Annotated in this window: 101 protein-coding genes and 1 pseudogene (2 of these 102 only partly in view); 80 read left to right on the top strand and 22 right to left on the bottom strand. The window is 44.4% G+C overall.

Annotation, left to right across the window (positions count from 1 at the left end; genetic code table 11):
• From J2736_RS09670 to J2736_RS09660, 3 genes are all read left to right on the top strand, one after another.
• On the top strand, positions 1 to 17 hold the final stretch of the coding sequence (locus J2736_RS09670) for a hypothetical protein (protein ID WP_310225875.1). Its footprint begins 241 nt before the window's first position; only the last 17 of its 258 coding nucleotides appear in the window; its start codon lies beyond the left edge, outside the window; it ends in the stop codon at positions 15 to 17.
• A gap of 138 nt (positions 18 to 155) precedes the next feature.
• Positions 156 to 1757 (top strand): DUF5050 domain-containing protein, encoded by a 1602-nt coding sequence (locus J2736_RS09665; RefSeq protein ID WP_310225873.1) that lies wholly within the window; start codon positions 156 to 158, stop codon positions 1755 to 1757.
• Positions 1758 to 1811: 54 nt separating this feature from the next.
• Complete coding sequence (locus J2736_RS09660; protein ID WP_310225871.1) at positions 1812 to 2894, top strand: MraY family glycosyltransferase; 1083 nt, start codon at positions 1812 to 1814, stop codon at positions 2892 to 2894.
• Between the two features lie 342 nt (positions 2895 to 3236).
• On the opposite strand, the gene J2736_RS09655 is transcribed toward J2736_RS09660, so the two are convergent.
• Together J2736_RS09655 and J2736_RS09650 are read right to left on the bottom strand one after the other, a co-directional pair.
• Positions 3237 to 3923: a response regulator transcription factor gene (locus tag J2736_RS09655; RefSeq protein ID WP_310225869.1), complete on the bottom strand. Its 687-nt coding sequence runs from the start codon at positions 3921 to 3923 to the stop codon at positions 3237 to 3239.
• 35 nt (positions 3924 to 3958) lie between these two features.
• Positions 3959 to 5434 (bottom strand): sensor histidine kinase, encoded by a 1476-nt coding sequence (locus J2736_RS09650; RefSeq protein ID WP_310225867.1) that lies wholly within the window; start codon positions 5432 to 5434, stop codon positions 3959 to 3961.
• Positions 5435 to 5561: 127 nt separating this feature from the next.
• Here J2736_RS09650 and J2736_RS09645 point away from each other — a divergent pair, with 127 nt between their 5' ends.
• The 11 genes from J2736_RS09645 to J2736_RS09595 all read left to right on the top strand — a co-directional run bounded on the left by J2736_RS09645 (position 5562) and on the right by J2736_RS09595 (position 25575).
• A complete protein-coding gene (locus tag J2736_RS09645) occupies positions 5562 to 6881 on the top strand; it encodes an ABC transporter substrate-binding protein (RefSeq protein WP_310225865.1) in 1320 nt (439 codons plus the stop codon).
• Positions 6882 to 6954: 73 nt separating this feature from the next.
• Positions 6955 to 7845: a carbohydrate ABC transporter permease gene (locus tag J2736_RS09640; protein WP_310225863.1), complete on the top strand. Its 891-nt coding sequence runs from the start codon at positions 6955 to 6957 to the stop codon at positions 7843 to 7845.
• A gap of 34 nt (positions 7846 to 7879) precedes the next feature.
• Entirely contained in the window at positions 7880 to 8761 is an 882-nt protein-coding gene (locus J2736_RS09635) for a carbohydrate ABC transporter permease (RefSeq protein WP_310225861.1), read from the top strand.
• A 7-nt stretch (positions 8762 to 8768) separates the two neighbouring features.
• Entirely contained in the window at positions 8769 to 10178 is a 1410-nt protein-coding gene (locus tag J2736_RS09630; RefSeq protein ID WP_310225860.1) for a sulfatase family protein, read from the top strand.
• 15 nt (positions 10179 to 10193) lie between these two features.
• Positions 10194 to 11324 carry a glycoside hydrolase family 88 protein gene (locus tag J2736_RS09625; RefSeq protein ID WP_310225858.1) on the top strand — a complete coding sequence of 377 codons (1131 nt, stop codon included), beginning with the start codon at positions 10194 to 10196 and terminating at the stop codon, positions 11322 to 11324.
• 220 nt (positions 11325 to 11544) lie between these two features.
• On the top strand, positions 11545 to 13764 hold the full coding sequence (locus J2736_RS09620) for a helix-turn-helix domain-containing protein (RefSeq protein WP_310225856.1): 2220 nt from the start codon (positions 11545 to 11547) through the stop codon (positions 13762 to 13764).
• Between the two features lie 216 nt (positions 13765 to 13980).
• Complete coding sequence (locus tag J2736_RS09615) at positions 13981 to 14880, top strand: ABC transporter permease (protein ID WP_310225854.1); 900 nt, start codon at positions 13981 to 13983, stop codon at positions 14878 to 14880.
• An 18-nt stretch (positions 14881 to 14898) separates the two neighbouring features.
• Positions 14899 to 15783, top strand: coding sequence for a carbohydrate ABC transporter permease (locus J2736_RS09610; protein ID WP_310225852.1), 885 nt, complete (start codon positions 14899 to 14901; stop codon positions 15781 to 15783).
• Positions 15784 to 15816: 33 nt separating this feature from the next.
• Positions 15817 to 17430 (top strand): type 2 periplasmic-binding domain-containing protein, encoded by a 1614-nt coding sequence (locus tag J2736_RS09605; protein ID WP_310225850.1) that lies wholly within the window; start codon positions 15817 to 15819, stop codon positions 17428 to 17430.
• Positions 17431 to 17564: 134 nt separating this feature from the next.
• On the top strand, positions 17565 to 20570 hold the full coding sequence (locus tag J2736_RS09600) for a chondroitinase family polysaccharide lyase (RefSeq protein WP_310225848.1): 3006 nt from the start codon (positions 17565 to 17567) through the stop codon (positions 20568 to 20570).
• 13 nt (positions 20571 to 20583) lie between these two features.
• On the top strand, positions 20584 to 25575 hold the full coding sequence (locus J2736_RS09595) for a polysaccharide lyase family 8 super-sandwich domain-containing protein (RefSeq protein WP_310225846.1): 4992 nt from the start codon (positions 20584 to 20586) through the stop codon (positions 25573 to 25575).
• A gap of 60 nt (positions 25576 to 25635) precedes the next feature.
• Here J2736_RS09595 and J2736_RS09590 read toward each other — a convergent pair whose 3' ends face one another.
• Positions 25636 to 26499: a helix-turn-helix transcriptional regulator gene (locus tag J2736_RS09590; RefSeq protein ID WP_310225844.1), complete on the bottom strand. Its 864-nt coding sequence runs from the start codon at positions 26497 to 26499 to the stop codon at positions 25636 to 25638.
• Positions 26500 to 26682: 183 nt separating this feature from the next.
• On the opposite strand from J2736_RS09590, the gene J2736_RS09585 reads away from it, so the two are divergent.
• The 16 genes from J2736_RS09585 (at position 26683) to J2736_RS09510 (ending at position 46632) form a co-directional block, all read left to right on the top strand.
• Positions 26683 to 27705, top strand: a complete 1023-nt coding sequence (locus tag J2736_RS09585) for a glycoside hydrolase family protein (protein ID WP_310225842.1) — start codon at positions 26683 to 26685, stop codon at positions 27703 to 27705.
• A gap of 159 nt (positions 27706 to 27864) precedes the next feature.
• Positions 27865 to 28203 (top strand): hypothetical protein, encoded by a 339-nt coding sequence (locus tag J2736_RS09580; protein ID WP_310225840.1) that lies wholly within the window; start codon positions 27865 to 27867, stop codon positions 28201 to 28203.
• Positions 28200 to 28730, top strand: coding sequence for a stalk domain-containing protein (locus J2736_RS09575; RefSeq protein WP_310225838.1), 531 nt, complete (start codon positions 28200 to 28202; stop codon positions 28728 to 28730). The genes J2736_RS09580 and J2736_RS09575 overlap by 4 nt, the downstream gene beginning before the upstream one ends.
• A gap of 47 nt (positions 28731 to 28777) precedes the next feature.
• A complete protein-coding gene (locus J2736_RS09570; RefSeq protein ID WP_310225836.1) occupies positions 28778 to 29191 on the top strand; it encodes a hypothetical protein in 414 nt (137 codons plus the stop codon).
• A 165-nt stretch (positions 29192 to 29356) separates the two neighbouring features.
• Positions 29357 to 29932: a dihydrofolate reductase family protein gene (locus tag J2736_RS09565; RefSeq protein ID WP_310225834.1), complete on the top strand. Its 576-nt coding sequence runs from the start codon at positions 29357 to 29359 to the stop codon at positions 29930 to 29932.
• 595 nt (positions 29933 to 30527) lie between these two features.
• On the top strand, positions 30528 to 31046 hold the full coding sequence (locus tag J2736_RS09560; RefSeq protein WP_310225833.1) for a DUF4275 family protein: 519 nt from the start codon (positions 30528 to 30530) through the stop codon (positions 31044 to 31046).
• 23 nt (positions 31047 to 31069) lie between these two features.
• On the top strand, positions 31070 to 31492 hold the full coding sequence (locus J2736_RS09555; RefSeq protein WP_310225831.1) for a GNAT family N-acetyltransferase: 423 nt from the start codon (positions 31070 to 31072) through the stop codon (positions 31490 to 31492).
• Between the two features lie 199 nt (positions 31493 to 31691).
• Positions 31692 to 32327 carry a 2OG-Fe(II) oxygenase gene (locus J2736_RS09550; RefSeq protein ID WP_310225829.1) on the top strand — a complete coding sequence of 212 codons (636 nt, stop codon included), beginning with the start codon at positions 31692 to 31694 and terminating at the stop codon, positions 32325 to 32327.
• 147 nt (positions 32328 to 32474) lie between these two features.
• Positions 32475 to 34298 carry a sensor histidine kinase gene (locus J2736_RS09545; protein WP_310225827.1) on the top strand — a complete coding sequence of 608 codons (1824 nt, stop codon included), beginning with the start codon at positions 32475 to 32477 and terminating at the stop codon, positions 34296 to 34298.
• Positions 34291 to 35811, top strand: coding sequence for a response regulator transcription factor (locus J2736_RS09540; RefSeq protein ID WP_310225825.1), 1521 nt, complete (start codon positions 34291 to 34293; stop codon positions 35809 to 35811). The genes J2736_RS09545 and J2736_RS09540 overlap by 8 nt, the downstream gene beginning before the upstream one ends.
• Before the next feature lie 173 nt (positions 35812 to 35984).
• Complete coding sequence (locus tag J2736_RS09535; protein ID WP_310225823.1) at positions 35985 to 37463, top strand: ABC transporter substrate-binding protein; 1479 nt, start codon at positions 35985 to 35987, stop codon at positions 37461 to 37463.
• A 75-nt stretch (positions 37464 to 37538) separates the two neighbouring features.
• Positions 37539 to 38477, top strand: a complete 939-nt coding sequence (locus J2736_RS09530) for an ABC transporter permease (protein ID WP_310225821.1) — start codon at positions 37539 to 37541, stop codon at positions 38475 to 38477.
• A gap of 29 nt (positions 38478 to 38506) precedes the next feature.
• Positions 38507 to 39427: a carbohydrate ABC transporter permease gene (locus J2736_RS09525; RefSeq protein ID WP_310225819.1), complete on the top strand. Its 921-nt coding sequence runs from the start codon at positions 38507 to 38509 to the stop codon at positions 39425 to 39427.
• 45 nt (positions 39428 to 39472) lie between these two features.
• Positions 39473 to 40792, top strand: coding sequence for a glycoside hydrolase family 125 protein (locus J2736_RS09520; RefSeq protein ID WP_310225817.1), 1320 nt, complete (start codon positions 39473 to 39475; stop codon positions 40790 to 40792).
• On the top strand, positions 40789 to 43899 hold the full coding sequence (locus tag J2736_RS09515) for a beta-galactosidase (RefSeq protein ID WP_310225815.1): 3111 nt from the start codon (positions 40789 to 40791) through the stop codon (positions 43897 to 43899). The genes J2736_RS09520 and J2736_RS09515 overlap by 4 nt, the downstream gene beginning before the upstream one ends.
• A gap of 3 nt (positions 43900 to 43902) precedes the next feature.
• Complete coding sequence (locus J2736_RS09510; RefSeq protein ID WP_310225814.1) at positions 43903 to 46632, top strand: alpha-mannosidase; 2730 nt, start codon at positions 43903 to 43905, stop codon at positions 46630 to 46632.
• 75 nt (positions 46633 to 46707) lie between these two features.
• On the opposite strand, the gene J2736_RS09505 is transcribed toward J2736_RS09510, so the two are convergent.
• A complete protein-coding gene (locus J2736_RS09505; RefSeq protein ID WP_310225811.1) occupies positions 46708 to 47931 on the bottom strand; it encodes a glycoside hydrolase family 130 protein in 1224 nt (407 codons plus the stop codon).
• A 136-nt stretch (positions 47932 to 48067) separates the two neighbouring features.
• Here J2736_RS09505 and J2736_RS09500 point away from each other — a divergent pair, with 136 nt between their 5' ends.
• From J2736_RS09500 to J2736_RS09455, 10 genes are all read left to right on the top strand, one after another.
• Positions 48068 to 48976, top strand: coding sequence for an AraC family transcriptional regulator (locus J2736_RS09500; protein ID WP_310225809.1), 909 nt, complete (start codon positions 48068 to 48070; stop codon positions 48974 to 48976).
• Positions 48977 to 49114: 138 nt separating this feature from the next.
• Positions 49115 to 50266: a Gfo/Idh/MocA family protein gene (locus J2736_RS09495; RefSeq protein WP_310225807.1), complete on the top strand. Its 1152-nt coding sequence runs from the start codon at positions 49115 to 49117 to the stop codon at positions 50264 to 50266.
• A gap of 70 nt (positions 50267 to 50336) precedes the next feature.
• On the top strand, positions 50337 to 51500 hold the full coding sequence (locus tag J2736_RS09490) for a dihydrodipicolinate synthase family protein (protein ID WP_310225805.1): 1164 nt from the start codon (positions 50337 to 50339) through the stop codon (positions 51498 to 51500).
• A 36-nt stretch (positions 51501 to 51536) separates the two neighbouring features.
• A complete protein-coding gene (locus J2736_RS09485; protein ID WP_310225803.1) occupies positions 51537 to 52358 on the top strand; it encodes a sugar phosphate isomerase/epimerase family protein in 822 nt (273 codons plus the stop codon).
• A gap of 47 nt (positions 52359 to 52405) precedes the next feature.
• Positions 52406 to 52570 carry a hypothetical protein gene (locus tag J2736_RS09480; RefSeq protein WP_310225801.1) on the top strand — a complete coding sequence of 55 codons (165 nt, stop codon included), beginning with the start codon at positions 52406 to 52408 and terminating at the stop codon, positions 52568 to 52570.
• A 100-nt stretch (positions 52571 to 52670) separates the two neighbouring features.
• A complete protein-coding gene (locus tag J2736_RS09475) occupies positions 52671 to 53489 on the top strand; it encodes an AraC family transcriptional regulator (RefSeq protein WP_310225799.1) in 819 nt (272 codons plus the stop codon).
• Positions 53490 to 53577: 88 nt separating this feature from the next.
• Entirely contained in the window at positions 53578 to 53862 is a 285-nt protein-coding gene (locus J2736_RS09470) for a helix-turn-helix domain-containing protein (protein WP_310225797.1), read from the top strand.
• Between the two features lie 254 nt (positions 53863 to 54116).
• Entirely contained in the window at positions 54117 to 54686 is a 570-nt protein-coding gene (locus J2736_RS09465; RefSeq protein WP_310225795.1) for a 50S ribosomal protein L25, read from the top strand.
• 263 nt (positions 54687 to 54949) lie between these two features.
• Positions 54950 to 56671, top strand: coding sequence for a ubiquinone-dependent pyruvate dehydrogenase (gene poxB, locus J2736_RS09460; RefSeq protein ID WP_310225793.1), 1722 nt, complete (start codon positions 54950 to 54952; stop codon positions 56669 to 56671).
• 211 nt (positions 56672 to 56882) lie between these two features.
• Positions 56883 to 57377 carry a ParB N-terminal domain-containing protein gene (locus tag J2736_RS09455; protein WP_310225792.1) on the top strand — a complete coding sequence of 165 codons (495 nt, stop codon included), beginning with the start codon at positions 56883 to 56885 and terminating at the stop codon, positions 57375 to 57377.
• A 240-nt stretch (positions 57378 to 57617) separates the two neighbouring features.
• Here J2736_RS09455 and J2736_RS09450 read toward each other — a convergent pair whose 3' ends face one another.
• Together J2736_RS09450 and J2736_RS09445 are read right to left on the bottom strand one after the other, a co-directional pair.
• The gene (locus tag J2736_RS09450; protein WP_310225791.1) at positions 57618 to 58268 is read right to left on the bottom strand and encodes a hypothetical protein; all 651 of its coding nucleotides are present in this window, start codon (positions 58266 to 58268) and stop codon (positions 57618 to 57620) included.
• Between the two features lie 116 nt (positions 58269 to 58384).
• Entirely contained in the window at positions 58385 to 58540 is a 156-nt protein-coding gene (locus tag J2736_RS09445) for a hypothetical protein (RefSeq protein WP_310225789.1), read from the bottom strand.
• A 240-nt stretch (positions 58541 to 58780) separates the two neighbouring features.
• Between J2736_RS09445 and J2736_RS09440 the strand changes: the two genes are divergently transcribed.
• The 3 genes and pseudogenes from J2736_RS09440 to J2736_RS34290 form a co-directional block, all read left to right on the top strand.
• A complete protein-coding gene (locus tag J2736_RS09440; RefSeq protein WP_310225787.1) occupies positions 58781 to 59212 on the top strand; it encodes a hypothetical protein in 432 nt (143 codons plus the stop codon).
• 75 nt (positions 59213 to 59287) lie between these two features.
• The gene (locus J2736_RS09435) at positions 59288 to 59695 is read left to right on the top strand and encodes a hypothetical protein (RefSeq protein ID WP_310225786.1); all 408 of its coding nucleotides are present in this window, start codon (positions 59288 to 59290) and stop codon (positions 59693 to 59695) included.
• Positions 59696 to 59713: 18 nt separating this feature from the next.
• Positions 59714 to 59791, top strand: a pseudogene (locus J2736_RS34290) (VOC family protein); the annotation flags it as partial.
• A 55-nt stretch (positions 59792 to 59846) separates the two neighbouring features.
• Here the strand turns inward: J2736_RS34290 and J2736_RS09430 are convergent.
• A complete protein-coding gene (locus tag J2736_RS09430; RefSeq protein WP_310225784.1) occupies positions 59847 to 60884 on the bottom strand; it encodes a YheC/YheD family endospore coat-associated protein in 1038 nt (345 codons plus the stop codon).
• A 202-nt stretch (positions 60885 to 61086) separates the two neighbouring features.
• Between J2736_RS09430 and J2736_RS09425 the strand changes: the two genes are divergently transcribed.
• The 9 genes from J2736_RS09425 to J2736_RS09390 all read left to right on the top strand — a co-directional run bounded on the left by J2736_RS09425 (position 61087) and on the right by J2736_RS09390 (position 74733).
• Complete coding sequence (locus tag J2736_RS09425) at positions 61087 to 62451, top strand: collagen-like protein (RefSeq protein WP_310225782.1); 1365 nt, start codon at positions 61087 to 61089, stop codon at positions 62449 to 62451.
• A gap of 615 nt (positions 62452 to 63066) precedes the next feature.
• Complete coding sequence (locus J2736_RS09420) at positions 63067 to 65661, top strand: hypothetical protein (protein WP_463675856.1); 2595 nt, start codon at positions 63067 to 63069, stop codon at positions 65659 to 65661.
• 1325 nt (positions 65662 to 66986) lie between these two features.
• Positions 66987 to 67820 carry a hypothetical protein gene (locus J2736_RS34285; RefSeq protein ID WP_397340338.1) on the top strand — a complete coding sequence of 278 codons (834 nt, stop codon included), beginning with the start codon at positions 66987 to 66989 and terminating at the stop codon, positions 67818 to 67820.
• A gap of 62 nt (positions 67821 to 67882) precedes the next feature.
• Positions 67883 to 68725 carry a hypothetical protein gene (locus J2736_RS09415; protein ID WP_397340446.1) on the top strand — a complete coding sequence of 281 codons (843 nt, stop codon included), beginning with the start codon at positions 67883 to 67885 and terminating at the stop codon, positions 68723 to 68725.
• A 396-nt stretch (positions 68726 to 69121) separates the two neighbouring features.
• Complete coding sequence (locus tag J2736_RS09410) at positions 69122 to 70903, top strand: YncE family protein (protein WP_310225778.1); 1782 nt, start codon at positions 69122 to 69124, stop codon at positions 70901 to 70903.
• Positions 70904 to 70979: 76 nt separating this feature from the next.
• Entirely contained in the window at positions 70980 to 71207 is a 228-nt protein-coding gene (locus tag J2736_RS09405) for a hypothetical protein (protein WP_310225776.1), read from the top strand.
• Between the two features lie 185 nt (positions 71208 to 71392).
• Positions 71393 to 73024: an ABC transporter substrate-binding protein gene (locus J2736_RS09400; protein WP_310225774.1), complete on the top strand. Its 1632-nt coding sequence runs from the start codon at positions 71393 to 71395 to the stop codon at positions 73022 to 73024.
• 121 nt (positions 73025 to 73145) lie between these two features.
• Positions 73146 to 73769 carry a nitroreductase family protein gene (locus J2736_RS09395; RefSeq protein ID WP_310225772.1) on the top strand — a complete coding sequence of 208 codons (624 nt, stop codon included), beginning with the start codon at positions 73146 to 73148 and terminating at the stop codon, positions 73767 to 73769.
• On the top strand, positions 73756 to 74733 hold the full coding sequence (locus J2736_RS09390) for an ABC transporter substrate-binding protein (RefSeq protein WP_310225771.1): 978 nt from the start codon (positions 73756 to 73758) through the stop codon (positions 74731 to 74733). The genes J2736_RS09395 and J2736_RS09390 overlap by 14 nt, the downstream gene beginning before the upstream one ends.
• 91 nt (positions 74734 to 74824) lie before the next feature.
• On the opposite strand, the gene J2736_RS09385 is transcribed toward J2736_RS09390, so the two are convergent.
• On the bottom strand, positions 74825 to 75709 hold the full coding sequence (locus J2736_RS09385; protein WP_310225769.1) for an AraC family transcriptional regulator: 885 nt from the start codon (positions 75707 to 75709) through the stop codon (positions 74825 to 74827).
• Between the two features lie 194 nt (positions 75710 to 75903).
• Here J2736_RS09385 and J2736_RS09380 point away from each other — a divergent pair, with 194 nt between their 5' ends.
• On the top strand, positions 75904 to 76242 hold the full coding sequence (locus J2736_RS09380; protein ID WP_310225768.1) for a hypothetical protein: 339 nt from the start codon (positions 75904 to 75906) through the stop codon (positions 76240 to 76242).
• Between the two features lie 32 nt (positions 76243 to 76274).
• Positions 76275 to 77447 (top strand): MFS transporter, encoded by a 1173-nt coding sequence (locus tag J2736_RS09375; RefSeq protein ID WP_310225767.1) that lies wholly within the window; start codon positions 76275 to 76277, stop codon positions 77445 to 77447.
• 73 nt (positions 77448 to 77520) lie between these two features.
• Here J2736_RS09375 and J2736_RS09370 read toward each other — a convergent pair whose 3' ends face one another.
• Positions 77521 to 79536 carry an alpha-amylase family protein gene (locus tag J2736_RS09370; protein WP_310225766.1) on the bottom strand — a complete coding sequence of 672 codons (2016 nt, stop codon included), beginning with the start codon at positions 79534 to 79536 and terminating at the stop codon, positions 77521 to 77523.
• Between the two features lie 159 nt (positions 79537 to 79695).
• A complete protein-coding gene (locus J2736_RS09365) occupies positions 79696 to 80784 on the bottom strand; it encodes a Gfo/Idh/MocA family protein (protein WP_310225765.1) in 1089 nt (362 codons plus the stop codon).
• 237 nt (positions 80785 to 81021) lie between these two features.
• Between J2736_RS09365 and J2736_RS09360 the strand changes: the two genes are divergently transcribed.
• The 10 genes from J2736_RS09360 to J2736_RS09315 all read left to right on the top strand — a co-directional run bounded on the left by J2736_RS09360 (position 81022) and on the right by J2736_RS09315 (position 90219).
• Complete coding sequence (locus J2736_RS09360; protein WP_310225764.1) at positions 81022 to 81717, top strand: DUF421 domain-containing protein; 696 nt, start codon at positions 81022 to 81024, stop codon at positions 81715 to 81717.
• Between the two features lie 40 nt (positions 81718 to 81757).
• Complete coding sequence (locus J2736_RS09355) at positions 81758 to 82330, top strand: DJ-1/PfpI family protein (RefSeq protein WP_310225763.1); 573 nt, start codon at positions 81758 to 81760, stop codon at positions 82328 to 82330.
• Positions 82331 to 82478: 148 nt separating this feature from the next.
• Positions 82479 to 83240, top strand: a complete 762-nt coding sequence (locus J2736_RS09350) for a sugar phosphate nucleotidyltransferase (protein WP_310225762.1) — start codon at positions 82479 to 82481, stop codon at positions 83238 to 83240.
• Between the two features lie 25 nt (positions 83241 to 83265).
• Complete coding sequence (locus J2736_RS09345; protein WP_310225761.1) at positions 83266 to 84258, top strand: GDP-mannose 4,6-dehydratase; 993 nt, start codon at positions 83266 to 83268, stop codon at positions 84256 to 84258.
• A 36-nt stretch (positions 84259 to 84294) separates the two neighbouring features.
• Entirely contained in the window at positions 84295 to 85374 is a 1080-nt protein-coding gene (gene rfbG / locus J2736_RS09340) for a CDP-glucose 4,6-dehydratase (protein ID WP_310225760.1), read from the top strand.
• Between the two features lie 36 nt (positions 85375 to 85410).
• The gene (locus J2736_RS09335; protein ID WP_310225759.1) at positions 85411 to 86322 is read left to right on the top strand and encodes a glycosyltransferase; all 912 of its coding nucleotides are present in this window, start codon (positions 85411 to 85413) and stop codon (positions 86320 to 86322) included.
• Positions 86323 to 86353: 31 nt separating this feature from the next.
• Entirely contained in the window at positions 86354 to 87538 is a 1185-nt protein-coding gene (locus tag J2736_RS09330; protein ID WP_310225758.1) for a glycosyltransferase family A protein, read from the top strand.
• A 34-nt stretch (positions 87539 to 87572) separates the two neighbouring features.
• Entirely contained in the window at positions 87573 to 88505 is a 933-nt protein-coding gene (locus tag J2736_RS09325; protein ID WP_310225757.1) for a phosphotransferase, read from the top strand.
• 46 nt (positions 88506 to 88551) lie between these two features.
• A complete protein-coding gene (locus tag J2736_RS09320) occupies positions 88552 to 89727 on the top strand; it encodes a glycosyltransferase family 2 protein (RefSeq protein ID WP_310225756.1) in 1176 nt (391 codons plus the stop codon).
• Between the two features lie 216 nt (positions 89728 to 89943).
• Positions 89944 to 90219, top strand: coding sequence for a hypothetical protein (locus tag J2736_RS09315; protein WP_310225755.1), 276 nt, complete (start codon positions 89944 to 89946; stop codon positions 90217 to 90219).
• Positions 90220 to 90344: 125 nt separating this feature from the next.
• Here J2736_RS09315 and J2736_RS09310 read toward each other — a convergent pair whose 3' ends face one another.
• Positions 90345 to 90614 carry a hypothetical protein gene (locus J2736_RS09310; protein ID WP_310225754.1) on the bottom strand — a complete coding sequence of 90 codons (270 nt, stop codon included), beginning with the start codon at positions 90612 to 90614 and terminating at the stop codon, positions 90345 to 90347.
• A gap of 183 nt (positions 90615 to 90797) precedes the next feature.
• Here J2736_RS09310 and J2736_RS09305 point away from each other — a divergent pair, with 183 nt between their 5' ends.
• Together J2736_RS09305 and J2736_RS09300 are read left to right on the top strand one after the other, a co-directional pair.
• Positions 90798 to 91373, top strand: a complete 576-nt coding sequence (locus tag J2736_RS09305) for a TerD family protein (RefSeq protein ID WP_310225753.1) — start codon at positions 90798 to 90800, stop codon at positions 91371 to 91373.
• A 15-nt stretch (positions 91374 to 91388) separates the two neighbouring features.
• The gene (locus J2736_RS09300; RefSeq protein ID WP_310225752.1) at positions 91389 to 91928 is read left to right on the top strand and encodes an SMI1/KNR4 family protein; all 540 of its coding nucleotides are present in this window, start codon (positions 91389 to 91391) and stop codon (positions 91926 to 91928) included.
• 84 nt (positions 91929 to 92012) lie between these two features.
• On the opposite strand, the gene J2736_RS09295 is transcribed toward J2736_RS09300, so the two are convergent.
• Both J2736_RS09295 and J2736_RS09290 read right to left on the bottom strand, forming a co-directional pair.
• Positions 92013 to 93110, bottom strand: coding sequence for a glycoside hydrolase family 105 protein (locus J2736_RS09295; RefSeq protein WP_397340444.1), 1098 nt, complete (start codon positions 93108 to 93110; stop codon positions 92013 to 92015).
• Between the two features lie 275 nt (positions 93111 to 93385).
• On the bottom strand, positions 93386 to 93580 hold the full coding sequence (locus tag J2736_RS09290; protein ID WP_310225749.1) for a hypothetical protein: 195 nt from the start codon (positions 93578 to 93580) through the stop codon (positions 93386 to 93388).
• Positions 93581 to 93596: 16 nt separating this feature from the next.
• On the opposite strand from J2736_RS09290, the gene J2736_RS09285 reads away from it, so the two are divergent.
• The gene (locus J2736_RS09285; RefSeq protein WP_310225747.1) at positions 93597 to 93869 is read left to right on the top strand and encodes a winged helix-turn-helix transcriptional regulator; all 273 of its coding nucleotides are present in this window, start codon (positions 93597 to 93599) and stop codon (positions 93867 to 93869) included.
• 144 nt (positions 93870 to 94013) lie between these two features.
• On the opposite strand, the gene J2736_RS09280 is transcribed toward J2736_RS09285, so the two are convergent.
• Complete coding sequence (locus tag J2736_RS09280) at positions 94014 to 94244, bottom strand: cold-shock protein (protein ID WP_310225745.1); 231 nt, start codon at positions 94242 to 94244, stop codon at positions 94014 to 94016.
• Positions 94245 to 94308: 64 nt separating this feature from the next.
• Positions 94309 to 94509, bottom strand: coding sequence for a cold-shock protein (locus J2736_RS09275; protein WP_056625586.1), 201 nt, complete (start codon positions 94507 to 94509; stop codon positions 94309 to 94311).
• A gap of 319 nt (positions 94510 to 94828) precedes the next feature.
• Here J2736_RS09275 and desA point away from each other — a divergent pair, with 319 nt between their 5' ends.
• The 3 genes from desA to J2736_RS09260 all read left to right on the top strand — a co-directional run bounded on the left by desA (position 94829) and on the right by J2736_RS09260 (position 97701).
• Complete coding sequence (desA, locus tag J2736_RS09270; protein WP_310225741.1) at positions 94829 to 95899, top strand: Delta(5) desaturase DesA; 1071 nt, start codon at positions 94829 to 94831, stop codon at positions 95897 to 95899.
• Between the two features lie 69 nt (positions 95900 to 95968).
• Positions 95969 to 97105, top strand: coding sequence for a sensor histidine kinase (locus J2736_RS09265; protein ID WP_310225739.1), 1137 nt, complete (start codon positions 95969 to 95971; stop codon positions 97103 to 97105).
• A complete protein-coding gene (locus J2736_RS09260; protein WP_310225737.1) occupies positions 97102 to 97701 on the top strand; it encodes a response regulator transcription factor in 600 nt (199 codons plus the stop codon). The genes J2736_RS09265 and J2736_RS09260 overlap by 4 nt, the downstream gene beginning before the upstream one ends.
• Positions 97702 to 97776: 75 nt before the next feature.
• Here J2736_RS09260 and J2736_RS09255 read toward each other — a convergent pair whose 3' ends face one another.
• Positions 97777 to 98754, bottom strand: coding sequence for a GntR family transcriptional regulator (locus J2736_RS09255; RefSeq protein ID WP_310225735.1), 978 nt, complete (start codon positions 98752 to 98754; stop codon positions 97777 to 97779).
• Positions 98755 to 98919: 165 nt separating this feature from the next.
• Between J2736_RS09255 and J2736_RS09250 the strand changes: the two genes are divergently transcribed.
• The 4 genes from J2736_RS09250 to J2736_RS09235 all read left to right on the top strand — a co-directional run bounded on the left by J2736_RS09250 (position 98920) and on the right by J2736_RS09235 (position 103173).
• Complete coding sequence (locus tag J2736_RS09250; protein WP_310225733.1) at positions 98920 to 99444, top strand: HPP family protein; 525 nt, start codon at positions 98920 to 98922, stop codon at positions 99442 to 99444.
• 72 nt (positions 99445 to 99516) lie between these two features.
• The gene (locus J2736_RS09245; RefSeq protein WP_310225730.1) at positions 99517 to 101847 is read left to right on the top strand and encodes a xanthine dehydrogenase family protein molybdopterin-binding subunit; all 2331 of its coding nucleotides are present in this window, start codon (positions 99517 to 99519) and stop codon (positions 101845 to 101847) included.
• Positions 101834 to 102673, top strand: a complete 840-nt coding sequence (locus tag J2736_RS09240) for an FAD binding domain-containing protein (protein ID WP_310225728.1) — start codon at positions 101834 to 101836, stop codon at positions 102671 to 102673. Before J2736_RS09245 ends, J2736_RS09240 begins: the two co-directional genes overlap by 14 nt.
• A gap of 2 nt (positions 102674 to 102675) precedes the next feature.
• On the top strand, positions 102676 to 103173 hold the full coding sequence (locus J2736_RS09235; RefSeq protein ID WP_310225726.1) for a (2Fe-2S)-binding protein: 498 nt from the start codon (positions 102676 to 102678) through the stop codon (positions 103171 to 103173).
• A gap of 5 nt (positions 103174 to 103178) precedes the next feature.
• Here the strand turns inward: J2736_RS09235 and J2736_RS09230 are convergent, their stop codons facing one another.
• On the bottom strand, positions 103179 to 104024 hold the full coding sequence (locus J2736_RS09230; protein WP_310225723.1) for an RMD1 family protein: 846 nt from the start codon (positions 104022 to 104024) through the stop codon (positions 103179 to 103181).
• 415 nt (positions 104025 to 104439) lie between these two features.
• Between J2736_RS09230 and J2736_RS09225 the strand changes: the two genes are divergently transcribed.
• From J2736_RS09225 to J2736_RS09205, 5 genes are read left to right on the top strand one after another with little or no spacing between them, the layout of a single operon-like run.
• Complete coding sequence (locus J2736_RS09225) at positions 104440 to 105075, top strand: hypothetical protein (RefSeq protein WP_310225722.1); 636 nt, start codon at positions 104440 to 104442, stop codon at positions 105073 to 105075.
• Positions 105076 to 105087: 12 nt separating this feature from the next.
• A complete protein-coding gene (locus J2736_RS09220) occupies positions 105088 to 106245 on the top strand; it encodes a glycosyltransferase family 4 protein (protein WP_310225721.1) in 1158 nt (385 codons plus the stop codon).
• On the top strand, positions 106242 to 107228 hold the full coding sequence (locus J2736_RS09215) for an aminoglycoside phosphotransferase family protein (protein WP_310225719.1): 987 nt from the start codon (positions 106242 to 106244) through the stop codon (positions 107226 to 107228). Before J2736_RS09220 ends, J2736_RS09215 begins: the two co-directional genes overlap by 4 nt.
• The gene (locus J2736_RS09210) at positions 107228 to 109159 is read left to right on the top strand and encodes a hypothetical protein (RefSeq protein WP_310225717.1); all 1932 of its coding nucleotides are present in this window, start codon (positions 107228 to 107230) and stop codon (positions 109157 to 109159) included. Before J2736_RS09215 ends, J2736_RS09210 begins: the two co-directional genes overlap by 1 nt.
• A complete protein-coding gene (locus tag J2736_RS09205; RefSeq protein ID WP_310225715.1) occupies positions 109149 to 109928 on the top strand; it encodes a HipA family kinase in 780 nt (259 codons plus the stop codon). Before J2736_RS09210 ends, J2736_RS09205 begins: the two co-directional genes overlap by 11 nt.
• A gap of 96 nt (positions 109929 to 110024) precedes the next feature.
• Here J2736_RS09205 and J2736_RS09200 read toward each other — a convergent pair whose 3' ends face one another.
• From J2736_RS09200 to J2736_RS09180, 5 genes are all read right to left on the bottom strand, one after another.
• The gene (locus J2736_RS09200) at positions 110025 to 110663 is read right to left on the bottom strand and encodes a hypothetical protein (RefSeq protein WP_310225713.1); all 639 of its coding nucleotides are present in this window, start codon (positions 110661 to 110663) and stop codon (positions 110025 to 110027) included.
• A gap of 169 nt (positions 110664 to 110832) precedes the next feature.
• Complete coding sequence (locus tag J2736_RS09195; RefSeq protein ID WP_310225711.1) at positions 110833 to 111381, bottom strand: pyridoxamine 5'-phosphate oxidase family protein; 549 nt, start codon at positions 111379 to 111381, stop codon at positions 110833 to 110835.
• Between the two features lie 15 nt (positions 111382 to 111396).
• On the bottom strand, positions 111397 to 112488 hold the full coding sequence (locus tag J2736_RS09190; RefSeq protein ID WP_310225709.1) for a Ger(x)C family spore germination protein: 1092 nt from the start codon (positions 112486 to 112488) through the stop codon (positions 111397 to 111399).
• Entirely contained in the window at positions 112478 to 113596 is a 1119-nt protein-coding gene (locus tag J2736_RS09185) for a GerAB/ArcD/ProY family transporter (protein WP_310225707.1), read from the bottom strand. Before J2736_RS09185 ends, J2736_RS09190 begins: the two co-directional genes overlap by 11 nt.
• A gap of 2 nt (positions 113597 to 113598) precedes the next feature.
• Entirely contained in the window at positions 113599 to 114999 is a 1401-nt protein-coding gene (locus J2736_RS09180; protein WP_310225706.1) for a spore germination protein, read from the bottom strand.
• Between the two features lie 222 nt (positions 115000 to 115221).
• On the opposite strand from J2736_RS09180, the gene J2736_RS09175 reads away from it, so the two are divergent.
• Positions 115222 to 115343: the 5' portion of an ABC transporter substrate-binding protein gene (locus J2736_RS09175; protein ID WP_310225704.1), read on the top strand. The gene runs 1378 nt beyond the window's last position; 122 of the gene's 1500 nt are visible here — the first part of the coding sequence; the start codon lies at positions 115222 to 115224; its stop codon lies beyond the right edge, outside the window.

Raw genomic sequence — 115343 nt, 5'->3', positions numbered from 1 at the left:
TGTTATCTAATATTTAATCTATAATACGAATCAAGTCCGCGTAATTTGCGGGCTTTTTTTAATCGGATTTTGAAAAAATCAAGTGCTTGAAGTTGTAAATGGAAACTTATTACTTTTTGCTTCGTCTAATTGATTAGAAATGAATACTGGGAGCGATGAATGTGAATAAGCTTGGTATCGGTCTAGTTAGTATATTTTCATTATGCATGAGTATATTGATGCCTGTGGGGAGTGCTCTAGCCGCAGATGTTAGCGTGAAGGTTACGCTGCCAGACTTCGAGGTAAACTTGAACGGCAATACGGTTGACAATCAGTTCCGTGAATATCCGCTCTTGGTTTATCGTGATATCACTTACTTTCCGATGACCTGGTATGATACGAGACTGCTTGGCTTGGAAGCGAATTGGTCACCAGATGAAGGTTTGAACATTAGGCAAAACGAGGTGACTTCCTCCTATATGCCCTATCATTCTAATCATCGTAATGCGGTTACCTATGCAGCCGAGGTCCCCACATCGAGTGTTACTATTAACGGGAAGGTCATTGACAATACCAAAGAAAAGTATCCACTGTTAAGCTTCCGAGACGTAACGTATTTCCCAATGACATGGCGCTTCGCGCATGACGATTTTGGATGGGAGTACAAATGGGACAATTCCAGCGGACTTAGCATCACGTCCCATAACACGCAAATGCAAACAGTCGACCTTCCTGCATATGCGGATAAGAACGGTGTTGCCCTTTTCAAGGGATATTATTATTTCGTCGAGACGACGGGGACTACGAACCATGTATATCGTGCTCCTGTGCAGCAGCCCTCCCTCAAGGAGGAGATATATGCATATAGCTTCGGCAATACAGATAGGACACCATGGGTAATATCCTTTCAAATCCGTGACAACTCGCTGTGGTTTACCTACCACATGGGGGGAGGTTTTACGGGCAGCGACAGGTTTGTGAAAATCAGTGATGACGGGAAAGCTGAGTTGATGCTCTCCGGATATTTGGACTTCCACGACACGCATGACGGCACGTTAATTGTTCTTCAAGGCGCTGCGGCATACGAAAGAGGCAATTTGTATATAGTGCCTCCAGGTCAAGATGGAACGAACAGAAAGCGTGTTGGAGATTCGGGCGTGTTATACGGCAGTCATGTCACGTATAATGGAGACGTGGAAAATATTGACAATGGTTTCTCGACATCCGTAATCGGAGACGATGTGTACGTGTTAGCATCTCATGGGCAAACTGACTTAAACAACATATATAAAATCAACCTGAAAACGAATAAAAGCACGATGATCGTCGATGCAAGTGTCAACTTATTCCGAATCATTGCTAACAAGCTGTACTATGTAAAAGATGAGAATTACGCCTTATATTCGTCCGCACTGGATGGAACGGGCGAAACGAAACTTTCCGACCATCCGACATCATGGTTTGACAGCATTGATGGCAACGTATTTTACGCAACGAAGAAAGTAGCGAACCAATTCAATCTGTACCAGGTCGATTTGAACAGAGAAGACCCGCTCGTATGGCGTACACCTGTCTCCGAAGTGCGAGTGTTGAACAATCAACTCATCTGCCGGCTTGATGAAAAAGAAGACTACGGTGTCATAATCCTGGATAACTTAGGCCGCCTGCAGTTGAAAGTAGCGAATCCTATTTCGCGCATGCTTACGTCGGACGAGGGGATTCTTGTTGATACATCCAGCGGATCCAGCATACAGAGGATATCGTTGACCAACAAATAGTCGGTATACCGTAAGAGTGAATGCTTCATTATTATATTTTAGGAGTGGTAGGTAATGTTTGTTTCATCACTAATTGGATTTATGATTTCAGGAATCATCGTAGTACTAATCATACCTTTAATACGACGGATTTCCATTGCGATAGGTGCTGTAGCTGTTCCGAATCATCGTACAATGCATAGTACAATTATGCCTCGACTAGGGGGACTAGCTATATTCATCTCCTTTATGTCAGCCCTTTCTATGATGTATCCCCAAATCATACCGTCACTTCCCGCATTCTGGGGGCTACTTGTTGCAGCGTTTATGATTGAAATCGTAGGTGTCCTTGATGATGTGTACACGTTGTCTGCGAAGTGGAAATTGCTTGGCCAAATTCTTGCTGCGATGACAGTAGCCTTATCGGGTTACACGGTTGACCAAGTACATATTCCATTTGCTCAAGATCTTTATTTCCCAGGATGGATTTCAATCGTACTAACAGTCTTATGGATTGTGGGATTAATCAATGCGCTTAATTGGATAGATGGTTTAGACGGTTTGGCTACTGGAATCGCGGGAATTTCATGTATTACGCTCTGTATTATCGCAGGGTTAACTGGCAATATGATCGTACTGGTATTAAGTGCAACCTTGCTTGGAAGCTTAGCAGGCTTTTATATGTTCAACTCTGAACCTGCTTCAATTTTTATGGGTGAATCAGGCTCTGCGTTTCTTGGATTTGTACTGGCTGTCATTTCAATACTTGGCTTCAAACAAGCTGTATTCGTATCTTTTATCATTCCTTTACTCATTTTAGGTGTTCCGCTATTAGATACGCTCCTTGCGATGACACGTCGTGGTATTCAAGGTCGCCCATTATATGAGGCTGATCGTGGACATGTTCATCACAGACTGACTGACATTGGGGTTAGTCGTCGTAGCACGGTATATACGTTATATGGCATTTCATCATTCCTGGGTATGTGTGCCATTATACTTACCAAAGCATCCACATCGGCTATCACTCTCGTTATGTTGTTGTTACTGCTAGCCCTGCTAACATTAGCTGGAGCTGAATTAGTAGGCATATTTAAAGGCAATCGTCCATTGTATCAACTACTCCGGAAGTTACGGCGAGTTCGTGAGGAGAATTAATCAGTTCTTATATGTTTTGGGTTTTGGGGTAAGCAGCGCTTACCCCTATTTGGGTTCCCATTCAGCATCTCGCTATGAGCAGAGAACTGCAAAAATACATCTTTTTTAAGAAGAATAGACCGTTTATTTAGGAATTGCTGCGAAAATACATCCTTTTTTACCGATATTCCATAAAAAGGGTAAATATGGTATAAAAAGATGTATTATTGCATCTTTGCTAGTAGACTACGACTTTTCTAGTGGAAAAAGATGTATATTCGCATCCTTTTTTAGATTCTGAAATAAAAAGGACCGTCAGTTCAATTGAACTGACGGTTTCTCTTACGTCGACTCGAACCTAGACTAGAGCTTCTTCATTACCTCGAAAATGCGTAAATCGTTAATCGTTTGGATGACCAATGCCGAATCGGGCATTTGGAATTTTTTGAGAATGGAGTTGATTTGTTTTTTGATCGTTTCATATTCCACGCAGCGCTCCTCAGCAATTTGCTTCCGCTTCTTGCCTTCGCACAGAAGTCGTAGCACTTGTAATTCGCTGGGCGTTAGCTCGGATATGATCTGAATAATGTTCAGCAGGGAACTTTCGGCTCGCTTCACCCGAGCAAATTCCTCGCGAATTTTCTCAGCGATCATAGGACGAATTGGAGAAGCATTCATATAAGCGGCACGCACGGCCTCCACGATTTCAACGTCAGCAGCGTTTTTAAGCAAATAGTCCGTAATACCTGTCTGGAAGGCTGCAAAGATGAAGTTCTCATCCTTGTGAACGGTGAGTACGATGATTTTCATCTGCGGGTACTTTTCGCTAATTAATTTAGCCGCTTGAATGCCAGCAAACTGAGACTCCATCTCGATATCCATGAGAATCACATTCGGTTGATGAAGCGCTGCTTGAATAACGGCATCGTGCCCCGTTGAAGCACGGGCTACACAAGTAAAATCATCATATTTGGCGAATGTTCTTTCCAGCCTTCGGAGGTGGGCTTCCATATCATCGGCGATGAGAATGCGGATTGGTTGTTGTGTCATTGTGCAGGTTCCCCTTTCATCAGCTGTCCATTCCTCTAGATGATCGGCAGGAACACCGTAAAGGATGTCCCGACGTCTTTCTTGCTTTCTACGACAATCTTACCATCGTGGCCTAGAATGATTTTATGACAATAAGACAAGCCGATCCCCCAATTATTAACCGAAGCTTTTGTCGTGAAAAATGGATCGAAAATGGCTTCCAAATGTTCCTCAGGCACGCCAGGTCCGTTATCGGAAATTCGCAAAAGCGCCCAGCCGTTCTGCTGACTCCGTTCAACCACAATGCGTCCATCTGCTCGGAACTGCAGGGATTCGCTGGCATTGAGGAGCAGGTTATAGATAGCTTCGGTCAAATGAGCGAAATCCATATAGCTGATCGTGTGCAGCGTGCCAGGCGAATAGTCGACTTGGCAGCTGCTAGCTTGCTCGCTTAATCGAGCAATAGCCGCCTGAACGGGAAGATCGATGGACATCGGTTGGAGATTCAGGTTCATATTTTTTAATTTATCTGCTGCATCGTTTATGCTGGAGAGTGCTGTCTGCGACGATTGTAAAATAAGGTTGAGACTATACAGCGACTCACTGTCTGCTTGATGACGCTCTTTCAAATAAGCAGCCTCGGACTGAATGCCAATCAAATGATTCTTGAGTGCATGTGTAAAAGCGCGCGTTCCGAGCGTAGCCGTGTCGAGACTTTTATTAATTTGAATATCACGGTTTTTACGGTAATTCTCAATGGCATTAAATTTGAAAACGAAGTAAATCATCAAGATTAGGGTTAAATAGATGGCAAATGGAAACACAGGGAGTAGAATCGACTGATAGCCAAGCGGAGGCTGCAGATAGTTGAAATAATCCTTCAAATATGTTTCTTTAACCAATACTTTGGGGGCCCATGAGAAAATGAATAGATGGATGACGACGAGCGGAATAAAAAGCAGAACATGATACAGGGTTAGATTTTTAATAAATTTAATTTTTGGATAATTCAAATAGTAGTTGAAAAGTACGCCAAAAGCAACAAAAAGTATGAGATAACGAAGGCACGTTAAGGTTGTTTCGATCGTGGTAAGGACGACAAGACTATCCATCCAATGGCTCAAGGAGATATGAAAAACAGGATCATAGTACAACGTCTCCACGATAAAAAAGAGGGAGATGCCGCCATAAACCAAACGCTGCTTCGACAGGCTGAGACTGCGGGTGAAGGCCACCGAGAAGCCAAGCAAGGAGCAGTAAAACAGTCCGACACCGACGTTCAGCATGCGAATGAGCCAGTTAGGGTTGAATTTGGTTAATACCAAATAATTCCATGTACCAGGGCTGAAATCAAAGAACCCTTGAATGACATTGTAATAATAATTGAATTTACTTAGGTACAACATGAAGGATACGAACGAAAGCACCCAGCCGATAATGATGCCATACATGAAGCGAGTAGAGGCATGATTTAGCTTTTTATACGTGAACAATATCGTGAAAATAAGCAGGACTAAGGTAACGAACAGCATGGAATCACATCCTTCTCATTGCCAAATGGGGGAATAAAACATTCATCTGTCTGACTCTTTGGCATGTACGTATAATTCAAAGTAAGAAAACGCAAACAAATCATATCAAAAAAAGGGTGAGTGTCCAATGAAAAAAAAATTACAGCTCGGTGTAACCGGTACAGTACTGTTAGGATTGCTGGCAGGATGCGGATCCGCTGGGACCACAACAGGAGATAAAAACACAACGTCGCCGGATGCCAAATCAGCACCAGTTAACTTGAAAGCAACGGTCCTTCCGGATGATTTGGAAACGTTCAAAACGGCTTATGCGGAGTTTAGCAAAGAGAATCCGAATATTCAAGTGCAATTCGAAACCATTCCACAAGCACAGTACTATGAGAAGCTTCGCATGCAGCTGTCCTCTGGTGAGAATATGGATTTGTTCGGGGGCACGATGGACGTGTTCTTGGACACGGGTATCTTAGAGCCTTTAGATGATTATGTGAAAAAAGCAAATGTAGATGTATCCGGATACGGTCCATTGTACGATGCCTTAAAAGTAAATGATAAAGTGTTCGGACTTCCGTATCGGAAATCCAATTGGATCCTCTTTTACAACAAAACATTATTCGACCAAGCTGGCGTTACGTATCCGAAAGCGGATATGACGTGGAACGATTTCCGGGAACTGGCGAAAAAGATGACAAAAGGCGAGGGCTCAAATAAAGTGTATGGCGCTTTCGTACATCCATGGGCACAAACGTGGTATATGCAAGGCGTTCAAGCCGGGGCTTCCATTATCGATAAAGACTTATCCGCATTCAAAAAGGGACTTCAGTTCCGTATGGACATGGAAAAAGATGGTTCAATCATGGGCTGGGCAGAGCAAATTACAACATCCGCACATTACAACGCTGCTTTCCAAAAAGGCAATGTGGCGATGAATCTCATCGGCGATTGGCATGTTGCACAGCTCAGACAAGCAGAAGCAGAGAAGAAAATCAGCTTTGATTGGGATGTTGTACCCATTCCTCATCCAGAAGGTGTAGCTGCGAACACTAGCTTAGCGACACCCGTATCCTTGATGGTTAGTAAGAACTCCAAACATAAAGAAGAAGCGTTCAAAGTGGTTCAGTTCATGACGGGTGCCAAAGGCGCGAAACAATTTGCAGCCAAAGGCTTCCTTACAGGCTTTATCAATGATGATATTCGCAAGACCTATATTGGCGACGGCAGCTTGAAGCCGAAAAACATCCATTATTTCGTGGAACAAAAAGAATATCCCGAATATCCGTTGCTGCCAGGGGTGAAGAACATCTTGGTTAACAGCGTCTACAAACAAGAGGGCGAAATGGCGCTAACTGGGGCACAAACCGTCGATCAAGCGATTCAAAAGATAGGTCAGCGCGTTGCTACAGAGTGGGCAGATAAATATGCGAAGGATTACAAAGCAGGCAAGAACTAAGGAATAAGAACAAAGACAGTCGGGCTTCGCCGAATGAAGGTGAAGCTCGATTGCTTCGATAGGGGTGAAGCAGATGAAGAATTCAAGCAAAGCATTACGACGCAATCGGTTGACAGGATATACATTTCTACTTCCCAATATACTTGGATTTTTACTTTTCATTTGCATACCGGTTTGCGCTTCCTTCCTCATGAGCTTTACAGAATGGAATGGGTTTGATGAAATTAAATGGGCTGGCTTATCAAATTATATTCACTTATGGCGTGATGAAACGTTTCGTATCTCCCTGTTCAACAGTTTAATCATGACGGCGGTCTCCGTACCGGTGACATTGCTTCTTGCGATATTGGCAGCAGTCGCCCTCAATAAAGGTTTGAGAGGCGTTAAAATATTTCGGACGGCGATTTTCCTGCCGCACATTACAGCGACGATTGCCGTAGCGGTCGTGTGGCAGCTGCTTTATAATCCCACCATGGGTCCCATCAATGGGGTGCTAAGAAGCATAGGAATTGATCATCCACCTACTTGGCTTGCCTCCACACAATGGGCGCTTGCTTCGGTTATTATCGTCAGTATCTGGCATTCTATCGGTTATTACATGGTGCTCTATTTAGCTGGCTTACAAGGAATTCCTAAGGATCTCTATGAAGCGGCTGAAATTGATGGCGCAGGCAAAGTAAAGCAATTCCGTAATATTACAATTCCTATGCTGTCTCCTGTCATTTTCTTTACCGTCATTATGGGCATTATCAATTCGTTCAAAGTCTTCGATCTGGTGTTCGTTTTAACTAAAGGCGGACCTGGCCGCTCAACGCACATGTTGGTTTACGATATTTACTATACGGCTTTTCAACGCTTTGAGTATGGCTATGCCTCGGCAATGGCTTACGTGTTGTTCACGATTATTCTAATTATTACGCTGATTCAATTTAGAGGACAAAAGCGTTGGGTGAACTATTCCTAGCGAGCGGATTGGATGAGAGACAGGAGGAACCAGCATGAGTAGTATGCAATTAGAATCAAGCCAGATAACAATGAGGCTGTCGCGACGTCCACAGATTGGCGCACTAATTAGAAAAACAGTGGTATATCTGGTCGTGACTGCTGTAGCCTTGTCCATGGTTGTCCCTTTCCTTTGGATGCTTTCGGCATCCGTGAAGTCAGAGGCGGAAATATTTAGCTTCCCCATTCAGTGGATACCGAGCCAGTTTTATTGGTCGAACTATAGCAAAGTGTGGACCGAGCTGCCATTTTTCACCTACTACTTGAATACGATTAAAATTGCTGTACTGACCACGCTGCTGCAAATTATTACATGTTCCACGGCAGCGTACGCATTTGCCAAAGTGAAATTCCCGGAACGGGATAAATTGTTTTTCCTATATGTGGCGACGATGATGGTACCCTATCAGGTCATGATGATTCCACAGTTCATGTTAATGAAAAAAATTGGGCTTATGGATTCGCATTGGGCGTTGATTCTTCTAGGGGCATTTAGTCCATTCGGTGTGTTTTTGTTTAGACAATTTTTTATGTCTATCCCAGAAGAACTCTCGGAGGCGGCTAGAATTGACGGGCTGAGTGAGTTTGGTATTTATGCAAGGGTCATTCTACCGTTAATTCGGCCGGCGATTGCCAGCTTGACGATTTTCACATTTATGCATGCGTGGAACGATTTCCTCGGTCCTTTGATTTACTTGAACTCGGATAGTTTGTTTACGCTCCAGCTGGGAATGCAGCATTTCCAATCGGAACATGCTACAGAGTACGGCCCGTTAATGGCAGCTGCAGTATGCGCGATTATTCCAACTATTCTCATTTACTTTATGGCACAAGACCATTTCGTTGAAGGGATTTCCGCAGGAGCGGTGAAAGGGTGAGCCCGACATGAAGCCGAATATCATTTATATTTTTGCGGATCAATGGCGTAAGCAGGCTGTTGGGTTCGCGGGTGAAGATCCCGTTATCACGCCGAATATCGACCAGTTTGCACAGGAGAGTCTGGTATTTAATCATGCGCTCTCTTGTACGCCACTGTGCTCGCCGCACCGGGCGGCGCTCATGACTGGCAAGTATCCGCAATCGACGGGCGTCTATACGAATTGTAAAAATGGTGCAGACATCATGCTGAGTCCTGATGAAGTAGGTGTTGGAGATGCGCTGAAAGCTGCGGGGTATCAAACAGGCTATATTGGCAAATGGCATCTGGATGTGCCTGAGCAGAATGAATGTCCAGAGCCAAAATCCGGTGCACGCGAGTGGGATGCTTATACACCGCCGGGGCCGAAACGGCACGGCTTTGATTTCTGGTATTCTTACGGTGCGTACGATCATCATCTCAAGCCGCATTATTGGAGGGACACGCCGGAGATGATTCAAGTCGATCAATGGTCCTTGGAGCATGAGACGGATGTGGCGCTGGACTTTATCCGGGCTAAAGGGAAGGAACAATCGGATCCGTTTGCGTTATTCGTCTCCTGGAATCCGCCGCATAGCCCCTTCGAGCTTGTACCTGAACGCTACAAGGAGCTATATCGCGGGAGGGAGCTGAGCTTGCGTCCGAATGTAAGTTCGGAGGGGCTGGCTGCGCATACAGGTGAGCCCTTTAAGAGCGGGGATGAGGCCCTGCTTGGGTACACGCGCGATTATTTCGCTGCGGTATCAGGCATGGATGAACAGTTCGGCCGGATTTGGCGAGAGGTTCAGGAACTAGGCCTCGCAGAGAACACGCTGATCGTACTCTCATCGGATCATGGTGAGCTTATGGGTTCACACGGTCTAATGGCGAAGCATTCCTGGCATGAGGAGTCCATTGCAATTCCTTGTGTGATGAGCTGGAAAGGGACGATTGAGCAGGGAAGTACGGATGTGCTTTTTAATAGTGTGGATATTATGCCTACGCTGCTCGGGCTTCTCGGCGTTCCCGTTCCAACGACAGTTGAAGGATGGGATCTGTCTGGTGATCTTCTCGGAACGAGCTTTACAGACATATCTTCTGCTTTCATCTGCGCCTTCCCTGGAAGGAAGGATGCGATGGAGCTGTTCGCCTCCGCTGGTTTAGACAATCGGAGATATGGTTGGCGGGGAATCCGTACAAGCCAGTACACCTATGTCGTGCATAAAGGTTATGCGCCTGGCGCTGAGATACAACGGTTATTTTATGATCATGCGAAGGATCCGTATCAGCTCGAACCTGTCATCTTAAAGGAACGACCGCAGACGGAGCTATTCCTAGCTTTAGAAGAAGAATTACAGGCTTGGTTAGATCGGACACAAGATCAGTTTGAACTGGCTTAAGGGAGGATGACAACAATGTGGCGTGAGGCAATTGAAGACGCAATCGGCAAAGTTCGCAAGAATTTGGAACAGCATCCAGGTACTTTTCCACATATTACGAATGAGAAGCGCTATGCATGGTCCGCGAATGAGGATTGGATTGAAGGGTTTCATACAGGACTAACTTGGCTCAGCTATGAGTATAGTCAAGATGACTTTTTTCAAGGGCAAGCGAACCAACAAATTGCTGATTTTAAACAACGGCTGGAAGCGAAAATATGCTTAGATCATCACGATATTGGCTTTCTGTACGGGTTGTCCGCACTAGCCGGATGGATCGTGGAGAAGAATGAAAGCGCACGTGAGCTCGCCTTGCAGGCGGCGGATCATTTGCTCGGCAGATGGCGTGAGCAGGGTGGATTTTTACAAGCATGGGGACCGGAGAACGATGAGAAGAATGGCGGCCGGATCATTATTGATTGCTTGTTGAATTTGCCTTTGCTGTATTGGGCTTCCGAAGTCACTGGCCAATCCCACTATGCCGAAGTCGCTTACAAGCAGGCTGAGCTGTCCAGACGGTATCTGGTGCGTGGCGATGATTCTTCTTATCATACGTTTTATTTTCAAAAGGAGACCGGAAACCCGCTTGGCGGTGGCACCCACCAAGGTTATACGGATGGCTCGACTTGGACGCGCGGTCAGGCGTGGGGGATTTACGGATTTGCACTTTCGTACCGTTACACCAAGGATCCTGCATTCTTGGAAACGGCGAAGCGGTTGTTAAAGTACTTCCTCGATCATTTACCCGAAGATCATGTGGCATACTGGGACTTCAACGTGCCGATTGAGGAGAATACAAGTCGCGATAGCTCAGCGTCGGCGATCACGGCATGCGGAATGCTGGAGCTGCTTGATTTGATCTCGGAAGAAGATGTGGATCACAGCTGGATCAAGCAGGGACTGGATCACACGATGCATTCCCTTGTGAATAAGTATGCAACCATTGGCGAAGAAGCGGAAGGGTTGCTGAAGCATGGTTCCTATCATGTGCGAGGTAATAACGGCTTAGATGACTATATGATTTGGGGCGATTATTACTATTTGGAAGCCTTGATGCGGATGGAGCGGGGGATTCCAGGTTACTGGTACGAACGGAATACGAGGTAATGTTTTACAACGGGCAATTCTTATAGGCGTACAGCGAATAAGCTGTGCGCTCTTTTTGACATCCAAATGGGGGTATAAAACATTCACCTGTTGGATGAGGGGTAAAGTATGCATAATGAAATGAAAGTTAGATGGAACGTGTCCTGCAGATGAACTCATATCTCAACCCAAAAGGATGAACGAAATGATGATGAATGCTACGCTACGCCGGCGGAAGGTAATGACCGTCTTTAATCGCTATTTGCTTTCGTTTATTTTGCTGCTCTTTGTCCCCCTTCTTTTATTGGGGATTACGGGGTATTACCAACTAACCACAATTGTCGGGGACGAAATGGAGAGAAACAATCAATCGCTGTTGAATTCGTTCCAAAATGAGGTGGATAACAAACTTATTCTGATGAATAAGCTAGCGATTCAGATTACGGAATCTCCTGAGTTGTCACCGTACACCCTGTCACAGGATATGTTTAGTGAGTATCAAGGGAAAAAGATATTGGCAGGCATGGCTGTAGATGACAGTATTCGTGAAATTGTACTTCATGTTCGCGGCTCGGAGAAGTTATATTCCTCGTTAAGCACTTATAAAGTGAAAGACTATGTGGACAGCTTTTACTATTTTGCTGAGTGGAAGGAGGAACAATTTTATCATGATCTGAACCAGATTACCTCCACGATGCTTCGGCCGGCAGAAGATGTTCGGATGGATGGGCTGCCCGTCCAACGGTTGATTTCCTATCTGGTGCCAATTCCGATTCGGAATCAGAAACCGTATGGGACGGTCTTATTTGAGCTGAAAGAAGATTCTTTACTCAAAGGGTTGAATCCGGATTTGCTTTTACAGAACGGGAACGCGATTGTATTTGATCAGAATGGACGGGTCATTTCCGCGTATAAACAAGAGGAGATCTTGAAATCCGAAGGCTTTTACAAGCAAATTGTGAAGGGGGACAATAAAAATCATATTCAGGTATTACAGCACAAAAAATATGTCATCTCGGTACAAAAATCAACGCAAAGTGGTCTGACATATGTCACGATGCTGCCCCATGCTGCTGTCGTAGCCCCTGTTAAAGAAGTCATCTGGAAGTGGATTATTTGCTTGTTTATTATTGGAATCATAGGCTGCGGGTTCGTTTATTTGGTCATGGTATTAAATTATAATCCAGTTAAAAAGTTAGCCCATCTTGTCGAGACGCTGCGCGGTCAATCGCTTCAGAGGACGAACCTATTCGAAGCGATTGGCAGTGCTATCTATGATATAGCCCATTCCAATCAGACGTTAGGCCGCAAATTGGAAGAGAATAGGTCCGCCATCAAGGACCATTTGCTGGGCAGCTTACTCAATGGGGAATTTCTAACGCTAGACGAGGTAAACGAGCGGGGCGAGGAAGTTGGCGTGATGTTCCCTTTTGCCAATCTCACCGTGATGATCTTAGAAGTCCCTGTTTCCCAAGCGTTTTATAAGGAAATGCTAATTGCAGAAGTGGAGCGCCAGTTCGGGGAAGATGTCGTCGGGCATGTGAAGATGAGCTTGGAAGCAAGCAGAGTGATTTTCATTTTGTCATGGCGAGATGCGCGAATGGATCGGAAAGCTTGGTTGAATCATCTACATGGACAGATAAGTACAGTGTTGGACGTGTCAATCACGATGGGAATCGGACATAGTTATCAGGAGCTTACGCAAGTCGGACGTTCCTATTTGGAAGCCTCAACAGCGATTGATTATAAAATGATTAAAGGCAATCAACACGTGATCTTCTTCGAAGATTTGATGGCACATGATCATGCGGATCTGCTGAATCCTAGACGTATGCTCGACGAATTGGATAGGTTGCTGCAACAAGGGGATACTGCGCGGATCACAGCGGGTGTTCAACAAATGGCTTTGAAAATAAAGCAAAGCGGCATGACGTTATTCATCGCGAAAGAGCTGTGTTATGACATGAATCGCCTATTTATTTCGTTCATGGAAACAAGACATCCGGGAAGCGTAAGTGATAACATGCCCGATATCTTAACGTTGACCGACTATACCACATTGGATGACATTGCTGATTTGCTTATCGGAGCATGCACAACGTTATGTCAAGCCCTGGAAGAACCTAAGCAGGCATCACCTGCCATCATGATTGGCCAAATTCATCACTATATTTTGCAATCCTATAGTGAGTATGATTTCTCCGTACAAAAGATCGCCGAGCACTTTTCGATATCGTTGTCCTACTTGAGCCGTTATTACAAAGAGCAGACAGGCCGAACAGTCATGGATTATTTGAATGAGGTTCGGATTGAACAAGCCAAACGGTTGCTTCGCAACGATAACAGCTCCGTGAAGGACATTGTGCAGCAGATCGGCTATTATGATGTCTCTAGTTTTATCCGTAAGTTCAAACAACAAGTAGGCTTAACGCCTGGGGAATATCGGAAGCAAAATAAGTAAGAGGTTGTTGCATGAAATCGCATGTGTGGGGTTCAGATTCGACACATGGAAGAGGCAATCAGGCCCTATAATAGATTTCGCATAGTCGGATTACCGATCTCACTTATTTACCGACGGCCATGCTGATGATTAAATGACGTTATGAAGGCGGATACACACAAGTGAACACGCCAATAACTTCAAGACGAAATCAGATGCCGTGGAGGTGAATCCAACATGTTAGTAAAAAGAATTGTACGTAACTACGATTTATATTTGCTTCTGCTGCCGACGTTGGCCTACTTTATTATTTTTCACTATATCCCGATGTACGGTGTGCAGATTGCATTCAAAAACTTCAATCCCATTAAAGGAATTATGGGCAGTCCGTGGGTGGGCTTGGATAACTTCGAGCGCTTCTTTCAATCGTATCAATTGGGAACGATCATTAGAAACACGCTTGGGATTAGTGTATATGAACTGCTCGTGGCATTTCCTGCACCGATCATTCTCGCGTTAATGATTAATCAATTGACCAACGAGCGATTTAAACGCTTCGTGCAAACGGTTACATATGCACCGCATTTCATCTCCACCGTGGTTGTTGCCGGGATTGTGTATTTGCTCTTATCTCCCAAAACAGGCGCAGTGAATAGCCTGCTCGGTATGTTCCATATTGAACCGATCTTCTTTATGGGCAGTCCGGAATGGTTTAAGACGGTGTTCGTTTTCTCTGGGATTTGGCAAAATATCGGCTGGGGAACGATCATCTATCTGGCAGCACTGACGGCTGTCAATCCGGAATATCACGAGGCAGCGGTGGTTGACGGAGCATCGAAGCTTCAGCGCGTGTTCCACATTGATATCCCAGCAATCTTGCCGACGGTCATTATCATGCTGATTATGAACATGGGTCATATGATGAGCGTGGGTTTCGAGAAAGTGTATTTGATGCAAAACCAATTAAATATCGATTCTTCGGAAACAATCCAGACGTACGTGTATAAAGCAGGACTTGTCCAAGCGCAGTACAGCTATTCTTCGGCAATTGGTTTGTTTAATACGGTCATCAACTTCATCTTATTGTTGAGCGTAAACCAAATTGCCAAATCGTTAAAACAATCGAGCCTTTGGTAAAAGAAAGGAGGGAAATGTATGAAGGTGGCTAAAAATAAGGCGGATTGGACGTTCGACGTGATTAATTATTCGTTGATCATCATCTTGCTCCTACTTGTTGTCTATCCGCTTTATTTCGTAGTAACGGCTTCCGTGACCAATCCGGACGTGGTTTACTCCGGTAAACTGTTGTTTTTACCTGAACAAGTGACATGGGATGGCTACAAAAGGCTATTCTCCGATGCTACTATCTGGACGGGATTTAAAAATTCATTATGGTATACAGTTACTGGTACCACACTAAATGTTGTACTGACGGTGATGGCTGGCTATGCGCTGTCTAGATCCGATTTGGTCGGTCGCAATGTATTTATGTTCCTGCTTGTGTTTACGATGTTCTTTGGAGGCGGGCTGATCCCAACTTACCTGCTGGTGAAAGACCTCGGTTTATTAAATACAACGTGGGCGATGATCCTTCCCAATGCGGTTTCCGTGTTTAATGTCATCATTGTCCGGACCTTTTTTCAATCCAATGTGCCTGCTGAGGTGCTTGAATCGGCGATGATTGATGGTTGCTCGAATACGAAGTTTTTTGTGAAAATCGCAATACCGCTGGCGATGCCGATTGTGGCGGTGATGGTGCTATTCTATGCCGTAGGCCATTGGAATTCCTATTTCCAGGCGTTGATCTATCTGAAAAGCAATGCCTTGCAGCCCCTGCAAATTATTTTACGGAACATTTTAATTATGAATGAAGGCTCTGATTTACAGAATCTAATGGACGGCTCACAAGAGCAGCAGAAGAAGCTAGAACTTATGAAATATGCCATTATCATTGTCTCTAGTTTACCTATGATGATCTTGTACCCGTTTCTTCAGAGATATTTTGTTAAAGGTGCGTTAGTGGGGTCGTTAAAAGGTTAAGAGATGAACTATTCGAAGGGACAGGTGCTCACAATGAATCGTAAAGGATCAATAGGGACAATTGCATTAACATTAAGTTTGGCTGTTGGACTAGCAGGCTGTGGAGACAAGCAAGCTGCAACCGTTGATGAGAAACAGACGAAGTCGCAAGTGCCAAGTAATCTGAACGCAACCGATTTTCCCATTGCCAAAGAGAAGCTCACATTAAACATTGCAGCTTTCAAACCACCGTCAGGGAAAGATTTGAATGATTATAAGTTTTTTCAGGATATTGAAGCGAAAACGAACATCCATATTAATTGGAATCTTACCCCGGCAAGCAGCTGGCAGGAAAAGAAAAACCTGTTATTCGCCGGTGGTGAGCTGCCTGACGCTTTCTATGCACATGGTATTTTGAACGAAGATACCGACGTTGTTAAATATGGCTCGCAAGGGATTCTCATCCCATTGGAAGGTTATATCGATACCTATGCACCGAATTTGAAGAAGCTGCTGCAGGATAATCCCGTTTACAAAAAGCAATTGACGGCGCCAGACGGACATATTTATGCCTTGCCGACGATTGATGAAACGTATTCGAGAACGAAGTCAACGATGTTTATCAACAAGAAGTGGCTGGATGAACTGAAGCTTCCGATGCCAACGACGACCGACGAACTGTATAAAACGTTGAAGGCGTTCAAAGAGAACGATATTGGCGGCAATAGCAAGAAAGATCAAATCCCGATGTCCTTCCTGCAAAATTGGAATAACGACATCAATTCGTTATTCGGCGCTTTTGGTCAAATCGATCGCGATGTTCATAAATCCGGTAACAATCACTTGTCCGTTGTGAATAACAAAGTGATTTACACAGCTGTGCAGCCAGCATACAAAGAAGCTATTCAGTATGTGAACAAATTAATCACCGAAGGCTTAATTGATCAGGAGAGTTTCACGCAGGATGCGAAGGTATTTAATGCCAAAACGGCAAAGGGGATTGTCGGTGTTGCTTTTGACTGGAATCCAGCCAATCAAGATTACGTCTCACTGCCGCCACTGAAAGGACCAAATGGTCAGAAGCAAGTGTGGGCGGAGTATCCGGCAGGCATTCTTCTTCGAGGTTCCTTCGCGATTACAAATGTAAACAAGAACCCAGAAGCAACGATGCGCTGGATTGATAACATGTATGATGCGAAGAATTCCTTACAGTTAAGCAGAGGTGTCATTGGTGGCCAAAGCTTGAAAGAACGTACAGATGGCAAATATGATGTTGTGAACCTTCCGCAAGGGGCGAATGAGGATGATTTCAAACAAGTTCCTCCTACGGCGTACTCTGTATGGGCCACCACGAAAGCAATTGCTGACATGGCTGTTGCTCCATCATCCGGTAAACGGACCAAAATTGACATTGATAGCGTGTATGCGCCGTTTCTTGTGAATGATGCGTTCCCGAAAGCTTATTTCACGGCAGAAGAAAATGATCAAATTTCTCGTTATTTAACGGATGTAGATGCGTATGTTGCTAAAATGTATGCGAAATGGATGATGTCCGGCGGTATTGATAAAGAGTGGGACGACTACGTGAAGAAGCTGAACGAAATGGGCCTTGATAAAATGATGAAAATTTATCAAACCGTTTATGACCGTTATGAAGCTACGAAATAACGACAGTCGCTTCTCTTGAACAACGACAGGGAAGACTGTTCCATAGTCTAAGGACGAAGGGATGGTCTTTCTTTTCTCATTACAAAGACATCATTACAAAGATCTCATTACAAAGCACAACAAGGGGAGCAGATATGAAGATATTTTCTTTTGATCATGATATTCCGCAACATCTCGGATGGGATGAAGATTCTGACTTATCGATAAGTGATCGACATTACAAATACGGTAGCCATAGTCTGCAATGGAAGTATCATTCCCATTCCTACTTAAGATTGACCGAGCGTGTTGAGTATCGTCCATTTCAAGAGGGGGCGACCAGCCAGGAGCGCGATTCGTTCGTGGTATGGATCTATAACAATGAACCCCTAGCCGATGTGCTTACCTTTCAATTGGGACGTCAAGAGGAGGTCGATTGTGAGTTTGAGTTTCACCTTAATTTCCGGGGATGGCGAACAGCTTGGGTTGCGTATGAGCGCGATATGCGCGGGGTTCCGCATCCCGAGATGGATACGTTGACTATTCGCGCACCGAAAACAGTAAGCACGGGGACTTTGTACATCAATCAGCTCATGCTGAACACGCCAATTGATCCACGGTTCCATACACGGGATAAGCAAGTACCGTTTGTTAATCTGGAGGCCGATCAGAAAGCGAATGCGCATTGGCTGAGTTTGCTAGCTTTTGAGGAGCTAGAGCGTAGGCATCGAATCCCCGATGTGATCTCATCCGAGCAGCAATGGGCGCATGGGGTAATGAGTCAGCGGTTAGAAGAGCTAATCTTTCAAGCTCGAATCGTCGCTGAAGAAGACTTCCTGCAAATGAAGGGGACATTCTCGTCCTATGGAATTTCACGACGGGGTGATGTCATCACTGGAAGGCCCATTGAGCTTCCTTTCTTTGATCATTACCCACAAGCGGACAAGGAACGCTTGAAAGCCTTGGCAAACAGTATACAACTTGCTGCTTACACCGATTTCATGCTGGATATTGCGACGAGCTACCGCTCCATCGAAGATCCAAGTTGGAAAGATGACCTACAGGTAATGTTTATCGATTTGTTGGATCATCTGCATGACCAAGGGTGGGCCTATGGCAGTTCACAAGGAACGGTACATCATTTTGGCTACAACTTCCGATCATTCTATCAAGCTGTTTTCTTGATGCGTGATGAGCTGGAGCTAGCCGAGCGACTCCAACGAACACAGAATACCATGTATTGGTATAGCGGTGCAGGACGCATTCATACGCCATTGAACGAAATTGAAGGAAATATCGATATTTTCAACACAACACTGCAAGGTATCTTGGCAAGTCTACTCATCATGCCTGACGCGCCCCTTAAAGTACGTGAGCTGACTGCGTTTCGAGAATGGCTCAGTCAATCGCTATTACCCGCACATGGACTGAGGTCGGCTTACAAATTGGATGGATCTGCGTACCATCATGTTAACCATTACCCCGCGTATGCCATTGGCGGATTCTTAGGCGTTACGCCAGTTGTCTATCTGATTAGCGGTACGGTCTACCGAATAGATGGACTCGCTCACAAGTCTGTACGAAAGGCTTTGCTAGCTATGCGATTGTACTGCAATAAGTACGAATGGCTGGTGAGTCTGTCATCACGCCATCCCACGGGGAAAGGAGCATTGGAAGTAGAGCCATTCAAATATATGGCACTCTCGGGTACTCCCGATGGCTTACAATTGGTTGACCAAGAGGTGGCGGCTGCTTATTTACGACTTCGTCATCACGAGGAGAAATCAGAAGTTGCTGAACAGTTCTTAGCGAAGGGGATTACACCCGAAGAGGATCCTAACGGGCATTGGACTATGAATTTTGCTGCGCTAGCGATCCATCGCAGAGGATCATGGCTTGTTGGAGCAAGGGGGCACAGCCGTTATTTGTGGGCAAACGAGTCGTATGTCAGCGCGAACCTCTATGGTCGATACATTTCCCATGGACATGTGCAAATTATGAGTCAAGGCGAGCCGATTACGAATGAGGCTAGCGGGTATCATCATGATGGCTGGGATTGGAACCGCTGGCCGGGAACAACGACAGTGCATAAACCGATACCAGAACTGCGCTCAGACGTGCGAAACGTGGATACATTCAGTGGCTTTGAAGAAATGCTGCTTTCGGATGAAACGTATGCGGGTGGTTTGAACCTGGAAGGACGCAGCGGCATGTTCGCGATGAAGCTGCACGAGCATCCCAAATATGAAGGCAGCCATCGTGCGCGTAAATCGGTCTTCTTTTTTGATAATCGCGTCATCTGTCTGGGTTCAGATATTGAGAATAGCAACACAGTGTATGCAACGGAAACGACGTTGTTTCAGAATCACCTCGCAGATCAGGGGAATCCGATTTGGGTCAATGACCAAACGCAAATTGATGAGTTTCCCTATGCGTATGAGCAAGTGTTGGAGGAACCTGTATGGCTGCTGGATCACTTGGAGAATGGCTACTATATCCCAGCGGGACAAACGCTGTCCATTTCTAAGGACACTCAGCATTCCAAACATCAAGCGGCCGACGCAGATACGCAGGGAGATTTTGCTACAGCCTGGCTGGGACATGGGGATGCGCCAAAACAAGGCAGCTATGAATATACGATACTTGTGAAAACAGATCGCGATAGCATCGAAGCATTTAGCCAGCACATGCAAAGCCTGGAAGCGGCGCCCTATTGCGTATTGCAGAAAGACCGCAACGCACATATCGTGAAGGATCATGCGAACCAAACGACCGCTTATGCGTTGTTCGAGGCCCATTCGAGCGTAGATACGGGGTGGATTGTCGAAACCGATACGCCAGCGATGATTATGATTCGGGAAGCTAACGATGAACTTATCATAAGCGCAGTCGATCCTGACTTGCGATTATATGAGGGCATTGAATCCGATCAATATGATGCGGAAGGCAACCGAGTGGAAGTTAGCGTGTATTCCCGAGATTGGATCCATGCTGAAAGCATTCCGTCCACGATACAGCTCACTTTGAGAGGACATTGGTTGCTGAAAGGAGATTGTGAGAGTGCTCGAATCGCTGCAAATGGAGATGATTATACCGTAGTAGCAATTGAATGTGAAAACGCAATGCCGAGGGAGTTTGTTTTGCAGAAAGGGCAGCCATAGGGGAGGTATAGGTATGCGTGTATCGGTTAAAAAATGGTTGGTTTGTGTACTAGTTATTGTCATTGTCTTCTCGATTGGGTTCCCAGGCGTTGGCGGGATGCCAGTTGGTCAAGCAGCAGCGACGACGCATGTGAGTGTGAATTATGATGAAAGTACGACCGTGAAAGACACGAAGATCTACAATGGCACAACGTACAACGGGACCATTGGAGGCGCTTGGGGGACTTATAATTCAGCTGCAGGTACAGACTATGTCATCATGGAGAGAGCTCCCTCACGCAATGATTACAGTCTTAAGCTAGTTTCGAATACGGCAAACGTGAATACGGGAAGGAACAATCTAGGAGGAACAACAGCAGGAAGTACCGGAATCATGGGAAATCTCGTATTCGAAGCTACGGTCCTTATGAATAGCACCCAGCATCGCAGAGACATTCAATTCAGGAGTCTGAACGCAGCAGCTCCTGCTACGGCTACTACGAATGTCAATGTCATTTATTTTGATAATACAGGAAAAATACGAGATGCCAATAATCTAGCGTTGGCTAATTATGAGGCGAATACATGGTACCGTGTGAAACTCTTTGTAAATAATGCGGCTAGGAAAGTAACCTATTTTGTAAATGACCAATGGCTTGGAGAAACGTCACTGCCTGCCGCATGGTTAAATATTAGGCACATTTATCTCTATAATAATTCTAAAAGTGGCACTCAGGGCGAGTGGTATGTGGACGATTTGAAGCTATCTGACTATGCACCCGTGACAGGGCTAACTGCCTCACCTGCTGGACTCGAATTAGCAGAGACAGCTAATTCCACAATCACAGCAGCTGCCCTGCCAGCAGATGCCTCCGACAAACGCTTGATATGGCAGGTGGCTGATCCAACTGTGGCAACGGTGACTTATGGTTTGGTTCAAGCCTTACATGAAGGAAACACGACGGTTACGGTTACCACGTATGAAGGTGCGTATATGAAGACCATTCCGATAACGGTCGTCAGACCCATTATTTTAACGAACATTAGCTTACCGAGCGAAGCTTCTTTAGTTGAAGGGAAAGCGCTTACGCTCCCAGTCACGTTCCAACCGAATAATGCTACGAACAAGAAGTTGGTATGGCATTCTTCCGATACGAATATTGCAACGGTAGATAGGAATGGGGTAGTAACCGGAATTGGTCATGGTCCTGTGACGATTACCGCTGTCTCTGAATTGAACGGGGCGATTACAAGTCAAACGCTAGTAACTGTAACGCCGTATGTCCCTCTTACAAGTGTAAATTTTACGAATGCCCCATTAGACATGACCAACTACACGACCAATCAATTGGAAGCCATGGTAGCGCCAGCTAACGCAACCGATCAGCTATTAACATGGCAATCCTCAAACCCCAATGTGATTCGTGTGGATACGAATGGGAAATTAACGGCTGTGAAAGTAGGTACAGCAACGATTACGGCAACATCGTCCAATCTTAAGGTGGCATCGGCGACGATTGAGGTGAAAGCCCCCGTGCTGGCTGACCCGCTAGAATACGATAAAATCAGGATTCGCTGGAAGGAAACAATAACAGGCAAGGATTCCTTGGATACGACGAACAGCGAGATCAAAGGTAGAATTGATGCCAATGCAGCGAATGCACAAACATACTGGGATAGCCTGCAGTTGAGCGGGGCCACGACTACGTTATGGTCGGATCTCGTGCCTGCTGCTACGGATTCAAGCTATGTCATTGAGCACTATTCTCGTCTGAAAACGATGGCACAGGCTTATGCGACGAAGGGATCGTCCCTCTATAACAATCCTGCGTTGAAGACGGATATTGTGCAATCTTTAGATTGGCTATTGGATCATTTATACACAAGCACAGGAATTGAATTTGGAAATTGGTGGAACTGGGATATTGGTATTCCCGCACGGTTGGCGGATATCCTCATCTTTATGTATGATGATTTGACGCCTGAGCAAATTACCAGAAACACGACGAGCGTTGACCATTATATTGGCGACGTAAGTTTACCTACTTTTACCCAAGTTGGCGCGAATCGTTCGGATATTATGCTGATTGAAACGAGATTAGGACTCGTCGAGAAAAACTATGATCGTCTGATCAAAGCCCGGGATGGACTGACACCTCTATTTGATTATGTGACAACGGGTGACGGTTTCTATGAGGATGGTTCGTTTATTCAACACGGGACGATTGCGTATACAGGCAGTTATGGCGAAGTGCTTATTAATGGCATGGGGAATTTGTTGCTGTTATTGAATGGCAGCACGTGGCAGCCGATTGTTCCTGGGGCGGAAAATGTCTATCGTTGGATCCAAGAAGGCTATGCACCTGTGATGTACAAAGGGCAGATTCTAGATATGACACGCGGACGTGCGATTGTCAGGGATACGTCAGATGCCTATGGTTCAGCCAAAAGCATTCTAGTAGGCATGTCGCGTATTGCCCAAACCGCTTCTCCAGATCGGGCAGCCGCTCTAAAGAGCTTCATTAAGTATCATTTCCAATTCCAAATGGCCAGTGGGATGACGTATTATAAACTTCCGCTAGATTTGGCTGATACGATAAAAGGATGGATGGAAGACCCTGCTATTCAACCGACTGCTGACATGCAGAAGCACTTTGAACTTAACGCGATGGCTCGCAGCGTACACATTGGCGATGGGTATCTCTTTGGCGTTAGCAAGAGTTCGAAGCGAATTGCAACCTATGAGTTGACGAATGGTGAGAATCCCAAAGGCTGGTATACCGGCGATGGCATGACGTACCTCTACAATAACGATTTATTGCAATACACCGATCAGTACTGGGCAACCATAAACTGGTATCGATTACCAGGGACGACCGTCGTCGTAAGACCGAGATCATCAGCTATCTATCAATACGGGGATGGCGAAGCGACGCCAGCGAATGCTTGGGCTGGAGGCGCGGTTTTAGGTAAATATGGCGTGACAGGTATGAACTTAATTCAGAATGGCACACAAATGAAAGTGAATAAGTCGTGGTTTACATTTGACAATGAAATTGTTGCGATGGGGTCCGAACTGACAAGTACAGATAATAAGACTGTAGAGACCATCGTTGAACAGCGCAAGCTTGCTAAAAATAACACGAATGAGCTCTATGTAAATGGTGAGCTCAAGAGCGGTTTCTTAGGCGAAGAAACGGTAGAGCATCCGCAATGGGCTCATTTGCAAGGGAATGCAGCGGGAGCTGATATCGGTTATGTATTCCCTGGAACGCAACCTCTGAAACTGATGCGTGCGGAGCAAGAAGGCAGATACTCCGATACGAACCTGAGTAATCCGCCAGAATCAACGGTGCCAACCGAGCTATTGACTAATAATTTTTTGACTATGTGGTTTGATCATGGCTCAAATCCTAACCAGGCTAGCTATGAATATGCCATTTTGCCCAATGCAAGTAAGGCAGAAACTTCTGTGTACGCTTCATCTCCAGATTACACAGTTCTGGCTAATTCAGAGGATGTGCAAGCGGTTCGCGAGAATAAGCTTGGCTTGGTCGGCTTTAACTTTTGGAGGGATAAAGTGACGACCGTAGACGGATTGACCGTAAATAGCAAAGCATCCGTTCTTATGCAGGGGAATAAGCACACCGGGCTTTATGAGTTAGCAGTGGCAGATTCGACATTAGAGAACAATGGCTTTATTGAGCTTGAACTGGATAAGTCAGCGCAAAGTGTGATTAGCAAAGATGAGCGGATAGAGATTCAACAGCTAAGTCCTAAGGTGAAATTGAAAGTTAATGTGCAAAATACGATGGGGGCATCGCAGGTTATTTCTTTGCAAATGGTGCCAGTACCCGACACAACCGCACCAATAGGGGGGCCAACGGATCCAGAAGGGGAAACGGGAGCTGGTACAACGAGTCCTGAACCCCATGTTCACCCCGATATCGTCATCGTGAAAGACGGTAAAGCTACGGTGATTATGGAACCTGACAAGGATACAGTTTCCGTACCAACTGAGCAGATTCCGAATGTTCCAATGGAAATTCACGGAGAGCATGCACAGATGACACTTCTCCCTGAAGTAATTAAGGCGCTCATTGCGAGAGTAGGTGGGGAAGTTCACCAAACAACACTCGAAATCACATCGCGGCCAGTCACGGATATTGGGATAACGCAGGCTGGAACGGCAGATCCTAAAGCTCGTTTCATTCTGGCAAGTCAAGCCATTGAATTGGATTTAAGTATTCGCTCCGATGAGGGCAACACGTGGTCAGCGAACAAGTTTCACGGCGGCGTTGAAGTTGTTCTGCCGTTTGATCCTACAGGCAAGGATCCCGAACTGCTGGGTGTGTACAGTTACAATAAAGCTAGTGGGAAATGGAAATATGTCGGTGGGACGATAGATCTAACGTCTAACGAAGCTACATTCACGCCGGACCAACCAGGCATTTATGCAGTGTTCGAATATGACAAAAAGTTTGAAGATATGCCTGATATGGACTGGGCTTTACGAGCGGTACAAGTATTGTCAGCCAAGCACATCATTGAAGGGGTTACTTCAAGTGAGTTTAATCCCAATGGGAAGACCACGCGAGCACAGTTTACGGCATTATTGGTACGGGCGTTGAACCTACAGCAGCAAGACGAGGTGACTTCCGTATTCGATGATGTTAAGCCAGACGCATGGTATGCCCAAGATGTTGCTGCAGCAAGTCAGGCTGGTTTGGTTTCGGGTGTCACTGATCAGACATTTGATCCCAATGCGGAGTTGACTCGTGAACAGATGGCCATCTTATTCGTTAGAGCCTATGAGTATTTGCATGGCACCTATGCGTCAGTCCAACGTAAACTTGACAACTATACAGACCAAAGTGAAATCTCAACTTGGGCAGTATCAGATGTGAATAAGGCGATCGACCTCGGCATACTATCAGGAACATCCAACGAGATCTTCTCTCCTACTTCAGCAGCTTTGCGCAAGGAAACAGCGAAAGCTTTATACAATTTTCTAATGAAACCATAGATAAGACGGGACTCCAATGAAATAGGGGGTCCCGTTTTATTTTCATACATAAGCTATTTCTTAGACATAGAGTGAAGAGCGATATTTCGCTGGAGGCATGCCTGTATGTTTGCGAAAAAGCCGAAAGAAATAGTTCATTTCAGGGATGCCGACTTTCGTGCTGATTTCCCGCAAGGTTAAGTTGGTATGTTCCAGTAATTCCCTGGCTTTCTGAATTCGAATTCGGTTCAAGTATTGAAGCGGCGTAAGACCCGTATGCTTTCTCAAACATTTGGAGGAGTAATCAATGGAAAAATTCAAATGCTGGGCCATCGCTTTAAGACGGAATGGTTGTTCGACATGCTCGGTTAGATACTTCATCACGTTGTCGCAAACCTGTCGACTATGCTCGTGATGGGATATTTTAGTCATATTTTGAAAGAAGAGAAGCAGTTGTCCGAACATCGTCTGAAGCGGGAGCATATTCTCTAGCGTAGAAGCGTTATGTAGTTCGATCATCATATCGAGCAGCGACCAAATTTGTTTGGAGTTCTGCTCTTTGAATTTAGGGATGTAGATGAAATGCTCCTGTGGTGTGATATCACGATAGGAACGGGTGGGGAACACGGTTTGCCAGTGAATCTCTTCATTATGGACAAGCCTCGGAGCAGTGGGGTGCTGAATGTGCAAATAGTAGACAACGGTGTCTTCTTGGCAGTCGCGGTGACCATAATGCCGCTTGCCAGGTTCCAGAACGAGCATTTGATTCTCACCAATCTCATAGGGGACGTTGTCTTCTGTCACATATAAAGTTCCGCTTCGAACGAGAATGATATCGTATAGGGTAAAGACGCGGTCAGGATGATGATACGACTGGGGCAATTTCACTTTGTTTATGGTAACCATAACAGGGATAGGCGGTACAGAGAGCGCTACACAGATCATGAAGTGACACCTTTCTGATGACAATTGTAGTCTAAGTATAGGTGGATGAGGAGGGGGATGCAAGTCGAAAAAGAATGATTTTGTACTTATATAAGATGATTCTATTCCTAGTAAGGTAAGTGGAGGACTTATATAATATAAGAATAAAAGGCCAAATCTGGCTTGGATTGGAGAGTAGATTCGATGACCACAAACTTATATGAACGGCTCCTGCCGGCTCCCGTAAACGGAGGATTCCAAATGTCGGGTTACTGGGTCTGGTGCGGTTCGGTTGTGCATGGGGACGACGGGCAATATCATATGTTTGCTTCGCGTTGGCCCAAGCATCTGCCCATGCATCCCGGATGGTTAGTGCATTCCGAAGTCGTGCGGGCCGTATCCGATAAACCGGAAGGACCGTACCAGTTCGAAGAAGTTGTGCTTCCCGCGAGAGGAGCCGAATTCTGGGACGGTCGCAGCACGCACAATCCCCACATCGTCAAACACGATGGTAAATATCTTCTGTTTTATATGGGGACTACGTACCCATTCTCAGATGTCAAGCCAGGAGAAGCCTACGGTTTGGATGATCCCCGCTGCATTGTGGCCAGATCTAACAAACGAATCGGACTGGCAGTCGCTGAACAGGTACAGGGACCGTGGGTGCGACGGGATGAGCCAATTCTGGATGTTCGCCCTGGGAAGTTTGACAGCTATTTAACGTCGAATCCAGCTCCTTGTGTACATGAAGACGGCTCGGTGCTGCTCATTTACAAATCCAGAGCCTATCAAGGCCATACGTTCAGTGATATGGCGTTGGGTGCAGCTTGGGCAGATCACTATACCGGCGCTTACCGCTCTTTAAGCGAGAACCCGATTTTTCCACCGGAGGATGTTCATTTGGAAGATCCTTTCATTTGGAAAACGGAAGATGGGTACGCCATGATTGCCAAGGATATGAAGGGGAACATCTGTAACGAAAGGCACGGCGGCATTCAAGCCTACTCACGGGATGGGTTGAACTGGCAGATCGCTGAGCATCCCAAAGCGTATTCAAGGCATGTCACTTGGGATGACGGGACCAAGAAACAGATGGGCAATTTTGAGAGGCCGTTTCTGCTGTTCCAAGATGGCAGACCAACGCATCTGTTCGCGGCTACGGCAGATGGTGATGGGAATTTTGGCGGTCGGAACACATGGAATATGGTAATTCCTCTTGGAGACTGAGAAGTATATAGTAAGTTTGAGAAAGCTGACGTCCTCCATATTGAGGAATGTCAGCTTTTTCTTGTTCAGAAATAGGGGAAAATGTTAATTTATCTCATGAGCTAACGGGTAGTGGTATTCCAAATTATGGTATACTTTGAATGGAGCGAGGTGGGATTTGTGAGACTTACAAAGACTAGGATTATAGTAGTTTTTTTAAGTTGTTTCTTATTTATTTCTATCGTCTATTTTGCGAGCATCATAAAATTGTTCTTGGATACAAGAAATGTGGATGCTAGTCCCGAAGCTTCAATCGAACATTATTTAAGCTCCAATACCAATGAATACAAGGTAATAAATATCACTTTAAGTGAGAAGAAGTTTAGAGACCGTATATATGTGCTGGAATGTGAGTGTAACTTTAAAAATGGAAAGAACAGCGGCATTCAAACATATAAGGTTCATTTAATAGAAGATATAGGTTGGATTGTTACAAAAATAGAAGGAGTGTTTTTATGAAAAAGTTGTTATTCATGGTCACCATACTGATTTTCCTTTCGAAATCAAGCGAGGCGTTCGGGGATAATGGCGTATCGGATCCAGTTTTTCAGACAGTTCATTACGTTATTAATTCAAAACATGTTGAAACGGAAGGCGAGTACGCAACCTTAAACTATAATGGCCATCTTTACGTCCCCATTCGGTTTATTGCTAATCAAATCGAAGGTTCGATAGAATATGATGCTGAAACGTCCACAGTCATTTTATATACGCATAACTCGTCTGATTCTAGCCAAGTAATAGGGCCAAAAGTTACACCAGATCAAGCGAAGATTGTTGCCTATGAGACATATCATCTTGTTCATGTTGATGAACAAATTAATATAAGGATACTTAGTAATCAAGAAAGAAATCAAATCCCACCGGATGCTTCAGATTTGACTCCGGTATACTATTTCATTACAGGCAATGACGGTAATAATCAGAAAGTGACCATTTGCGTTTCGAGTAATTCGATAAAGCATCATTTTATGTATAGCGAATAGTTAGATGTGTTCAGATACGCTAATACATTATAGAGGAGAACAAGTTATTGAGAAAAACCTTAAGTATCGTCTTAATTGTTTTTGTTACTGCATTTTTCTATGGTTTATATCGGTTTGGTCAATTTGATTCGAAAATCGAATTAAGTGTTCAACTAGAAAACATCATCCATGAACATGATCCTGCTAAAATTCAAACGATTTCATTAGATCAAACAACAAATGAATATCTTTTACAATTACCAAAAAACACGAAGGCACATAAAACTTCTGATTTCCAAGGAGGTTCTAAAGAAATTAGTTATTTAGCTACCCTCTTCGGAGATAGACCGCTTCATGTGTATATGAAAGTAGATACCCAATCAAATTTCCATAAATTATTCCCTAAATGGACCTTGTTAAAAGTGTCAGTTGCTCCTAATGGAATACTACCCTCCATTCCTGAACTCGAAGAGAGTAATTAAAAAACAGATTCCCCTTGATCCTTACGTTACGTAATGATTTATAATGAACATAACAGCAGGACAAAACAATGAATTAGAAGTTTTAGGTTTAGGATGACGAATAAGAGTTTAGATTAGTAGTTCATGTATAATGTAGATATCCCTCATGAAAAAGGAGAACTGAAGATGAGAAAACTCGTTCTATTTTTGCACGCATCGCTTGATAGTTTTGTAGAAGGGCCGAAAGGTGAAATGGATATTGGCTGGGTTGCCTACGATGCTGAATTGGAGAAACACGCAAAAGAAATTCTGAGTACAGCCGACACGGTCATTTGGGGACGTGGGACTTATCAGATGATGCACAATTATTGGCCATCTGTGCCTTCGGACCCCTCATCTTCAGAGCATGAACGGGATCATGCCGAGTGGATCGAAAACACAGCCAAAATTGTTTTTTCCACAACGCTGGAGAACGTCGAATGGAACAATTCTAGACTCGTGAAAGAAAATGTCGAGGAAGAGATCAAGAACCTCAAGCAGCAGCCAGGCAAGGATATGGTTATTCTCGGCAGTCCTAGGTTAGCACACTACCTAATGCAGCTTGATTTAATAGATGAGTATAAAATTACCGTTTCTCCCGTCCTAATCGGCAGCGGTTTGCCGTTATTCCAAGGTATCAAGGAGAAAATCAATCTTAAACTTATCGAAAACAAGACATTTAATTCTGGAGCCTTAGGCCTCGTGTACCAGACGGTAAGATAACGAGAAACGATAGCACAATTAAAATGGAGCAAACTGCCGTGGCAGTTGCTCCATTTTTTTCATTCAAGTATCGATCAGATTAGCGTGATCATGGATATGGTGTATATGGTATAATATTCCATGAATATGAAGTTGAAAGGGGATTTGGAATGAGCACTATTAAAATCCACGAGACCCAGCCTGAGAAGGAAATAATGTATAACAACGATAATTTTGTTAACGAGGACCTTCGTTCTATTCAGAATATTGAGGGTGGAGGACCAATTAATAAAATTGCTTTGAATACATTGCCACGTCCTCTAAAGGCATTCGGATACTTCTTTATTTCTATAATAGTGTTATTTGGAGCGACAACAGTTTTAATCAGTTTATTTCGTTAAATAGACATTAAATAATGGATGGAAATGTCATGCATATTTTGGTCCGGTGGGGCTGAAATATGCATTTTTTTTCATAGTATAAGAAGCACCATTTTGGTGCTTTTTTTGTATGTAGAAAGTTTGGATAGCGACTTCCCTCAAAGCTAGCGCAACCATTACTTTCCATTTTCGTATAAATACTGTTGGGATATTGGCTAGCGAGGAGAGGGATTTGAATGAGTTTCAGTATGTATAGACAAGAAATTAATCAAATGATAGACAGTTTACCTGATGAAGAATTAGTGAAAGTTTACTGGTCCATTGAAGTTATTCGCCAAAAATATCTATTCAGTAAAAACATGCTTGATAAAGGGGTAGTTATTTTAACCTTATTGGAAAAAGAACATAGAATTAAGGAACTATGGGATAGTTCATTTGCAAAGAACATTAGCGACGAGACCAAAAGTGAAATTCATTATAATCAGTATAAGTGGCATATTTTTAGTTATAAGAAGCAAGATTGTTTTGAAAATGAAGCAGCGAGAAACGAATTTGATGCAATGACTAAAAACGAAGTATATGTCATGTATCAAGATCTTCCTGATATCGTATTTGAATATAATAACGCAAATGAAATTGTTGCATCCGATTTTGATTATGAACAAGATATATATGTATTTGATAAGAATTTCACGTGGACGTACGTACACACGCATGAAGCAATGTGCGGACCATACTTTTATAAACAAGTTTAGGGTAACTTTTGAAGGAGGATCATATGAAGACGATCATCTATATGGTTAGGCATGCAGAATCACCATACAATGAAGGAACCGAAAGAACTAGAGGACTCACAACGAAGGGCAAGGGCGATATTGAAAAAGTTACAGATGTAGTCATAGGGAGTTTTTCAATTCAATGGTCTGATGCATTTATTTGGCAGGATCATAATGATGATAACTCAGGTTATATCCATAGATTAGTAATTGGGAGAGCATTTAAGGGGCGGAATTTAGGACTTAATTTACTTGCTACCGCGGAGGAGTACATAAAACTTGCTGGGAAAAAATCAGCGAAGCTAGATTGTATGGCAGATAACGACCTACTTAATCAGTTTTATTTGGATGCTGGGTACAACTTTATTTCAAGGATTGATAAAAAGCATTGGAGTGCAAGTTTATTTGAGAAAATATTAACATAAATATGGTTAATGGACTAACCAAAGATTAGTTTGAAAAACATGCTACTAGCTCAATAAATATGAAGAACGGTAGGCCACTAGGGCTTGCCGTTTTTTTATGGTCATTTCGTAGGTTCTAAAATAAATATAATAGAATAATTTTTATCATAGATGAGGATGTCTCATTCATCGTAGTCATGTTTATGAGGAGGATACAACGATGCCCATTAGTGAGCAGACGATTTTCAATTCATCTGGCAACACAATTACTACGAAGGATAGAGAGATTCATATTGTCGGCAAATTGGATGAACCGCTTATTTTGATTTTGGACAATGTATTAAGCCATACAGAATGTGACACGTTGATTAATTTAGCGAATAACCGATTGCAGCGAGCTAAAATTGGTAAATCTCGTGTAGTAAGCGATGTTCGAACAAGCAGCAACATGTTTTTTGAGGAAAGCGAAAATGAATGGATTGGAGTCATCGAGAGCAGAGTTTCTGAACTGATGAATATACCGATTTCACATGCAGAACCCATGCAAATTTTACATTATAAAGCTGGTGAACAGTATATGCCTCATTTGGACTATTTCACATCGGAGAATGTTGTCAATAATCGCATCAGCACGCTAGTGATGTATTTAAATGACGTGGAAAAAGGGGGCGAAACGTATTTCCCTTCGCTTCGTTTTACCGTAACACCGAAAAAAGGAAGGGCTGTTTATTTTGAATATTTATATACAGATAATCTCTTAAATGAGCTAACCTTACATGCAGGAAATCCCGTCACCATCGGGGAAAAATGGGTAGCGACCCAGTGGATGCGAAGACAAAGACTCCGCAATACGTAAACGTGGTAACCATACTTAACGATCACAAGGGCTGCAACGTTGCAGTCCTTTGATGCGTTTGAGGGGTTATTGCAGTAGGACAAAATTTATGTGCTTGAGATTATTATGCTATAATGTACCCGATTAACAGCAGGAGATGATAACGCGATGGTATTGCGCAAGATATATCGGAATTATTTGCAAAATAATTTATTTATGAGGCTGCTGCTCCTCTTTTCGATGATAACGGTTGTAACGATAATTTCGTTCTCTTATTTTATGTATTATTCGATGTCGCAAGCAGCCATTCATAGAGAGTTGGATATCCATAAGAAAGCCCTAACGAGCGTTAATAATTATTTGGGTGGAAATTATGATGCAGCACAGTCGATCCTATTTGGCCTTTATCGGGATAGTTCGCTAGCCTCGGGTCTATCTTTTATGTTGCAACATCCTTTTCAAGAATATGTGCAACACAGTTTGGAGCAGTACAATTTAGGCGGCAAAAGCATGTGGAATGATGGGCTGCAGTATTTTAAAAATCAAGTGGAAGACAACAAAGAAATTAGTAATTTGCTGTTATACAGTGAAGATCAGCAGACCTTATATGCGCTAGGGCGAAATGGACAGATGAAACTTGTTCCCACCAATCGCGCACGCTCTTATATCCCAGATGTCATGGCTCTCGAAAGTAAGAGTGTGGAACTGCCAAATATTTGGGTGCGTGACGCAATCGGACAGTGGGATCCCAACCTGTATGCGATTCGAACGCCAATCTCGGACAAGTTAACGCTGAAGACGATTGGTCAGCAAGTCGTTTTTTTTAGTACGGATGGGATTTGGAATATTCTGAAGAATGATAAGGATGAGCTAAAAGGGATGATTCTTGTCTTGGCGCCGGATGGCGGCGTGCTCTTCGATTCGTCGAATCAATACGTGGGTCAGATCTATCCACATATGGATCAAATCAATGCGATGTATGAGAATAGTGGTTCCAGTCAGAGCGACTATGTAACGAAGTTGACACAAAGCAAGGGGAATTTCAGCACAGTCAGCATTATTCCCCGCCAAGAGCTGGATGCTTCCTCAAAGAAAATCCGCAGTACGATTTTCCTCATTAGTGCGATATGTATTTTTTTCGCCATCCTGATTCCGTTCCTAGTTGTGATGAGTGTCGCCAAACGGACGAATCAAATCATCCGTTTCACCCGAAAGGTGAAACAAGGCGATCTTAGTGTGCGAATACCTGATGTACGGGAGGATGAGATCGGGCAAATTTCCCGGAGCTTTAACGAGATGATTGAGGAATTGAACCTCTATATTGATCGGGTGTATAAGGCGAACATTAAGCAAAAACAGACGGAGCTGACGGCACTGCAAGCTAGAGTGAATCCGCATTTCCTCTACAATACGCTGGAAGTGATTCGGATGCGGGCAATTTCGCAAGGCGCACATGACGTAGGGGAAATGATCTACAGTTTATCAGCGCTGTTCCGAAGTTTTGTCCAACAGAAGAAAATCTATACGCTCAAACATGAGTTGGAAGCCTGTCGTCTGTATCTGGAACTATTTCAAATTCGATACAAGGATAAATTTACGTACGCCATGGATTGGGACCCGCGGCTCGGCTCTGTACGCGTGATGAAAATGTCACTGCAACCCATCATTGAGAATTACATTGTGCACGGTTTGCGAAGCGAAAGCTCGGATAATGAGATTCACATTCGAGTGAAGCAGGTAGAGACGTATCTCCATGTGCAGATTGAAGACAACGGCAATGGAATCTCGCCCCAGCGGCTCAATGAATTGACGTTATTTCTGCAAGATGAGGAATTAGAAGGGGAGTCTTTTGGTTTGCGAAGCATCAATCAACGGCTTAAACTGCTCTACGGCAGTAAATACGGTGTAAAATTACATAGCCAGCCTGGCCAAGGAACGATTATTGATATCTGGATGCCGATAGACTGTGAAGGGGAGGCGGACGATGTTTAGGGTCTTTCTTGTGGATGATGAGCCTTTCATTATTGAAGGGTTATATGACATTATTGATTGGGCAGAAGTTGGTTTGGAAATTGTGGGACACGCCAGCAATGGACAGAAGGCTTTGGACGCTTTGCAGGAAACATCGGTCGATATTTTGTTGACAGATATCTCCATGCCGATTATGAATGGGCTGGATTTGATTCGACAGGCACGATTGGTTCACCCGGAATTAAAAGTGATCGTGCTCAGTGGATTTGATGAGTTTTCTTACTTAAAAGAAGGCATGCAGCTGGGCATCGAAAATTACTTGCTCAAGCCTATTAACATCCAAGAACTTAAAGCTTCGCTGCAAAATATCGTAGAGAAGCTGAATACCATGAACGAGACGCAGTTGGTTCAGGCGTACAGTAAGCAAATATTGAAAGATAACACGCTGCATCGGTGGTTGACGCAACAGATTGCGCCACTGGAGTTCTATGAGCGTGCAGAACTTTTAGGTATCAACTTAGCAAGCGCCTATATGGTCGCAGCCGTTCTACGAATGCCCGCCCACGCAGATAGGGGCCAGGAATTTATTGCTGGCCAGCTGGATGCCTATGAATGGGTGACCGTTTTCCGTGATATGGACGGAGATATCTTGCTGCTTGCCTCCATGGATCACATGGAAGAGGGGAAAAGAGAACTGATGGCACTGCTTCATCAGCTTCATACCGCGCTGCAAGACCAAGCGGTTCGCATCTCGATTGGGAGCGTCGGTCACATGCCGGATGGCGTCGCACAAAGCTATGAAGCCGCCAAAAAAGCACAGGAGTATTTCTGGATTTATCCTGAGCTGCCAGTCATAGATTATCAGGAGTTGGCGATGCATCAAGACAATCCCAAGGTGGATTTCTCGATCATTGATTGGCCGGCCTATGCGAAGCTTATTATTGCCAAAGATATAGAAAACTTACGTACTGGTATCCATAACGACTTCAAGCGAATTCAATCTTTGCCTGGCGTTACGCCGCGCGATTTTCAGAATATCGCTTTTGAGATGGTCATTCATTTCAAGTTGGAAATCAAAGCTATCCGCCATACCGAAGTCCTAGAGATGTATCATCTTGCTTTTGACCAGATTCGCGAGGCGGTGGTGCTGGAAGAATTGGAAGCTGCCATCCTGGAAATTGCGGAGACGACCATTGGCTTTTTGGTGTCGGACGTTCGAAGTCCGATTGTGCAGCAGGTGTTAAAATATGTGCAACAATCCTATGCGGAGGAGCTCTCGCTCAAAATGCTTGGCGCTCATTACCACATCCATCCCGTTTACTTAGGGCAATTGTTTCAGAAAGAAATGAATGAGACATTCACGGAGTATATGAACCGTTTTCGAGTCGAGAAGGCGAAAGAACTGCTGAAGACAACACATGCCAAGGTTCATCAGATCGCGAGTGAGGTAGGTTACTCCGAATTGGGTTATTTTTATAAACAATTCAAAAAATATGTTGGTATTTCGCCAACGGATTATCGTGGATTGCTCTAGGGAAACTTAGTAGCAGTCCTTTTTTTACAAAAAATTAATTGACAGCGTTTTTTTCTTTAGTTTAGACAGGGTTCATTTAGTTTATCGTCTATTTGTAATTGCTTTCATGCAGTACTGTAAATATAGCCCCTACGGGCGTAGAAAAAGAGTATTCACTTGGGAGGACTCAAAAAATGAGAAGAATGAAAAAAAACTTGGTCACAACACTAGGATTAACGTTAGCTGTTTCCTTGACGCTTAGCGCATGTGGCAGCAAAGATGCCGGCGATGCGAAAGGGAATGCGGCAGCGAATAAACCTGTTGAATTAATTTGGTATACAATCGGAACACCACAGAAAGATGTGGATCGCGTTATGGCTGAAGTCAGCAAGTACACCGCGGAAAAAATCGGTGTTACCGTGAAAATGAATATGACAGATTGGGGCGATTATGCTCAAAAAATGCAAGTCATGACGGCTTCCGGCACACCTATGGACATTATGTTCACGTCTTCATGGGCATTTGATTATGTGCAAAATGCACGTAAAGGTGCATTCAAGTCGATTGACGAGCTGTTGCAAAAAAATGGACAAGGCATCGTCAAAGTATTGGATCCTGCTTTCCTGAACGGCTCCAAAGTAGATGGACATAATTACGGTGTTCCAGCGAATAAAGAGTTGCCTGCACAAGATGTATGGCGTTTCAACAAAACACTGGCTGACAAATATAGCCTTAGTCTAGATAACGTGAAATCATTGGAAAGCTTAGAGCCGCTGCTTTCAGCGATTAAAGCGAAAGAGCCGAATGTTTATGGATTGGCTGTTGATAAAAACTATATGCCGTATGTGCCTTACGACTACATCATTGAGAAGATGCCAATGGCGGTTAGCGTAGACAACAAAGTTTTGAAAGTCGTTAACATTTTAGATACACCAGAAATGAAACAAGCTTTGAAAACAATGAATAAGTATTACAAAGCGGGCTACATTCCAACAGAAGCATCCACATTGACATCCCTGAATGATGTTCAAGTGACGGGCAAATGGTTCGCTGATAAAGCGACCAATCAACCTTTCGCGGACAACCTTTGGTCAGCAAGCTATGGATACCCTGTTGTATCCAAACCAGCTAGCCCTGCTCTTATTTATAACTGGTCCGTCATGGGCTCCATGCAAGCGATCTCGGCCAACTCCAAATATCCAGAAAAAGCGATGGAATTCCTGAACCTGCTTAATACAGATCCAGTTCTTCGCAACATGGTTGATTCCGGTATTGATGGCGAGCACTACAAAAAAGTCGGCACTGACAAAATGGAAAACTTACCGGCATCCAAAAACTATGATATGCCTACGTTCTCCCTTGGTAATGTACTTTTGACATACAAAGATGTGAAAGACCCTGAGAACAAGTGGGAAGAGTTCAAGAAATTTAACGATACAGGCGTACCTGCTCCGCTTCTTGGCTTTAACTTCGATCCAACGAAAGTCATCAACGAAATCGCCGCTGTACAGAACGTGAAAGAAGAGTTCTGGGCAACACTGATGACGGGTACTGTTGATCCGGATAAATACATTCCACTTGCAAACGAGAAATTCAAAGCAGCTGGATTGGATAAAATCATGACAGAAGCACAAAGTCAAATTGACGCTTGGAAAACAGCTAACAAAAAATAGAAGCAAGCCCGAGGATGAGGTGAATGTTCTGCATTCACCTGATCTTTGTCTTGTTATCAGCGAAGGGGTGATTGTATGAACAGAATAGGAACTTTTTTCAAAGATGTTAAACAAAGCAGAGTGCTGCTGCTCATGGCATTACCGGCAACGCTTTGGTTCCTGTTCTTCTCGTATTTACCGATGGCAGGCATGGTGATTGCTTTCAAGCAGTACCGTTACAGCCGTGATGGTTTTTGGGCAAGTATTGTGGAGAGCAAGTGGGTTGGCTTACAGAACTTCAAATTCCTTTTTAGTACGAACGATGCTTATATCATTACGCGAAACACGCTGCTATACAATATTGTGTTCATTATTGCAGGTCTGGTGTTGTCCGTTGGACTCGCCATTGTGTTATCTGAAATTACGAATAAAAAGCTTGCTAAGCTTTATCAAACAGGTATGTTCATGCCCTATTTCTTATCTTGGGTCATCGTCGGCTATTTTGTATTCAGTTTCCTAAGTGTGGATAAAGGAATGCTTAATCATATACTTCCCTGGTTTGGCGTGGATCCGATTCGTTGGTATAACGACAAGACGTATTGGCCGCTTATTATTGTTCTCGTGTACCTCTGGAAATCAGTCGGATACAGCTCTGTTGTCTATTTGGCGGCGATCATGGGGATCGATAAATCGCTCTATGAAGCAGCTATGATTGACGGTGCGAGCAAATGGCAGCAGATCCGCCACATTACCTTCCCGATGTTAAAACCATTAATGACGATTCTGACGCTGCTGGCGATCGGGCGCATTTTCTATGCAGACTTTGGCTTGTTCCTGCAAGTGCCTAGGGATTCTGGGACGTTATACCCTGTAACCAATGTTATTGATACTTACGTGTACCGCGGCCTTAAATCTACGGGAGAAATCGGCATGAGTACAGCGGCTGGCTTGTATCAGTCCGTGATCGGTTTCATTCTCGTGATGACTTCGAACTATGTCGTTAGAAAATTTGATAGGGACAATGCACTCTTTTAACCTAGGATTGCGGAAAGGAGGAACTGATTATGAATGCTGTCAAACCGATGAAAAAACATGACTTTCATAAATTACCGCCACTTTTGAATGTGTTTGCTCATTTGGCCGCGGGACTTTTTACAATTGCCTGTGTATTCCCGTTTCTGTTTGTGACGATCATTTCGTTCACCGATGAGAAATCGCTGAATACGAACGGGTACCGCATCATCCCGGAGAAATGGAGCCTAGAAGCGTACCGTTATCTCTTCAAAGCAGGCGATCAATTGCTGATGTCCTATGGCGTCACAATCCTTGTGACTGTCGTTGGTACGCTTGTTAGCTTGATTCTGACCGCTACGTTTGCTTATGCGATTTCGCGGAAAAGTTTTAAATTTCGGAATTTCTTCGGCTTCTTCGCCTTTTTTACGATGCTCTTTAACGGTGGACTTGTACCGACTTATATTGTGATGACGCAATTGCTTGGGCTCAAGGATTCCCTGTGGGCTTTGGTTCTGCCATTAGCGGGCAACGCCTTCTATATCATGATTATGCGTACTTTCTTTAGTACATCTGTACCGGATGCCATTATCGAATCAGGCAAAATTGATGGAGCCGGCGAATTTGGGATCTTCATCAAACTCGTGCTGCCGCTGTCCCTGCCAGGGCTGGCGACGATTGGGTTATTCAGTACCTTGGGGTACTGGAATGATTGGTTCAATGCGCTGTTGTACATCGACACGCCAAACTTAGTACCACTGCAATCGATGCTCATGCGGATTGAGAACAGCATGCAGTTCCTGCTCCAGAACACGAGCAACCCGTCGGTTGGCATAGGCTTGCTGCAATCGCTGCCGCAGGATACTTCGCGGATGGCGATGGTTGTACTTGCGACAGGACCGATTATTTTCGCTTATCCGTTCTTCCAACGGTACTTCATTCAAGGTTTAACGATCGGCGCTGTAAAAGAGTAGTACTGTAAGCAACTACGTAGATTATAGAAATGTGGAGGATTTACCGTGGAACAATTCAGACTGCCCAAAATTCCGATGCCCAAACTGGAACTGCCCCAAGCCATTCAAGATGTCTTGCTGGAAGCCGAAGAAAAGCTGGCGCATCGTCCTAAACTCCTGCAATTATTTAAAAATTGTTTTCCAAATACATTAGAAACGACAACGAAGCTGATGCCAGATGGCACCACGTTTGTCATCACGGGTGATATTCCAGCGTCCTGGCTGCGTGATTCTGTCGAACAGGTTATGCATTACGTGCCTTTTGCCAAAGAAGATACGGATCTTCAACGTATCATTAGCGGGTTAATTAAACGTCATATTCAGTACATTCATATTGATCCTTATGCGAATGCGTTTAATGAGTCGGCCAATGACTGGCATTGGAACAAGGCAGACCAAACCGAGATGTCGCCATGGGTATGGGAGCGCAAATTTGAGCTCGATTCTTTGTGTTTCTCGATGCGTCTCGCTTATGCCTATTGGAAGGAAACCGAATTGACGGATATCTTTGACGCTGGTTTTAAAGCCGCGATGGTTAAGATCTATGAGTTGTTCCTAACCGAGCAGCATCATTTTGAAAAGTCGCCTTATCGCTTTACTCGCAATAACGGGATTCCTACCGATTCTCTCCGCAATAACGGCTTGGGCATGCCTGTGAATTATACAGGAATGGTGTGGTCAGGCTTCCGTTCTAGTGACGATGCGTGTGACTTTCATTACAACATTCCAGCGAATATGTTCGCGGTCGTTGCTCTTCGTCATATGCAAGAATTCGCGGAATGGGTGTTCCGCGACATGGATTTCTTGGCACAACTTAAAGCACTTGAAGCAGACATTGATCATGGCATTCAATTGTATGGGATTTATCGTCATCCAACATTTGGACCCATTTATGCGTATGAAACGGACGGCTTTGGCAATCACTGCCTGATGGATGATGCCGGGACACCAGGTCTAATGTCGATTCCTTACTTGGGCTATGTATCAGCGGACGATCCTATTTATCAAAACACAAGACGGTTTGCGCTTAGCAAAGAGAATCCGTTCTATTTTGAAGGCAAGGTGGCTCGTGGAATAGGCAGTCCGCATACGCCGGATGATTACATTTGGCATATGGCACTGTCCATGCAAGGCATTACGGCGTCCACATCGGAAGAGAAGCTGGAGATGATCGCGATGCTGGAAGCGACAGATGCAGATACGGGATTCATGCATGAAGGTTTTCACGTTGATGATCCAACGATTTTCACGCGTAAATGGTTTGCATGGTCGAACAGCTTGTTCTCTCAATTGGTGTATCAAGCGATGAAGGATGGTCTTCTATGAGTCGCCCGATCCTTATCTTCCATGAGCCCGGATTCCCGAGCAGTTCGTTGAGCGATGTACCCATCGAGCAATTGACGGCGCTGGGAGCGGTTGTGGTAGGTGCCGATGCGCTTGGAGAGGCACTACGATCAGCAACCAACGGATGTTTCGTCAATTTGCATGCGCCATATTTTCCAAAAGCGGCGTGGCCTGACATTCTGGCGTTCTTGCAGCGCGGCGGCGGTCTGCTGAGTGTTGGCGGCGCAGCCTTCAAGCGTCCTGTACGCTGGGAAAATGAGAATTGGCTTGTGGAATCGGAGCAGACTGGCTACCACCAGCAGCTGCATATTCATGAAATGCTACGAATTGAAAGTACGCCATTCCGTTCTTATATCACGTCAGAAACCTTACCATTATTGCAAGGGCAAGAGTCGCTATTCGCGCTTGCTGATACTTGGAATATGGTGCCGCATACGACGCGAGACAGTGATTTGCCTCATCAGATGGGTGCGGCGGGGACGATGAGCACGCAGATTTATCCGCTGCTGAAGAGCATAGGTAAGACAGGCCGGGAACTAGCGGCTCCTGTCGTCCTATGGGAGAATTCGCGCGGTGCGTTTATCGGTTCGCGCTGGATGTTCGTTAATGTGCCGCTGAGCCCCTCGTTCTGGAGCGAAGGTGGTGCGCAGCGCTTGGCCGAGTGGGCGAGATTCTGTGCGAGCGGTGTGACGGAGTTGTGGATCAAGCCGAATTATGCCAGCTATGAACCAGGCGAGCATGCGATGCTTACGATTCAAACACAACTTATCGGGGAGAAAGATGCCGCCGTTAAAGAGTGGACACTCGACCTTCGTGTCGAGCATGACAACGGTACGCAAGATGCTTGGACCTCTCGTTTAACTGTTAAAGTTAACAAAGAATTCAATGTGGTGCGCATTCCGGTGCCGCTAGATATACAGCGTGGTTTATATCGCGTAACGTGCAAGGCAATCTCCGAGGATGGCGAACAGCGTATGCTTCGTCAAGGATTCTGGGGGCACGATGCAGGGCTGCTTTCAGAAGGCCAGCCCATCACTTGCGGTCGCGATTATTTCATCAAAGATGGACGTCCATTGCCAGTCGTTGGCATGACATACATGACGTCCGATGTAGCTCGCAAATTCTTATTCCTGCCGAATAGCGATGTCTGGGATCGGGATATGGCTCAAATGTCCAAAGCAGGAATCAACTGGATTCGTACGGGCATTTGGACTGCCTACCGCAATATTATGCAGGTGGATGGCCATGCTTCGGAAGAAGTATTGAGAGCGATCGATGCCTTCCTCTTGACGGCTAAAAAACATAATCTGCAGGTGACGTTTACCTTCTTCTCCTTCACACCTGAAACTTGGGAAGGGGTTAATCCCTATCTCGATCCGCAAAGTGTGGAAGCTCAGAAGAGATTCATCCGCTCCATCGTATCCCGACATGGGGAGACGACTCATGTTGATTGGGACTTGATTAACGAGCCATCGATGTTCGATCCCGCTCAGATATTCTCGAATGGACCTCGTTCCAGTCGGGATAAGTATGAGCGGGCAGCTTTCATCGCATGGTTGAAGCAGCGTCATGAACGTATTGAAGAGCTGCAAGAGCGCTGGAATATGACGCCTATTGAGCTTCCAACGTATGAAGCAGCTGCAATTCCCGAAGCGGATGACATCAATTTCGACGTGCAGGATATGCATCGGGCGAAAAAAGGAACACGCTGGCTCGATTATTGCTTATTCTCAATGGAGATGCACAACCAGTGGGCCAAACAGCTGTATGATACCATCAAAGAAGTCGTACCTGAGCATCTTGTCGTAGTCGGCCAAGACGAAGCACTTGGCGCGCAGCGTCCTTCTCCGCTCTTCTACGAAGAGGCGGTAGATTACACAACCGTCCATTCGTGGTGGCTGAATGATAACCTTGTTTGGGATGGTATCTTTGCCAAAACAGCCCATAAGCCGAATGTGATTCAAGAGACGGGCATTATGTATGTAGAGACACCGGATGGACGTGCGAAACGTTCGGAGATCGAGCTGCGCAGTATGTTGGAGCGCAAATATGCTTATGCCTTTGCAACTGGAGGGGCAGGAGCTATTCATTGGATTTGGAACACCAATTTCTATATGGATAACGCGAATGAGTCACACATCGGAGCGCTTCGTGCCGATGGCACAGAGAAGCCGGAAGCGGATGTTTCCTATGAATTCGGCCGCTTTATGGCTGAGATAAGAGATCTATTCCAGGAGCGGGAGCTGGAAGATATTGTGGCTGTATTCCCCTATTCCAACGATTTTTCCAATCGGAAATTGGCATTTGATGCCACGACGACCATGACGCGTGTGCTGTCATACGAGATGAAGCTGCCATTCCGCGCGGCTTCGGAATATCACTTGGAAGCGCTGGAGGGGCAACCTGCGAAGCTGATTTTGCTTCCAAGTGCGCATAATGTGGATGAGCAAGCATGGCATAAGCTGATCGACATTGTGAAACGCACAGGTGCAACATTACTGGCTACAGGTCCAATTAGTTTGGACGCGTACTGGAAGATGAAGCAGCGTCTCGTCGATGAGCTAGGTGAAGCAGAACTTCACAATGTTCGCCGGGAAGAAATGCTTGAACTTCAAGGCACTTTGTATCCTGTTTCCTATGGGCGTCGCCGAATTGCGGAAACAATGAAAGAAGTGCGTGTTAAAGGTGGAGCAGCAAGTACTGGCGGGGATCGTGTTGTCGATATTCCTTTAGGCAATGGTCGATTGATTTGGAGTCCGCTGCCAGTGGAAGTAAACGACCGGATGGACACGGTAGAGGCACTTTACCGGTATGCAGTGACTGCTGCTGATTGCAGCAGCGGATTGCAGTGGCTTCAAGGCGATCTTGCAGGGATTTACGGAAGGAAGCTGCGTTTTAAGGACGGTTTCTTATATGTATTTGTCTCCGAATTTGCTTGGGATGTGAATGTTAAAGTTCGCGATACCGATAGTGACACGACATATGCGTTCACCCTAGAGAAAGAGCGTTCTGTGCTCTTTGCCGCAGATCGACAAGGGCAATTGATTTCCATTTATCGCCCAGATGAAGTTCATATTGAAAGGAGCTAACCCATGAGTACCAAACGAACGGCTCATATCATCTCCCATACCCATTGGGATCGGGAGTGGTATTTACCATATGAAAAGCACCACGTGCGACTAGTTAAACTCGTAGATACGTTATTAGATAAAATGGATCAAGATGCCAATTATCGCAGTTTCTTTCTGGATGGTCAGACAATTATTCTGGAGGATTACTTGCAGGTCAGACCCGAGCAGAAGGATCGTCTAACCAAATTGATTCAGGATGGCCGTATTCTCATCGGACCTTGGTACATTTTGCAGGATGCCTTCTTAACGAGTGGCGAAGCGAATGTCCGTAATATGCAGATTGGGCATCAAGATGCGAAAGCTTATGGCGATGTGTCGAAAATCGGCTATTTTCCCGACACGTTCGGTTTAGTCGGGCAGACGCCGCAATTGATGCAGCAGTCCGGCATCACGAATGCCTTATTCGGACGCGGCGTGAAGCCGACGGGATTCAATAACACAGTCTCCGATGGTGATTTTGAATCTTCCTTCTCGGAGCTGGTTTGGGAAGGTCCGGATGGCTCCCAGGTGCTGGGTATTCTATTTGCCAACTGGTATTCCAATGGGAATGAGATCCCTGCTGACAAGGAAGAAGCCAAAGCTTATTGGGAACGCAAGCTGGCAGACGCGGAGAAGTATGCTTCTACGGGGGAATTGCTCTTCATGAATGGCTGTGATCATCAGCCTGTTCAACTTGATTTGCCAGAAGCCATTCAAACGGCGAGCGAGCTTTTCCCAGATACAACTTTTGTTCACTCGAATTTTAACGATTACTTGGCGGCTGTTCAGCGTTCAGGGAAGCAGGAACTTTCGACGGTCAAAGGTGAACTTCGCAGTCAGCGAACGGATGGATGGTCAACACTTGTCAATACAGCTTCGGCGCGTGTGTACTTGAAGCAGATGAATCAGCTTGGACAATCGATGTTGGAGAAAGTGGCAGAGCCGCTCGCGGCATTCGCCCATGTTCTTAAAGTCGGGGAGAAGTACCCGCATCACCTGTTCACTTATGCTTGGAAGACCTTAATGCAAAACCATCCGCATGACAGCATTTGCGGCTGTTCTGTGGATGAAGTGCACCGTGAAATGGTCACACGCTTCGATAAGAGCCGTCATGTTGCTGAGGCCATTATCGATGACAGCAAGCAAGCCATCGCGGATGCGATCAATACGTTTGGCTTTACGGTGACTGGCGAAGGTGCTCTGCCCGTAGTCGTGTTTAATACGTCGGGTTGGGAACGCTCGGGAGTAGTAAGTATCGAGATGGATGCTTTACGTCTCTATTTCCGAGATGGCTATACACTTGAAGAAGCAAGCGCTCTTGCCAAAGCAGCAGATCTTACAGGACGCGTACTCGTGGATGCTTCTTCGCAGTCTCTGCCATGTACGGTCGAAGATCTCGGCTTGCAATTCGGATACGATTTGCCGGACGACAAGTTCCGTCAGCCGTATATGTGCCGAAAAGTAAGATTGACGTTCGAAGCCGATAAGGTGCCGGCACTAGGTTTGAAAACGTACGCTTGGGTGAAGAAGGAAGCGGAATTGGTCACTTCTTCGCTGTTCACAAATGAGCGGGTCATGGAAAATGCTGCGATCAAGATTGACATCGCGGATAACGGTTCTTTCACGCTGACGGATAAGAAGAACGGCCGCACGTACCGGGATTTAGGTGTATACGAGAATGTCGGAGATATTGGCAACGAGTATATGTTCCGTCAACCGGATGGCGAAACGTCATTGACAACGAGCGCCTTGCAAGCACAAATCCGTGTACTTCAAGATACAGCATTCCAAGCTTCCGTTGAAATCGTCCACGAGTGGTCGATTCCTGCGTCGGGCGACGACATGCTGGACGTTGAACAACGTGACTTGGTGTACTATCCGCATCGTAAAGCACAGCGTTCTACGCGCATGATTCCGATGCGGATTCGCACGGTGGTCAGCTTGAGCCGCAGCGGGCAAGGGGTAGAGATCGAATCATCCTTCAACAATCAGGCGAAGGATCATCGTCTGCGGATGTTATTCCCAACGGATCTGACAGCGCAAACGCATCATGTTGATTCGATGTTTGAAGTTGTGAAGCGCGATAATACGCCGGCTTCAGAATGGGAGAACCCAAGCAATACCCAGCATCAACAAGCATTCGTTGATGTCAGCGAAACAGGTACGGGCTTGGTTGTTGCCAATCTCGGATTGAACGAATACGAGGTTCTGCGCGATGGGCGGAATACGATCGCTGTAACGCTCCTGCGTGCAGTTGGCGAACTCGGCGATTGGGGCTTGTTCCCGACGCCGGAAGCGCAATGTCTAGGCGAGCACACCGTTCGATTGGCGATTTTCCCGCATAATGGGGATGGCGCACAATACGAAGCCTATACGGCCGCATACCAGTTCCAAATTCCTTGGACATTGGCACAGACTGGCATCCATGATGGCCAAATTGGTTTGACATATGCTCCTCTCCAATGGGAGGGTGAAGGGCTTGCCTTTTCCTCAATGAAACTAAATGAAGCATCAGAGGATGTACTGCTTCGTTGGTACAACATGCGTTCACAGCATGCAGAGGTTAAAGTCAGTACGCAACTTCCTCAGCAGAATTTCTACAAGAGCACGATCTTGGAAATACAAGGCGAGCGTTTGGCCGTAGAGGCAGACGGCGCATTAACGTTGCCAGTAGGTCCTTGTGAGATTGTAACAATCGGGATTCAGCGGTAGGAAGGGGGAAGGTTATTAAGAAAAAATAGGCTGTCTCAAAAAGTCTTTATCGACTTTTGAGACAGCCTATTCCTATTACCTGTGAATAGGATTGCCTTGTGAATCGTATTGGCGAATGTGCGCAATAAGCTCCTCGCGGTTTACCCAAGAGATGCCGACCTTCTGATCAGCAGCACCATAAGCCATAATCAATTCTTCGCCGACAAAAATACCTGCGGTGGTGAATAGGCATGGAGTTGGGTAGTCAGAGGGCATTTCCCATTCTTGCTGCGCATACATTAACCGATTCGAGCAGCGATGTGTGACCACAGGGAAGTCGTTCTCCTGCTCCTTCACGATCATGAAGGATTGCGTATACCCAAAGTAAATATCTTTCTTACCATGATACGACACAAGCCATTCCCCATCCCCAATTGAAAGTGGCGGCCAAGAAGCACCTACCTTGTTAGCCTCCCAATCGAAGAGAGAGGTTGCGAGCAATCGGTGAGTTGCTTTTGGGGATGCAAAATCTTCAATGTGCTCTGCGGCCGCCAAAAAAATCGACGGTCGGGTTACTTCGTCGCCTTGCGGGAACGGCTTAGGGTTCATTGGACGATGGAGCATAACGTATTGCGGCTTACCGTCGATCACCATTTTTTCAGGGAACAAGAAGACGTCGCGGTTATCACTGACATGACCCTCAGATAACGGGCACACGTACTGGAATGCTTCCTCATACTTGCCCTCGCTAAGTTTATCGAGATGCAGTCTATACAGAACGGTCACGGTGTCATTGGTACGAGCGGTTTGAGTGAAGGCATCATCTCCTTCATGAACCCAATCGGGTACATACGCATACCTGGTTATAACCGGCGGATCCTGATCTTCCAACCAGTAAGGGCCTGGGGGGAACATGCGGCAGGCAACAGACACATAGAGTTCGTCTTCGATGTAAAAAATACGTGGATCCTCGATACAACCGTTCGAATAATCGCGTACACGTTTGCCGTGGATATCTGTAATATAGATATCTTCTTTCTCTTGCTTTAAGCCAGGAATAATAGCAGGGCGAGTGAAATCCACTTCCCAAGTTACTCCTTTATCGTCACTGAAAGCATATCCGAGAAATATCGGATAGGGGTCATGTTTGCCTTCCTGACGCGCTTGCGGCCACGGTCCAGTTGCCCGGAATAGCATGTGAAGCCGCTCAGACTTCGGATCTTGCACGATAGCGGGGTTGAGCACCATTTTATTAGCCCAATCGCAGTCGGGTTGAGGGATAAGCGCAGGTGTTGGCGAATAGCGGAATTGAGGTAGCATGAGTAGGTGAGCCTCCTATATTATGTTGCTACTATCAGCATACAAACTCACAGTCTAGTCGAAAAGAGACAGGAACGACATTGTTTCGTAAAAATGTCGTTCCTGTTATAGTGGATAGACGAGGAGGCTGATTCTCATGTCCACAGCTCATGAATCGCCACAAGTAGCAATGCGCTATACCGATCTAGATATTAAAATTCCGCTTGGCCCCATGTTAATCAATCTAATCTACATTAACTATGAAGCACCGATTGCTTCGTGGGGATATCCTAACCATTGTCACAGCAGTTATGAGCTACACTACATTACTAGAGGAAAAGGTACGCTGGAGGTAGCGGAAAAGACGTTTCTCATAAAGCCGGGAACTTTTTATTTAACAGGTCCGGGCGTCTATCATCGGCAGCTTGCTGACAGTGAAGATCCTATGGATGAATTTTGTATTAATTTCGAAGTAAGACTGCGAAAGCGAAAGCCGCAAAAGAACGATACATATCTGACCCAAGAAACGAAAGACATATGGAATACATTGTTGAACACTTCCTTCTGGTTCGGACAGGATGAGCTGGGAACAGTCAACCTTTTTGGCAGTATCATGGACGAGTTTGAACAACAATGGCTCGGTCAATATACCGTGATTCAGAGTCTCGCTACCCAAATTATTGTCAATGCGGTGCGTAGTTTTGCGGGGGAGAGGCGTTCCACCTACCATATTCCCAAGAAACTGCTGAATGATTCCAGACGCTTCCTAGCTGATGATTACTTCCGATTACCGCATAAGGATATGAGTTCCAAGGAGCTTGCAGCTCAGATAGGCATTAGCCAGCGTCAATTGGAACGTCTCATGCAGAGTTACTATGGTGTGACCTTTCGAGAGAAGCTGCAGTTCAGCCGAATGGAGAAGGCGAAGGAGCTCCTGCGCAACATGGAACTTCCCATTAACGCTGTAGCAGATCAGATCGGTTATATGTCGCCAAGTTATTTTACGAAGCATTTTCGGAGCTATACGGGTTTAACGCCAATGCAGTTCAGGCAGCAATACATGTAGCTCAGTCAGAAAAACTTTATATTCGGTAATCAGAACAAAGAAACACTTCCAATTTCAGGAATCCATTTCGGCTTTTAGTACGACAATCTGTCTATGCAAAAGGTAGAATATTCCTGAGAAGAAGGAAGGGGTTTTCTGATGACGACACATTCTATTGGTATTATTATGAACGGCGTGACAGGGCGCATGGGAACGAACCAGCACTTATCACGCTCCATCGTCGCTATTCGCGAACAAGGCGGCGTGACATTGCCCAATGGCGATACCATTATGCCTGACCCGATATTAATTGGACGGCAGGAGAAGAAAATTAAGGCACTAGCAGAAAAGTACGGCGTTGCCCGTTGGAGTACGGATGTGGATGCCGCGCTTGCCGATCCTTATAACGTAATCTATTTTGATTCTCAGACGACGGTAATGAGGGCAGAGAGCTTGCGCAAAGCTATTCGTGCGGGAAAACATATCTATACGGAAAAGCCTACTGCTACCAGCTTGGAAGAATCGCTTGAATTAGCCAGATTGGCAAGGGAAGCAGGCTTGAAGAACGGCGTCGTTCAGGACAAACTATTTCTTCCTGGCTTGTTGAAGCTAAAGCGTTTGGTTGACTCTGGTTTTTTTGGGACTATTCTATCTGTCCGAATGGAATTTGGCTATTGGGTGTTCGAAGGGGATTGGCAGCCAGCTCAACGGCCTTCCTGGAACTATCGGAAAGAAGATGGCGGTGGAATTATTGTCGATATGTTCGCACATTGGCGGTATGTATTGGACAATTTGTTCGGAGAAGTGCGCTCTGTATCTTGCCTTGGTGTCACTCATATCCCACAACGCGTGGACGAACTCAATCAAGTCTATGAAGGCACAGCAGATGATGCTGCCTACGCGACATTTGAATTGGAGGGCGGCATCATCGTACAGGCCAATTCGTCATGGGTAGTTCGAGTGGATCGCGATGATTTATTGACCATTCAAGTTGACGGTACCGAAGGTAGCGCGGTCGCTGGGTTACGTGAATGCAAAACGCAACATCGCGTCCAAACACCAAAACCAGTGTGGAATCCGGATATTCCGAACCCGCATTCATTCCGTGAACAATGGCAGAATGTTCCAGATAATATGGTTTTCGATAACGGCTTTAAAGTGCAATGGGAAATGTTCCTTAAGCATGTAGTGGCAGATCAACCGTTCAAATGGGACTTGTTCGAAGGAGCAAAAGGTACTCAGCTAGCCGAACTTGGGTTGCAGTCGTGGAAAGAACGACGCTGGATTGATATACCAGAGTTACCGCTGTGATAAATAGTAAGCGGATAGCTTGAACTGATCTCAAGCTCTCGATATTAATCTTGATTAGGGGGAAACCACGTTGTCTACGGTGTTGAAGCTCCTACGAACAGGAGGAACCTTATCTCCTTACACGCCAGGGCGAAGCGGTTCGTTCACACAACCGCAAAACCCACTTATTAGCCGTACGGCGTTTTCCGCTGCTCATGTCGTTTGCGATCCGTTTGCTGATACGAATCCACTGCATGATTCGCGAATAGATTGGGATGCCACGCTAGCTTATCGAAGGCATTTATGGTCGCTTGGTCTTTCAGTCGCCGAGGCCATGGACACGGCTCAACGCGGCATGGGTCTTCATTGGACACGGGCGCAAGAGCTTATCTCGCGTTCGATTACGGAGGCCAAAGCAGTGAATGGCCGCATCGCTTGCGGTGCTGGAACGGATCATCTGCTGCCATCGAATGAGGTAACACTCGAAGATGTTGAGGCAGCATACGAGCAGCAATGCGCGTTCGTAGAAGGAGAAGGCGGGCAAATTATACTTATGGCAAGCCGGGCACTTACTGCGGCTGCTCGGGGACCTGAAGATTATGAAAGGGTTTACAGCCGTATTTTGAGCCAAGTCTCTCAGCCCGTAATCTTGCATTGGCTTGGAGATATGTTCGATCCTGCACTCGCAGGGTACTGGGGGCATCGGAATCTGAATGAGGCTATGGATGTATGCTTGAGAGTCATTCACGCTCATGCCGATAAGGTGGATGGAATTAAGATTTCGCTGCTCGATGCAGATAAAGAAATCGCAATGCGTCGACGTCTGCCTAGCACGGTTAAGATGTATACCGGAGATGATTTCAATTATCCAACACTTATCCGTGGTGATGAGCAAGGATACAGTCATGCACTCCTCGGTATATTTGATGCGATTGCACCTGCAGCTTCTGCTGCCATTCAAGCGCTTGATCGGGGAGACATGGCGGCATATGAAAGAATTCTAGAGCCGACTGTCGCACTTTCTCGTCATATTTTTCAAACGCCTACTTATGCTTACAAGACTGGCATTGTATTCATGGCTTATTTGAATGGACATCAATCACACTTTCGCATGCTAGGCGGACAGGAAAGCTCGCGTTCGCTTACTCATTTATGTGAGTTATTTGTACTTGCCGATAGAGCTGGGCTCCTTGTGGATCCCGAACTAGCATCGGAGCGGATGCGACTCGTGTTGGCTATGCATGGCATTATTTAACAACTCCACAAATTAATAATGAGGAGGGCTTATGAGATGTACAGTCAACCTTCGATGTCACGTCTTAGTTTGAATCAAATAACAACGGATAACTGGAGTTTGCGAGAGGCAGTCGATGGATGCGTTCGTGCAGGCATTCCGTGGATCGCACCTTGGCGACACAAAGTAGCTGAACTGGGGCTTAATGAAAGTGTGAAAATCATTACAGACTCTGGTTTGCGCGTATCGAGTCTGTGTCGAGGGGGATATTTTCCTGCAGCAACGGCGGCTGAACGAGAAGCGCGTCTGGATGATAATCGGCGTGCTGTTGATGAAGCAGCAGCGCTTGGAGCAGAGACGCTCGTTCTCGTTTGTGGCCCTGCTCCTGACCGCGACATCGATCGTGCGAGGGGGTGGGTTCAAGAAGGCATAGACCGTCTAGTCCCCTATGCAAAAGATAGAGGTATTAAACTTGGCATCGAACCGCTTCATCCCATGTATGCGGCAGAACGGTCTGTTATTGTCACGCTGGGTCAAGCTAATCAAATGGCGGAGCAGTACGCAGCAAGCGAAGTAGGCGTAGTTGTAGATGTGTTTCATGTCTGGTGGGATCCCCAGTTATATACGGAAATACGCAGGGCAGGCAATCGCATACTAGGCTTTCACGTATCCGATTGGATCGTTCCGACGCCGGATTTGCTTCTTGGCCGTGGGATGATGGGCGACGGCGTGATAGAGCTAAGAAGAATACGGCAAATGGTTGAAGAGGTCGGTTATCAGGGTCCTATTGAAGTTGAAATTTTCAATAAGTCGATCTGGGATCTCCCCGGCGATGAAGTCATTACTACAATGAAACAGCGATACACGGAGTATGTGTAAAGGTTATTCTAGGTCAATCATACGTCTGTATAGACGAGGGTAGGCAGGTGGTCATTATTCATGATGCGGATTTCGTAGCGCAGTTGCTCTATTGGAGAGAGGATGATGGTAAAGTCATCGTCCCAGAAGATCAGAGGAAGCAAACGAAGCTGAAGCCCAAAGTCACCAAAAAATATACGAAACGAAAGACATCAGGTAAAAAGGGATGCTAATCAACTTTACGAAAAGAAAGCGCTTGTCTCCTGCTAAACTCCGATCTACAATGGATGAAAGGGTTTCCAAGTTGGGGGTTATAAAGGAGGCGAGCCCATCATGACGTTTAGAAAATTATATCTTCCACATCATGGTGTCCACTTGTATGAAAGCCAGCATCGGGATCGTAATGTTGTAGGCAGTCATCATCATGACGTCTATCAATTGTTATATGGTATGGAGGGCGAAGGACAAATAACGCTCAATGGTAAAACATATCAGATTGGGCAAGATGTAGCCGCATTGATTGTGCCTTATTCCGAGCATTCGATTAGTACGACCTCCAAATTGACACTTCTCGTGCTTGCCTTTCACCGAACTTCGATCGATATCTATGCGCAAGAGGAATTGCTTGGCAAGTTCTTCGGAGCTTCTTCCTTGTTAAAACTGAATGCGTTTGCAAGTAGTGAGCTTCGGAGATTGCTGCGCAAAATGCTTTACGAGCAATTGCAGGAAGATTTACTGAACACATTTGCGATTAAGCTGCATATGGAAGAGCTTCTGCTTGAACTTGCCCGTTCCCAACAAATTCCTCATACTCCTGATGCTAACTCACTTCGCGCGGAACGCATTTGTAACTATATAGATACCCACTATTTCGAACCCATCACATCGACAGACATTGCCGTTCGGATGAATATGAGCGTACGGCATGTGAGCAGTATTTTCAAAGAACGATATCAGAAAACGCCGTCGCAATATTTAAGCGAGGTACGTATTGGAGTTGCCAGCAAACTTTTGCTAGAAACGGATAAAGATATCGTCTCCATCTGCTTTGAAGTAGGCTATGAGACGGTGTCCGCTTTTTACCGTACGTTTAGAAATATGGTGGGCATGTCCCCAAATCACTTTCGTCAATCAGTCAAACGAAACAACTAGCAAATACTAGCTTCCTATGACCATTTTTTCTTGTCAATTCATTGACTCTCCATTGCGTTCCCTATATATTTATGGAGGGGGTGTATGTGTGTCAGTCATACGCAGTAAATTAAAAGAAGTTATGGAAAATCACGATCCTAAATTATCGATACGCAAGCTTGCGAAAGAGATTAACTACCACTTTGACTCCGTTCGTCGTATGTATAAGGATGAGATGGTACAGTATCCTAGGGACTTATTACTGAAGCTTTGTCTGTATTTTAATGTCCAGCCTGGGCAGCTCATCGGCATCGACATGGATGTAGAAAGTGATTGGACGATAGATGCATCAATGGATTATCAGGAAGACGTCAATGACAAGGAATTCAATTAAAAGTGCTGAAACTAGTGTTTATTGAGTTTGGAAATCGCGATGTATACATATAGCAGCCCCGTTTCACTACTACGGGAGAAAGTCATCTTAAGAAGAGTTGAGGAACGGGACAGCGAGTTCTCTCAACTCTTCTTTTTTTACATGCAAGAATGAAAAGTATCGAGGGAGTTCCCCTTAAAGTTTGACTAGATTTTATGGTCATGTTATAATTACTTTGACAAGAATTTATGGTCAAAGAGAGCAGGAAACAAACAATGAGTAAATTTATTCAATTGAACAAGCGCACTGGTGAAACAAAGTCCACTATGAATCTAGCAAGAAAACAGGGACGCATCCCGGCTGTGTTGTATGGGATTGGTAAAGATACTTTGTCTGTAGAAGTAAATGAAAAAGAAATGTTGGATATTTTGAAAAAAAATCCACGAGCTATTCTGCAGGGTAATACATCCGATGAGAAAATAATTCCGATCATCGTTCAGAGTGTCCAAAAGGATGCGATGTCGGGCAATCTGCTGCATATCGACTTTCATCATGTGAACATGACTGAAATCATGGACAGCAAAGTTACTATTCAATTTTCTGGAGAGGCAATCGGGGTTAAATCCGGTGGGGTTCTACAGATTGAAATCTATGAAGTAGAAGTACGTTGTATGCCTGGTGATTTGCCGACTTCCATGGAAGTGGATATCAGTGGCCTTGATACTGGCGACAAGCTTCTCGTTTCCGACTTGATCTTCAAGGATGGCATTGAAGTGTTGACGGATGCGAATACGGTTATGATTCAAATCAAAACCGTTCATGAGGAAGTTGAAGCAACAGCCTAGTAAAAATCGTCCCCTTATGGTGGAGAGTGTTTAAGCTTATGAGCTTAAATACTTCTGCTGTGAGGGGATTTTTTTGTTTCTTAACTTGATAGTTACCTATTACTTATTTTGGGGATAAAAATATAACTTATAGGAAAATATAGCAGCAAGTGGTGTGCCTAATGTCGACGTTTTCCAATCCTAAAATCAATCCCTTACACGGTTGTATTCTATGTATGAGTGCAACATTAGGCAATTAGTAAAAACAAAAAGGAGAGATTCCCTTGAGAAGAACGATTGCGGATTCCATCGTGGAATCCCTGCTAAATGCCGGGGTGAAGCGAATTTACGGCATTATCGGCGATTCGCTAAATGCCTTGCTAGATGCAATCCGACGTTCTGGAAAAATAGAATGGATCCATGTCCGCCATGAAGAGGTTGCAGCTTTCGCGGCGGGGGCAGATGCCGCCATGAACGGAGGAATCGCCGTATGTGCAGGTAGCAGTGGACCAGGTAATTTGCATCTCATTAACGGATTATACGATTGCCATCGAAACAGGGTGCCAGTTCTTGCAATTGCCGCTCATATACCGAGCAGTGAAATTGGCAGCAGTTTTTTTCAAGAGACCCGTCCGGACATGTTGTTTCAGGAATGCAGCTTTTTTTGTGAGGTCGTAACTGGACCTGGGCAAATGCCTCGAGCGGTTACAATGGCAATGCAAACCGCGACGGCAAGGTCAGGAGTTTCTGTCTTAGTGCTTCCAGGTGATGTAGCAGCTTTCGAATACGACGAAAGCCCCGTTCCGGAACGCATTATCCATTCCACACATCCGATTGTATGCCCTTCTGCAGAAGAATTGAAGACGCTTGCCGACTACTTAAACAAAGGTAAGAGAATCACTTTGCTGTGCGGTGCTGGTTGCGCGGGAGCTCATGCTTCGCTCATGAAGTTGTGCGAGAAACTACAATCCCCGATGGTGATAGCGCTGCGAGGAAAAGAATATCTGGAATACGACAACCCGTATTCCGTTGGATTAACCGGCCTCATCGGATCTTCTTCCGGATACCACGCTATGATGGAATGCGATGTCTTGCTCATGCTGGGTACTGATTTTCCATACCGACAATTTTATCCGCACGAAGCGACCATCCTTCAGGTTGATTTGGATTCATCCCGACTAGGCCGGCGAACGACGTTAGCATACGGAGTGTGCGGAGACGTGAAGACGACGGTCGAAATGTTGATACCCTTGCTAAACGAACCGCACTCCTCTGATCATTTGCAGTATTTTGCCGCACATTATGCCAAAGTCCGCCAGGAACTGGACAATCTTGCAGCTCCCGGCAGAGCGCCTATTCATCCGCAATTCCTCATGAAGGTAATCAGTGATCTCGCAGATGAAGATGCCGTTTTGACTTGCGATGTTGGAACGCCGACTGTGTGGGCTGCCCGATATTTGAGAATGAATGGAAAAAGAAGGCTTCTTGGCTCGTTTAACCATGGAACAATGGCGAACGCAATGCCCCAGGCGATTGGGGCGCAGGTTGCGCAGCCGGGACGCCAGGTCGTATCTCTGTCGGGAGATGGGGGAATCACCATGCTGCTCGGAGATCTGTTGACCCTCCGTCAGCATAAGCTCCCGATCAAGATCGTTGTCTTTAATAATGGCGCGCTTGCATTCGTGGAATTGGAAATGAAAGCAGCCGGCTTTTTGGAATTCGGAACGGAACTCGACAATCCGAATTTTGCGGCTCTGGCTCAAGCTATGGGAATCGAAGGAATTCGGGTCGAGGATCCGAATGACTTGGAAAGCGCCGTTCGTCGAGCGTTCGAACACAACGGTCCGGTACTGCTGGATGTCATCGTCAATCGTCAGGAGCTGGCTATGCCGCCTAAGATCAACTTCGAGCAGGCACGCGGATTTACGATGTGGATGCTGAAAGCCGTTTTGAACGGGCAAGGCAACGAAATTATCGAGCTGGCGAAAACCAATCTTCTTCGGTAATAAATAGCCGTAGTCCTCATCTGATTTATCAGGTGGGGGCTATTTTAGTGCGAAAAGCACCTGGTTTACTTATACTCTCTGGGAGCATAAGAATAGGTATTACTGCCAAGTTGTATCCATTTATGGCATGCACCTCCAATACGCTAACATACATACACTGTAACACCATGGAATACATTACATTAAGCAGCGGTATTGAGGAGGGGTAGCGTTGAGATATACAGTGCAATATATACCTCTAAATAAGATTAAGCAGGACAATACCAATACGAAGACTTCACCACGTAAGAAGGAGTTTAAAAAAGTTGCACAGGACCTTATGCAATTACTCATTGTGCAAAAAAGCAAGAAAGATGGTGACTATATTATCCAGGATGGACATCATCATTTCGCATTCCTCAAAAAGCATACCAATAAAAATCGGGCTGTGTGCCTCGTGGATGAAAGCAAGATGTCAACTAATTTCGGGAATTTTGTTAATCGATTTCGGAAACGGCAACTGCCTTATGACATCCCGTACCTCAAACCAAATCGGTTTGAAATCAACAGTTGGACCATTATTCGAAAATTTTTAAAGCAAGAACCACGTTTTCGGATGCTCTCTCGCAGTCAGCAGTTGAAGGTAATTCGGCTTGGTATTCAATATAGGAAAACAACGGTGCAATCCATGCAAGCAAAAGTAGAAGACATGATAAAAAGACTCTAAGGAAGTTTTATCATGATCCAACGGAAACCGGCATACGTTCGGTGTCCGTTGGTTATTTGTGCATGTGGCAAATTATGTAAAAAAACAAAGAGGCGGTAGCTATTTATTCTGCTGCCGTTTTTTTGGTGTCTCACTATGAAAAAAAGCTAAACGATCCATTTCCCCGGAAATAATTATTAAGTAGGTGATTTGATCTCATGTGCCAAGTACGGATTCTTCCAAGCGTAGAAAGGTTGCCGGTCAGGTGGGCAAACAGCTAATGAGGCAAACCGCCTGCGCGCTCAAACATACCGGTGTGCATAAGACAGCGAAGATGCCGCATGCGGCCCGACAAGCGTTTCCGATACGATAACATTTTGCATTGCATTCGGGATCAGCGGTCGCACCTTTGCCTCGTTTCGGAGTCAGTTTCTTTATCACACGCTCAAGTTTAGTAAATAGTCGTTTAAGGGCAAATTGGAGCGATTTATCGATGCTGATCTTTAATGTTGTACCGTCTTTGAATCTAATTTTTTTGGTGTGCGTGCAAGAGCAACCACATTGACAAGCGCTTTCAAGTCTAACGGGAACGATTGCTTTCTTATTAATAAATCCTCTAGCAGTGATAGTGTTGTTCTTATCTTGGAGAATAATGTTGGCACTGGAGACGCCGTCCACTTGTTTACCAAAGGAAGCCGTGAGTCTGCTGCTTGTGCGATCCAGAGATTGTATTTTGAATATTACTAAGTTAGAGGCATTCTGGGTGATGTTTAGGAAGATGTCGGAGACACCTCGACTGGCGTTCAAAACGATTCCTATGTTCGCACTCAAGATGCCTTCTTGCTTGGATTTTATACTTGTTGTTGCAAAAAGGGTGGTCGTTCCGTTGACTGTGCGTAGTAGTCCGGGCATAGCTATCACTCCCTCATTTAATTGGTGTGTACTCTCACAACATATGTGGAACCCAAAGAGTCGGTGTGGGGGAATAACTAGATAGTCCTAGCCTCTAATAGATCAAATTCTGATCTTCAAGATGGCTCAAAAGTAAGGTTATAGCGCTTTCCATTAGATAAGCGGACAACAAATAAAGGGCCGTATTCGCTAATGGCGGCGGAAACAATAAGCTTGGGATTGATGCTATTGACCAACTGCAGTAACTCAGCCTCATATTTTGTTTTATTCATCTTACGATACGACTGATAAACGCCTTGAGGACATTTCATTTAGATCGAACCACAAAAGTGATCCAGCAGGTGCTTCCAGGTGCAGAGGCTTCTATTGGAGCCGGCTCCGTGAAAATGAGAAAACTCGCTCAGGACAATTTGTTCTTTCAAAAATGTACGATTACTATCAGTCAATTGATAGATTCATAGATTAGTAGAATTGAATACGATATAGTAACTCAAATCAAGGAGGTGATAGTCATGTCCGATGAACTCAAAAAATTCAAGTATGAAGTCTTGACACCAAATACAGGCGGTAGTGTTAATATTTCACTATTGTTTAAAGTCCCTGTTACGTTAGCAACGGTTTCTGTAAAAGGTGATGCAACTGTATGGTTAACTGCCAATGTAGGTTGGAATGTAGTTACCAATGGCACAACATTCGATCATGTTGACGTATTATTCCGTATCTGGAGAGGGGACCAACTGACGGGAACAACCATCTACACTGCTGCTGACTCGGCTCAGGCATACCCTGATGATCACTTTGCAGTGACACAACTTGCTCATGTTGATAGCCCCGATGATGATGATAAAATTGTATACACGCTTACGGGTGAGCTGCTTTTTAATGGACAATCATCAGCAAGTGTCATAGGACCTATTACGTTTACTGCGGCAGTTATTGATTAATGAGAGAGGAAGATCTGGGGTCATGAACCCAGGTCTTTTTTTTGATACCGAGAGTGCATTTGGATTTATATAGAAATGGGGAACGGGGGTTCGATAACATCAGAGGAGGCTGCGGACCCCATTGAATCGGTTGCCGCTGCTCTGGGAGTCGCGCTGACGCTGATTATCCTGGTCGCCGGCGCAGCGGTAAATCTGGAGTTGCTCCTGCTGTGGGGGTGCCTACTAGTGCTGTCTGTTTTTTTCTCCATCCATCACCTGTTCATGTACTATATCTTTCAGCCTTACTCAACCGAACTGAATGTGAAAAATCCTATTTTTTATATCGTTAACTTGCTGGTGTCAACGGCATCTGGGATCAGTATAGGAGTGAAAGCCCCGGCGCTCCCTTTCACTGCAGCAGTCATGATTGTAACACTCGTTTACTTGACCGCCGCGCTTATTCTCGTACGACGATTCGGTCATCGCACCTTCAGGGTGAAATAACCAACGCTAGGTAATTATGGGTCTAATAAAAAGTTCAGTTGGCTGAATGACCGCTTCGGAGTCTCGTGGCAAATAAATTATCTAAATAAATGCTAGTTAACTAACTTCATGGAGCAGATGCCATCTCGGCACATGCTCCATTTTTCATTAGTTATGACTGAGAGAGGTAATAAGCATATTCCAATGGTCTACAATGAATTATTTTTTTGTATTTAAAGTTCTTTATGTCATTGTATATACTTTTTTGAGGCATTCCGTTTATTTCAATAATCCGCAGCTTGCTTTCTATGTCAATGGCAAAATCCACACTCAATTCTCCCAGTGAACTCAAATGAATTTCTGCTTCTTGCGCGGCTTTTATACTTACATCACGAAGTGATTGAAGAATGTCATTCACTTTTTCCTGCGAAAATAATCGGGGGAGAACCTCATCTACATTATAGATATGTTCACACATACTAGTGTTAAAATATCGTTTGTGAGCTACTCTACATGTTATTGTGGAGATCGCCCATTCTCCCGTAATTCCCTTTTGAACTAGGACGCGGACATCAAAATACTGATGATCAAGTTGACACATTGGAATCCCTTGCTGGACTATGTATGTCGTTGGTCCAAGAAGTTCATCCAATTTTTCCTGAATGCTTTCATTTTTTCTACAAATATATCTTGGAGCTAAGCTGTGCAATGAAATGTGTATATCTTCATTTTCCATTATTTCAACCCGATATACCGATGCTCCTTTATTTCCATAAATTGGTTTTAAGTAGACAAGTTTATAGGAGTTTAATAGTTCTGATATGTTCACTTCATTATATAGAAATGTGTCCGGTACATATGGTTCTAGATTAGATTGTACTAATTGGTTATAGAGATCCCATTTGTTGAAAAAATTGATAGTGTTGAAACACTTATTCTTGCCTATTAATGCTTCAAAGTGTTGAATGTTGATTGGTTTTTTATTATAACAACGGTTATAGACAGCATGAGGAAATGGGAACAAACTTTGTGTCCATTTGCCTTTTTTCAAGCTAAGTCCAATAATACGTTTTTTATTCCACTGTATATCTGTTGGCGTAAAGGCGTAAAGTTTAATGTTTAGGTTTTGATAACGAAGACAAAGGTTCAAAATTCTTTTTCTGCTACGCCTATTACTTACCATAATACCTATCAATGGGCGCTCGTCCATTCTGATCACTCCCTAGTCATCTATCCTAAAATTATATAATGCAAACGCCGTTAACTTTGTATGGGACAATCACATAGAAGTTCTGAAATATGAAAATTTGGGTTTTATTCCCACTATTTTATTTTGGTAGGCATATACTGTGTCTATCTTTTTAGGCTTTTAATATGATGAAATACACTGATTACAGGGAGATGAGATTAGTATGGGAAAATGTAATTGCCCTCCAGGACCTCCGGGTCCTGAAGGACCGCGAGGCCCCCAAGGAGCAATAGGACCGACAGGACCAGAAGGACCGCGAGGACTCCAAGGTGCAATAGGGCCAACAGGAGCAGAAGGACCACGAGGACACCAAGGGCCAACAGGAGCAGAAGGACCGCGAGGACACCAAGGTCCAGTAGGACCAGAAGGACCGCGTGGACCACGAGGATTCCAAGGTGAAGAAGGAGCAGAAGGACCACGTGGACCCCAAGGAGCTACGGGTGGAACGGGAGCAACTGGGTCAACTGGAGCAACTGGTGAAGGAGCAACAGGAGCAACAGGAGCAACAGGAGCAACTGGTGCGACCGGACCTGCCGGTGGCCCAACCGGCCCAACTGGGGCAACAGGAGCAACTGGAGAAGCTGGAGAAGCTGGAGCAACTGGTGCAACGGGTGGAACTGGAGCAACTGGTGCAACGGGTGGAACAGGAGCAACTGGTGCAACGGGTGGAACTGGAGCAACAGGGGCAACAGGTGGAACAGGAGCAACAGGAGAAGCTGGAGAAGCTGGAGCAACTGGTGGAACAGGAGCAACAGGAGCAACTGGTGGAACAGGAGCAACTGGAGAAGCTGGAGAAACGGGGGCAACAGGGGCAACTGGTGGAACGGGAGCAACAGGGGCAACAGGTGGAACAGGAGCAACAGGGGCAACAGGTGGAACAGGAGCAACAGGAGCAACCGGTGGAACGGGAGCAACAGGAGCAACCGGTGGAACGGGAGCAACAGGAGCAACCGGTGGAACGGGAGCAACAGGAGCTACGGGAACATCAGGAGGACTTATTCCATTCTCTACAGGCATCATTCTGAGTGGTGCTACTGTAGTATCTGCTGCTCCAATTTTAATGGGATTTGGTAATCACACGGTTGAAGTTATCGACGGCTCTGGAGAATCAACAAGTCCACCCGAAGCCGGTGGTTTTGCTTTCCCAATTCCCTTTGCGGGAACTGTACAAAACTTACAAATAAGCGCAGATTTACTGGTTGCTTCAGTGGTTTCAATAAATACGCTCGGTCTTCAATATGATTTTACTGTATTCCTAGCGCCTTCCGTTCCTAATAACGGTATTGATCATATTTCTTCACCTTACGTGACAACTCCGCTGACTAGTTCAGTTAGATTCGGATTTCCAAATAATATAATTATTGCCGGCACTTTCCGTACAGCAACCAATATAAATCTGGGATCATTAATAGTCGCAGCAGGTGATCGTATTGGAATTCGTGTAAGGACACTTGCTTCGACCGATCCTTCAGCAGCTGATGTTACTCAACTCTCATTTAGCGCTAGTTTATCTTATACTCCTTCTTAAGAATAGCGTGCCCCCAAAAAAGGGCTCCTTAATCGTCAACCTCTAAAGATACCGTTTATTAGAGCATGTGAGAAGGATGAGGAAAACAGGGAAATTATCGGTAGCCTTCTATGATAAGGGTCGAAAGAGTATGAATTTAATAATCTAGCTTAATTTTAAGGCGGCGGATTTCGCACTCCTTGTTGATTTTATTTGCTAAAATAATGACAAAAAAAACGTCTCTCTTCGCAATTATGCGAAAGTGACGTTTTTTATTTTAAACTGATTACTTTGGAATATATGTCCCGAATTTTAAAATAAAAGGTTATATTTTCATAAAACAAGGAGAATTACACGAATACCATACCGTTCACAGGAAAAAGCTACCATAATTTTTACGGATTGAGACAAGTGTCTATTCCAGTCAACGATTGCCCTCATACTTTAATGCAAAGGAGGTGACATATGTTGATTGTTTTCAGTACTGTAGAAAAAAAAGACCGAATATCTCAAAAATCCAAAATAATTCAAAGAACAAAATCAAAACCTAGTCCCAAAAAAAAGAAAAAAACATCTGTAAGATGTATGAAATGCCGTAAGATGCCAAGTAAGTGCAAATCGAGTAAAAAGAAGGAAATAAAAAAGTGTTGTAAAAGAGGTCTTAGAGGTTTACGTGGGATTCAGGGCGATACGGGTGCAACTGGTGCAACGGGAGCTATGGGAAAAGCCGGAACCACCGGTGCTACAGGAGGATTAGGTGGGACAGGAACTACAGGTGACACGGGTCCAAGAGGATCCACTGGTGCAACTGGTGCCATTGGAGCTACGGGAAAAGCTGGAGCCACCGGTGCTACAGGAGGATTAGGTAGGACAGGAACTACGGGGGACACGGGTCCAACAGGATCCACTGGAGCAACAGGTTCCTCAGGTGTAACAGGAGCAACAGGTTCCACTGGAGCTACCGGTGCAACTGGAGCAACTGGAGAGGCAGGAGGAGCGACAGGGAACACAGGAGCAACAGGTGCGACAGGTGCGACAGGTGCCACAGGTTTAACCGGAGCAACAGGTTCCACTGGAGCAACAGGTTCCACTGGAGCTACAGGAGCCACGGGGGTATCAGGAGCAACAGGAACTACGGGTGACACAGGTCCAATAGGATCAACTGGTGCAACAGGGGTCACTGGTGCAACTGGAGAAGCAGGAGGAGCGACAGGGAACACAGGAGCAACGGGTGAAACAGGAGCAACGGGTGCAACAGGAGCAACGGGTGAACCAGGAGCTACTGGTGCAACAGGGGACTCAGGAGCAACGGGTGAAACAGGAGCTACTGGTGCAACTGGGGACACTGGAGCAACTGGAGAAGCAGGAGCAACAGGAGAAACGGGAGCAACAGGAGCAACGGGAGTAACTGGTGCAACAGGAGCAACAGGAGCAACAGGAACAACGGGTGCAACAGGAGCCACGGGAGCAACAGGTGAAACAGGAGCTACCGGTGCAACTGGGGCAACAGGAGCAGCCGGTGAAACTGGAGCTACGGGTGAAACAGGAGCAACAGGAACAACGGGTACGACAGGAGCAGGTGCAACTGGGGCCACGGGAGCCACGGGAGCCACAGGGGCAACGGGAGTAACTGGTGCAACAGGAGCAACAGGAGCAACAGGAGCAACAGGAGCAACAGGAGCCACGGGAGCAACAGGAGCAACAGGAACAACGGGTGCAACAGGAGCAACGGGAGCAACAGGTGCAACGGGTGGAACAGGAGCAACAGGAACAACGGGTGCAACAGGAGCAACAGGAGCCACAGGAGCCACAGGAGTAACTGGTGCAACAGGAGCAACAGGAACAACGGGTGCAACAGGAGCAACGGGTGCAACTGGGGCAACGGGAGCGACAGGAGCAACAGGTGAAATTGGTGCAATGGGAGCCACAGGGGCAACGGGAGTAACTGGTGCCACGGGAGCAACAGGAGCAACAGGAGCAACAGGTGAAATTGGTGCAACGGGAGCGACAGGAGTAACTGGTGCAACAGGAGCCACAGGAGTAACTGGTGCAACAGGAGCAACAGGATCAACAGGAGCAACAGGAACAACGGGTGCAACAGGAGCCACAGGAACAACGGGTGCAACAGGAGCCACAGGAGTAACTGGTGCAACAGGAGCAACAGGAGCAACAGGAACAACGGGTGCAACAGGAGCAACGGGAGCAACAGGAGCAGCAGGTGAAACAGGAGCAACAGGTGCAGCTGGGGCAACAGGAGCAACAGGAACAACGGGTGCAACAGGTGCAACTGGGGCCACGGGAGCGACAGGTGAAAATGGTGCAACGGGAGCCACAGGGGCAACGGGAGTAACTGGTGCAACAGGAGCAACAGGAACAACGGGTGCAACAGGAGCAACGGGAGCCACAGGAGCCACAGGAGCAACAGGAGCAACTGGGGCCACAGGAGCAGCAGGTGCAACTGGGGCGACAGGAGCAACAGGTGAAATTGGTGAAACAGGAGCAACAGGTGAAACAGGAGCAACGGGAGTAACTGGAGCAACAGGAGCAACAGGAGCAACAGGAGCAACAGGAGCAACAGGAGCCACAGGAGCAACAGGAGCAACGGGAGCAACTGGGGCCACAGGAGCAGCAGGTGCAACTGGGGCGACAGGAGCAACAGGTGAAATTGGTGAAACAGGAGCAACAGGAGCAACAGGAACAACGGGTGCAACAGGAGCAACAGGTGCAACTGGGGCCACGGGAGCGACAGGAGCAACAGGAGCTACGGGTGCAACTGGGGTAACTGGTGCAACAGGTGCCACTGGGGCAACAGGAGGGGTATTCGAGTTCGGGTACATTTTCAATTTAGGAGCTCAGACGGTTCCAATAGAGGCAGATGTTATATTTGATACAAATGGCATTATTGCATTAGGCATTACGCATACTCCCGGAACCTCTCAAATTGTAATTACCAGTTCTACTCCAGGTTTCTATGAGGTTACTTACTCCATTTCAGGAGTTGAGCCAAACCAATTCGCACTCTTTTTAAATAACGTTCTGGTTACGGGTTCCGTATACGGTTCCGGTGCAGGTACCCAGCAAAACAATGGTCAGTCTATAATCGCGTTAGTCGCTGGTGATGTTCTTACTCTACGAAATCATAGTTCAGCTGCTGCTGTCACCCTTCAGACTTTAGCTGGAGGGACACAAGCAAATGCAAACGCTTCTGTTGTTATCAAAAAATTAAGTTAGCCTCAATAAAATTTAAACTCAAGTTTTCAGTCATAGCAGCTAAGAGCGGAAGTAGAACTAAATATTCCAGTTCAGCATCAAAAAGAAGGGCAGTCGACCCATGTTGATCGGCTGCTTTTTTTATACCGTTGGTGTTTAATCAATTAATCATGCGACATATAATCGCTAAAACGGAAGAAGGTAACTGGGTCTGCCGAATCTAAACCAGGAAAAAATCCCTCAACAGTAGTTTCAAGTAACCTATTGCCATGTCCGGTAACGGAGCTAATTTCAAGTTTCCCTAAAGAAGCGCGACTATCTTTCGTTTAAAATCACCCCTAGCCGTAATACGAGGATACTGACGATTGCTTGCCAAAAGTTGCTTTTCCAAAAGCATGGAGGTATTGGGATCGACAAGGACTTTGCCGAAATCAACAAGTAATATTGCATGTGATTAATACTGGAAATAGGTGAAAGTAAATCCAGTATTAAGTACCTCGTAATAGTATATCTTTACATAGATTTCTCTGTTTTTTTTCGCTGGGGTTGGATAAGGTGATGACCAAACGATCATTTTCCATTCCGTTTGGATTTTGGTCAGGAACATATTTTGAGCGTGATCCGCAACCGCTGCCTTAAACCTTTAAAAATACTTTGCATATCTTCTTGAGTCTTGATAGTTTTACTCAATTACTTCTCTTGTACCGATTTAAACAAGCCTTTTCTTCTCTTTTTATACTATGTTGTAATCTATTGCCCGATTATACATTTATCTCCTGTTTCACAACATTCAGTGATAGATTACTAACTTAACTAATCAATATTTCGTTAATCAAAGTAAGAATACAATGTAGTAACTTGTACTCACATGCGATTATCCCTACTTTGTGTTCAAGTGATAGCACGAGATATTTTTTACAGATATAACCTAAAAAATGTTTTTTTATCGAATTCCCGAAAAGGGTATTCATCATATTTCACTTGATTACTTATGAAATATCTGTCCGAATTTCTGGAAAAAGGGGTTGGATATTCATAAAAAAGGAGAATTTCATGCATGTCCTTCTGCAGCACTGGAAAGAGGTACTATTATCTTCAGATTGAGACAAGTGTCTATTCCAGTCAACGATTGTCTTCATACTTTATTGCTATGGAGGTGACATATGTTGATTGTGTCCAGTACTGTAGAAAAAGACCGAATATCTCAAAAATCCAAAATAATCCAAAGTTCAAAATCAAAACTTAATAAAAAAGAGCTTAGACCCAAAAAAAAGAAAAAAACATCTGTAAAGTGTATGAAATACCGTGAGATACCATGTAAGTGCAAATCGATTAAGAAGAAGAAAATGAATGACCGTTGTAAAAGAGGCCTTAGAGGTTTACGTGGGTTTCGTGGGATTAAAGGCGATACGGGTGCAACTGGTACCACGGGCGCTATGGGAAAAGCCGGACCCACTGGTGCTACAGGAGGATTGGGTGCGACAGGAACTGCGGGTGACACGGGGCTAAAAGGATCCACTGGAGCTACAGGAGCTACAGGAGCCACGGGAGTAATGGGTGTGCTACAGGTGCAACTGGAGCAACGGGAGCAACAGGTGAAACGGGTGCAACAGGTGAGACTGGAGCTACGGGTGCAACTGGAGCTGGTGAAACGGGAGCAACAGGAGCAACGGGAGCAACCGGGGCAACAGGAGCAACAGGTGAAACGGGAGAAACTGGTGCTACAGGAGCAACCGGGGCAACAGGAGCAACAGGTGAAACGGGAGAAACTGGTGCTACAGGAGCAACAGGAGCAACAGGAGCATCAGGAGCATCAGGAGCAACAGGAGCAACAGGAGCAACGGGAGCAACGGGTGCAACAGGTGAGACTGGAGCTACGGGTGCAACTGGAGCTGGTGAAACGGGAGCAATGGGAGCCACGGGAGCAACTGGAGCAACCGGATCCACAGGAGCAACCGGAGCAACAGGAGCCACGGGAGCAACAGGAGCAACAGGAGCAACAGGAGCAACAGGAGCAACAGGAGCAACAGGAGCAACAGGAGCAACAGGAGCAACAGGAGCAACGGGAGCAACAGGTGAAACAGGAGCAACGGGAGCAACAGGAGCAACTGGAGCAACAGGTGAAACAGGAGCAACAGGAGCAACAGGAGCAACAGGAGCAACGGGAGCCACGGGAGTAACAGGTGAAACGGGAGCAACAGGAGCCACGGGGGCAACAGGAGCCACGGGGGTAACAGGAACAATCGGATCCACAGGAGCTACGGGAGGAACAGGTGAAACGGGAGCTACGGGTACAACTGGGGCAACTGGAGCTACGGGAGGAACAGGAGCAACAGGAGCAACAGGAGAAATTGGTGCAACGGGAGCAACAGGGGTAACAGGAGCTACAGGAACAACGGGAGCAACGGGAGCAACGGGAGCAACAGGATCCACGGGAGCTACGGGAGCGACGGGAGCAACAGGATCCACGGGAGCCACGGGAGCAACAGGAGCAACGGGAGCAACAGGAGCAACAGGAGCAACAGGAGCAACAGGAGCAACAGGTGAAACGGGAGCAACAGGAGCAACGGGTGAAACAGGAGCAACAGGAGCAACAGGTGAGATTGGTGCAACAGGAGCAACAGGTGAGATTGGTGCAACAGGAGCAACAGGATCCACGGGAGCAACAGGAGCAACAGGAACTGTTGCAACAATACAAAACGGGCTCTTCCTTGTTAGTGTATCACCTATTGCAGATGGTACAGCTATTTCATATGCAACCTCATTTATTAATGGCTCTAATATTTCGCATCCAACAGCTACAACCTTTTTATTAGCAACAGGGCACATTTATTTGGTTTCATATACTTTCAGAGCAACTAGTTCAGTAGCTGGGAACATTACTGTTACACCAAGGCTTAATTTAGTATTTAAAGGTGATTTTTCAGGTAAAGCAAATACTGGGGCTTTAGATGCTAATGCAAGTGTATCTGGTACGTTCTTAGCTGACGCTACTGCAAGTGCTGTTACAATTGATTTTCTTTATAATGGCTCGGCCCCTGCTAATCCTACTGATGGTTCTGTTTCGATTATTCAGGTTCAGTAAAATAAGAAAGGCAGACGTTTGTCACCCATTCAATAAAAACTTACTATTTTATATGGTCTGATTATTTGTGTAAGTGATTCGTACTGATGTGTTAGATGCCGCATAAACGGGTCTGAAACTTTCTCAGCAAACGAGCAGTTACATTTATTATGTAGGAGAGGTAATAAAAAAAGAAATAATGTAAAAGGCTCTGTTCCCTTCATTTCGGGAATAAGAGCTTTTTATAATGGGTATTACCATTATATGCTACTTCTATATGTTCTTTGTCATTCGTCCAAGCATATTCAAATAGAACTCATACAATAGACTATGAGAGTTACTTACGATGACAATACCATGTTAAAAAACCTTGTTTAAGAAACTTTCAGAAGTTTAATTATAGAGGAGGTAAGTGACTTGAGCAATGGAAAGAAATTAGAAAAGGCTATTGATAAAGTTGGAATTGAGAAAATCAGAAAAATAGAAATAAAAGATATAAATGGAAATAAATTCGAGTTGAAGTTTAGCAGCCAAGATCTGAATGAGAGAGAGGAAGAGCTTGAGGATTTTCTATTTACAATCAATTGGAAGCATGTTGAAGAAATTGAAATAGAACTTTACAATGGAACCAAAATTAAGATTGAATACGAGGATGATCATCACCATCACGATGGCAGACGCGGACCGACTGGACCGACTGGGCCGACTGGGCCGACTGGAGCGACTGGTGCAACTGGTGCAACAGGTGCTACTGGAGTAGCAGGGACAAATGGAGCAACGGGTGACACAGGAGCAACGGGTGAAACTGGTGCAACGGGAGCAACCGGAGCAACAGGAACAACAGGATCGACAGGAGTAACGGGTGACACAGGAGCAACCGGAGCAACAGGTCCAGCCGGAGGAGCCACGGGAGCAACGGGAGCAACGGGAGCAACCGGAGCAACAGGAGCAACAGGAGCAACAGGAGCAACCGGAGCAACAGGAGCAACAGGAGCAACAGGAGCAACGGGAGCAATAGGAGCAACAGGAGCAACAGGATCGACAGGAGCAACGGGTGACACAGGAGCAACGGGAGCAACAGGATCGACAGGAGCAACGGGTGACACAGGGGCAACAGGATCGACAGGAGCAACGGGTGACACAGGGGCAACAGGATCGACAGGAGCAACAGGAGCAACAGGAGCAACAGGGGCAACAGGATCGACAGGAGCAACGGGTGACACTGGAGCAACAGGAGCAACAGGAGCAACAGGAGCAACAGGTGACACGGGAGCAACGGGACCTACCGGAACAGTATCAGCAAATCTCATTTATGTTGCAAATTTTAATAGTAACAATGTTTCTGTAATTGATGGAGTCACCAATACGGTAATTGCTACTATTCCAGTTGGGATTAATCCAGCAGGCGTTGACGTCAATCCGTTAACAAATCGTATTTATGTAGCGAATAGGGGAATTGATACCGTTTCTGTAATCGATGGAGTCACTAATACGGTAATTGCTACTGTTTCAGTCGGGGATGAATCAGGCGACGTTGGGGTCAATATAGCTACCAATGCCATTTATACGGCAAATTTTAATTCATTGGACATAACTGAAGATGTTACCGTGATTAGCGGATTGACCAACACGGTGTTTGCAACCATTGTAATCCCTGGGCTCAATTTATCAACAGGGGTAGGCGCCAACCCATTAACTAACCGTATTTATGTTTCCAATTTTAATTTTGATACCGTTTCTGTAATAGATGGAGTCACCAATACCATAATTACAAATATCCCAGTCCAAGTTAATCCATTTAGAATCGCAGTTAATTCAGCCACTAATCTTATTTATGTATCAAATTTTACCAGTGATACGGTTTCTGTGATTGATGGAGTAACCAATACAGTAATTACTTCTGTTCCGGTCGGGACTACACCAGGAGAGGTGGGAGTTAATCCAACTACTAATGCTATATACGTAGCAAATCGAGGCACTAACGATGTTTCCGTGATTAATGGATTAACGAACACGGTGATTACTACGATTCCTGTCGGGGTTAATCCAAATGGAGTAGGTGTCAATTCAATAACAAATCGCATTTATGTAACAAATCAGGATGATAATAACGTTTCCGTCATAGATGGATTAACCAATGTCGTGATCGCTACCGTTCCCGTGGGAACTCGTCCATTCGCGGCAGGAGTAAATCCGTAGGATGTTTTGTAGTTCTGATTACGAAATATCGAATCTAGTAACCTTAATCATGATCTTACAATAGGTGGTGATTCATATGAAAGAAGTTCGATCAATGGAAGAGTTGAAGTTACAGATGTCAAACATGAACAAAGAGGATTCTATATGCCAATTCTTTTTTCCTGGGAAAGGGAGATTCATAATTGTACTGCAAGAACTAGACGAAGTTATACAAAATGATTTAGAACAAATGGTGAGTTCGGAATCAGAAAAAAAGGGACACGTCATGTTAGCGTCTGAAATAATGAGAAATCCTTTTATCTAAGGCATTGGTGAATCGACTTGTGAAACTTATATTTTGGAGGCTGCTGGTAGTAACCGGCAGTCTCTTTGCGTTCTCAATGCAACTCTAGCACTCAATGGGAGAGGTGAAAAAAAATTTCACTAGATGATCCAAATGATAATGATTATCATTATTATCATATACCGAAAGGATGTTTAATTGTAGCTATGATGAATGACGACTTAATAGAAAAAATGGGACAAGTCAGTTTTATGTTGCATAAGGTGCTTGTCAAACGCTGCAAAGCAGCGGCACATTTTAAACGTAGATTTATTCCGTGCTATTGCCTGGTTTATATAAAAGAAGGGGAAGGAATCCTCTCTATTAATGGAAATGAGTATACCGTAGCGCCCAAAACGCTTTTCTTGTTGCATCCAGGTAGCCTAATAGAGGCTAGAGGAAGCGAGAAGTATCCTGTGCTAATGTTTGTACAAGCATTTCACTATCGCTGGAACAGTCCGCCTCAGTTGGCGAACTCCCCCTACTCAGATCCGGAACATTTGTTATTTAATCAAGAAGGGCTCATCAGCTTAAACGATAGTGCAGCAGTGCTGCGTTGTTTGGAACAGCTGCATGTTCGCAATGATGCCGAAGGAACGTTAGCTCGGTGGAAGCAGCAACTTATTTTTCAAGAGTTACTGCATACCATCATGTTGGATAGACAAATGGCGAATGAGCAGGGGAGCACGCAGCTTGCAGTTGAAAAGGCCATTGCGTATATGGAATCCCACTATATGGATGAAATTTCAATTCGCTCATTGGCGCAGAACCAAGGGATCAGTCCAAGTAACTTTGCGGGCATGTTCAAAAAGCAAACCGGCATGCGACCTGTTGAATATCTGGCTCATTTGCGTATGCAACATGCCAAGGCATCGTTAGCCGCTCGCGAAGGACTCAAAACGGTGGCCACCAAAGTTGGATACCGCGATGAACTGTATTTTAGCCGCACCTTCAAGAAGATTGTCGGTGTGTCTCCCACCCTGTACGCCAAAAAGCATTCCGAAGATAAATTAATGACAGTCTTCCCGCAATTAAATGATTACTTGCCTGCTCTTGATCTACGGCCCTTTGCCACTCTTTCTTACGCAGGTAACGATCAAATCAGAGGACTGTTGCCGCACATCGCAGAGGATCTAAAGGATGTCAAAATCATGGGGCGCTGGGACCACCCCGATAAAGAAACGGTGCTTCGGGCCGATCCCCAGCTTATTCTTGGCACAAATTGGCATAGTCTGATGATGGACAGTTATCGTAATGTAGCTCCAACCATTACGGTTTGGATGAAGGATGACTGGCGAAGCACGCTCTATGATGTAGCAGGATTGTTTGGGAAAAAGGAACAAGCAGCCGACTGGCTGCGCATGTATGATCAGCGAGTAGCAGAAGCCAGAGCCCGTTTGCGAGCAAGTAATCAGAGAGGCAAAAGTGTTATGGTGCTTGTTGCCGCTTCAGATGAATGGCGCGTTTATGGCGGGAAGCGTCAACTCGGGGATATTTTGTATAGAGATTTAGGGCTTTCGCCTCCTCAAGGCATCTCATCTGCAAGTCATTACACCGTCATTTCCCAACAGGATTTGTGCCGATTAAACCCAGATTATCTCATTCTTTCGACCTGTAACAGCAATTTCAACACCCAATTAACCGACGAGTTGAAGCAAAGTGGAACATGGTCAGCTCTGCGTGCCGTACAAAGCAATCAAGTGATGGAGGTGCCGAGTTGGTTCAACATGCATGCTCCTATGCAGCATCTCAGGTCAATGAACTTAATCGTGAACTATTTGACGTCACGTTCCTCTTAGTCTGGTTTTGAATTTTGTCCATCTCTTTGGATGATTTTATCCATTGAATGAAGGCTGGCTATCGCATACGATTAATCCCGATGATAATTATTATCAATTAAACGTATTGAGGTGGTTTTAATTGACGCAGCCAATAACTGGGGATGAATCATCCGTTTCTATTGCCCACACGATTCGAGCTCGTCGTACATTGAGAGAGTTTACCAATGAGGCAGTCTCTGAACAGCTAGTCATGGAGCTGTTGAATGATGCCGTGTGGGCTCCCAATCACGGCCTTCGAGAGCCTTGGCGATTCTTGTTCGTACCAACCGAGCAGAAGGGGGCTTTCATTGAGCATTTGTTGCCTGCTTTTGACACGGCACAAGCAGAGAAAATGAGGGTCTATCTGCATGCACAGGCCTCTGCCTTTCTAATTGTGATCATGCCTGACAAAGGGGGGCACGATAAGCAATGGGAAGAAGATCTCATGGCCTCAGCAGCACTGATTCAGAATTTTCAGCTCCTAGCTTGGGAGCGTAAGCTCGGTGTTGTTTGGAAAACCAATGACCATAATTGGAATCCCTTCGTGCGGGAATTGCTCGGTGTTCAGTCCGGAGAGAAGATTACAGGAATGCTGCATCTGGGCCATTTTAAAGAGGATCAGGTCCCGGCTCCGAAGAAGCCTCGAACACGAGCAGAACTCAAAACACACATATTTGGCAATATAACTGTAAGAGAGGAACCTACTAACTATGAAAACGACTAAACGCAGCTATATTCTGATGATGCTCCTATTAAGCCTATCTATCTTTTTACTATCCGCTTGCAGCAAACAAGAGCCCGTGGAAAGCGGTTCAGCCACCACTTCAACCCAAGAAAAAGTGGAACCTCGAACAATTAAACATTTCTCAGGTGAAACTGTCCTGACGGGTAAACCCAAAGCTGTTGCTGCACTTAATCCTTGGATTACCGATTTCATGTTGGCGCTTGGTGTAAAGCCCAGCTCAGCGGTTTCTGCGGGACCGGATACCAAAGATTTCTCATGGTATTTAAAGGATCAACTGGCTGGAACGAAAAACCTTGGCTGGCAGTCAGAGACTAGTTTTGAAGCTATTTTACAGGCATCACCTGATCTTATTCTCGCTAATGACGGGATGGGCAAAGGGTACGAGGAACTGAGCAAGATTGCACCAACTATTGTATTGAAACCAGAAGAAACACAAGACGGCGCCAAGGACTGGCGTAAAACTTTCATGACCGTGGCAAACGTTCTTCAAAAAGAAGATGAAGCTAAAAAAGTGATTGAAACTTACGACAACAAGGTGAAGCTTGCGAAAGAGAAAATTGCATCAACAATTGGTAATGAGACTGTCATGTTTCTAAGGGTAACCGATAAAGAACTGCGTTATTATGGTGCCAAAAACTATGACATTCTGTATCGAGATCTCGGCTTGAAAGCACCGATACTTTTTCCGGATAATAAAGCCACCTTTGCTATTTTGCAGTTTGAAAAGCTGCCTGAAATTAATCCAGATCACATCCTCGTTCTGAATGAGAATAACGATAAGTACGAGGAATTGAAGAAAAATCCGATTTGGAGCAAACTTAAGGCCGCGCAAAACAATCACGTTTATCCAGTTCAATATGATTTGTGGTTCCAAGGCTTCGGACCGACGGCTTATTCCTTAATTGTCGATGAAACTGTGAAGTTGCTGACAACCAAGCAATAAATGAAAGGCAAATAAAGAGTCTATCTTTTAGTAGGTCAACTACTTGAGGATGGACTCTTTTATTGTGCCTAGTACCATGCGAAAAATCTAATTAATTTAACTGGCTTTTACGATACTGAATAGGTGTAAATCCCGTTATCTGTTTAAAAATCTTACAGAAGTAAGGGAAATTCGGTATGCCAACCAAAGAACCGATGTGTTCGATTGATTTTGATTCTGTTTTTAACAACCAGCAAGCTTGCCGTATTCTTCGTGCGATCACATATTCGGTAATGCTTCCCCCTGTTTCGGTCCGAAATAATCGAGAGACATGATTCGTAGAGAGATGCAGTGCTTTGGCTAATTCAATCAAGTCAAAAGGCTCCGTATAATGCTCTTCGACCCAATTCATTATCTTTTCAGCATGTCGTTCCGGACGAGCGACGCCTCCAAATCCTCCAATATGCAGCGAGATTAGATAATCTAAAATGTTGAGAATCAACATGGAAGCAGTCTCGTGATCTTCATCCTTTTCGTTCCACCCCGAAACCAAGTCATTGAATCGTTCAAGAACGCCTAACAGATAAGTCGAGTTGTGCTCCTCACGGAACACCTGATTGGACAATTGTCCTTTCCATATCTGATCCAAAAAACGAGACAGCACAGAAAAATGTTTTAAATAAGGAGCAACGATAGAGGGTTCAAAGGTTAAAACTGTTCGTATATACGGATGTTGAGGAGTAGCATCAAATTGAATACGGTGAAGCTGGAAGGGGTGTAGAATGAGGACGCACCCAGCCTCTAAGGTGTAAATCTTGCGATTGAGGGTCAGGGTTCCTGTTCCTTGATGGACATATAGGATCTCGATTCCTTTATGATAATGGTAAATAGTAGGGGGGCACTCTGTGGACACATCCTTGTATTTAAGTCGGATCCCCCGATTGTTGAGAACATGAAAGACTTGCGCACGTTCATCTATTTGATTCGTATGTTTCAACGATGTTCACCATCCAACCATCATTTTAAAATATCATTTGAGTGATATTTTGTGACTCAAGAATATAACTATTTTGGCCTAAAAATGAGCTATGATAGTACTGTCGATACCTTCTAATTATACGTTGTCGTCATGATTGGTGACAATGGTGCTTGCAGAGAATCTGGATCATAGACCTTCGGAGGTGGCATAGAATGACTTTCATTTTAGCGAATCTACAAGAGGACGAATACACCGAGTTATTGGTTGGAATCAAAGATGTTCTGAAAGAGTGCTATCAGATCTCAGAAGATGAGGCGTTGTTCGTTATACATGAAGGTAATGAAAAAGCGCAAGAATTGCTTAATGATTATTTTTCCTATATAGATGCCATCCGTGAAATCAATGGTGGAATTAGAAACACACTCGACAAGCATATGAATCTAGTGATTCAGGAAAAAGAGTTACCCACTAAAATGATCTATGAAGCAGCTGCGTGGCACGCGTTTGAATATGTAAGAAGTTATTATAAAAGAACGGCAAATTCCGTGTAACGGCATTTCCGATGGGGAAGGCGAAACACTCGATGGCAGGAAAATCAACGTATGTCTACATGTCCGTCTATTACTCGCTGGTATTTATGGCACTAGGCGCCTTCAGTAACTATATTCCGATCTATTACAATGACATTCAGCTTGATCATTTCCAGATAGGTTTGCTCTCGACAGCAGCAGCGGTTACCGCGATGATTGCTCAGCCACGCTGGGGATTGGCCGCCGACCGAGCCGCATCGAAAAATCATTTGCTGCTTATTGCCCTGTTGCTGACCTCCATCCTCGTCTGGACGCTGCCGGCTGCAGGTAATCGATTCTGGCTGCTATTTGCATGCACCGTTGTGTTAGGCGCTGTCCAATGCGTGATCAACCCGCTTGGCGACACGATTACGCTAGAGATCTCACGCAAGTCGGGATTTAATTTTTCTCGCATCCGTACAGCAGGGTCCGTCGGTTATGCCTTGATGGCGATTATTGCTGGCTGGCTGCTGGACCGTAACCTGAATTATATGTTCCCTTTATTCTCTGGGCTCGTGTTCCTCGCCTTCGTGCTGGCGTGGGGCATCCCTAAGGTGGAAGGGCATCAGAATAAGTCGAAGGTGGAACTGAAACAGCTATTCACCAGCAGAAAGCTTGTTGTTATTTACTTATACACGTTGCTGGTCAACTGTACGCTGGGCTTTTTTACGACATTTCAAGCTGTTTACAGTAAAGAGCAGGGAATGAGCACGGCGCTGATCGGCATTGGGGTCAGTATAGGTTCAATCAGCCAGTTTCCGTTCATGCTGTTTTTTCAACCCCTTTATCGAAGGTTCGGGATTTTTAAAATATTGCTCTGCTCCGGGATTATCCTTGCCGTGCGGTGGTTACTATTCAGCGGCGCTCTAAGCCCAGCCGTCTATCTCGCGACCTGGGTGTTACACGGCGGAACGTTCATGCTGTTTTACTTATGTCTTGCCGAATACGTGAGTACCCATGTGCCCAAAGAGTTGAAAGCAAGCGGCCAAATGATGAATTCCTTGACGATGAACGCCATCAGTCGTACATTGGGTTCGCTGCTAGGCGGACTGTACGCCGGCTGGTTCGGCATCCGTTCAGGGTTTGCAGTTAGCTCCTTCATCTGCGTGGCTGCAGTAGTGTTGTTTTGGTATTACTACAAGCCAAATGATAAGGAACAGATGGAAATGGAAGGGTCTGCTCACTAAACTATAGGCCAATACGAATAGAGCATGCTGGCTACGATTAGCAGCATGCTCTATTGTGTTCGCCCCATTTACGTCATCCAACTACGCCATACAAGTCTACGCCGTCCAAATTAATCGAAACTCGGACTACTGTGTCGGTCACGCGCTCGACAACCAATTCGCGTGCTTCCGCTCTAAGCTCGGGACTGCGGACAAAAGCGCTCGTCCATGGTGTGCATCCGGTTCCGTAGAAGTCTATCTCGTAGCACAGCCGGTTATTCGTGCTGAGCGAGCGGAAGTCCTTCAGCACGATCGCATGGTTGTGCTCATCTTTGAACTGCGGATCGGGGATTGCTTCGAGCGAGCGGTTCATTAGATGTAGCACCGGGCCGTCGTCATGCAAGCGCAAGCGCAACGCCCAGCAGGTGTCGCCGGCGGTTTGCCGGATGCGCGGCAAGAACGAGCCGCTCGCGATGAGCTGCTGCAACGCCGCCGTCGCACCGGCCTCGCCTGCGGTGTCCAGCAGGCGCAGACTTGAAAAGGGCGAGGCAAGCAGCGCGTCCGACAGTGGTTGAGCGCGCAGGAAGCCGCGCTCGTCGTGCGTGCCGAACGGCAGGCTCAGCCACACCTCACCGCCTTCGGCGAGTAACCCCGTCACCGCTGAGAATTGAGCGTCGGAGACGCAGCCCACCGCGTCAAGCACGAGCGGGGTGTGATCCTGCCGAAGCGCGGCCGAATCTGCCAGCTCATCGGTCCGCAGAATGCGGTAGCCGATGTTCCGCTCAATGAAGGCGCTGGACCAGCGCAGCACGCTGTCCCAGTGCTCGCGGCCATTCACATCGCGCCAACCGTTGTCACGGCAGTAGCGGTTGCTAACGAGGCGTACCTCCACGACGTCTCGTCCCATTTGACCGTCCAGATCGCTATAGATCTTCTCCCAGTTGTTGAGCGGTCCGATGATCGCGTGGATTTCTTTCATCCCAGATGGATCTTCTAGTAGTCGGCCAGGCAGCGTGCTGCTCCAGTTCACGACGCCCCAGAATCGGCTCAGACCCCAGCCCAAGTAGCCGCCTCTCTCATAAATCGTGTAGCTGAGTGCGATTGCTGGGGCGTTGCCCATGTGGGCGGCGATGTCTTTTTGCTGCAGCGCCTCGGCATCGGTGCGAACCCACTGCACGCTGCCAGTGCCAATGCCGCAGTTTTCCAACATAACTAAGTCGAGGTGGGGCGCCATTTTCTCCAGATTGAGCGAGGCGGCATTGAGAATAATCGGACCTGTACTGGAGCAGCAGGTCGTGAGCGGCTTGTCTTGAAAGTAACCCTTGATCATCTTCACATGATCGGCGATGATGTCTGTTCGCAATCTGACCCAGTCGCGAAATGTCGGGTTGTCATAGTTGCCCCATGTGAGGGGAGTGCCGGTCGTGTTGCCCCAGAATGACTTGTCCTCGAAGTCGGGCAATACGTGCCCGTATTCCCGCATGAACCGCTCGCGGCAATATGTGCACGCACACGTTGAGAACCAACCGTAGTCCGTCATGTCGTCAATCTGTGCGCCATCGAGATCCACCTCACGGAGCAGCCGCTCCAAGTAGTTTTCGTGCATTTCCAGGTAATAAGGGTTGTTATGGCAGAACAACTCCGCTTGATAGGAAGGGCTGTAACCACGACTTCCGTCGCGCACATCAACCTGGCATAAATCATTGAACCGGTAACCGGCATATCCAGCGTACTTGGCAGCGATTGGATCATGATGGAGCAGGACGTGATGTCTTTGTGCAGCGTGCAGCTTCAAGAATTCCTCCTTATCCCGGGGCCGTTCCATCAGGTTGCAGGAGTAGTGGTCGAGAAACTTGATGTCGTATTTGTGCAATTCCTCGCAGACGTTGTTCAGATAACCGTGCAGTTGGCTAAAATAGTTAGAAAAATCGAAGCGGATATGGAAGCCGAAATTCAGTGCCGTGTCGATCCCAGCTTCGGCAAAGCCTTCTGCGCGGCGTTTGATTTTGTCCTTAATCGACTTTTGGGGCCATTGGATGTCTTCCAGCGTGTTCCACCAGCTTGCGGCGCGACGGGGTTTGAAATAAAGGTATGGCGCTCTTGGTTCCATAAATCCTCCTCAAATATAGAAGTGACAGGTATGGCGCAGGAGTTGAATTGCATGATACAAACATATTCACATGAATGTGAATATATAACGCTTCACTAGGCTAACGGAGGGAGGGGATATAATTGAAATAATGGCACCCGAATGGGGTGCCATTACTATTTATTCGTTATCAGCCCATGGTTGTCGAACAGACGCTACGGTCTCCCCGGTTCTAATAGCCTGCTCAATCAGCATGCCGATATAGTGATCCTGTGAAGCTTCCGGAAGACCATAGAATCCCGGCCCGCCTTCGGCATAGACCGCCATTTTTTTCAAACAGTCTGCAATCGCAATTTCATCGTCATATAGTCTGGCAGGCATATAAGGGTTTTCGTATACCCAACGGTCACCTGCCATAATTCCTTTAAGGAAATAGCCTTCCGCGTTCTCATACTCACCTTTATTGATGCGCTTTAATTCCATTTGAATCTGAGTGCAAGAAGGATCTTGGATACTAATTCGATTATCAAATATTTCCCCACGTTCCCCCCTAATACTTAGGTGATTTGAACGGGTCCATGAACGATGTTGATCCTTGGTGAAATCATAAATCCCCAGTTTTCCACCAAAATCCAACCAAGCAATATCTCGCTCAGATTTAATTAATTTATCTTCAGTAGGCGGACCACTTCGGTTCGGCCCGGCGACCCAATCGGATTCAAATCGCATTCCCTTGATTCTGACTTCTTCAAAGCGCACACCTAACATTTTCCGTATTAAGCTTACTGCATGATAGTACTGAGATATGGATACAGTCACTTGATTAACATTGCCTAACTGTCCTGACATAATAATCTGATGTCGGGCTTCTTGTATCGGATGGAATTGATATTGTTCTGCAACTTGAATTCGCGCGCCTTGTCGTGTAAGTTTGTCATGGATCTGAAGTAAACCTTCTAAATGAGGTGCAGGAGGTGTCTCTGTGAGTACGGGGATTCCCCGTTCCGCTAACTCCAGCATATAATCGACGGCGGCCGACGCATTAATAGATAGTACAACAAAGTCCGGTTGTTCATTTAGCAGGAGCTGATCCATTGTTCGATAAGTTCTCACTCGCCATAAGTCTTCCATTTCCTTGCCTTTCAATTCGTCACGAATGACCATCCCGCTCACGCAAAATTGTTCTGGAAGAGCCTGCGCAATTCTTAGAAAATACTGTGCGCGAAAGCCTCCACCGCCTATAATGCTAAATGTTATTGGTTTCCCCATCCCTAACACCGCCTTCTTCCGTTGTAGCTTCGTTTTATCAGATATAAATTTCATAGTCAAGTTCTATGATCAGTATATCTTGATTGATATTTTTATTCAGCGTTATTCTGACATCTAAGATATGACTTATCGGAATGGGCAGGGTAGTTCCAATATGTGGTATTATTTATTATATAATCAGGTAATTTGATAAAATATGATTTCTACTGAAGGTATACTCCGAAGGGAAAGATGAAGGTGGATAGTAATCTCTACGTAAGTATCGGTGTCAAGCTTACAGTCGCTTTAATAGGTCTTTTGATTATGACCAGACTGCTGGGGAAAAAAGAGATATCCCAATTGACCGCTTTTGATTTCGTTTCCTCTTTAATGCTCAGCGAACTGGTCGGCAATACGATTTATGATAATGAAATTCATCTTAGCCATCTGCTTTTTGCTCTGATTATTTGGACGATTTTAGCGCTGGGATTGGAAAAGTTTATTGCCCGATTCCCCAGACTGTCCCGCTATGCTGCGGGAACGCCTGATCTGATTATCCGGAACGGCGTCGTTGATTTCAAGGCGATGAAGCGCAACAATCTCGATTTCGCCCAATTGGGCATGCTGCTTAGGGAAAATAATGTTTTCTCGCTGCGCGAAGTGGCCTATGCCTTGTTCGAGACGAACGGCAGCATCAGCGTGCTGCGCCAGAAGGATCCGGAAATGTTCAGCGGCAATGCAAAAGACCAACAGGGCAGCGTCAGCCTTCCCGCTTACATCATTGAAAACGGCAGTATTAATGAAGATACGTTGAAACGCCTCGGGCGAGACAGGACTTGGGTGGAGCAGTTGTTGCAGCTAAGCGGAATTACACATCATGAGCGCGTGCTTTTTGCGGAATGGTCAGATGCGAGTGGTCTGTATTATCAGCTTAAGGAAGTAAGAAATGAGTAGTCCGATAATGAGTTAATCTATTACGATTGAGGTGTAATAAATGGGGAAGATCATTTGTTTTATATCAGAAGATTTTGCTGATTTTGAGATTACCTTAGCATGCCATAAGATTAAAAATGTTGGCAACAAAGAAGTCGTATCCATGGGATACAATCTGGCGTCTGTCATTAGTGAATCTGGTCTGTTTTATAAACCGAATGTGACCGTATCTGAGGCCTTGGAACTGGAGGATATAGAGGGACTTATTATCCCCGGCGGACCGATTCGGGATCAACAGAAGGAGTTGACCGAACTCATCATAAAACTGGATCGCGAGAAAAAGATGCTAGCAGCCATATGTAATGGCCCTCAATATTTAGGTAGAGCTGGTATTCTACTTGCAAGACATTTTACGACTTCATGCTCAGTTGATAGAATCAAGCAATTACATGTCATAGACCCATTTCCACGTGATACCTATGTAGATAAACGTGTGGTTAGAGACGGTCATGTCATTACTGCCGCTGGTCGCGCATTTGTTGATTTCTCTTTTGAAATATTTGATTACCTTGGTGTCTATCAAGATCAGTATGAGGAAAGTGAGCAATTATATAAGGATATCATGAATAGATGATCGTTCTTCAATTGAAGATGATAGCAACGATGTGAAAAGGAAACCGGATAGCCCGGTTTTCTTTTTTTGGGTTATAGGTATAAGCCGTTATCAAGGAGGAACTGACCGAATAAGATGGAAAAATCAAAATGTAAATGGGGGGAAGCGGATGAAAGTAGTGATCCTCTGCGGCGGAAAGGGAACGAGGATGAGCGAGCTGACAAATGAAGTCCCCAAACCTTTGGCCAAAGTAGGAGATAAACCCTTGCTGTGGCATATCATGAAACGTTACAACCAATATGGTTTCGATGAATTTATTCTCCTGCTAGGCTATAAGGGAGAAATGATCAAAGAATACTTTATGAACTATAACTGGAAGAATCATAGTTTTACGTTAGATACATCTAGTGGCAGCATTCAGTTGCTGCAAGAGCCAGAAAATTGGAAAATTACATTTCTTGATACCGGATTAGAGACGATGACGGGCGGAAGAATCAAGATAGCAGAGAAACATCTAGGAACCGAAACATTTATGCTAACCTATGCGGACGGATTAGCAGATATCAATCTATTGAATCTACTAAATTTTCATAAAAATACGGGGGCTATTGCAACCGTAACAGGAGTTAATAGAATTAGCCAATTCGGTACGTTAACGGTTAAAAACGGGTTAGCGGAATCCTTTCATGAAAAAACACAGAGCGAAGGGATCATTAACGGTGGTTTTTTTGTATTAGAACCTAAAGTTTTCGATTACGTGTCAGATAGCCCCCTTTGCGTATTTGAAGAAGAGTCCTTGAAAAATTTGGCACTAGATCGTGAATTGGCCGTGTATCTGCATGAGGGATTCTGGATGGCAGCAGATACCTATAAAAACGTGCTAGAGCTGAATGAGATGTGGAAACAAGGAAAGAATCTCTGGGCAAAGTAAGTGATAATGAATGATGATGAGTCATATGAAACCATTTTGGAAGGATCGAAATGTGTTTATTACAGGATGTACAGGCTTTCTGGGCAGACATTTAATAAAAGAATTGATAAAGTCAGGTGCCCATATTACAGGGCTTGTACGGGGGAATGTGCAGGACTCTGTTACGTCTACGTTTCAAGAGGAGCTTTTTTCTAAAATCAACCTTGTTCACGGATCATTAAAGGATCTCTCGATAATCCAGGAAGCTCTGGAAAACAATCGTATCGACACCGTTTTTCATGTAGCAGCACAATCCATCGCAGGGACAGCCAACCGGAATCCCATTCAAACGTTTGAGACCAATATACAAGGCACTTGGAATGTGTTGGAGTCTTGCAGGCAGCATCCAGTTAAAAGAATCATTATTGCATCCAGTGAAAAATCCTATGGTGAGCACGCAAGTCTTCCATTGGATGAAAGCTTCCCCCTTCAAGGAAGACATCCTTATGACGTTTCAAAAAGCTGTGGGGATTTAATCACTCAAGCCTATTTTTACACGTACCAATTACCTGTTTGTATTGCCCGATTTGGAAATGTCTTTGGGGGCGGGGATTTAAACTTCAATCGCATTATTCCTCATACCATAAGCTCTGTCATTCATCATGTATCGCCCGTTATTAGGAGCGACGGCACGTTGGTTCGTGACTACTTATATGTCGAGGATGCTGTACATGCCATGATGCGATTAGCAGAAAAGATGGAGGAATCAGGGATTACTGGAGAAGCATTTAACTTTAGTAATGAAAATCCGTTCAGTGTCTCGCATGTCGTCACCTCAATACTGAATGGCATGGATAGCGATTTGCAGCCAATCGTTCTGAATGTAGCTTCCAATGAAACACAGAGGCAATATTTATCTGCCCAAAAAGCAAGAGAACTATTAGGCTGGCAACCCATCTTTGATTGGGATACAGGTTTAGTAAGAACGATCGACTGGTATAAAAAATACTTCACTAACTTAGGGGACTTATCCGAGTGAATATGACATGTGGAGGAATAAAGAAGGTGCTCATTGATGAATAAAGAGTTTTGGAAAGGAAAAAAGGTGCTTGTTACTGGTCATACAGGGTTTAAAGGTTCCTGGTTATGTTTGTTGCTTTCATCCCTAGGTGCCACTGTAACTGGATACAGTTTAAGACCTCCTACTTCTCCCAGTTTATTTGAATTAGGCCAGATTGAACGACTTGTCCCTACCCGATATGCCGATATTCGGGATCTCAACTCGTTACAAGCGACCATTTTAGAAGAAAAGCCTGACATTATTATTCATATGGCCGCACAGCCGCTAGTTAGAGCCTCGTACTTAAACCCTGTTGAAACCTTTGAAATTAATATCATGGGAACCGTTAACCTACTAGAAGCCGTCCGCAATGCCGTCCATCAAGGCATTTCTATTAAAGCAGTAATCAATGTAACGACGGACAAATGCTATGAGAATAAGGAGTGGCTATGGGGTTACCGTGAAAATGATGCGCTTGGCGGATATGATCCCTATTCTAATAGTAAAGCCTGTTCGGAATTAGTAACAGATGCTTACCGCAAATCATTTTTTCCTATCAAGAATTATGAATCTCACGGAGTGGCAATTGCAACTGGAAGGGCGGGTAACGTCATTGGCGGCGGTGATTGGGCAGCTGATCGCTTAATCCCGGATTGTCTTAGAACCTTATCAGAGGGTGCGACAATAAAAATTCGAAGTCCTTATGCCATTCGGCCCTGGCAGCATGTACTGGATCCGCTAAGTGGGTACCTGTTATTGGCGGAAAAATTAGTTGAAGATGGCACACGGTATAGCGAAGGTTGGAACTTTGGACCAGATGACGACGGGGGAAAAACAGTAGAGTGGGTTGTGAAACATCTGTGTGCCAAGTGGGGTAATGGCGCTGCTTATGAAGTGGAAAATGGCCATCATCTGCACGAAGCCCATTATTTAAAGCTGGATTGTTCAAAAGCAAAATTCAAATTAGGCTGGCATCCTAAATGGTGTGTCGAAACCGCCATAGTCAAAGTTATGGAATGGTCACAAGTCTATCAATCTAATGGTGATTTGATGGCAATTTGCATGAAGCAGATTGACGAGTATCAAAACAAATAAATGGATGTGTAAATAAAGTCGAAATGAGGTGGTTCCATGGACAATGTATATTGTTCCATTTTATCTAAGGGGAGGGTATACCAGTTCCTAGCCCTGCTTGGTTCGATGAAAAAGGTGTCTAAAGAGGATTTTGAACTATTTGTACTTTGTGTTGACGACGAGGTATATGAGTTATTAAGAAAAATAAACATGAAAGAACTTCATGTAGTTCATGATAAAGCACTGGGGGACGATGTTTTAGCAATCAAGAAAACAAGAAAGATCCATGAATACTGTTGGACGTTAAAACCTATTTTTTTAGAGCATCTTATGATGACACATCCTTCAGCTACTAGATTAACTTATCTGGATTGTGATTTATATTTTTGGAACGACCCTTCAATCATCTTCGAAAATCAACCAGACTGCTCGGTCCTCTTGTCTCCGGAAGAAAAATACAACCCCTCATGGAGTGACAGTTTTACACGCTATATGCAAAAAGTAACCGGGTATTATAACTCTGGCTATATAAGTTTTAAAAAAGATGAAATGGGTTTAGCTTGTTTGGCGTGGTGGAAAGAGAAATGTATGGAACGATGCGAAATTAAACCGACTGAAGGTTTTTTCGGTGATCAAAAATATCTAGATCAAGTTCCAAAATTATTTCCCAGTAGTTGTGATATCACAACCCCCGGCGTCAATATCGGGATATGGAATGATTTGAAATTCCAATTCACTGAAGATGAAGATTCGGTTTATGTCAATGAACATAGGTTAATTTTTTATCATTTTTGTGGTTTAAGAATGGTAAATAAAAATAAAATCGAGTTACTATTTAACCAAAAACATATTCCATTCATCTTTGAGTTTTATCAACAGAAGCTCCGGGAAGCAATTGTTTTGACAGAACAAATCGACTCGTCTTTCAGCGGATATGCATCGGAAGAAGATTTGAAACGATACTGGTAGCCCCATCCCCACGAAGTAAAGAAGGTGAAAAATGAAAGCAAGTCTGATTATCCCGTCTTATAACGCCAAGCATCGGTTATATCTAAATCTAGTCTCCTTGTCGTACCAAGATTACCCACTGCAGGATTTTGAAGTCGTTGTGGTCGACAATGGATCGACAGATGATACGGCTGACATGCTGTCCAAGTTTGAAGCGAACTTCCCCCTTATAACCGTACGAATCGAGCAGAATAAGGGAATTGCCCATGGAAGGAACCAAGGTATATTAAAGGCTGTTGGAGATATTCTGATTTTTCATGATAGTGATATGATCGCATCCCAAGATTATGTTAGAAAGCATATCGAGGCACATCGGATAACAAACAAGGTGGTTTGTGGATTATGTTGGCGAAGAATTTACAGCTATTATTATAAAAGTTTTAAATCTTTTCACCAGCAGCTATTCAAAAAGTTAAACAACACATATCCTGAGATTCAACGTGTAAACGATCAGATCTATCAACTCATTACGGAGAAACAGATCAAAGACGGCTCGTTTATGAACTATTCGTTCGATTTTGATAACCTTTTGCTCTTTTCCTATCTAAAAGATACCGTTCAAACCTATGGGGAGAATTTAAGGGGTTACCATTTTCCATGGAGATATTTCCTAACCAATAACGCATCCGTTGAACGTAAAAGAGTTGTGGAACTGGGGTTATTTGATGAAAATAATCCGAATTGGGGATTTGAAGACTTTGACTTAGGCTATAGGCTCTACAAATCCGGAAGTGAATTTACAGTCAAACACGATATCGTTAGTGCCCATCAAGAACATGAGCGAAATTATACGACTAAAGAAATTAAATTAAGTACGGACTATTGGTTTGAGAAGTATAACGACATTCATAGTATAGATATGCTATTAAGCTTATTATTTGATATTTCAGCCATTTTCCCCCCTATGCAACCGATTATCGACCCGAGTCATTTAAACGAGTTAATGGAAGAAATAAACGAAATGCAGAAACCAGCGGACTATCAAGATCATTTGGAACTTTTTCGGGAAATGCTGCAGCATGCAAAAAATACCTACTTGAACCATAGGGAGCTTGAGCTCACGCCAATCCATTCGGATGCATGTTATGACATGGTAAATGAGCTTAATGAGAAATATGGCATGATTCGTTTTTCTGAAGCTTTATCTACCTTACATCAATATATTTTAAAGACGTAAAATGGAGGGTTTTAAAAAGCGAAGGGGGCTCTATATGGATTATCCATTCCATGATCTCCAATCGATCTGCAGGGAATATGATATTGGAGACTTCATCTCCGCTGAAGGTAAACTTGGCGGATATGTCAATACGAATATAAAGATCAGAACGAAAAAAGGCTTTTTTGTCATCAGAATCTATCGCGAAAAGTTTGACCCCGAGCGTATTCACTATGCACACGAGATTGTTTCCATTTTACGTTCATTCAATCTACCGGCATTATTGCCTTTAAAAAATAAACTTGGCAGCTATTTCTCTACCTATAATGACTACTTTATAGAAGTGACACCATTCATAGATGCCCATCATTTTCAATGGCTTCCGAAGCAAGCCTATTTCAGCGGGAGCATGCTGCGAAACATGCACCAAACACTTTTGACTACTCATAAAGATCCTCCAACAAGAGAGTCTATCTATCATTTTTACAATTGGCATGTTTTGGATGACGCGCCTAAATTGCAGTTACTGTACAACTGGACGCCCCAACATATGGCCCAAATCTATCACATCAATAATTTGATCCAGAAACATATCCAGCATCTAGAAAGCTTCCCCGAAAATTTACCAACAACGATTCTACATGGGGATTGGAACCCAGGTAATCAACTTTATCAAGCAAGCGGAGAAGTGTGCTGTATATTAGACTTCGATTCGATTCAGCGAGGGGAATGTGTCTTCGATGTGGCCTACGCCCTTTACTTTTTCTTATTAAAAGATAAAGGTAAGTTTTTGGTGAAGCCTTTTATTCAAGGTTATGGAGGATTATCTGAACAAGAGCAAAGCGTACTCCCTAGTATGATTGCTAAACTTGGATTATTTTTTGGGAGTTTTATTAATAAAGGAGATCTTGCGTTTACCAAGCAACAGAAATTAGTTGAATGGGTACTCTCCCCCGAAGGGGTAAAAGTGTTGCAAGAACGTGGTTAGTGCTTGACTTACACGTTCACGCTAAAATAAGTGAGGTGTAACCTTTGTGAAGGGAACCATTATTATTCCGTCCTACAACGCCTGTGAGCGTCTTTATTATAATCTACTATCCTTAAATCTACAGGACTATCCACATGACCAATTTGAAGTCATCGTGATCGATAATGGTTCTGCTGACAATACGGCGAGAATGCTATCCGAATTTCAAGCGAGTTTCCGCCTTGAAGTTGTTCGAATAGATGAGAATAAAGGAATTGCGCATGGAAGAAATCAGGGTATTTCGAAGGCGGCAGGAGACATCCTCATTTTTCATGACAGTGATATGATCGCTGAGAGAAGTTTTGTAAGAAAACATATCGAAGCACATATAAATGAGAATACGGTCGTGTGCGGGAAGACTTGGAAGGAGATTTTCACCTATTATTATAAAAATTTTGAGGATTTCAGAATCCCTGAATTTAATAAAGTGAAAGATCAATTTGATTTCCCATCCGATGATTTAGAACTTGATGTACGCCCTTTGATACCAAGAGAAAAAATTATCGATGGTAGTTTCATGAACTATAGCTTTAGAAAAGACACGCCTTTTATCCATTCTTTAGAAAAAGTCATTCAAGAATTTGGTTCAGACTTAAAAGGATATCATCTACCTTGGCGGTTTTTTATCACCAATAATTCATCCGTATCAAGAAGTAAAGTAGTCGAAGTCGGACGATTTGATGAAAAGATCGTGAATTGGGGTTTTGAAGACTATGATCTTGGGATTCGGCTATATAAGGCAGGATGTCATTTTAAACTTCTGGATATTATTAATGTCCATCAGGCACATCCAAGAAATTACGCAAGAGGGGAAGCTCTTAAAAGCTTCGATTATATTTGTCATAAATATAATGATATTTCACATATTGATATTGTTCTCGCTTGCATCACGACATTTTTGCGAGGTTCTCTATCTATGGATGAAAAAGAGTTAAACGATATCGTGGAAGATCTGTATAAGCTTCAAAAGATGGATAAATACAATAGACTATTGCGTTATTTTTTAGAACTCCTCCATATTAAAAAGGGAACTATTCTGAATAAGGTGAAGAATCAAGTAAGAAATACGTCGATTGTGAGCATGTTGGATAGTGAATTGGAGTTGCAGTTAAATGAATTAGTAGGGAAAAATGGAACCTCACATTTTGCAGATGCTCTTTTAGACCTGCAAAGGAGCATATAGGGATTTCGTGAAACTTGCTAATCAGGTGCCGCCGCATCGCTATCGACATGTATGCGTACAGACGAAACAACGAAAGAGATCCGCGTGTAGCGCGGTTTTTTTGTTTTGTGGTGTAATATTTAAAAATTGTAAAAATATTCCTTTACATTTGTGTATTTTCAGATATATTAAGTAATGGAAATTATTCACAGAGATACTTAAGGGGGATTTTTTAAAATGTCGATGGAAACAACAAACTATGGGCTAGATCAAAGAGAAAATGTGATGACGGTGAAGAATTGGCTCATTACTAGCTTAATTCTGATGATCCCAATCGTAAATATCGTCATGTTATTTGTTTGGGCATTTGGTGACAATGCGAACAAAAATAAAGCTAATTACGCCAAAGCAAGTTTATTGCTGATGCTTATTGTAATTGCCTTCTATGCGATTATTGCAATTATTTTCTTTTCCATATTCGCAGATGCACTGAGCAACAATACAACTTTTTAAGTATAGCTACATAACATATCACAAAACAAAATGTCCGCATTATCGATTCCTCTCAGTCAGAGGTTTTGATATCGCGGACATTTTGTTTTTGTAAAGAGTCTCCCTTGCAGTGAGCAACGATGAGCCTAGTTTAAGACGATAGAACCTTCAGGTAATACAGTGTTCTTATCGACTGCAATAATACCTATCCCTCCAGGGATATAAACGGCTACTGTATCTTCATCAATTAAATAACGGCCAGGAATATAAATACCATGGATAAGGGTGTGAACACTGCCATTCATATAAGTGTAGTCTGGCGCATCTACCGTTTCAGTTGCAGCGCTAATTACGCTAGGAACCATTATACTCGAACATGCAACAAGCAACATCAGTTTTGTTTTTAGAAAACTCATACTAACCACTCTCCTATGTTTTATTTTAACGCTATAAATCATATGTAAACACTTTAAGTCAATTAGAAACATTTAACAGTAATTTAACTTTGAACGTTATTTCTTTTTTGGAACTATTTGAGAATAAGGTCGTATGTATCATGCGGGGAAAAATAATTCATTACAAAGCGAGGTAATTATACAATGGCAATTAATCTATCTAAAGGTCAGAAAGTAGATCTTACAAAAACAAATCCTGGACTTGCTAAAATCTTTGTCGGTCTTGGTTGGGACACGAATAAATACGATGGCGGTGGCGCTTTCGATCTTGATTCTTCTGTATTTTGCACAAACGCTGCAGGTAAAGTGGATAACGAAAAAAACTTTGTTTTTTATAACAACAAGGAAAATGAAAATGGATCTGTTGTACATAATGGTGACAATCGTACAGGTGCTGGCGATGGTGATGACGAGCAAATTAAAGTTGATTTATCCAAGGTTCCTGCTAGTATCGAGAAAATTGCTTTTGCTATTACGATTCATGAAGCTGCTGAGCGTAATCAAAACTTCGGTCAAGTTTCAAATGCTTATGTTCGTATTGTTAACGAAACAGATGGCCAAGAACTCATCCGTTTTGACCTAGGTGAAGATTTCTCCATTGAAACTGCTGTTGTCGTAGGGGAGTTATATAGAAATGCGGGTGAGTGGAAGTTCTCAGCTGTAGGCAGTGGATATAGAGATGGTCTTGGTGGTTTAGCGAAAGATTATGGTTTAGCTTAGGCTGCTGACGTCTATATGAAACAAATAGTTTACAAGACATTAATGGGATTGAAAGAGCATATCGAAAAATCACCAACAATGTATGTCCATCGCGGATCGGGGCACTTACAGCCATGTTCCTTTTCCTTTTATAAACCAACATCAGAGATACACATGATGAATTTTGTTAAGGAAACAGGGTACTATTTGCCGGAGAGTTACAAAGATTTTCTAATGATTAATGATGGTGCACTCTTGTTTAAAGATATCTCTGAAAAAGCTAATGGTGCTTGGCATATTTTTGGCTTAGAGGACATTATTGATTTTATCGATAAAAAAGAAGTTCCTGAGAATATGTATGTGATTGCCAAGTATCATTCAATTCTTATCTATGTTAATTCATCTAGAGTAAAAGAAGGAAGAGAGGATTATATGTTTGTTGGATCAACGTATGTTCCCGATGCAGAAGATATTGTTCTAAACTTCGAATTATGGTTTGAACGTCTCGTAGTATCGCAAGGCTCTTTCTTCTGGGATTGGAATATAGTAAACGCACTTAACTTCAAAAGTGAATAATTAGAACACAACAAAAATCCGCAACCAATCTGGTTAGCGGATTTATTGTTTGTATTTATCGTATCTGAGGCAGACACATTTGACTTATTCTTTTCTCAAAAAGGCTTCAATTTCTAGGCAAGCCAAAACAAAGGGTGCAAAACCTTTCGGATCGTCGCGTCGGATCGGTTCGCTAATGTAATAGGCATAAGATCCATCGCGGTACGGCGTATTGCCTAATCCTGCTACGCTGCAAATGCCGTTCAGATGCAAGGATTCGTCAGCGTCGCGCTCTACAAATTGTATTAGGCTTCCTTCGTAAGCTTTACGAGCCGCTTCAATGGCCCATTTTTCAAGATATCCTTTATTTGCGCCCTTGGCCAGTGCATAAGTAAACATCGTGGTGCTGGAAGCCTCCAAATAGTTCCCTTCCTCACCGGCACGATCCATGACTTGCCACCACAAACCACTCTCAGCGTCTTGCACCTTGACAATTGCCTTTGCCAAACGGTGGAAAATACCGATAATTTGCCCGCGCTGCGAATGATCAAGCGGCAAGAAATCAAGTACATCAACAATCGCCATAACGTACCAGCCAATAGCACGTCCCCAGAAATGTTCGGAACAGCCAGTTACTTTATTGGCCCAACGCTCCTCTCGGCTCTCATCCCATCCGTGGTACAGTAATCCGGTTTGCGGATCGCGAACGACACGCTCCATTAACAGAATTTCATTGGCGATATCATCAAACCATTCATGTTCATTGAACACGTGTGCATATTGAGCCAAAAAAGGAGACGTCATATACACACCATCTAACCACATTTGGAACGGATATATTTTTTTGTGCCACAAACCGCCTTCTTTGGTGCGGGGATGGCCCTTCAATTGCGCCACCAATAACTCAATGGCCTTACGGTACTTGGGTTCGCCGGTTTTCTCGAGCAGCAGGAACAACGTTTTCCCCTGGTTAATCATATCGACGTTATATTCATTCAAATTGTAAGTCGTAATGGAACCGTCATCTTGAATAAACAAATCCATGTTATCTTTGATGTACGTAAAGTAGCGTTCTTCACCCGTTGCATGATACATCCGTTCAAAAGCCGTTAAAATGCAACCGTTTTCGTAATTCCAGCATCGACTCTTTTGAAATGGCATGTCAGATACGAGTGGATATTGCAGCATGAAAGATTCGGACATCGACGTAGACCAAAGATTGTTCAAAATTTGTGCCCCCCTGATAAGTAGAAAACCTATTTACTCAACATGATGCAACAAGTTTTGTCTCTAGTCAATTCTATTTTGTTTTCCAAAATTTCAGAGAAAAATATGAATTGTTTTTGAGGGAAATGAGAATATATGAAGAGAAATTATTATATCTTGCGACAAATACATAGTTTACGAAATCTGATGTTTTTGTAGATGGCTCAGCTGTTTTTTCCCTATGGAGAAACTTATGAAGGCAGATATAAGTGCTACACGACAATAAAACTGGCCATCCAAGGATTATAGAGGACGGTGGAATTGGCACTTATCATTGCTCCGCCTGCCCCAGCACCTGTCGCTAATCCTAAATGAATGATTGATGTATTTAGACTTAGCACGAGACTGGAAGAGTGGGGAGCTTGTTGAATGAAATACGTTTGAGTTGCTGGTCCTCTTGGAGCCAAGTGGGCGTTTCTTGTATTGAACGAATTGCTTCGCGGGCCACAGCGATTTAATCAGCTGCAAAGGAATGTAGCTATTATTAAAACACAGTCCCTTACGGATACACTTCGCCATTTAGAACATAATGGTCTTGTCCTGCGCCAAGTCTTTCCGACAGTACCTGTAACGGTGGAATATTCATTAACAGAAAAGGGATGCGATTTCCAAACTGCGCTGAACGAGATGAATAAATGGGTTGAAAAGTGGGGGAAGCCACAGCAAGTAAATAGGAAACCCAGCATTTCTTCTTAAAAGAGTTTCCTTGTTCTACTCGCGTGTAACTGAATCTAAATGGTTTTATGGCGTTCACTCTATGGGGTGAACGCCTATTTGATGTTGTTTCGTGTTCACAATGATCAAAGAAATCAACAACAGCCCATATATGCCATTAATTGACTAGGAGATCAATCTACCTTTATGAAGAGACTTCATATTCTTATTGGAGTTAGAAATGATAGGGAGCATCTTTAAGCTGCTAATCATGGGAGAAAGGCATTGGTGGCAAGTTGGTACGTATTCAAAGGAGAAATTGTCCCGAATCCAACCCTTACAATCTTCATTATTACATGCCCAGACTTTTGTGTTTTCTTGAATGAGATCCTCAACCGATTTTCTTCGAAAATACATAGTTTGTTCCTCCTTCTAATAAAAAAACTGCCCTTAACTCGTGTTAAGGGCAGTTCGTTGTGATTTACAGTTTTACAACATTTTCAGCTTGAGGACCGCGGTTGCCTTGAGCAACATTGAATTCTACGCGTTGTCCTTCGTCCAATGATTTGAAGCCATCTCCTTGAATTGCGGAGAAATGAACGAATACGTCATTTCCGCCTTCCATTTCAATAAATCCAAAACCTTTCTCTGCGTTAAACCATTTCACTGTTCCTGTTTCCATAATATAATTACCTCCAAATTGTTATTAACATGCTTTTTTAAACAAAAAAAATCACACATTGAAAAAGGTACCATACACAAATGATCACTTTTTCAATATGTGAGTTTATGTCAAAGCCGTTTGTTCAACAATCATAGCACACACTTCTATGATAAGCAAATTTGTATTCGTTCTCTCTGTCCTATATGACAAATGTCATACCGACTACATGATGTTTATGACTGCAACGAATTGAAAGCGATATCTATAATGAAGATAGGAAACTACCACTGATAATCGCTAACAAGTCCTGCGCACCATATCGAGGAGGAACTATACGATGACACAATCGACGCTAACTAACTTGAAAAAACAGGTTGCCCCTTATGAAATATCAAATACGAGGGCTAGTATTAAACAGCTGATAAACACCTTAGGACCTCTAGTCCTACTCTGGTTAGCTGCGTATATAAGCCTATCTATTTCTTATTGGATCACATTACCAATTACGATCATCGCATCTGGATTCGTGATACGAACTTTTATCATTTTCCATGATTGTTGTCATCAATCGTTCTTCAAAAGCCGTAGAGCAAACGAAATTATCGGTACAATTACCGGTATCCTTACACTCTTTCCCTATCAGCAATGGAAGAATAGTCATTCCATCCATCATGCAACGAGCAGCAATCTCGAGAAACGTGGCGTAGGTGATATGTGGGTACTTACCGTCGATGAATATGCGGCTTCTTCCATATGGGTTCGAATTGCTTATCGTTTATACCGAAATCCATTTATTATGTTCGGACTGGGTCCTATCTTTTTGTTCCTAGTTACGAATCGTTTTAATACGAAAGGCGCAAGACGTAAGGAGAGAATCAGTACTTATTTGACCAACGTCTCTATCCTTGCTTTATATGGTGGACTGATCTGGCTCATTGGATGGCAGTCATTTGTTCTGGTACAAGCTCCAATCATGTTCGTAGCAGGCTTGTTGGGAATCTGGTTATTTTATGTGCAACATCAGTTTGAAGACTCCTACTTCGAGAATGAAGATGAGTGGAGTTATGTGAAAGCCGCGGTAGATGGAAGCTCCTATTATAAGTTGCCGAAGCTTTTGCAATGGATTACTGGCAACATTGGGTTTCATCATGTCCATCATTTGAGTCCAAAAGTGCCAAATTATAATTTGGAAAAAGCGCATAATGCAACGCCTCCACTTCAAAAAGCTACGACCATTACAATCGGCACCAGTTTGAAGTCGCTACGTTTCCGTCTATGGGATGAGCAAAACAAAACGTTTGTCGGTTATAAAAATAGGAAACAGGTACACCTTAAGGAAGACGAGCAAGATCTTTTGGGTAACAAAATAAAAGTAAAAGTCCATAACTCAAGTTTACAAGGGCAATAAATACATCGTTTCATGTTTGTGCTAAAATATAGGTAAATCTATGTTGAAGAAAAAGAGGCTAAGCGGACTATGCAAAAGTGGTATCAAATTTTTCACAAAAACACCGGTCTTAGTCCGTATGTGTGGGTAGTCTTTTATATCCTTCCTTTTTATTTCATATTTCGTTCTTCGACGACCTACCACATTGTATTAGGCACAATCATGATCATGGTTTTCTTTAGTTGCTATGTGCTGTCTTTTGTATCTAAAGGATGGATTGTGTACTTTTGGACTAGCGTACAAATTATTATTTCGATTATCATGGCTGTTGTATTCAGCTATGTGTACTTCTCTCTGTTTTTGGCATTTTTTATTGGCACCATGAAAAGTAAGGCAGGATTTATTACGTTGTACTGCATTCATCTAGTAACGACGATTGTCACGATTAACTATGGATTGGTATCACAAAATCCTGTGTATTTTGACCAATTGCCTTTTATCATTATTAGTGTGATTGCCGTTATTCTCATTCCAGTCACCACATTTAACCGAAATCGGAGTGAGCAGCTCCAGGGCCAACTTGAGGATGCCAATAAGCGGATTTCGGAGTTGGTAAAGCTAGAAGAGCGTCAAAGAATTGCCCGCGACCTACACGATACACTGGGTCAGAAGCTCTCGTTAATTGGTTTGAAGAGTGATTTGGCTGGGAAGTTAATTACCAAAAATCCGGCGCAAGCACAAATCGAAATCAATGATGTTCGCCAGACAGCTAGAATCGCGTTAAAGGAAGTCCGGGAAATCGTAACGCAAATGCGCGGAACGAGACTAGTGGAAGAGATTTTTCGAATCAAACAGATTTTGAAAGCTGCAGAGATCGACCTCGTTCTGGAGGGAGATCCGAAGTTAACAAACACGTCGCTGATCAATGAGAATGTGCTGAGCATGTGTTTGAAGGAATCCGTTACGAATATTATCAAACATAGCTCTGCAACGACGTGTTCGATCTCCATTGAGCCGTCGCCTAGCGACCTCATTATTAAGGTTGGGGATAATGGGATTGGCATGACGAAAGAATGCCTTGTGTTACTTGGTAATGGATTACGGGGCATGAAAGAGCGACTTGAGTTTGTAAACGGTTGTATGGAAATCGTCTCAGACAATGGAACCATTATTGTTATCAAAGTACCGAATGCCATCATACCACCAGAAAGGGAGGTGCAGCTATGATTCGAATTGTGATTGCCGAAGATCAACGGATGCTACTCGGTGCACTTGCATCCTTACTGGATTTGGAAGAGGATATGCAGGTCGTTGGTAAAGCAAGCAATGGCGAGGATGCTGTGAAACTGGTTAAACTGCATAAGCCAGATATTTGTGTCATGGATATCGAGATGCCTATTATGAACGGTTTAGATGCGGCGGAGGAACTGAAGGGACTGGGTTGCAAAGTCATTATATTGACCACGTTTGCTCGTTACGGGTATTTTGAAAGGGCCGTGAAGGCTGGGGCCAACGGATATTTGCTGAAAGATAGCCCAAGCGAGGAACTGGCAACTTCGATTCGGAGTGTGATGGCAGGCAGACGCATCTACGCCTCAGAACTGGTAGATGAGACTTACAAGGAAGAAAATCCTTTGACCGAGAGGGAAAAGGAAGTGCTGAACCTGATCGCCGATGGCAAAACTACAAAGGAAATCGCGGATCATATGTTCATAACAAGAGGTACTGTTCGCAACTACATCTCCGTTATTCTCGATAAGCTCAATGTCAGTAACCGAATTGAGGCTATTATGCGTTTTAAAGAGAAGGGATGGTTCAAATGACAGGCTTCCAGGTAAAAAGGATCCCCATAGACTGGACACTTTTCAGAGGTGTTCCGTCTAGGGGATCTTTTTGAATTATCGCTTCACTTGAGAAGCGATTTCATGCAATAAGTTCTCGCTGCTTTTTTCCAACCTCATAGGGTATAGCTCTGTTTTTTCAGGCAGTAATTTACTCAGTTCTGGAAATACGGCGGCAGAGGCATAAATTTTGTCCGAGTTCTGAAATGTCTCTGCCAGACGTTCGGTTTCACTCATCCCTACACTCTCACAATGAAGCTGAGTAATCCCCGCTTCCTGAATCCGGTTGGCCATCCATTCTCCCCCTACTTTTCCCAAACAAACAAAGGTAACATGGGTTCCTTGCTGCAGTTTAGCGATCTCAAGCAGAAGAGATGTTTCGATTGTTGCTCCGATCACGATAACCTTAGAGTCGAAGCGGGCAAAACGTTCTTTAACTTCCTCAGCGTGATTCAAAGTTGTAATGATAACATCAAAACGCATGGCCGCTTCTCGAACAGAATCATCATCTAAGGAGTTATCCTCGAGAAATAAAGTCTCGACTTCACAGTCAGTAGCTTGTTCGATCTGCTGGCGATAAAAAGGATAATCATGACCTCGGCATTCGACTAGTAGAATTCGCGGCTTATCAGTTTGGTAAGGAGGGTGCAGTAACGAGTAGGCAAGACCAGCCGTGAAAAAGGATTGTAAATCGAATCCCAATGAAGCGGCTTCGCTAATCGTCTCATTCAAAAGCTGCTGCATAGGTTTCCGCTCTTCCAAGAGTTGTTTAATCTCGCATCCACTGCTGACCTGCGTACCGCGTCCTTTCTGTATCGTAACGAGCCCCTCATCACGCAGTTGGTTATATACCCAATTGACTGTATTTCGATTAAGCCCGAGCTCATCCGCTAATTGACTTGCTGTAGGCAGCATATCACCGCTTTTCATTTGTCCAATTCCGATGAGCCATTTTATTTGTTCTTTGATTTGTGTATTTACGTTAAAGGTCAATTGGGGATTAACTTGAAGGATATAGGTTTTCTCTTCTTCCACTACAAACAACCTCTTTTCATAGTTAGCTAGTTAAATTATAAAGGTATTTCATTCGAAATCCAAGAAAATGTACGAATTCATAAAAAAATATAGCGGTTGACACATCACTAAAAATGTCATATAACTAGTTAACTAGTACTTTGACTTTTGGGGTGAAGTTGAAAAATGAATAACAATGAAAACCTAGGATTTTGGCAGAAGATGAGAAGTAAAAATAGAAGTCCGTTAAAAATCGTTCCAAGGCATGTGTTAATCGGTTCGTTAGGCGGATTTACGGCTATAGCACTTTTAGCCTTATTGTCGGAACTAACCTCGAGCGTATGGATGATGGCTCCCTTTGGTGCAACCTGCGTTTTGGCTTTCGGACTTTGGGATGCCCCATTGTCGCAGCCGCGCAATATTATCGGAGGACATGTGATTTCAACTTCAATAGGGTTACTTTGTTTGCATCTCTTTGGTCATGGCACTTGGGTTATGGCAGTTGCTGTGGGTCTGGCGATTGGTTTGATGATGTTGAGCAAAACAACACATCCACCTGCAGGTGCAGATCCATTGGTAGTTATTCTAAGCGGCAGCAGTTGGTCTTTTTTGATTACGCCCGTTCTGTTAGGATCAGTTGTTATTGTCATTGTAGCTTTACTAATTAATAATCTAGACAAAAAACGCAGGTATCCATCATTTTGGTTTTAATTTGGTGAGTATAGGACGACCCTTTTCCATATAAGATGTACAATGACGATTGGAAAAAGGGGGGAGTGAGACTTGACCGTCATTGGCAAAGCGATTCCACGAGTCGAATCCAAAGATAAAGTGACAGGCGTTGCTCGATATACGAATGATAGGCAGTCTCCTAGTCACTTGCATGGCTGGCTGGTGACAAGTCCCCATGCCCATGCCCGAATTCAATATATCGACTACGCTGCAGCCCTGCAAGTAACGGGTGTTCATGCTGTTGTAACGGGGGATGATCACTCCGTGCTTGTCGGTACCGTACTGTTCGATCGACCACCGATAGCACAAGGGAAAGTCAGGTATTACGGCGAGCCCTATGCAGTCGTCGTTGCGGATAACGAACAGATTGCCAAGGAAGCAGCAAGGCTGATTCGAACTGGTTTCGAGCCGCTGCCTGTCGTTAATTCTCCTAGTAGCGCGCTGCGGACAGGAGCACCATTAATTCATGAGAACTTATCCAGCTATCATAAGACAAATGATGTTCATCCTGTACCAGGGACGAATATTGGAAATCACGTGAAAATTAGAAAAGGTGACATGCAAGCCGGCTGGGCATTAAGCGAAGTCACGGTTGAAGGCAGTTACGCCTTCAATACGTCAGATCACTGCGCGATGGAACCGCGATGTGCCATTGTAGAAGCGAAGCCAGACGGTACGGTAGAAATTGAAACGTCAACGCAAGACCCTTTCACGATGAAGCGATTGTTTCAGCGCTTTTTTGGGATAGACCAATCGAAAGTCATTGTTCGCGTACCGCTGGTCGGGGGTGCTTTCGGGGGGAAAGGATCCGTCCAACTCGAATATATCGGTTATTTGGCATCACTTGCCTGCGGCGGCCGTCCGGTCAAGCTGAACAATACCCGCGAGAGCGATATGATCGGATCGCCGAGCCATATCGGATTGGAAGCGCAAGTAAAGCTCGGCGCTACTCGTGACGGGCGGCTAACTGCGGCAGAGATCACACTTTTGTTTGACAATGGTGGCTATACGGATGTAGGTGCTATCGTTACGGAATCTGCAGCCGTGGATTGTACAGGGCCATACCGAATTGACAATGTTCATTGTGACGCACTCAGCGTGTATACGAACCATCCCTATGCAACCGCGTTTCGAGGGTTCGGGCACTCCGAAGTGCTCTATTGTACAGAGCGAGCGATGGATATGTTGGCGAAAAAGCTGCAAATGGATCCCTTAGAACTAAGGGATCGCAATGCTATTCAACCGGGGGACACTACTCCGACGCAAACGTTACTGAGCCGTAGCAGTGTTGGCGATCTAAGGCAATGCATTCGCAAGTTGAAAGAGCTCATGCAGTGGGAAGATGCGCATCGCGTGCCGCAAGATCCCTATAAAGTTATAGCCACAGGGGTCTCGTGCATTTGGAAAGTGTCCGGTTCGATGATCGACCTAGGATCAGGCGCTACCATCACGTTCAATCACGACGGGTCGCTTAACCTGAGTGTTGGCGCTGTCGAAATCGGTCAAGGGAATCGAACGGCCATGGCTCAGCTTGCAGCGGAGAGAATGAATATGCCGGTCCATCAGATTCATATCAAAATGGATATTGATACCCAAATCACGCCTGAGCATTGGAAGACGGTTGCAAGCAGCTCCACGATGATGGTTGGCCGGGCTGTTCTTGATGCAGCAGATGATGCAATCGCACAGCTGAAGCACAACGCTTCGATCGTTCTAAAGAAGCCTACGGAAGAGCTTGTGGTTGGCGGTGGAAACGTATATGTGAAAAATGAGCCCAGTGTTTATCTAGAGATACGAACGCTCGTTAGTGGATATATGTATCCGGATGGCAGTGCTTCTGGAAATTTGGTGATCGGTCGCGGAAGATATCGTGTGCATCATCTGAAGTCGCTGGATCCGCAGACGGGGAAGGGAATTCCTGGTCAACAATGGACGGTAAGCGCACAAGCGGTTGTCGTTGAGTTCGATTCGAGGGAGTGTACATACCGGATCTTGAAAGCAGTCTCGGTCATTGACGCGGGTAAAGTGATCAACGCTGGGACGGCCCATGGGCAAGTCGTAGGCGGAATGAATATGGGTTTGAGCTTCGCGACACGTGAGGCGTTCCTGTTCAACCATGCAGGTGTCGTACTGAATCCTCAGTTGCGGAGTTATAAAATAACCCGATTTGGCGATCAGCCCGAATATCTAGTTGATTTCGTCGAGACGCCTTTTATCGATGGCCCTTACGGTGCTCGAGGCATAGCGGAGAATGGAACGATCGGTATGCCAGGCGCTCTGGCGAACGCACTCTCGATCGCAGCGGGGGTTGAGCTGAATCAGCTGCCGCTTACACCTGAGTATATATGGCGCGTAAGGGGGTCTGTACGTGATCTCTTTTGATTTCGAGTATGAATTGCCATCTACGGTGGAAGAAGCCATTCAGGCGTTTCAGCGCGCTGACTCATTGGGACTGGATCCGATTTATTACTCCGGAGGCACAGAGATTATAACGAGGGCCCGCCTAAATCAGCTTCGAACAGGGGCAGTGATCGATGTAAAGGGCATTCCTGAATCCAATGTGCTGCTGCATAAAGAGGGGCAATGGATCGTCGGGGCGGCACGGACACTTACGGAGCTCGCCGGTGACAATTCTTTTCCACTGCTCACCGAGACCGTTCATCATTTGGCAGATCAGACAAACCGTAACAAAATAACGATTGGAGGCCATTTGTGCGGAACGTTATTTTATCGGGAGGCTCTGCTGCCCTTCTTACTCACAGACAGCGAAGTTGTTCTTGCAAGTCCCAATGGGGCTCGGCAGGCATCGATTCACTCCGTCTTCAACGGAGGACTCCGGTTAGAGCGAGGGGAAATGCTAATCCAGATCATCACCGATCGAAAGTATCTGGATCAACCGACGTTCACTGTGAAGCGTACCAAAATAGCTTACATCGATTACCCAATCGTTCGCATTTGCGCGATGAACACGGGAGGCTGGATGCGGTTCGCCTTCAGTGGCGTCAGCGCAGTGCCCTTTCGCTCACAACAGATCGATGAGCGGCTGAACGATGCGTCACTTTCTCCTGAAATGCGAATCGATCAGATCATCCGAAACTGGCCGTTCCCCGTTCTCAACGATATACTCGCTTCAGCCGATTATCGCAGATTCGTGCTTCGCAATTCTTTATCAGATTCATTAGCTGCACTGGAACGGAGAGGAGGTTGACGATGCAAGCTCGAGGTAGTGGAAAGAGAGAAGTCGAGCTCACAGTCAATGGGAAAAGGCACCAATTGACCATTCGTTCAGCGGATACGCTGCTGCGCGTGTTGCGGGAAAGTCTTGGACTTACCGGCGCTAAAGCTGGATGCGAGAATGGGGATTGCGGCGCGTGCACTGTACTGGTCAATGGGACGCCAATCAAGTCCTGCTTTATGCTTGCCGTTGAAGCTCCTGGCAGCAAGGTGACAACAATCGAAGGCTTAGGCGGAGAAACGGCCGTGCAGCAAGCGTTTATAGAAACGTTTGCTTTTCAATGCGGATTTTGTACATCGGGATTTATTATGGTTTGTCATGCCCTGCTGCAATCTAAGCCAGATGCGGATGAGGATGAGATTCGGGGCTGGCTGCAGTCCAATCTGTGCCGCTGTACCAGTTACGAAGAGATTCAGAGAGCTGTCCAAGTTGCGAAGGCGGGACTGGAGCAACGCGGGGAACAGCGTGTTTAATCTATTCAATGTGAAGATGGAAGCCAACCGATAATTTGCAATACTGTTAACACAACCTCGATGACGATAAGAATCACAACAATCCATTCAACAAAAAGTCCTCGTATCGAATGACTAATCGTCGAAAAGCCTTCTAAGATATGATAGAGAATATCAGTTTTACTTTTTAATATAGTATAACGATCATTTAACTCAAAAAATACGATCATCTCCTCGTAAAATTGGCTTGCTGAGCTATGTGTCCATGTCAACTCAGGTTTATCCAAAATCATGATATAGGCTAACGTGTTATACTCGTGGCGAACAATCTTGGCAGTCGTTTTTGCCAATTCTTTGTTGCCAACGCGAAGCTTTCCTTTTTCCAGCCGGTCTATGATGACTTCGAGGTTATCTTGAATCTTCCCGAGCTGCTCCTCACTCCTCTCAAGTGCCACTGATTTGGCGAGAACCGTAGCAATGATTTCAGGAAAGAAGAACTCATACTCCGCAACGACCACATATTCATCCGTTAATGTCATACTATCGGTTTCTTCGATATGCAGACTATAATCATCTGTGAATTTATCCGCTCTTTCGAGTGCGATATCGGTCTCAAATGATTGAATAAACTTCAATAAAGCCTTGATTTCATCCTGATGTGTCAAATTCACGAAGACAACACTGCCAAAGGAAAAGACCAGCACTTGTTGTAGTTCATCTATTTCCTTGTGATAGATTTTTTGAAGAACTTTATTACTGAGAATTAAAGGTTGTTCCCATGTGTATTTTTTGGGAATACCGCAATGAATAGCAATTTTGTTCAGATCGATTTCATTGGTAATAGCCAACGCCTTAAACGTAATGTCTTTCATTGTTCACCACTCATTTATCTCATAGTTATACTCGATATTATTAGCAGTTAATGGAAGGAATACTCATGTAACTTTACAGAATATTGTCCAACCAAAGTCCATACGCCAGTATGGGCTTTTTCGTGTATCTTTCTATCTATGCATTATTAATATTTTGTAAAGATAGGATAGGAATGGACTGATAGATTAATAGATTAGCCGTTCCTTAATAATTTCTTAATCATACTTTAGATTATCAGGGTAAGACAGGCAGAAAAGGTTCTGTTTATCGTGTGAATTTATTCGTTTAGGGGGGAATACGGGAGTTCTTTTTTTATTTAGTTTTAAAAAATGACAATAAAGGTTTAGAGTGGGAAAACTATTAATTAAACGATTAATCTATTAAACAGAGGAAAGGATGATAGACATGTTTTCAATGATGAATGAGTTGAGAAAGCTTATGGAGGCAAGTGTGACTAGGAAGATTAAATCTATCAAAGTGGATCGAGTGGATCCTACTGAAGAATTAACTGTAGATAACCCAACAGACCTGACACTGATCGGTATTGGCAAAAAAAGTGTAACCTTTCACTTGGATGAAACACGTATCGTTAAGATTTATGCCAAGGAAGGCAGAGCAGAGGAGGAATACAATCTGCTTCATAAAGGAGCTGTCTACGGCATTACGCCAAAGGTTTACTTATTTGGCCCGACCTTCTTGGTGTTGGAATCCCTGAAGACTCCGAACCTGCTCAGCTACATGGAGATGAACGGACTTTCACAGGAATTTACAAGCCGTCTGTTGCGGTTGCTAAGCGTCTCTAAAGAATTGGGATGGGGATCTGGTCATGCACCTGAAGACATTTATGTCATGCCGGACGGGACCCTAAAGGTTGTCAATATCAGTGATAAAGCTGTCTCTGCGGATTATCCCCCTAAGAAGCTGTTGAAAGGGTTGGGGACGTGGACTGGTGTGTTTCTCCAACACCTGGAGGTACTGAATCCCGAGTTGCACCAACAATGGATCAATCATCCTGAGTCGCAAAAATACGTTACAAAGACATCGCTTTAGGAGGGATTCTCGATGAAAATTGCTATGATCGCTTGGGAGTTCCCTCCGCAATTTTCAGGAGGACTGGGTGTACACTGCCAATCGCTGGTTGAGGAGCTGGTCAAACAAGCGGTATGTATTGATTTTTATCTCCCGACTGACAGGGATACGGTATTTCATATCCCGGAGGGGATGGTTATGCACCGGTTGGATATTGGTCAGCAATCATCCGCTTATTCGGAAGGAGATAATAGGGTTTGGGCGAGTATTCACGCGTTCCGAGACCGGCTTGAGGAGGTTTTTCAACCGCAGGGAGTGGATGTCATTCATGCACATGATTGGATGGGCGTTTTTGCAGCGATGCGTCTCCAAGAACTGTACGGAATTCCCCTAATTTGGACCGTTCACTCTACAGAGTATGACCGAGCGGCAGGCTTGCCCCCTCACCCCGGAATTTTAGCTATTGAGCATGAGGCGTTTCAAGCAGCAACACATACCATCACTGTTTCTGCCCGTACGAAAGAAAGTTTGGTGCAGAGATACGGTGCTGACCCGAGCACAGTCTCCGTGATTTATAACGGTATTCATGCCTTCTCCTTTCAAAGCTTGGCAGCAGATCGGGATTACGGAACATCAGAAGGGTATGTGTTATTTTTAGGAAGAGTGACTGGGCAAAAGGGACCTAGTGATTTTCTGAAGGCGGCACGTATGATTCTCGCTGAAAGAGAGACACGCTTTATGATCGCAGGGGATGGCAACTTGCTCGGGCCACTGCGTCGGCAAGCGCACCGCTGGAAAATCGATGAACATATAACCTTCACAGGCACTGTTAAAGGAGAACAGCTACAGAAATGCTATAAGGATGCCCAGGTTTATGTGCTTCCGTCTATATCGGAGCCGTTTGGAATTACTGTGCTAGAGGCGATGGCCTCGGGGGTTCCGACAATTATCACAACGACGACAGGAGCTAGTGAAATCGTTCAAAACGTATGCCGCGTGGAACCGGGTAACCCGAAACAATTGGCTAAAGCCATCCTTACCTTGTTAGATGATCCCGCCATGCAGCAGTCTTTAGCTCGAAGGGGAGTTCAAGAAATACAGCGCTTTTCATGGAAATCGATAGCCGACCAAACCATTCTGCTCTATTCGCAGTGGTGTGCTCAGGCTGATAGAAAGGAGCCTTACCAATGAAAGAGGAATATCCCATTCTCCCTATGGAGGAAATGATTGCCGCTTATGAAGCGGATTTTATCGATGAACCGAGGCATGTCCTATCGTTCACTTTAGTAGCGTGCATGCCCAAAATGAAAAAATGGATTCTGGAATATGCAGTAACGTACAGCAAACAGAATGGTGAGGAAGTCCAGGAAGCGGTCATAGGGAAAATATTTTCGGACCCGGAGAAAGGGATGGCGGGCTACTATTTAATGCGGCATCTTTGGGCAAACGGAATGAATGATGAAGTTGACTATACGATTGTACGCCCTATTGCCTATCTTCAATCCTATAATCTGCTGCTGATGTCCAAAGCGCCTGGGAAAATCATAAGGGATTGGATGTATGAAACGGACCAAGCTGTTGAGGCAGCTTACCAAGTGGCTATCTGGTTAAAGCAACTGCACGGAGTCCCGCTTATGCCAATCAAGCAGCTCAGAAGGACGAGGGCGGATGTAGATTTTACCCGTTTAATCACAGAGTTGACGAAAGTCGTTCCTGAAAAGGAGGCAGCTTTCCAATCGCTTGTTAATCAGTTGATGCTCCATCCAGTAACGGCTAGTAGAGATAACTTATCCATGCTGCACGGGGATTTTCATATCAAAAATGTTTTTTGGGACGAGCATAAGGTGACGGCCATTGATTTTGACCACCACTTTATTGGAGATCCGGCTTGGGATGTCGCTTATCATGCCTGCCAAATTCAGTTGAGCGCATTTTATAAGAAGGGTGATTTCCATTTCTTTCAGCCGGCCGTGAACATGTTGATGGATACTTACCTTACCGGGATTCCGGAATCGGAACATGCGTCCTTCCTGATACGCTTATGTCAATGCCGTTCCCGCTCTTTGTTTGAAAGTCTCCATTATGAACTATGCGTATGTAAGACCGGAGCCTTGGATATCGTTGATCCATTCCTTCAAGAATGTGAGCTATCTTTGCAGGGAAGTGCTTTCTGATGAGGCCCGCCAGAATTCCGGTTGCGATTGTCCATCATGCGAACCAGTATTTGATAACCAATGGCTATGTGAATCGTCCTGGTATCGGGGAAACGATCGGACCAACGGACGGATCGTCGGGACTGCGTGCCATACTAGAACTTCACAGCAAATATGACATTCCGTTTCACCTTCATATCAGCGGTACATTAATTGAAACCTGTGCATGGTTTGATCCACTTTTTCTGGAAGAAATCTCCGATTTATGGAGGGCTGGATTGGTGGAACTGATAGGTTCAACCTACGCGCAAAATATCATGACGCTGTTCAGTCAAGACTTTAACCGATTTCAATTGGAAGAAGAATTGCGGTTATATCAAGCATGGCTAGGTGTAAGTACGTCAGATGTAAAGGGATTCTGGATACCTGAGAGGGTATGGGACACGGAACGCCTTGCTGAAACTGTAAGGAATGCAAGCCTTTGTAACGGTGGGTACCGATATGTTTTGGCTGATGACCGTTTGTTCCTGCAAGGGGATGAGCGCGCCAGCTTCGACGAACAACGCCGTTTCGATCCAAGCTTATACAAGCCATATGTGGTGAAAGACACTAGCGGTTTAATTGCTCTGCCTATTTCTACGGAGATGAGACTGAATATGCCTTTCCAAAGTAGGTTAAATGAAGAAAAGCTAGATCAATTAATGAATGAATTGCAGCAGGAGGTTGACCGTGGGGAGGATGTTATCGCCATCTACGGTGATGATATGGAAAAGGCAGCGGGAATTCCTCCTATGTGGGATCCCCAATCTATTCAGCATTACGAGTTGTTTTTGAAGTGGCTGACAAATAGACAGGATGTCGTATCGGTTTTACTTGGAGACTGGCTCAACAAGCGTACGGATTGGCCATCTCGCTCCGTTGGCCCGGGCACGTATATGGAGCTCGCAGGGATATTCGGTGCTGGAGAGGATTATTCCGGTTGGGCAGGTTCGTCCGCTTGGGCTCCGTATCAGCAAATGATTGAAAAAGCGTGGGAGAGTGTGTTCACGTTTGCCAAAGGGCAGGCTGCACCATGCTTGCTCATCGATCTGGCTATTAAGCATTTGCTTGCCTCCGCTTATGAAACGGGCTGGCACGATCCGGGCGTATCATGGGAGGATGCCTCTCCAGCGCCATGGGCACGCGCACTTGCAAGTCACGCTCGCGCTGCTTATGTATTACTGAAGGCGGCAGAATGGCAGCAGGATACAGATAGCGAGGGACTTTTGAAGCTGGAGGTACAGGATATTGACGAGGACGGACACGAAGAAGTCATATTGCGCAACCAAGATTTAGCTGTGGTCATTAGTCCTACGTACGGTGGGCGGATTCTCTATGCTTTTTCGTTCAAAGAGCAGGCGGGACGCATGTTTATAGGCAATCCAACGGACGATTGGAACTTGCTTGAAGAGCTGAACGGTTTTATGGATACGCCTATGAATCATCCAGGAGCACTAGCGGATTATGGGTACGAGCATGATGTGTATGAAATCGAAAGTAGTACTTCTCCAGAAGACTTCCAGGCCGAGTTAGTACTTGTGAATAGAGGGGTCAACAGCCCTGCGTATGGTTTAAAGAAACGGTTCCTGTTAAACAAGAATGAAAGCCGAATCCGTATCCGATATGAGCAGATTCCTCCTGCCATATTGCCACTTTCACTCGATATTGGGATGTCTACCGACTACCTTCGACTTATACGGGAGGGCCGTGCTTCCTTAGATTCCTATACAGAAGGGGGGAAACGGGGGATTCGAGCCGGTAACCTGTTTGCTTGGGTCTATCCAACAACTTCAGGTGTCAAATGGCATATTCCCCGGTCCCCCGTTTTCGGCCACGGTATCTGTATCGGATTAACGCTGACACATTTCGAAGGATCATTTGACATGGGAGTTGATTGCGGGTATGGATCTTAATTTAGTTCCTGTTCAACATATAAGCTGTATGCCGGAAGGATACTCGAAGCCCCAATTGATTCAGTTTAGCGATGGCATGAGCTATGTAGTTAAATTCAAAAATAACCCAACCGGAACAAGGGTGTTGGTTAATGAATATGTGGCGGCAAGCTTAGGGCAGCTTCTTTCTCTGCCAGTAATCCCGTTTCAAGTTGTCTCTGTTTCCAATGACTTTATTAAAGCCATACCTGAAATGGTTAAAAGTAAATTTAAATCCGGCAGTCAGTTCGCTAGCCAGTATATCGAGGGCAGCACGTATCTTACCCCAGATTTTTTTAAAATAGGCAGCTTTCGGATCCACAATCAGGACATACTTGCCGGTGTGATTTTATTTGATCTCTGGCTCAGTAATACGGATCGGAAAGAAAAAAATACACTGTTAAAGCCGCTTGGTGCCAATGAACACTACTTTTACATGATGGATCATGGACGATGCTTTGCTGATTCGAATTGGACTATAAAAACGCTCAAAAACACGAAGATGAATTTGAATCTAAAGGTTCACCAATGGTGTTACTCTCTTTTAAAAGATAGGAATGCGTTAAATGATTATTTGGTGCGGATCTTGTCTTTGTCTGATGAAACGATTAAGCAAGTTGTGTTCTCGATTCCTCAGGATTGGGATGTGTCAGTTGCGGAGAGAGAAGCTTTGTTATCGCATCTCATCAACACAAGAAATAAATTGCCTGACCTCTTAGTGAAATTCAAAAAATTATGCGGTTCTTCTTAATTGAAAAATACTCGTTCTATGCTACTTACGTCGCGTAAAACGAGTATTTTTAGTTTGTATGATTAGTTCAAAAGCAAGGAGGTAAGGAAGATTGCGTTAGTCGTTGTCGTTCGAAGCTTCGCTTTTTTCTTTAATCATAGTCATGACTTGCTCAAAATCTGGTTGACTCACCCAAAGATCGTACCATTGGGGACTGATCTCACGCACATAGTCGATAAATTCCGGAGCGTATTGTCCCATATCCGAAATCAGCTTTTGCGCGAAATAAACCGGAGTCGGTTTAATCACGTGGACGACATCGATGATTTTCATAGTCTCATCCGGCATCATAAAAATATGCCGCGCCGAGTGGTCAAATCGGTTGTATCCGACTTCCTCAAACGTCTCCAACAGTTTAATAATTTTTGCAGCTAATGAGCGAGTCATTGCATTTTGCTGCAAATAATCATACAAGCTTGGAACAGTTAAATAGTCCATCACAATAAAATCACTGCCCCAGAAATGCACCTTTGGACAAATACCTGCTTGTCCACCTAGCATTAAGTTGCGCAGTTCTTGCTGACAGCTTTCTTCACGGTAATATACTTTTACACAACGATGCTCATCAATTTGAAAAACAGCGCCTTGCTTGCCTTTACCAATTAAACGGTAGCCTGACGGATTATCGATGTTAACAACCGTCTCGCTTTTTCGTACTCGAATTTGATTCAATTTGTGCAGCATGTCTTCTTCCATCTATGATCCCTCCTCTCTACTTATGATATGAACGCAACGAAGTACTAGGAAAGGCTTTTAACTACTAGATTACGCCTTTTTTAGATATTGGTAGTGTGAAATAAAAGGTGCAATCACTTCTTATTGGGAAGTGATTGCACCTTTGGAATTACCGAGACAATAATCTACATTACCCTCGGTCGTTCTGAACGGTTCTGCCTTCATAGAACATACGATCAGGGATTTCTACTTTCTCTTTGGCTGCCAAGGAGGCCGCGCTTAATTTATAGATCGCGGTTTTACTACCTAACGGAGAAACGTAGCGATCCAAATGAGTTCGCCCCAGCGGCTTATCATAATAGCCTGGTACATACTTGTCCAACATGACCTGCATAGCTGCTGTCGCTTCATCTAAATCGGTTACGCGTTCCAAGTTGCCTTCGATGATAACACTCATAAAGGCAGTATCTGTTTTAGCGGGTACCGGACTCGTAATCGTTCCGTAATTTTCGCTTATGGTGAAACAGGCGCGAGGGTTTTGCTCGATATATGTGATTTTTCTTCCTTCCTCAGCCCCATGAAAATAAATAGCGTTGTTTAGAAATGAGAAATTAAGTGGAATGACATAGGGCACATCTTCGGAAGATAGGCCAAGAAATCCAATGTCGGCTTGTTTAAGAAAGTTTTGGATTTTATCGTCATCCGTAGAGCTTCGTTTCACATTACGTAGTGGAAACATCGTAGCCATCGCCTTTCACTTTGATTTTCCAATATTAACAAGATCAACTTTTGCTTTTACAGTTATCGGTAAGTTGGGGTAAATCATATTCCAGTTCATATGGGTCCACTTTTCATAGGATGAATGATTGCGTACCACCTTTCCTATGCCGATAGGATCTGTCTGATAGTTTTGTAATTTGGTTAACAGTTTTTGTGAACTAGTTATTAGATATTTTTCAACCTGTGTTTCGAGTTCTTTTTGATACTTCTCTTGACTTAAATCCATGGTACCAGTGTATTCAAGGACGCTCCCTTTTACATCTAATCGGATTTCAACCGACATATTTCCTGAATTCATGTTCTTATCATTTTTAGAATGAACGCTATTTAACAAAAGCTGAAAATGGTCCCCTATCTCTTCCATATTAATCATTAATCTGCCATGTTTGATGTTACCTAATAGTAAATTAAGGATCTGTGTTTCACTTAAGGATAGGTGCGTAATATAGTGATCTTTTTTAAAAATACCCAATCCTTTTAATTCAAAGTTGTCGCCTTCAGATGAAAAGACAGGCAGTACCGGATCAATGCCATCGTCATAATAATCTCTTAAAAAACGATATTGATTTGTAGTTAAAGCTTTATTTAGTTTGCCGGCTTTATCCAAGAACGTGTAAAGATATTCCGCATTATCTTCGACAGAGCGTAACTTTTTTTTAAGCAATTTTCCTGCATTTCCCTCGACAATAGCAAATTTAACGCGCGTACCGATTTCAGGATCCCTTGTAAATGATTTCACAACAGAAATAAGACCTTTTTTCAAAAGTTCCTCACCAAAAAGAATTGTACCCTGTCCACCGACTAGTTTTAAATTAGTTAAATTTTGAATTTTAAGGAAAGTATCATGAACGGATTTACCATTAGCAGTAAGCGTCATGGTATCGACCTTTCCTTCTTTCGTAACCGTGGGGAAAAGGACTGTTGTAGTAAGGGGATTGTCAGCACTTTCCGACAAATCGTAAGCACCAGCTTCTAGTATGGCTAAGTCTTCAATAATATTCTTCTCTGCACAACCTGTTAGTAACAAACAGCATAGTCCGATCCCTACAAGTCTTTTATTTTGCATGTTCTGTCTCCCTAGGCATCCTTTTTTTAAGAATTTGGATAGACAAGTTGCCCAATACGAATAGAGGCAATGCCCAAGCAATTCCGATTGAACAATTACTCAATAGGGTCAACCATTTTTTAACATCCAACATCGAATCAGGAAGCAATGCAAGTATAAATCCCATTGTTACAATGATTATTATCCAAACCGTAGGTTTTACACTCTTCATCATATTCCCCAAAAATTGCTGAGCTCCCCAATAATAGATGATAGCTGTCGAAAGTACCTTAAAGGAAAAAACACAAAAACAAAGATTTTCGGCACGTGAAAGGAAAGAAACTTCCGTATATTCAAACAAGGTCATAACGGGGTATAGATCATTTAAGATTTGATTGAAGCTAAAAAAGCCAAAGCACATAAAGGAGACAAGTAAATTGGTGAATGTTGAGAGGAAATTGCCAATAAAGAGAGTTTTGGTCCATTTATTTTCTACGATAGGAAAAAAAAGCATGGAGACTTCAATACCTAAAAAAGCGGAATAAACTTGAAGGGTCCCCTTAAAAAAATCGGTTCCACCTTTAAAAAAGAAAGGTGTGAAACGTGCGAATTCAAATTCTGGTGTCAAATAAAAGAGTAAAAAGATCATTGGAATCACGAAGAAAAATAAAACCACAATGGCTTTAACAATATGGTGAAATCCACCTCGTAAGAGTTGAAAACTAAGTAGGCTAAAGAAGATGACAAAAAATATGGCAGGTAATGTTGGATAAAACATTAATTTCATGATGAAGATATATTCCCTCATTATCATGCTGGCCATTCCAATCCAAACACCGATGATAAACAAATAGAAGGGGACCATGACCCATCGGGGAACTGTTACTTCAATGATTTCAAAAATGGATCTTCCTTTGCCCAGCTTATAACTTATTGCAATCAACCCAATATTCATATTCACAAGTATGAAAATGAAAATAAGACTTAACCAGCCATTCGTGCCAAAATACTGGGCAGTTAATCGCGGTAACGTATACAAGACAAGGCTATTTTGGATGCTATAGATGAATATAGACAGTTGAAGGGGATGGAGCCGTGCTTTCATATTCTCACCATTCATTCCTCTCATTTTCACGGTTGCCCCTTTTTATGTTTAAAAAAAAGTTTTCTAGCCATACGGTCCATCCAATTTTTGAAGAAGGCAGGAGAATCAAGATTGATATAAGGTGAGGATACGTTTCTTATTCCGGTTAAGTGGATAACGACAATTCCTAACGCGAAAAAAATACCGATATTGCCCAGGGCGCCTGCCATTACAATAAATAGGAACCGAACGATTCTTACGGAAGAACTCATCATATAACTTGGTACGATGAATGAGGCTATGGCTGATACAGAAACAACAATGATTAAGATATTACTGGTAACTCCAGCTTCAACAGCTGCTTGGCCGATGACAATTCCGCCTACCACGCCAATTGTTTGACCAATTTTTGTAGGCAGTCTCGCGCCCGCCTCTCTTAAAAGCTCAATGACGATTTCTAAAAACATAGCTTCAACGAAAGGAGGAAAAGGGACTCTACTTCTAGATTGCATAAGGCTTTGTAGAAGGGATTGCGGAATCATTTCGTAATGAAACGTGCATATAGAGACATAAAAAGCTGTGAGTATTAAGGTAATAAACAAAGCAAAGTATCGTAGAATCCTAACCGCTGTACCAATAGACCAACGCTGATTATAATCATCAGATGACTCGAAAAAATCAAAGAAAGTGGAAGGTGTACAAAAAATGTTGGGGCTATCATCGACAAGTCCAATTACCTTTCCGGCATAAAGTTTTGTCACCGCAATGTCTGGCCTTTCCGTGGTATAAAATTGAGGGAAAGGTGAGCTTTTATGATCATCTAACTTTTGAACCAATACATTGGAGTCCGTTATGGAATCAACTTTAATGGATTGAATTCTTTCTTGAAGTTGATTGACAACATCCATGTTTGCAAGACCCTCAATATAGATGAGTAGAACTTTCGTTCTGGATAGTTCCCCGACAGATAACGTAATCATTTTTAAGCGAGAACTTCTGACCCTTCTTCTTATCAACGATACATTTGTTTTTAATGCTTCATTAAAGGAGTCATGTGGCCCACTGATGACAGTTTCTGTTTCAGATTGTGATAGGGCACGTTCCTCGAATCCAGACACATTGATTAAATACGTATTCTCCTCAGTGAACAATGTCACATTACCGTCTAATATGCCTTGGACAACTTCCTCTTGATTCGTTACAGGTTTAAAAAGTGATTGTTGTACCGACCTTTCGAAATCAGTAAATGACAGTTCTCGTAAGGGTGAAAGGATTTCCCACTCTAATGTGTTGGCGTCTACCAATGAATTTAAATAGATAATATGAGTATCATTGTGATGAAATGAACGGTGAACAAGGTCGAAACTACCCTCTAATGTTGCAAGAGTCTTTTCAATATTAACTTCTTTCCTTGTTTTCTCATGGGACGGTTTTATAATGGTTTTCAACTTATTTCCCTTCCTTTAATACCAACATATCTATAATATGGATTAAAAATCCAAAGAATATGTATGTGGATACGACTGGAAGCTGCTCCCTGTTTATGCGAATATAAAGAGAAGCGGAGCAAGTGTCAGTTGTTTACCTCGAAACTGTTTATGCCTCTTTAGATAATAAGATATAATAGGGGTAGTGAACGGAAGATCGAAGTGGGAGAGGGGAGAATGGCCATGAACAAGATAAACGTTGGGATAATCCGGGGCGAGGTTCTAGGTCATCGTTTTATGTTGTTTGCTGTTCTGAGCTTAGTTGTGTTCTTGATGTTTGTCGCGAGCGGCTGCACGAAGTTACA

It is taken from the genome of Paenibacillus qinlingensis, from assembly GCF_031455095.1.
In the GTDB taxonomy this organism is placed as follows: domain Bacteria; phylum Bacillota; class Bacilli; order Paenibacillales; family NBRC-103111; genus Paenibacillus_E; species Paenibacillus_E qinlingensis_A.
The sequence above is the reverse complement of the archived record's forward strand: the minus strand, read 5'-3'. Positions and strand labels throughout refer to the sequence as shown.

What these genes read in the sequence shown, in the direction of transcription:
- J2736_RS09225 (WP_310225722.1), top strand. Translation starts at nt 104,440, where the DNA reads ATGATGAATGAGTTGAGAAAGCTTATGGAGGCAAGTGTGACTAGGAAG.
- J2736_RS09620 (WP_310225856.1), top strand. Translation starts at nt 11,545, where the DNA reads ATGACCGTCTTTAATCGCTATTTGCTTTCGTTTATTTTGCTGCTCTTT.
- J2736_RS09215 (WP_310225719.1), top strand. Translation starts at nt 106,242, where the DNA reads ATGAAAGAGGAATATCCCATTCTCCCTATGGAGGAAATGATTGCCGCT.
- J2736_RS09295 (WP_397340444.1), bottom strand. Translation starts at nt 93,110, where the DNA reads ATGTCCGAATCTTTCATGCTGCAATATCCACTCGTATCTGACATGCCA.
- J2736_RS09350 (WP_310225762.1), top strand. Translation starts at nt 82,479, where the DNA reads ATGAAAGTAGTGATCCTCTGCGGCGGAAAGGGAACGAGGATGAGCGAG.
- J2736_RS09185 (WP_310225707.1), bottom strand. Translation starts at nt 113,596, where the DNA reads ATGAGAGGAATGAATGGTGAGAATATGAAAGCACGGCTCCATCCCCTT.
- J2736_RS09585 (WP_310225842.1), top strand. Translation starts at nt 26,683, where the DNA reads ATGACCACAAACTTATATGAACGGCTCCTGCCGGCTCCCGTAAACGGA.
- J2736_RS09390 (WP_310225771.1), top strand. Translation starts at nt 73,756, where the DNA reads ATGAAAACGACTAAACGCAGCTATATTCTGATGATGCTCCTATTAAGC.
- J2736_RS09555 (WP_310225831.1), top strand. Translation starts at nt 31,070, where the DNA reads ATGAAGACGATCATCTATATGGTTAGGCATGCAGAATCACCATACAAT.
- J2736_RS09335 (WP_310225759.1), top strand. Translation starts at nt 85,411, where the DNA reads ATGGACAATGTATATTGTTCCATTTTATCTAAGGGGAGGGTATACCAG.
- J2736_RS34285 (WP_397340338.1), top strand. Translation starts at nt 66,987, where the DNA reads ATGAATGACCGTTGTAAAAGAGGCCTTAGAGGTTTACGTGGGTTTCGT.
- J2736_RS09640 (WP_310225863.1), top strand. Translation starts at nt 6,955, where the DNA reads ATGAAGAATTCAAGCAAAGCATTACGACGCAATCGGTTGACAGGATAT.
- J2736_RS09355 (WP_310225763.1), top strand. Translation starts at nt 81,758, where the DNA reads ATGGGGAAGATCATTTGTTTTATATCAGAAGATTTTGCTGATTTTGAG.
- J2736_RS09550 (WP_310225829.1), top strand. Translation starts at nt 31,692, where the DNA reads ATGCCCATTAGTGAGCAGACGATTTTCAATTCATCTGGCAACACAATT.
- J2736_RS09510 (WP_310225814.1), top strand. Translation starts at nt 43,903, where the DNA reads ATGAGTACCAAACGAACGGCTCATATCATCTCCCATACCCATTGGGAT.
- J2736_RS09435 (WP_310225786.1), top strand. Translation starts at nt 59,288, where the DNA reads ATGGGGAACGGGGGTTCGATAACATCAGAGGAGGCTGCGGACCCCATT.
- J2736_RS09205 (WP_310225715.1), top strand. Translation starts at nt 109,149, where the DNA reads ATGGATCTTAATTTAGTTCCTGTTCAACATATAAGCTGTATGCCGGAA.
- J2736_RS09595 (WP_310225846.1), top strand. Translation starts at nt 20,584, where the DNA reads ATGCGTGTATCGGTTAAAAAATGGTTGGTTTGTGTACTAGTTATTGTC.
- J2736_RS09365 (WP_310225765.1), bottom strand. Translation starts at nt 80,784, where the DNA reads ATGGGGAAACCAATAACATTTAGCATTATAGGCGGTGGAGGCTTTCGC.
- J2736_RS09280 (WP_310225745.1), bottom strand. Translation starts at nt 94,244, where the DNA reads ATGTATTTTCGAAGAAAATCGGTTGAGGATCTCATTCAAGAAAACACA.
- J2736_RS09265 (WP_310225739.1), top strand. Translation starts at nt 95,969, where the DNA reads ATGCAAAAGTGGTATCAAATTTTTCACAAAAACACCGGTCTTAGTCCG.
- J2736_RS09260 (WP_310225737.1), top strand. Translation starts at nt 97,102, where the DNA reads ATGATTCGAATTGTGATTGCCGAAGATCAACGGATGCTACTCGGTGCA.
- J2736_RS09610 (WP_310225852.1), top strand. Translation starts at nt 14,899, where the DNA reads ATGAAGGTGGCTAAAAATAAGGCGGATTGGACGTTCGACGTGATTAAT.
- J2736_RS09500 (WP_310225809.1), top strand. Translation starts at nt 48,068, where the DNA reads ATGTCCACAGCTCATGAATCGCCACAAGTAGCAATGCGCTATACCGAT.
- J2736_RS09530 (WP_310225821.1), top strand. Translation starts at nt 37,539, where the DNA reads ATGAACAGAATAGGAACTTTTTTCAAAGATGTTAAACAAAGCAGAGTG.
- J2736_RS09440 (WP_310225787.1), top strand. Translation starts at nt 58,781, where the DNA reads ATGTCCGATGAACTCAAAAAATTCAAGTATGAAGTCTTGACACCAAAT.
- J2736_RS09575 (WP_310225838.1), top strand. Translation starts at nt 28,200, where the DNA reads ATGAAAAAGTTGTTATTCATGGTCACCATACTGATTTTCCTTTCGAAA.
- J2736_RS09665 (WP_310225873.1), top strand. Translation starts at nt 156, where the DNA reads ATGAATGTGAATAAGCTTGGTATCGGTCTAGTTAGTATATTTTCATTA.
- J2736_RS09430 (WP_310225784.1), bottom strand. Translation starts at nt 60,884, where the DNA reads ATGGACGAGCGCCCATTGATAGGTATTATGGTAAGTAATAGGCGTAGC.
- J2736_RS09535 (WP_310225823.1), top strand. Translation starts at nt 35,985, where the DNA reads ATGAGAAGAATGAAAAAAAACTTGGTCACAACACTAGGATTAACGTTA.
- J2736_RS09650 (WP_310225867.1), bottom strand. Translation starts at nt 5,434, where the DNA reads ATGCTGTTCGTTACCTTAGTCCTGCTTATTTTCACGATATTGTTCACG.
- J2736_RS09625 (WP_310225858.1), top strand. Translation starts at nt 10,194, where the DNA reads ATGTGGCGTGAGGCAATTGAAGACGCAATCGGCAAAGTTCGCAAGAAT.
- J2736_RS09660 (WP_310225871.1), top strand. Translation starts at nt 1,812, where the DNA reads ATGTTTGTTTCATCACTAATTGGATTTATGATTTCAGGAATCATCGTA.
- J2736_RS09515 (WP_310225815.1), top strand. Translation starts at nt 40,789, where the DNA reads ATGAGTCGCCCGATCCTTATCTTCCATGAGCCCGGATTCCCGAGCAGT.
- J2736_RS09315 (WP_310225755.1), top strand. Translation starts at nt 89,944, where the DNA reads ATGTCGATGGAAACAACAAACTATGGGCTAGATCAAAGAGAAAATGTG.
- J2736_RS09600 (WP_310225848.1), top strand. Translation starts at nt 17,565, where the DNA reads ATGAAGATATTTTCTTTTGATCATGATATTCCGCAACATCTCGGATGG.
- J2736_RS09450 (WP_310225791.1), bottom strand. Translation starts at nt 58,268, where the DNA reads ATGCCCGGACTACTACGCACAGTCAACGGAACGACCACCCTTTTTGCA.
- rfbG (WP_310225760.1), top strand. Translation starts at nt 84,295, where the DNA reads ATGAATAAAGAGTTTTGGAAAGGAAAAAAGGTGCTTGTTACTGGTCAT.
- J2736_RS09405 (WP_310225776.1), top strand. Translation starts at nt 70,980, where the DNA reads ATGAAAGAAGTTCGATCAATGGAAGAGTTGAAGTTACAGATGTCAAAC.
- J2736_RS09400 (WP_310225774.1), top strand. Translation starts at nt 71,393, where the DNA reads ATGATGAATGACGACTTAATAGAAAAAATGGGACAAGTCAGTTTTATG.
- J2736_RS09190 (WP_310225709.1), bottom strand. Translation starts at nt 112,488, where the DNA reads ATGCAAAATAAAAGACTTGTAGGGATCGGACTATGCTGTTTGTTACTA.
- J2736_RS09325 (WP_310225757.1), top strand. Translation starts at nt 87,573, where the DNA reads ATGGATTATCCATTCCATGATCTCCAATCGATCTGCAGGGAATATGAT.
- J2736_RS09380 (WP_310225768.1), top strand. Translation starts at nt 75,904, where the DNA reads ATGACTTTCATTTTAGCGAATCTACAAGAGGACGAATACACCGAGTTA.
- J2736_RS09615 (WP_310225854.1), top strand. Translation starts at nt 13,981, where the DNA reads ATGTTAGTAAAAAGAATTGTACGTAACTACGATTTATATTTGCTTCTG.
- J2736_RS09370 (WP_310225766.1), bottom strand. Translation starts at nt 79,536, where the DNA reads ATGGAACCAAGAGCGCCATACCTTTATTTCAAACCCCGTCGCGCCGCA.
- desA (WP_310225741.1), top strand. Translation starts at nt 94,829, where the DNA reads ATGACACAATCGACGCTAACTAACTTGAAAAAACAGGTTGCCCCTTAT.
- J2736_RS09655 (WP_310225869.1), bottom strand. Translation starts at nt 3,923, where the DNA reads ATGACACAACAACCAATCCGCATTCTCATCGCCGATGATATGGAAGCC.
- J2736_RS09310 (WP_310225754.1), bottom strand. Translation starts at nt 90,614, where the DNA reads ATGAGTTTTCTAAAAACAAAACTGATGTTGCTTGTTGCATGTTCGAGT.
- J2736_RS09565 (WP_310225834.1), top strand. Translation starts at nt 29,357, where the DNA reads ATGAGAAAACTCGTTCTATTTTTGCACGCATCGCTTGATAGTTTTGTA.
- J2736_RS09235 (WP_310225726.1), top strand. Translation starts at nt 102,676, where the DNA reads ATGCAAGCTCGAGGTAGTGGAAAGAGAGAAGTCGAGCTCACAGTCAAT.
- J2736_RS09230 (WP_310225723.1), bottom strand. Translation starts at nt 104,024, where the DNA reads ATGAAAGACATTACGTTTAAGGCGTTGGCTATTACCAATGAAATCGAT.
- J2736_RS09220 (WP_310225721.1), top strand. Translation starts at nt 105,088, where the DNA reads ATGAAAATTGCTATGATCGCTTGGGAGTTCCCTCCGCAATTTTCAGGA.
- J2736_RS09275 (WP_056625586.1), bottom strand. Translation starts at nt 94,509, where the DNA reads ATGGAAACAGGAACAGTGAAATGGTTTAACGCAGAGAAAGGTTTTGGA.
- J2736_RS09345 (WP_310225761.1), top strand. Translation starts at nt 83,266, where the DNA reads ATGAAACCATTTTGGAAGGATCGAAATGTGTTTATTACAGGATGTACA.
- J2736_RS09425 (WP_310225782.1), top strand. Translation starts at nt 61,087, where the DNA reads ATGGGAAAATGTAATTGCCCTCCAGGACCTCCGGGTCCTGAAGGACCG.
- J2736_RS09305 (WP_310225753.1), top strand. Translation starts at nt 90,798, where the DNA reads ATGGCAATTAATCTATCTAAAGGTCAGAAAGTAGATCTTACAAAAACA.
- J2736_RS09505 (WP_310225811.1), bottom strand. Translation starts at nt 47,931, where the DNA reads ATGCTACCTCAATTCCGCTATTCGCCAACACCTGCGCTTATCCCTCAA.
- J2736_RS09495 (WP_310225807.1), top strand. Translation starts at nt 49,115, where the DNA reads ATGACGACACATTCTATTGGTATTATTATGAACGGCGTGACAGGGCGC.
- J2736_RS09375 (WP_310225767.1), top strand. Translation starts at nt 76,275, where the DNA reads ATGGCAGGAAAATCAACGTATGTCTACATGTCCGTCTATTACTCGCTG.
- J2736_RS09645 (WP_310225865.1), top strand. Translation starts at nt 5,562, where the DNA reads ATGAAAAAAAAATTACAGCTCGGTGTAACCGGTACAGTACTGTTAGGA.
- J2736_RS09590 (WP_310225844.1), bottom strand. Translation starts at nt 26,499, where the DNA reads ATGATCTGTGTAGCGCTCTCTGTACCGCCTATCCCTGTTATGGTTACC.
- J2736_RS09445 (WP_310225789.1), bottom strand. Translation starts at nt 58,540, where the DNA reads ATGAATAAAACAAAATATGAGGCTGAGTTACTGCAGTTGGTCAATAGC.
- J2736_RS09545 (WP_310225827.1), top strand. Translation starts at nt 32,475, where the DNA reads ATGGTATTGCGCAAGATATATCGGAATTATTTGCAAAATAATTTATTT.
- J2736_RS09475 (WP_310225799.1), top strand. Translation starts at nt 52,671, where the DNA reads ATGACGTTTAGAAAATTATATCTTCCACATCATGGTGTCCACTTGTAT.
- J2736_RS09250 (WP_310225733.1), top strand. Translation starts at nt 98,920, where the DNA reads ATGAATAACAATGAAAACCTAGGATTTTGGCAGAAGATGAGAAGTAAA.
- J2736_RS09525 (WP_310225819.1), top strand. Translation starts at nt 38,507, where the DNA reads ATGAATGCTGTCAAACCGATGAAAAAACATGACTTTCATAAATTACCG.
- J2736_RS09630 (WP_310225860.1), top strand. Translation starts at nt 8,769, where the DNA reads ATGAAGCCGAATATCATTTATATTTTTGCGGATCAATGGCGTAAGCAG.
- J2736_RS09485 (WP_310225803.1), top strand. Translation starts at nt 51,537, where the DNA reads ATGTACAGTCAACCTTCGATGTCACGTCTTAGTTTGAATCAAATAACA.
- J2736_RS09635 (WP_310225861.1), top strand. Translation starts at nt 7,880, where the DNA reads ATGAGTAGTATGCAATTAGAATCAAGCCAGATAACAATGAGGCTGTCG.
- J2736_RS09605 (WP_310225850.1), top strand. Translation starts at nt 15,817, where the DNA reads ATGAATCGTAAAGGATCAATAGGGACAATTGCATTAACATTAAGTTTG.
- J2736_RS09540 (WP_310225825.1), top strand. Translation starts at nt 34,291, where the DNA reads ATGTTTAGGGTCTTTCTTGTGGATGATGAGCCTTTCATTATTGAAGGG.
- J2736_RS09195 (WP_310225711.1), bottom strand. Translation starts at nt 111,381, where the DNA reads ATGTTTCCACTACGTAATGTGAAACGAAGCTCTACGGATGACGATAAA.
- J2736_RS09300 (WP_310225752.1), top strand. Translation starts at nt 91,389, where the DNA reads ATGAAACAAATAGTTTACAAGACATTAATGGGATTGAAAGAGCATATC.
- J2736_RS09465 (WP_310225795.1), top strand. Translation starts at nt 54,117, where the DNA reads ATGAGTAAATTTATTCAATTGAACAAGCGCACTGGTGAAACAAAGTCC.
- J2736_RS09200 (WP_310225713.1), bottom strand. Translation starts at nt 110,663, where the DNA reads ATGGAAGAAGACATGCTGCACAAATTGAATCAAATTCGAGTACGAAAA.
- J2736_RS09330 (WP_310225758.1), top strand. Translation starts at nt 86,354, where the DNA reads ATGAAAGCAAGTCTGATTATCCCGTCTTATAACGCCAAGCATCGGTTA.
- J2736_RS09210 (WP_310225717.1), top strand. Translation starts at nt 107,228, where the DNA reads ATGAGGCCCGCCAGAATTCCGGTTGCGATTGTCCATCATGCGAACCAG.
- J2736_RS09560 (WP_310225833.1), top strand. Translation starts at nt 30,528, where the DNA reads ATGAGTTTCAGTATGTATAGACAAGAAATTAATCAAATGATAGACAGT.